Annotated in this window: 104 protein-coding genes (2 of these 104 cut by a window edge); 47 read left to right on the forward strand and 57 right to left on the reverse strand. The window is 66.6% G+C overall.

Features of this window, described 5'->3' with window-relative positions:
- The 12 genes from OG326_RS28110 to OG326_RS28165 form a co-directional block, all read left to right on the forward strand.
- Positions 1 to 931, forward strand: partial view of a glycosyltransferase family 4 protein gene (locus OG326_RS28110; protein WP_327146607.1) — the 3' portion only. It extends 113 nt beyond the left edge of the window; the window shows 931 of its 1,044 coding nt (coding positions 114-1,044); its start codon lies off the left edge, out of view; its stop codon occupies positions 929 to 931.
- A 4-nt stretch (positions 932 to 935) separates the two neighbouring features.
- Positions 936 to 2,108 (forward strand): glycosyltransferase family 4 protein, encoded by a 1,173-nt coding sequence (locus tag OG326_RS28115; RefSeq protein ID WP_327140132.1) that lies wholly within the window; start codon positions 936 to 938, stop codon positions 2,106 to 2,108.
- Positions 2,109 to 2,949: 841 nt separating this feature from the next.
- Entirely contained in the window at positions 2,950 to 4,428 is a 1,479-nt protein-coding gene (locus tag OG326_RS28120) for a lipopolysaccharide biosynthesis protein (RefSeq protein WP_442791059.1), read from the forward strand.
- Positions 4,425 to 5,429, forward strand: coding sequence for a CgeB family protein (locus tag OG326_RS28125; RefSeq protein ID WP_327140134.1), 1,005 nt, complete (start codon positions 4,425 to 4,427; stop codon positions 5,427 to 5,429). The genes OG326_RS28120 and OG326_RS28125 overlap by 4 nt, the downstream gene beginning before the upstream one ends.
- 49 nt (positions 5,430 to 5,478) lie before the next feature.
- Positions 5,479 to 6,867: a hypothetical protein gene (locus OG326_RS28130; protein ID WP_327140135.1), complete on the forward strand. Its 1,389-nt coding sequence runs from the start codon at positions 5,479 to 5,481 to the stop codon at positions 6,865 to 6,867.
- Complete coding sequence (locus OG326_RS28135) at positions 6,858 to 8,159, forward strand: GNVR domain-containing protein (protein ID WP_327140136.1); 1,302 nt, start codon at positions 6,858 to 6,860, stop codon at positions 8,157 to 8,159. Before OG326_RS28130 ends, OG326_RS28135 begins: the two co-directional genes overlap by 10 nt.
- A gap of 65 nt (positions 8,160 to 8,224) precedes the next feature.
- Positions 8,225 to 9,550, forward strand: coding sequence for a glycosyl hydrolase family 28-related protein (locus OG326_RS28140; RefSeq protein WP_327146608.1), 1,326 nt, complete (start codon positions 8,225 to 8,227; stop codon positions 9,548 to 9,550).
- Positions 9,547 to 10,842 carry a GNAT family N-acetyltransferase gene (locus tag OG326_RS28145; protein WP_327140137.1) on the forward strand — a complete coding sequence of 432 codons (1,296 nt, stop codon included), beginning with the start codon at positions 9,547 to 9,549 and terminating at the stop codon, positions 10,840 to 10,842. The genes OG326_RS28140 and OG326_RS28145 overlap by 4 nt, the downstream gene beginning before the upstream one ends.
- Positions 10,835 to 12,157 carry a glutamate-1-semialdehyde 2,1-aminomutase gene (locus tag OG326_RS28150; protein WP_327140138.1) on the forward strand — a complete coding sequence of 441 codons (1,323 nt, stop codon included), beginning with the start codon at positions 10,835 to 10,837 and terminating at the stop codon, positions 12,155 to 12,157. Before OG326_RS28145 ends, OG326_RS28150 begins: the two co-directional genes overlap by 8 nt.
- An 11-nt stretch (positions 12,158 to 12,168) precedes the next feature.
- Positions 12,169 to 13,383, forward strand: a complete 1,215-nt coding sequence (locus OG326_RS28155; RefSeq protein WP_327140139.1) for a glycosyltransferase — start codon at positions 12,169 to 12,171, stop codon at positions 13,381 to 13,383.
- A gap of 33 nt (positions 13,384 to 13,416) precedes the next feature.
- On the forward strand, positions 13,417 to 14,172 hold the full coding sequence (locus OG326_RS28160; protein WP_327140140.1) for an SDR family NAD(P)-dependent oxidoreductase: 756 nt from the start codon (positions 13,417 to 13,419) through the stop codon (positions 14,170 to 14,172).
- A 13-nt stretch (positions 14,173 to 14,185) separates the two neighbouring features.
- Positions 14,186 to 15,049, forward strand: a complete 864-nt coding sequence (locus tag OG326_RS28165) for an amidohydrolase family protein (protein WP_327140141.1) — start codon at positions 14,186 to 14,188, stop codon at positions 15,047 to 15,049.
- Here OG326_RS28165 and OG326_RS28170 read toward each other — a convergent pair.
- On the reverse strand, positions 15,039 to 15,569 hold the full coding sequence (locus OG326_RS28170) for a hypothetical protein (protein WP_327140142.1): 531 nt from the start codon (positions 15,567 to 15,569) through the stop codon (positions 15,039 to 15,041). The two genes, OG326_RS28165 and OG326_RS28170, sit on opposite strands and share 11 nt — an antisense overlap.
- 436 nt (positions 15,570 to 16,005) lie before the next feature.
- Here OG326_RS28170 and OG326_RS28175 point away from each other — a divergent pair, with 436 nt between their 5' ends.
- On the forward strand, positions 16,006 to 18,039 hold the full coding sequence (locus OG326_RS28175) for an SDR family oxidoreductase (RefSeq protein WP_327140143.1): 2,034 nt from the start codon (positions 16,006 to 16,008) through the stop codon (positions 18,037 to 18,039).
- A gap of 81 nt (positions 18,040 to 18,120) precedes the next feature.
- On the opposite strand, the gene OG326_RS28180 is transcribed toward OG326_RS28175, so the two are convergent.
- A complete protein-coding gene (locus OG326_RS28180; RefSeq protein WP_327140144.1) occupies positions 18,121 to 18,768 on the reverse strand; it encodes a cutinase family protein in 648 nt (215 codons plus the stop codon).
- Between the two features lie 269 nt (positions 18,769 to 19,037).
- Between OG326_RS28180 and OG326_RS28185 the strand changes: the two genes are divergently transcribed.
- Positions 19,038 to 20,441, forward strand: a complete 1,404-nt coding sequence (locus OG326_RS28185) for a WS/DGAT/MGAT family O-acyltransferase (protein WP_327140145.1) — start codon at positions 19,038 to 19,040, stop codon at positions 20,439 to 20,441.
- A 10-nt stretch (positions 20,442 to 20,451) separates the two neighbouring features.
- Here the strand turns inward: OG326_RS28185 and OG326_RS28190 are convergent, their stop codons facing one another.
- Together OG326_RS28190 and OG326_RS28195 are read right to left on the reverse strand one after the other, a co-directional pair.
- A complete protein-coding gene (locus tag OG326_RS28190) occupies positions 20,452 to 21,402 on the reverse strand; it encodes an alpha/beta fold hydrolase (protein WP_327140146.1) in 951 nt (316 codons plus the stop codon).
- Between the two features lie 95 nt (positions 21,403 to 21,497).
- Positions 21,498 to 22,394, reverse strand: a complete 897-nt coding sequence (locus tag OG326_RS28195) for an expansin EXLX1 family cellulose-binding protein (protein WP_327140147.1) — start codon at positions 22,392 to 22,394, stop codon at positions 21,498 to 21,500.
- A 200-nt stretch (positions 22,395 to 22,594) separates the two neighbouring features.
- Here OG326_RS28195 and OG326_RS28200 point away from each other — a divergent pair, with 200 nt between their 5' ends.
- Genes OG326_RS28200 through OG326_RS28210 form a run of 3 tightly spaced genes read left to right on the forward strand, consistent with a single transcriptional unit; the run spans position 22,595 to position 25,091 of the window.
- Positions 22,595 to 23,452 carry a cyclopropane mycolic acid synthase family methyltransferase gene (locus OG326_RS28200; RefSeq protein ID WP_327140148.1) on the forward strand — a complete coding sequence of 286 codons (858 nt, stop codon included), beginning with the start codon at positions 22,595 to 22,597 and terminating at the stop codon, positions 23,450 to 23,452.
- 36 nt (positions 23,453 to 23,488) lie between these two features.
- Complete coding sequence (locus OG326_RS28205) at positions 23,489 to 23,893, forward strand: DoxX family protein (RefSeq protein ID WP_327140149.1); 405 nt, start codon at positions 23,489 to 23,491, stop codon at positions 23,891 to 23,893.
- Between the two features lie 34 nt (positions 23,894 to 23,927).
- A complete protein-coding gene (locus OG326_RS28210) occupies positions 23,928 to 25,091 on the forward strand; it encodes an erythromycin esterase family protein (protein ID WP_327140150.1) in 1,164 nt (387 codons plus the stop codon).
- 130 nt (positions 25,092 to 25,221) lie between these two features.
- Here the strand turns inward: OG326_RS28210 and OG326_RS28215 are convergent, their stop codons facing one another.
- The 17 genes from OG326_RS28215 to OG326_RS28295 all read right to left on the reverse strand — a co-directional run bounded on the left by OG326_RS28215 (position 25,222) and on the right by OG326_RS28295 (position 40,127).
- A complete protein-coding gene (locus OG326_RS28215; RefSeq protein WP_327140151.1) occupies positions 25,222 to 26,313 on the reverse strand; it encodes an amidohydrolase family protein in 1,092 nt (363 codons plus the stop codon).
- 54 nt (positions 26,314 to 26,367) lie between these two features.
- The gene (locus OG326_RS28220; protein ID WP_327140152.1) at positions 26,368 to 27,318 is read right to left on the reverse strand and encodes a MerR family transcriptional regulator; all 951 of its coding nucleotides are present in this window, start codon (positions 27,316 to 27,318) and stop codon (positions 26,368 to 26,370) included.
- A gap of 79 nt (positions 27,319 to 27,397) precedes the next feature.
- Positions 27,398 to 28,033, reverse strand: a complete 636-nt coding sequence (locus OG326_RS28225; protein ID WP_327140153.1) for a TetR/AcrR family transcriptional regulator — start codon at positions 28,031 to 28,033, stop codon at positions 27,398 to 27,400.
- Positions 28,030 to 28,746, reverse strand: coding sequence for a TetR/AcrR family transcriptional regulator (locus OG326_RS28230; protein ID WP_327146609.1), 717 nt, complete (start codon positions 28,744 to 28,746; stop codon positions 28,030 to 28,032). Before OG326_RS28230 ends, OG326_RS28225 begins: the two co-directional genes overlap by 4 nt.
- Positions 28,671 to 29,492, reverse strand: coding sequence for a hypothetical protein (locus OG326_RS28235; protein ID WP_327140154.1), 822 nt, complete (start codon positions 29,490 to 29,492; stop codon positions 28,671 to 28,673). Before OG326_RS28235 ends, OG326_RS28230 begins: the two co-directional genes overlap by 76 nt.
- A complete protein-coding gene (locus OG326_RS28240; protein ID WP_327140155.1) occupies positions 29,467 to 30,417 on the reverse strand; it encodes an MlaD family protein in 951 nt (316 codons plus the stop codon). The genes OG326_RS28235 and OG326_RS28240 overlap by 26 nt, the downstream gene beginning before the upstream one ends.
- A complete protein-coding gene (locus OG326_RS28245) occupies positions 30,414 to 31,421 on the reverse strand; it encodes an MlaD family protein (protein WP_327140156.1) in 1,008 nt (335 codons plus the stop codon). Before OG326_RS28245 ends, OG326_RS28240 begins: the two co-directional genes overlap by 4 nt.
- Positions 31,418 to 32,353, reverse strand: coding sequence for an MCE family protein (locus OG326_RS28250; protein ID WP_327140157.1), 936 nt, complete (start codon positions 32,351 to 32,353; stop codon positions 31,418 to 31,420). The genes OG326_RS28245 and OG326_RS28250 overlap by 4 nt, the downstream gene beginning before the upstream one ends.
- On the reverse strand, positions 32,353 to 33,372 hold the full coding sequence (locus tag OG326_RS28255; protein WP_327140158.1) for an MlaD family protein: 1,020 nt from the start codon (positions 33,370 to 33,372) through the stop codon (positions 32,353 to 32,355). Before OG326_RS28255 ends, OG326_RS28250 begins: the two co-directional genes overlap by 1 nt.
- Entirely contained in the window at positions 33,363 to 34,370 is a 1,008-nt protein-coding gene (locus tag OG326_RS28260; RefSeq protein WP_327140159.1) for an MlaD family protein, read from the reverse strand. The genes OG326_RS28255 and OG326_RS28260 overlap by 10 nt, the downstream gene beginning before the upstream one ends.
- Positions 34,367 to 35,395, reverse strand: a complete 1,029-nt coding sequence (locus OG326_RS28265; RefSeq protein WP_327140160.1) for an MlaD family protein — start codon at positions 35,393 to 35,395, stop codon at positions 34,367 to 34,369. The genes OG326_RS28260 and OG326_RS28265 overlap by 4 nt, the downstream gene beginning before the upstream one ends.
- A gap of 3 nt (positions 35,396 to 35,398) precedes the next feature.
- A complete protein-coding gene (locus OG326_RS28270; RefSeq protein ID WP_327140161.1) occupies positions 35,399 to 36,268 on the reverse strand; it encodes an MlaE family ABC transporter permease in 870 nt (289 codons plus the stop codon).
- Positions 36,268 to 37,098 (reverse strand): MlaE family ABC transporter permease, encoded by an 831-nt coding sequence (locus OG326_RS28275; protein ID WP_405136873.1) that lies wholly within the window; start codon positions 37,096 to 37,098, stop codon positions 36,268 to 36,270. Before OG326_RS28275 ends, OG326_RS28270 begins: the two co-directional genes overlap by 1 nt.
- A gap of 276 nt (positions 37,099 to 37,374) precedes the next feature.
- A complete protein-coding gene (locus OG326_RS28280) occupies positions 37,375 to 38,520 on the reverse strand; it encodes an NAD(P)/FAD-dependent oxidoreductase (protein WP_327146610.1) in 1,146 nt (381 codons plus the stop codon).
- Positions 38,520 to 38,705, reverse strand: coding sequence for a rubredoxin (locus tag OG326_RS28285; protein WP_327140162.1), 186 nt, complete (start codon positions 38,703 to 38,705; stop codon positions 38,520 to 38,522). Before OG326_RS28285 ends, OG326_RS28280 begins: the two co-directional genes overlap by 1 nt.
- A complete protein-coding gene (locus tag OG326_RS28290; RefSeq protein WP_327140163.1) occupies positions 38,695 to 38,901 on the reverse strand; it encodes a rubredoxin in 207 nt (68 codons plus the stop codon). Before OG326_RS28290 ends, OG326_RS28285 begins: the two co-directional genes overlap by 11 nt.
- Positions 38,901 to 40,127 (reverse strand): alkane 1-monooxygenase, encoded by a 1,227-nt coding sequence (locus OG326_RS28295; RefSeq protein WP_327140164.1) that lies wholly within the window; start codon positions 40,125 to 40,127, stop codon positions 38,901 to 38,903. Before OG326_RS28295 ends, OG326_RS28290 begins: the two co-directional genes overlap by 1 nt.
- 110 nt (positions 40,128 to 40,237) lie before the next feature.
- Between OG326_RS28295 and OG326_RS28300 the strand changes: the two genes are divergently transcribed.
- A complete protein-coding gene (locus OG326_RS28300; protein ID WP_327140165.1) occupies positions 40,238 to 40,852 on the forward strand; it encodes a TetR/AcrR family transcriptional regulator in 615 nt (204 codons plus the stop codon).
- Positions 40,853 to 40,945: 93 nt separating this feature from the next.
- On the opposite strand, the gene OG326_RS28305 is transcribed toward OG326_RS28300, so the two are convergent.
- The 5 genes from OG326_RS28305 to OG326_RS28325 form a co-directional block, all read right to left on the reverse strand.
- Positions 40,946 to 43,657, reverse strand: coding sequence for a hypothetical protein (locus tag OG326_RS28305; RefSeq protein ID WP_327140166.1), 2,712 nt, complete (start codon positions 43,655 to 43,657; stop codon positions 40,946 to 40,948).
- On the reverse strand, positions 43,587 to 45,020 hold the full coding sequence (locus OG326_RS28310; RefSeq protein ID WP_327140167.1) for a hypothetical protein: 1,434 nt from the start codon (positions 45,018 to 45,020) through the stop codon (positions 43,587 to 43,589). The genes OG326_RS28305 and OG326_RS28310 overlap by 71 nt, the downstream gene beginning before the upstream one ends.
- Positions 45,021 to 45,128: 108 nt before the next feature.
- Entirely contained in the window at positions 45,129 to 46,268 is a 1,140-nt protein-coding gene (locus tag OG326_RS28315; protein ID WP_327140168.1) for an acyl-CoA dehydrogenase family protein, read from the reverse strand.
- A 42-nt stretch (positions 46,269 to 46,310) separates the two neighbouring features.
- On the reverse strand, positions 46,311 to 49,496 hold the full coding sequence (locus OG326_RS28320) for an acetyl-CoA carboxylase family protein (RefSeq protein ID WP_327140169.1): 3,186 nt from the start codon (positions 49,494 to 49,496) through the stop codon (positions 46,311 to 46,313).
- A gap of 68 nt (positions 49,497 to 49,564) precedes the next feature.
- On the reverse strand, positions 49,565 to 50,941 hold the full coding sequence (locus tag OG326_RS28325; RefSeq protein ID WP_327140170.1) for an ABC1 kinase family protein: 1,377 nt from the start codon (positions 50,939 to 50,941) through the stop codon (positions 49,565 to 49,567).
- Positions 50,942 to 51,101: 160 nt separating this feature from the next.
- Between OG326_RS28325 and OG326_RS28330 the strand changes: the two genes are divergently transcribed.
- Entirely contained in the window at positions 51,102 to 52,652 is a 1,551-nt protein-coding gene (locus OG326_RS28330; RefSeq protein ID WP_327140171.1) for an acyl-CoA carboxylase subunit beta, read from the forward strand.
- 78 nt (positions 52,653 to 52,730) lie between these two features.
- Here OG326_RS28330 and OG326_RS28335 read toward each other — a convergent pair whose 3' ends face one another.
- Positions 52,731 to 54,047: a lipase family protein gene (locus OG326_RS28335; protein WP_327140172.1), complete on the reverse strand. Its 1,317-nt coding sequence runs from the start codon at positions 54,045 to 54,047 to the stop codon at positions 52,731 to 52,733.
- Positions 54,048 to 54,444: 397 nt separating this feature from the next.
- A complete protein-coding gene (locus OG326_RS28340) occupies positions 54,445 to 55,278 on the reverse strand; it encodes an acyl-CoA thioesterase domain-containing protein (RefSeq protein WP_327140173.1) in 834 nt (277 codons plus the stop codon).
- A gap of 232 nt (positions 55,279 to 55,510) precedes the next feature.
- Here OG326_RS28340 and OG326_RS28345 point away from each other — a divergent pair, with 232 nt between their 5' ends.
- Both OG326_RS28345 and OG326_RS28350 read left to right on the forward strand, forming a co-directional pair.
- Positions 55,511 to 55,756, forward strand: coding sequence for a hypothetical protein (locus OG326_RS28345; protein ID WP_327140174.1), 246 nt, complete (start codon positions 55,511 to 55,513; stop codon positions 55,754 to 55,756).
- Positions 55,757 to 56,031: 275 nt separating this feature from the next.
- Positions 56,032 to 56,280, forward strand: coding sequence for a hypothetical protein (locus OG326_RS28350; RefSeq protein ID WP_297621562.1), 249 nt, complete (start codon positions 56,032 to 56,034; stop codon positions 56,278 to 56,280).
- A 116-nt stretch (positions 56,281 to 56,396) separates the two neighbouring features.
- Here OG326_RS28350 and OG326_RS28355 read toward each other — a convergent pair whose 3' ends face one another.
- Together OG326_RS28355 and OG326_RS28360 are read right to left on the reverse strand one after the other, a co-directional pair.
- On the reverse strand, positions 56,397 to 57,281 hold the full coding sequence (locus OG326_RS28355) for a helix-turn-helix domain-containing protein (protein WP_327140175.1): 885 nt from the start codon (positions 57,279 to 57,281) through the stop codon (positions 56,397 to 56,399).
- An 85-nt stretch (positions 57,282 to 57,366) separates the two neighbouring features.
- On the reverse strand, positions 57,367 to 57,603 hold the full coding sequence (locus tag OG326_RS28360; RefSeq protein WP_327140176.1) for a DUF397 domain-containing protein: 237 nt from the start codon (positions 57,601 to 57,603) through the stop codon (positions 57,367 to 57,369).
- A 494-nt stretch (positions 57,604 to 58,097) separates the two neighbouring features.
- On the opposite strand from OG326_RS28360, the gene OG326_RS28365 reads away from it, so the two are divergent.
- Together OG326_RS28365 and OG326_RS28370 are read left to right on the forward strand one after the other, a co-directional pair.
- The gene (locus OG326_RS28365; RefSeq protein ID WP_327140177.1) at positions 58,098 to 58,274 is read left to right on the forward strand and encodes a hypothetical protein; all 177 of its coding nucleotides are present in this window, start codon (positions 58,098 to 58,100) and stop codon (positions 58,272 to 58,274) included.
- A gap of 136 nt (positions 58,275 to 58,410) precedes the next feature.
- Positions 58,411 to 58,719: a hypothetical protein gene (locus tag OG326_RS28370; RefSeq protein WP_327140178.1), complete on the forward strand. Its 309-nt coding sequence runs from the start codon at positions 58,411 to 58,413 to the stop codon at positions 58,717 to 58,719.
- A gap of 34 nt (positions 58,720 to 58,753) precedes the next feature.
- Here OG326_RS28370 and OG326_RS28375 read toward each other — a convergent pair whose 3' ends face one another.
- Positions 58,754 to 59,530, reverse strand: coding sequence for a GntR family transcriptional regulator (locus OG326_RS28375; RefSeq protein WP_327140179.1), 777 nt, complete (start codon positions 59,528 to 59,530; stop codon positions 58,754 to 58,756).
- A 173-nt stretch (positions 59,531 to 59,703) separates the two neighbouring features.
- Between OG326_RS28375 and OG326_RS28380 the strand changes: the two genes are divergently transcribed.
- A complete protein-coding gene (locus tag OG326_RS28380) occupies positions 59,704 to 61,725 on the forward strand; it encodes an APC family permease (RefSeq protein WP_327140180.1) in 2,022 nt (673 codons plus the stop codon).
- 3 nt (positions 61,726 to 61,728) lie between these two features.
- On the opposite strand, the gene OG326_RS28385 is transcribed toward OG326_RS28380, so the two are convergent.
- On the reverse strand, positions 61,729 to 62,076 hold the full coding sequence (locus tag OG326_RS28385) for a winged helix-turn-helix transcriptional regulator (RefSeq protein WP_327140181.1): 348 nt from the start codon (positions 62,074 to 62,076) through the stop codon (positions 61,729 to 61,731).
- Between the two features lie 60 nt (positions 62,077 to 62,136).
- Here OG326_RS28385 and OG326_RS28390 point away from each other — a divergent pair, with 60 nt between their 5' ends.
- The 3 genes from OG326_RS28390 (at position 62,137) to OG326_RS28400 (ending at position 64,005) form a co-directional block, all read left to right on the forward strand.
- Positions 62,137 to 62,883, forward strand: a complete 747-nt coding sequence (locus tag OG326_RS28390) for an SDR family oxidoreductase (RefSeq protein WP_327140182.1) — start codon at positions 62,137 to 62,139, stop codon at positions 62,881 to 62,883.
- Between the two features lie 29 nt (positions 62,884 to 62,912).
- A complete protein-coding gene (locus tag OG326_RS28395; protein WP_327140183.1) occupies positions 62,913 to 63,563 on the forward strand; it encodes a LysE family translocator in 651 nt (216 codons plus the stop codon).
- A 94-nt stretch (positions 63,564 to 63,657) separates the two neighbouring features.
- A complete protein-coding gene (locus OG326_RS28400; protein WP_327140184.1) occupies positions 63,658 to 64,005 on the forward strand; it encodes a hypothetical protein in 348 nt (115 codons plus the stop codon).
- 32 nt (positions 64,006 to 64,037) lie between these two features.
- Here the strand turns inward: OG326_RS28400 and OG326_RS28405 are convergent, their stop codons facing one another.
- Together OG326_RS28405 and OG326_RS28410 are read right to left on the reverse strand one after the other, a co-directional pair.
- Complete coding sequence (locus OG326_RS28405) at positions 64,038 to 65,390, reverse strand: oxygenase MpaB family protein (protein ID WP_327140185.1); 1,353 nt, start codon at positions 65,388 to 65,390, stop codon at positions 64,038 to 64,040.
- A 20-nt stretch (positions 65,391 to 65,410) separates the two neighbouring features.
- A complete protein-coding gene (locus OG326_RS28410) occupies positions 65,411 to 66,421 on the reverse strand; it encodes an oxygenase MpaB family protein (RefSeq protein ID WP_327140186.1) in 1,011 nt (336 codons plus the stop codon).
- Between the two features lie 65 nt (positions 66,422 to 66,486).
- On the opposite strand from OG326_RS28410, the gene OG326_RS28415 reads away from it, so the two are divergent.
- Positions 66,487 to 67,134 (forward strand): TetR/AcrR family transcriptional regulator, encoded by a 648-nt coding sequence (locus OG326_RS28415; protein ID WP_327140187.1) that lies wholly within the window; start codon positions 66,487 to 66,489, stop codon positions 67,132 to 67,134.
- Here OG326_RS28415 and OG326_RS28420 read toward each other — a convergent pair.
- The 4 genes from OG326_RS28420 to ligD all read right to left on the reverse strand — a co-directional run bounded on the left by OG326_RS28420 (position 67,104) and on the right by ligD (position 71,604).
- Positions 67,104 to 68,495, reverse strand: coding sequence for a hydroxysqualene dehydroxylase (locus OG326_RS28420; RefSeq protein WP_327140188.1), 1,392 nt, complete (start codon positions 68,493 to 68,495; stop codon positions 67,104 to 67,106). The genes OG326_RS28415 and OG326_RS28420 overlap by 31 nt on opposite strands.
- A gap of 96 nt (positions 68,496 to 68,591) precedes the next feature.
- Positions 68,592 to 69,983, reverse strand: coding sequence for an amino acid permease (locus OG326_RS28425; protein WP_327140189.1), 1,392 nt, complete (start codon positions 69,981 to 69,983; stop codon positions 68,592 to 68,594).
- A gap of 158 nt (positions 69,984 to 70,141) precedes the next feature.
- On the reverse strand, positions 70,142 to 70,561 hold the full coding sequence (locus OG326_RS28430) for a pyridoxamine 5'-phosphate oxidase family protein (RefSeq protein WP_327140190.1): 420 nt from the start codon (positions 70,559 to 70,561) through the stop codon (positions 70,142 to 70,144).
- A 71-nt stretch (positions 70,562 to 70,632) separates the two neighbouring features.
- Complete coding sequence (gene ligD / locus OG326_RS28435) at positions 70,633 to 71,604, reverse strand: non-homologous end-joining DNA ligase (RefSeq protein ID WP_327140191.1); 972 nt, start codon at positions 71,602 to 71,604, stop codon at positions 70,633 to 70,635.
- A 577-nt stretch (positions 71,605 to 72,181) separates the two neighbouring features.
- Between ligD and OG326_RS28440 the strand changes: the two genes are divergently transcribed.
- From OG326_RS28440 to OG326_RS28465, 6 genes are all read left to right on the forward strand, one after another.
- On the forward strand, positions 72,182 to 72,877 hold the full coding sequence (locus OG326_RS28440) for a thioesterase II family protein (protein WP_327140192.1): 696 nt from the start codon (positions 72,182 to 72,184) through the stop codon (positions 72,875 to 72,877).
- On the forward strand, positions 72,867 to 73,691 hold the full coding sequence (locus tag OG326_RS28445; protein ID WP_327140193.1) for an SDR family oxidoreductase: 825 nt from the start codon (positions 72,867 to 72,869) through the stop codon (positions 73,689 to 73,691). Before OG326_RS28440 ends, OG326_RS28445 begins: the two co-directional genes overlap by 11 nt.
- A gap of 26 nt (positions 73,692 to 73,717) precedes the next feature.
- Positions 73,718 to 76,465, forward strand: coding sequence for a non-ribosomal peptide synthetase (locus OG326_RS28450; protein ID WP_327140194.1), 2,748 nt, complete (start codon positions 73,718 to 73,720; stop codon positions 76,463 to 76,465).
- A 260-nt stretch (positions 76,466 to 76,725) separates the two neighbouring features.
- The gene (locus OG326_RS28455) at positions 76,726 to 77,190 is read left to right on the forward strand and encodes a hypothetical protein (protein WP_327140195.1); all 465 of its coding nucleotides are present in this window, start codon (positions 76,726 to 76,728) and stop codon (positions 77,188 to 77,190) included.
- Between the two features lie 9 nt (positions 77,191 to 77,199).
- Positions 77,200 to 77,355, forward strand: coding sequence for a DUF6131 family protein (locus OG326_RS28460; RefSeq protein WP_327140196.1), 156 nt, complete (start codon positions 77,200 to 77,202; stop codon positions 77,353 to 77,355).
- Between the two features lie 56 nt (positions 77,356 to 77,411).
- Positions 77,412 to 78,326 (forward strand): 2-hydroxyacid dehydrogenase, encoded by a 915-nt coding sequence (locus tag OG326_RS28465; RefSeq protein ID WP_327140197.1) that lies wholly within the window; start codon positions 77,412 to 77,414, stop codon positions 78,324 to 78,326.
- Between the two features lie 46 nt (positions 78,327 to 78,372).
- On the opposite strand, the gene OG326_RS28470 is transcribed toward OG326_RS28465, so the two are convergent.
- From OG326_RS28470 to OG326_RS28480, 3 genes are read right to left on the reverse strand one after another with little or no spacing between them, the layout of a single operon-like run.
- Complete coding sequence (locus OG326_RS28470; RefSeq protein ID WP_442790837.1) at positions 78,373 to 79,122, reverse strand: Rv1733c family protein; 750 nt, start codon at positions 79,120 to 79,122, stop codon at positions 78,373 to 78,375.
- Positions 79,101 to 79,784 carry a permease prefix domain 1-containing protein gene (locus tag OG326_RS28475; RefSeq protein WP_327140199.1) on the reverse strand — a complete coding sequence of 228 codons (684 nt, stop codon included), beginning with the start codon at positions 79,782 to 79,784 and terminating at the stop codon, positions 79,101 to 79,103. Before OG326_RS28475 ends, OG326_RS28470 begins: the two co-directional genes overlap by 22 nt.
- A complete protein-coding gene (locus OG326_RS28480) occupies positions 79,769 to 80,122 on the reverse strand; it encodes a PadR family transcriptional regulator (protein ID WP_327140200.1) in 354 nt (117 codons plus the stop codon). The genes OG326_RS28475 and OG326_RS28480 overlap by 16 nt, the downstream gene beginning before the upstream one ends.
- Positions 80,123 to 80,195: 73 nt before the next feature.
- Between OG326_RS28480 and OG326_RS28485 the strand changes: the two genes are divergently transcribed.
- The 4 genes from OG326_RS28485 to OG326_RS28500 all read left to right on the forward strand — a co-directional run bounded on the left by OG326_RS28485 (position 80,196) and on the right by OG326_RS28500 (position 83,124).
- A complete protein-coding gene (locus OG326_RS28485) occupies positions 80,196 to 80,858 on the forward strand; it encodes an LppX_LprAFG lipoprotein (protein ID WP_327140201.1) in 663 nt (220 codons plus the stop codon).
- Positions 80,859 to 80,869: 11 nt separating this feature from the next.
- Positions 80,870 to 81,613: an ABC transporter ATP-binding protein gene (locus tag OG326_RS28490; RefSeq protein ID WP_327140202.1), complete on the forward strand. Its 744-nt coding sequence runs from the start codon at positions 80,870 to 80,872 to the stop codon at positions 81,611 to 81,613.
- On the forward strand, positions 81,613 to 82,350 hold the full coding sequence (locus tag OG326_RS28495) for an ABC transporter permease (RefSeq protein WP_327140203.1): 738 nt from the start codon (positions 81,613 to 81,615) through the stop codon (positions 82,348 to 82,350). The genes OG326_RS28490 and OG326_RS28495 overlap by 1 nt, the downstream gene beginning before the upstream one ends.
- Before the next feature lie 330 nt (positions 82,351 to 82,680).
- Positions 82,681 to 83,124 (forward strand): type II toxin-antitoxin system Rv0910 family toxin, encoded by a 444-nt coding sequence (locus tag OG326_RS28500; protein ID WP_327140204.1) that lies wholly within the window; start codon positions 82,681 to 82,683, stop codon positions 83,122 to 83,124.
- Here the strand turns inward: OG326_RS28500 and OG326_RS28505 are convergent.
- Together OG326_RS28505 and OG326_RS28510 are read right to left on the reverse strand one after the other, a co-directional pair.
- Positions 83,088 to 84,194, reverse strand: a complete 1,107-nt coding sequence (locus OG326_RS28505) for a GGDEF domain-containing protein (RefSeq protein WP_327140205.1) — start codon at positions 84,192 to 84,194, stop codon at positions 83,088 to 83,090. The two genes, OG326_RS28500 and OG326_RS28505, sit on opposite strands and share 37 nt — an antisense overlap.
- A 146-nt stretch (positions 84,195 to 84,340) precedes the next feature.
- The gene (locus OG326_RS28510; protein WP_327140206.1) at positions 84,341 to 85,486 is read right to left on the reverse strand and encodes an LLM class flavin-dependent oxidoreductase; all 1,146 of its coding nucleotides are present in this window, start codon (positions 85,484 to 85,486) and stop codon (positions 84,341 to 84,343) included.
- 171 nt (positions 85,487 to 85,657) lie between these two features.
- Here OG326_RS28510 and OG326_RS28515 point away from each other — a divergent pair, with 171 nt between their 5' ends.
- The 3 genes from OG326_RS28515 (at position 85,658) to OG326_RS28525 (ending at position 88,746) form a co-directional block, all read left to right on the forward strand.
- Entirely contained in the window at positions 85,658 to 86,437 is a 780-nt protein-coding gene (locus OG326_RS28515; protein ID WP_327140207.1) for a M50 family metallopeptidase, read from the forward strand.
- Between the two features lie 157 nt (positions 86,438 to 86,594).
- Complete coding sequence (locus OG326_RS28520) at positions 86,595 to 87,404, forward strand: SAM-dependent methyltransferase (protein ID WP_327140208.1); 810 nt, start codon at positions 86,595 to 86,597, stop codon at positions 87,402 to 87,404.
- Between the two features lie 34 nt (positions 87,405 to 87,438).
- A complete protein-coding gene (locus OG326_RS28525) occupies positions 87,439 to 88,746 on the forward strand; it encodes a sensor domain-containing diguanylate cyclase (protein ID WP_327140209.1) in 1,308 nt (435 codons plus the stop codon).
- On the opposite strand, the gene OG326_RS28530 is transcribed toward OG326_RS28525, so the two are convergent.
- On the reverse strand, positions 88,697 to 89,488 hold the full coding sequence (locus tag OG326_RS28530) for a 3-oxo-5-alpha-steroid 4-dehydrogenase (RefSeq protein WP_327140210.1): 792 nt from the start codon (positions 89,486 to 89,488) through the stop codon (positions 88,697 to 88,699). The two genes, OG326_RS28525 and OG326_RS28530, sit on opposite strands and share 50 nt — an antisense overlap.
- A 123-nt stretch (positions 89,489 to 89,611) precedes the next feature.
- Here OG326_RS28530 and OG326_RS28535 point away from each other — a divergent pair, with 123 nt between their 5' ends.
- Complete coding sequence (locus OG326_RS28535) at positions 89,612 to 90,622, forward strand: TY-Chap domain-containing protein (RefSeq protein ID WP_327140211.1); 1,011 nt, start codon at positions 89,612 to 89,614, stop codon at positions 90,620 to 90,622.
- Positions 90,623 to 90,644: 22 nt separating this feature from the next.
- On the opposite strand, the gene OG326_RS28540 is transcribed toward OG326_RS28535, so the two are convergent.
- Positions 90,645 to 92,063 carry a cytochrome P450 gene (locus tag OG326_RS28540; protein ID WP_327140212.1) on the reverse strand — a complete coding sequence of 473 codons (1,419 nt, stop codon included), beginning with the start codon at positions 92,061 to 92,063 and terminating at the stop codon, positions 90,645 to 90,647.
- Between the two features lie 70 nt (positions 92,064 to 92,133).
- On the opposite strand from OG326_RS28540, the gene OG326_RS28545 reads away from it, so the two are divergent.
- The gene (locus OG326_RS28545; RefSeq protein ID WP_327140213.1) at positions 92,134 to 92,781 is read left to right on the forward strand and encodes a TetR/AcrR family transcriptional regulator; all 648 of its coding nucleotides are present in this window, start codon (positions 92,134 to 92,136) and stop codon (positions 92,779 to 92,781) included.
- Here the strand turns inward: OG326_RS28545 and OG326_RS28550 are convergent.
- Together OG326_RS28550 and OG326_RS28555 are read right to left on the reverse strand one after the other, a co-directional pair.
- Positions 92,738 to 94,063, reverse strand: coding sequence for a phytoene desaturase family protein (locus OG326_RS28550; protein ID WP_327140214.1), 1,326 nt, complete (start codon positions 94,061 to 94,063; stop codon positions 92,738 to 92,740). The two genes, OG326_RS28545 and OG326_RS28550, sit on opposite strands and share 44 nt — an antisense overlap.
- Positions 94,064 to 94,086: 23 nt before the next feature.
- Positions 94,087 to 94,950 (reverse strand): SDR family NAD(P)-dependent oxidoreductase, encoded by an 864-nt coding sequence (locus OG326_RS28555; protein ID WP_327140215.1) that lies wholly within the window; start codon positions 94,948 to 94,950, stop codon positions 94,087 to 94,089.
- Positions 94,951 to 95,164: 214 nt separating this feature from the next.
- On the opposite strand from OG326_RS28555, the gene OG326_RS28560 reads away from it, so the two are divergent.
- On the forward strand, positions 95,165 to 96,163 hold the full coding sequence (locus tag OG326_RS28560) for a 1-aminocyclopropane-1-carboxylate deaminase/D-cysteine desulfhydrase (RefSeq protein ID WP_327140216.1): 999 nt from the start codon (positions 95,165 to 95,167) through the stop codon (positions 96,161 to 96,163).
- 92 nt (positions 96,164 to 96,255) lie between these two features.
- On the forward strand, positions 96,256 to 97,116 hold the full coding sequence (locus tag OG326_RS28565; protein WP_327140217.1) for an NAD-dependent protein deacetylase: 861 nt from the start codon (positions 96,256 to 96,258) through the stop codon (positions 97,114 to 97,116).
- 115 nt (positions 97,117 to 97,231) lie between these two features.
- Here the strand turns inward: OG326_RS28565 and OG326_RS28570 are convergent, their stop codons facing one another.
- Positions 97,232 to 97,828, reverse strand: a complete 597-nt coding sequence (locus OG326_RS28570) for a TetR/AcrR family transcriptional regulator (protein ID WP_327140218.1) — start codon at positions 97,826 to 97,828, stop codon at positions 97,232 to 97,234.
- Between the two features lie 90 nt (positions 97,829 to 97,918).
- On the opposite strand from OG326_RS28570, the gene ilvD reads away from it, so the two are divergent.
- Entirely contained in the window at positions 97,919 to 99,772 is a 1,854-nt protein-coding gene (ilvD, locus tag OG326_RS28575) for a dihydroxy-acid dehydratase (RefSeq protein WP_327140219.1), read from the forward strand.
- 164 nt (positions 99,773 to 99,936) lie between these two features.
- Positions 99,937 to 101,430: an HNH endonuclease signature motif containing protein gene (locus OG326_RS28580; protein ID WP_327140220.1), complete on the forward strand. Its 1,494-nt coding sequence runs from the start codon at positions 99,937 to 99,939 to the stop codon at positions 101,428 to 101,430.
- 1,245 nt (positions 101,431 to 102,675) lie between these two features.
- Here OG326_RS28580 and OG326_RS28585 read toward each other — a convergent pair.
- The 9 genes from OG326_RS28585 to iolD all read right to left on the reverse strand — a co-directional run.
- Complete coding sequence (locus OG326_RS28585; RefSeq protein ID WP_327140221.1) at positions 102,676 to 103,899, reverse strand: acetyl-CoA acetyltransferase; 1,224 nt, start codon at positions 103,897 to 103,899, stop codon at positions 102,676 to 102,678.
- Positions 103,900 to 103,927: 28 nt separating this feature from the next.
- Positions 103,928 to 105,673: a class I adenylate-forming enzyme family protein gene (locus OG326_RS28590; RefSeq protein ID WP_327140222.1), complete on the reverse strand. Its 1,746-nt coding sequence runs from the start codon at positions 105,671 to 105,673 to the stop codon at positions 103,928 to 103,930.
- A gap of 24 nt (positions 105,674 to 105,697) precedes the next feature.
- Positions 105,698 to 106,882 carry an acetyl-CoA C-acyltransferase gene (locus OG326_RS28595; RefSeq protein WP_327140223.1) on the reverse strand — a complete coding sequence of 395 codons (1,185 nt, stop codon included), beginning with the start codon at positions 106,880 to 106,882 and terminating at the stop codon, positions 105,698 to 105,700.
- Positions 106,875 to 108,005: an LLM class flavin-dependent oxidoreductase gene (locus OG326_RS28600; RefSeq protein WP_327140224.1), complete on the reverse strand. Its 1,131-nt coding sequence runs from the start codon at positions 108,003 to 108,005 to the stop codon at positions 106,875 to 106,877. Before OG326_RS28600 ends, OG326_RS28595 begins: the two co-directional genes overlap by 8 nt.
- A gap of 28 nt (positions 108,006 to 108,033) precedes the next feature.
- Complete coding sequence (locus OG326_RS28605; RefSeq protein ID WP_327140225.1) at positions 108,034 to 109,494, reverse strand: carotenoid oxygenase family protein; 1,461 nt, start codon at positions 109,492 to 109,494, stop codon at positions 108,034 to 108,036.
- A gap of 85 nt (positions 109,495 to 109,579) precedes the next feature.
- On the reverse strand, positions 109,580 to 110,458 hold the full coding sequence (locus OG326_RS28610; protein WP_327140226.1) for a winged helix-turn-helix transcriptional regulator: 879 nt from the start codon (positions 110,456 to 110,458) through the stop codon (positions 109,580 to 109,582).
- A 76-nt stretch (positions 110,459 to 110,534) separates the two neighbouring features.
- Positions 110,535 to 112,490 carry an MFS transporter gene (locus tag OG326_RS28615; protein ID WP_327140227.1) on the reverse strand — a complete coding sequence of 652 codons (1,956 nt, stop codon included), beginning with the start codon at positions 112,488 to 112,490 and terminating at the stop codon, positions 110,535 to 110,537.
- Between the two features lie 159 nt (positions 112,491 to 112,649).
- Positions 112,650 to 114,164, reverse strand: coding sequence for a hypothetical protein (locus OG326_RS28620; RefSeq protein ID WP_327140228.1), 1,515 nt, complete (start codon positions 114,162 to 114,164; stop codon positions 112,650 to 112,652).
- Between the two features lie 222 nt (positions 114,165 to 114,386).
- Positions 114,387 to 115,343: the 3' portion of a 3D-(3,5/4)-trihydroxycyclohexane-1,2-dione acylhydrolase (decyclizing) gene (gene iolD / locus OG326_RS28625; RefSeq protein ID WP_327140229.1), read on the reverse strand. Its footprint extends 909 nt past the window's final position; the window shows 957 of its 1,866 coding nt (coding positions 910-1,866); its start codon lies off the right edge, out of view; it ends in the stop codon at positions 114,387 to 114,389.

Here is a 115,343-nt window from a genome sequence, read left to right on the forward strand (position 1 = left end):
CGGTGCTGCGCCTCTCGGCGCGGGCTCATGGGGTCCGACCGGTCGGTCCACTGGGTGGCGGGTGCGGACTTCGTATCTTGATCGCGGGGAGTTGAAGCGGGGAACGGTGCTGGATCGACATTTCGCCCTGTACGGGGCCTCGCCCCTGGGGCGGAACCCGCTGGTCGTGCACTTTCACGGACCATGGGCGGCGGAGAGCCGGATGGCCGGAGAGGGCGATCGGTCGGTGCGGGCCAAGTACCTGGTCGAGCGGCTGCGGTATGCGCGAGCGGATCGATTCATCGTGCTGTCCAACCACTTTCGGCGATTGCTCATCGACGACTACCGCGTGAGCGAGGACAAGGTGCTGGTCGTTCCGCCGGGGGTCGACCTCGGCCGGTTCCCGCCACCGCAAGCCACGCAACCCACCGGCATGGTGCTCTGCGTGCGGCGACTGGAACGGCGCATGGGTATCGATGTACTCATCCGCGGTTGGCCCGACGTTGTGGCCGCGCATCCCGACGCGAGACTCGTGATCGTCGGAACCGGTACTGCCGAAACGGAATTGCGTGAATCAGCAGCCGGCGACAGCTCGATAATCTTCACCGGGCCGGTCACCGACGAGCAACTCACCGCGCTCTATCTCGAGGCCGATCTCACCGTCGTGCCGTCGCTCGCGCTCGAAGGATTCGGGCTCATCGCCCTGGAATCGCTTGCGGCAGGCCGAGCTCCCGTGGTGTCCGACTGCGGCGGACTACCGGATTCGGTCCGTGACCTCGATGCCACGCTAATTGTGCCGCCCGGTGATGCCGAGGCCCTCAGTGCCCGTATCGCCGACGCGCTGTCCGGCACCCGGCCCGATCCGGCAAAGTGCCGCGCCCATGCCGAGACCTTCTCCTGGGACGTAGCCGCCCACCGGCATCGGGATATCTACGCCGAACTGGCGGGGTGACGCTGTGAAGGCCGTCTTCCTCGCCCATACCGCGGCTCCCTCGGGCGCCGAACTCGCCACGCTGCGCCTGGTCGCAGCCATGCCCCCGGGGCACACCGCGGTGATCTACACCGAGGACGGTCCCATGGTGCGGCGTACGCAACAGCGCGGGATCGAAACCCGACTGGTGCGCAATGATTTCGACTCCCGAGCGATGACCATCCAGAAGGCCGGTCTCCGCAGTCTGCTCAACGGCTGTGCGGGACTGGTTCGACTGGGCTGGGCGCTGGGCGCCACAGTCCGCGAACTGGAGGCGACAGTGGTGGTGGCTGGTAGCACCAAAGCGCTGCTCATGGGCGCGGTGGCGGCGCGGCGCGCACGGGTGCCGCTGATCTGGCATGTGCACGACCGGATCTCGGCGGACTACTTCGGGCGCTGGCTGGCGCCGGCCCTTCGACTGCTGGGCTGGCTGGTGGCGCGCGGCAGCATCGCCAACAGCCGGGGCACCCTGGCCTCGCTCTACACCTGGCGGCGGCGCGCGCTGGTCGCCTATCCCGGAGTCGAATTCGACACACCGGAGTTCGCCGATCTCGCACAGGGCAGCGCGGCGATCACCCGCGCCGAGCAGCGCCCGGCCACCGAAACCGTCGTCACCGTGGTCGGCCGCCTCGCACCGTGGAAGGGCCAGGACCATTTCCTGCGCGCCCTGGCGGACGTGAGAATCCTGCCGCGCGAGGTGTTTCTGGTCGGGGGCACCTTCTTCGACGAGGAGTCCTACCGCGACGAGCTCGAGGTGCACGCCACCGCGCTGGATCTGCCCGTGACCTTCACCGGTCATGTCGAAGACCCGGAACCCTATCTGCGGCACGCGGATATCCTCGTGCACTGCTCGGTGCTGCCCGAACCCTTCGGACAGGTGGTCGTGGAGGGCATGCGCGCGGGTTGCGCCGTCATCGCCACCCGCCCCGGCGGTCCGGAGGAGATCGTGGACCCCGGCGTGAACGGCCTGCTCGTGGATGCGGGCGACCGCGCCCAGCTGACCCGCGCCCTCGACACCCTCATCGCCGATCAGGAACTGCGCGCCAAACTCGCCGAGGCCGCCCGCTATCGGGCCCGCGATTTCGATATCGCCGAATCCGCCCGCGCGGTCACCGATTTCCTGACGCTGCTACCCGGAACCCGGTGGCGCCGTGGATGACCAACCCGACCCCCCGCCTGGGTACGACCCACCCACCACACCGCTCTACACCCTGTCCAGACTCCGGCAGCGCCGCATCATGCGCCACAGCCTGGCCGCCGAGGACGACCGGGCCTCCGGCGAATCCCCCGGCGCCGCACCCGTACCGCCGGGCCACTCGGACGCGGACCCTCGCCGCGGAGCTACTCCGGCACCGCCTGGAATACCCCGCACCGCTTCAGGTTTCGCCGGACCGCGCAACGGCTGGGCGCCCTTCGCTGGACCACCCACGCACGCCGACTCCATCGCGGACGTCGAGTACTCCGACAGCGCTGTGCCCGGCAGGGCCGTCCAACCCGGCGAGCTGCCTGCACAGGGCACGTTCTCCGCAGGCAATCCCGTGCCGGACTGGGGCATTCACCCCGGCGGGCCATCGGCGAACGGTGGGCACTCAGGCGACAACGCCGCACCAGGCTTGGGCATCCACCTCGGCGGACCACCCATGAACGGTTCACGCTCACGCGACGGTGCCGCACCAGACCACAGCATTCAGCCCGGCGGACCGCCCGCGAACGGTTCACGCTCACGCGACGGTGCCGCACCAGACCACAGCATTCAGCCCGGCGGACCGCCTGCGAACGGTTCGCGCTCACGCGACGGTGCCGTGCCAGACCATGGCATGCAGCCCGGCGTACCGCCCGCGAACGGTTCGCGCTCAGGCGACAACGCTGCACCGGGCGGGGGTGTTCACCCCGGTGGGCCGCCAGCGAACGGCGCTCCCCCGGATCGAGGCGTGCCGGTACCGGTGAACGGGGCCGGGCGCTCGGCTCCGGCCGCCGGGCCGGACACCGCGCAATTGTTCATGGACGCAGTGGGTCTCGTGGACGGGGCGGCCGCCGCCAGTGCCGCGGTGCTCGGGGGATCCGAGGTCGGACCCGCACCGCTGCGGGATGAGACCGGGGCCTATGCGCCGTCGGCGGTGCAGGTCGAGCCGCCCGGTGCGGAAGCGTCGCAGCGGTCGGGCCATGGGAGACACCGGAAACCGTCGCGGCACGGGCTCGGGAGCATCGGCAGCATTCTGCGCGATATCGGGCTGGTGACCTTCGGCAAATACGGGCAGTACGTCATCACGCTGGTGACGGTGCCGCTGCTGGCGCGGACGCTGGGGCCGCACGGCACCGGCCTGCTGGCGATCGGCATGTCGTCGTATTTCATCGGGTCGCTCATGGTGGACCTCGGGATCACCTCGTTTCTGGCCGCGCGGGTGCACGATGAGGTGTCCAGCCGCATCGAGGTGAATCGAATGCGGGGAACGTATCTCGTGGTTCGCGGCACCACACTGGGCGTGCTCGGGGCCGCGCTGCTGGCGAGTCTGGTGATCGGGGTCCCGCCGCAGGCGCATATGGCACTGCTGGGCCTGTTCGCCGGTGGGTTCTGGTCGTTCTCGGAGGATTGGCTGCTCATCGGGCAGGGCCGGTTCGGGCGCTCGACCATGTATCAGGGGATCGGGCGGATCGGCTATCTGGTCCTGCTGGTGGTCCTGCTCCCCCGCTTCCCGAATGCCTCGCTGGCCGTCATCTGCCTGCTCGTCTCGTCCATCGCCCCGGTCGGGTTGACCTGGTGGGATTCCTTGCACACCTACGGACCTCCGACCCGGCCGCACGGGCTGAAGGCCATGCTGCGCATGGCCGCGCCGATCTTCACCTCCCGGCTGCTGGTGACCGGATACGGGCAGGGCTCGGCGGCGGTCTACGGCGCGGTCCTGTCGGCGGCGTCCCTGGGCCTCTACTCCGCGGGCGATCGCCTGGTCCGTGCGATCCAGTCGACCCTGGACCCCATCGGCTTCGCCCTGCTGCCTCGTATGGCGCGGCGCAGCACGCATGAATCCTTCTGGCGCAATTCGATTCAAGCGCTCGCTGCCTGCGTCTGCGCCGCCTGCCTGGCGGTGGTCGCGGTGTGGATCCTGGCCCCGGTGCTCATCCACCTGATCTACACCGATGATTTCAACGGCGCGATCCCGATGCTGCGGGTCGAGGTGCTCATCCTGCCCGCCACCACCATCTCGTCCTATGTGACCACCGCGATCCTGCCGGTCAAGCAGGACACCGTCGGGGTGCTCGTCGGCGCGATCATCGGCACCTGCGTGGCCCTGGTCGCGCTCACCGCCGCGGCCCGCACCCAGTCGGTGTGGACGCTCGTCTACGGCACGGTGTCCGCGGAAATCAGTGTCGCGGTGTGGTACATCATCCGAATGCGGTGGCTCATCGTCCGGGAGCGGGCGGTGCGCAGCGGGGCGCTCGAAGCCGCCGCCGTCTTGTTGCGCAAGGGGGATTTGGCGTGAAGTTGCTCTTCGTCGGGGACGACTGGGTGGGTAGCAACGCTCGCTCGCTGGCCGACGGGTTCCGGCAGGCGGGGCACGAGGTGGTGGTGATCGATACCACCGCGGTCACCCTGCCCGCGCGATTGTCGCCGCCGTGGGTGTACTCGAAGATCGCACGCCGGCGCGCGCCCTGGGATGTGGAGGCCATCCACGCCAGGATCGAGTCCACCGCAGCGGATTTCAAGCCCGACGTGCTGTTCGCGTTCAAATCCGTCCACCTGGACCAGCACCGGCTGCTGGACACCCCGGCCGGGCAGCATGTGCACTACAGCCCCGATGACGTGTCCAATCCGTACAACACCAGTCCGGCGTACCTGGCCTGCGAATCGCAGTGGGACCTCATCGTCACCACAAAATGGCACAATGTCCCGGAGTTGCGGGCCCGGGGCGCACGTGCCGTGAAATTCGTTCGCAGCGCCTATGATCCGGCCTGGCATCACCCGTGCGCCCAGCGCGGGGCACGGCGTTTTCTGCTCGGTTTCATCGGCGCGGTGCGCCCGGACCGCCAGCATCTGCTGGTGTCTCTCGCCCAGGAGTACCAGGGCGGCATGCTCTTACGCGGTCCCGGCTGGGGGCGCATCCCCGCGCTCCGGCAGACCGCCGCGGAAGTCGGCGGCCCCGCCTACGGTGAGCACTTCTCCACCGCCGTCGCCTCGGTCACCGCCAATCTGGTGCTGCTGAACTCCGATAACCGCGACACCCACACCTGCCGCACCTTCGAAGTTCCGGCCGCCGGTGGGCTTTTCGTCGGCGAGCGCACCGATGAGCACGCCGAGCTGCTGCAGGACGAGTCCGAATGCTTCCTGTTCTCCGGCCCGACCGAACTGCGCGAGATCCTCACGCGCTGCGCGCGGTACCCGGATCAGGTCGCCAAGGTCGCCGAGGCGGGCTACCGCCGCATAGTCGGCGGCGGGCACAGCTACCTGGACCGTGCGCGCGAGATCGTCGACACCCTGGAATGAGTAACGGTGGGCCACCCGGCGCGAACATATGGGTGATGGAGAAGAGCTGATGGCCCTCGCGCAATTTCAAGTTCTGCTTGTCGCCGGCGCCTTGGCGACCATGGTTATTGCCGCCATGTACCTCCCGGGAGTGGCCCGGGTGTTCCTGATCGCACAGAGTGCGCACTGGTCGCTTTCCTATGTCGCGCGCCCGGCGGTCCTGCTGTGGGTGCAGCCGCAGCCGAACTTCGGTGACAATGTGCCCGATCCGCGACTGGCCGATTACGGCTACGACGCGAGCATTGCCCTGGTGCTGAAGCCGGTGGTGTTCGGATTGTGGGTGTACGCCGCGCTGGTTGTCGCCTACGCGGTGTGGACCAGACTGCGACCCGAGCACAATATCAACGAGAAGTCCGGCGGCGCCGCATATTTCGCGGGCAATCCGGTCTTCACCCAGACTCTCTTCCTGCTCTACGGCGTCGGCACACTGGGCCGGCTGGCCGCCGTCGCCAGCGGCAGCAGCGGCAGCGCCGGTGAACTCGAGAGCCCCAATCCGATCCTGAACCTGGTCTCCATTCTGGCGACCCTCGGCGCGATCGGATTGATCGTGTTCTTCCGCAGCGACAGCGCGCGCACCACCGCACTGGTGGTCGGGGCGCTCACCTGCGGTGAACTGGTCTGGACGGCGATGGTGCAATCCAAGACGCCGATCATGGGCGCGGCGCTGGCCATCGCGGTCCGCTTCGCAATGACCGGTTGGACGCGCGGCAAAGTGGCCGGGGTGCTGAGCATTACCGGAATCGCGGTCGGCGCGTTCGGCTGGCTGCAATCTCTCAAGACCACCACCGAAGCCAAATCCCAAGCAGCGCTGGTCGATTCACAGTACCCGGCGGTCGTCAAACCATTCCTGAGCATTCTGCGGCGCTTCGATCTACTGGAAGCCGCCACCGACGCCTGGTATGTCGGGCCGCACTCCTGGCTCACGCCGGGGCAGGTGGCCCAGCATGCCCTGCAGAGTCTCGTGCCCACCCAGTTGCTGGGCGCGGAGAAGTTCCGATCCGGCGCGGCCTGGGCCGATCAGGTGCGCGGCGCCTCGGTGGATATGTCGACGGTGCAGGTATCGCTGGCCGAGGGCAATATCAGCGAGGGATATGTGCTAGGCGGCTATGCCGGTGTGGCACTGGGTGTGACGTTCACCTTCGTCATGCTGATCATCTGGATCCACTCCCTCTACAGCCGCTATATCGGCATGGCCGTGCTCGGGCTGGCGCTCATCGAGGTGCCGGTGCTGTTCGAACGCGGCATTCTGGGGACCGTCGAAACGGTCGGCAAGAATCTGCAGGCCGTGGTGCTGGCCTGGCTGGCATATCTGGTCGTCGGTGAATACCGAAGACGGGTGGACGAAATTTCGAGTGCACCGATACCACCCGCGGAAACGAGGACAGCGCAATGGGTTTGATGGACTACTGGCACCTGGTGCGGCGGCGGTGGCCGATCATCGTGGTCGCGGTCCTGGTGTGCGGCGGGGGCGCGTACGCGTACGCGGGCACGCTGCCCACCGTGTACACGGCCTCGAGTTCGGTGTACGTGTCCATGGCGACCGGCACCTCGGTCAACGACTCCTATCAGGGCGGGCTGGCCGCCGAGCAGCGGGTGCGCTCGTATGTGGACCTGGCCAACAGCGTCACGGTCGCCACCTACGTGAAAGATCAACTGGGCCTGACCGCTTCGGTGAACGATCTGCGCGGGCGCATTACCGCGGCCTCGCCGCCGGCCACCACCATCATCGTCATCTCGGCGACCGACTCCACCGCCAACGGCGCACGCACGATCACCGATGAGGTGGTCTCGCAGTTCCGGGCGCTGGTCTCGAAGCTCGAATTGATTCAGACCGATGCGGCTCCGGCCGCACGCGTCGATGTGATCGACAAGGCGCAGACGCCGACGGCGCCGACCAGCCCGCAGAAGAAGCGGCTGTATCTGCTCGGCATCCTCGCCGGACTGGCCCTGGGACTGGGCGCGGCGTTCGTCCGTGACCGCCTCGACAAGCGGCTGCACACCTCCTCGGATCTGGAAGGCATTCTGCCGGTGCCGATTCTGGGCATCATCGATGACGGCCGTCCCGGCGCGGCCGGGGAACTGCGGCGGCTGCGCACCCGGCTCACTGAGGACCCGGAGCGCACCACCGTGCTGCTGACCTCGCTGTCCCCGCATTCGGAGCCGGATGTGGCAATCGGGCTGGGCCGGGCCTTCGCCGATACCGGCGCGAGCGTGGTGCTGGTGGATGCCGACACCTCGGGCCGGGGCTCGAGCACGCTGGTTCCGGTGAATGCCGCACCGGGACTGTCGGAACTGCTGCGCAGCAGCTCCTCCCCGGTGGGCGCGGTGACCTATTGGCCGGAGGTGGGCATCAGCGTGCTGGCCCTGGGCGGGCTCGATTTCCGCACCCCGGATCTGCTCGATTCCGATCGCTTCGGCGACATCATGTCCAAGCTGCGCAGCGAGTTCGACTTCATCCTGGTCGAGGCGGCCCCGGTGAGCACGGCCGCCGATGCCATCGCCCTGGCGCGCCGCTGCGATGCCACCATCGGGGTCATCGAGCTCGGGCACACCACCTCGAACCAGGTGCGCGGGTCGCTGGCCACCTTCGGGCACGACAATCGGCGGCTCATCGGAGCGGTGGTGTTCTCGCGTCCGCGCCATGCCTTCCGGGAGCTGCTGCAGCGTCCGCTGGCCCTGGTCAAACGGTGATCGAGGAGAACAGGGGGCTCGGAGACGAGCGCACGCCGGGCGACGCGGGGGTGCGCCGGCGGCGAATGCTGGCCGCAGGACTGGGGGTGGCGGCGCTGCTGCCGGTGGCGGCCGCCTGCGCCAAGGACGACGCCCCCGATACCGGATTCCGGTCGCCGCATGTGACCGACGCGCCCTCGGCCCGGAATGTCAAGGATTTCGGCGCGGTCGGCGACGGTAAGGCGGACGACACCGCGGCGCTCGCGGCCGCCGCGGCGGTGGGCGGCAAACCGCTCGTCCTCTATCTGCCGGCCGGCCAATATGTGGTGAAAAGCTTTCCGGCACTGCCGGATTACGCCACGGTGCTCGGCGACGGCGGCGATGTCACCACCATTGTCTACGAGGGTGATGACACGCTCATCTCACTGCAGCGCAGACAGCGGGTTCGGTTCTCCCGCATGGGTTTCTACCTCTCCGGCGCCAAGGCCACGGCGGTGCGGCTCTCGGACTGCTTCCGGTGCACGTTCGATTCGGTGGTGCTGCGCGGCAATCACCTCAGCGATAACGCGCCCCGCTACTTCGACCAGCGCGGGGTGGTGCTCGACCAGAACACCGGCGGCACCGCCATTATCAACTGCGATATCAACAACTTCGGCTACGGCATCGTCACCTCGTGCATTCAGAACTATGTGACCTCCTCCAAGCTGACCAATAATCACATCGGCGTACTCGGCACCGGCGGCGACCACAATGCCGGATTGGCCTTCGCCAATGTGGAATTCGTCTCCGACAATGATCCGCGCACCACCGATAAGCACCTGGTGGTGGACGGCCCCGCCAATGACTGGTGGCTGACCAATGTCTGGTTCGAGGGGGCGGATACGGCCCTGTCCATCGGTGCGAAGAGTGGCGGGCCCGCCCAGTTCGGCATGGTGAACTGCAAGGTGGCGGCCCGCAAGGTATGCCTGGATCTGATCTACTGCCGGCAGCCGTACCTGGCGAATGTGCAGTTCGATCCGGACCTGGACGCACCGCCGGTGGAGATCCGCATCGATGCGGCGGGCGCGCCGGAGGGCACCGCCATCAATCTCATCTCCGGATCCTTCGAAGATGTGGACCCGCACTCCTTTCCGGACGGCTGGCACGTCATCGGGCGCGGGCGCATTCACGGCGCGCGATTCTCCGGGACCATGGTGGCCCAGGCCAGTCAGCTCGGCGCCGACGTGTTCCAGGCGCAGGATCCCGGCGGCAGTGTCGTCTCGGCCCTGCTGCCCAGTGGCGCATATCTTTCCGATCGCAGCGACGGGGGCATCGTGATGAAGGATTCGGCGGGTGCGTATTGGCGGCTGTCGGTGGGGACCGACGGTGCGGTCAAGACCTCGCCACTGGGCAAGCAGCGGCCCACCGCATGAGCGCCGGGCTCGGCCGGGTCCGGCTGGGACCGGCGCATCTGCACGGCAGCACGGTGGTCCTGCGGCCGCCGCGCTTCACCGATTTCACCATGTGGCGGCGGCTGCGATTGCGCGATCGGGACCTCATCGAACCCTTCTGGCATACCTCACCACTGGACTGGGAGCAGCGGCACACCGAAACGCTCTGGGTGCGTGAGTGTCTGGAGGCCGCGACCGCCGCACGCACCGGAAAGCGCATCGCCACCGTCATCGAGATCGACGGGCGATTCGCCGGGCAGGTGGAGATCGGCGGCATCGATCAGCGGTCCCGGCAGGGTGAGATGGGGATCTGGATCGACTCGGAGGTGGCGCGACACGGATTCGCCGGTGTGGCCGTCGCGTCGATTCTCGACTTCGGTTTCGATGTCCTCGGACTGGAGCGGATCACCGCGCCCATCTCACCCGGCAATCGGGCGGCCACACAGGGCGCGGCGCAGATCTGGTTCACCAGGGAGGCCCGGATGGTGCTGCACTTCGACGTCGGCGGGGCACGGACCGACCATGATCTGTGGGCCATGACGCGTGCGGATATGCCGCCCAAGGGATTCACCGAGACCTGGATCGAATGGGTGCTGGCCAGCCGTGCCGGGCCGGTCCCGCCGGGTGAACGACTGCCGGACCGGATGCCCGCCGCATCGACGATCGCCCTGGTTTCGGCACGCTATCGCGCCGGGCAGCTGTGGCGGTCCGTCCGGCGGATATGGCCCGCGGGCGCCCTCACGCTGCCGGTGCCGGGCGTCGACGGTGCGGCACTGCGCACGCTCCGGCCCGCCGACGGCGCCGCCTGGCGCACCGCGCGGCGTAACGCCATTGCCGCCGGAAGCGAATTCCCCAGCAGTAGTGGCCATCTCGCTTGGTGGCGGGAGTTCCTCCGCGGTACCGCGGGTGTGCGCGCACCGAACGGCCTACTGCTGGTCATCGATGTGGATGGCAGTTATGCCGGGGAAGCCCGGCTGCTCGATCTCGATCTCTTCGATCGCCGGGCCCGGATCCAGGTCTGGGCCGATCCGGCCCGCGCCGATGACGCTGTGCGGTCGGCGGCGCTGCGCGCACTGCTGGACTACGCGTTCCACGATCTCGGCCTGTTCCGGGTGGCGACGGAGATCGAATCGGGGGACACCGCATCGGCCGCGGTCACCGCGCACGCGGGACTGCTCAAGGAGGGAACCATGCGCGGATTCGTCGGACGCTCCGGGCACCGCACCGATCACGACCTGTGGGCCGTGACGACCGGGGGTGCACCGCATGCGTGATTTCAGCCGCAGCAATGCGATTCAGTCCCGGCTGCACGAGCTGGTCCCGGGCGGCGCGCACACCTATGCGCGCGGGGCCGACCAGTACCCCGAATCCATGGCGCCGATTCTGGTGCGCGGCGCGGGCGCCCGGGTCTGGGACTGCGACGGAAACGAATATGTCGAGTACGGGATGGGGCTGCGCTCGGTCACGCTCGGCCACGGATACGCGCCGGTGGTGGAGGCGGTGGCACGCACCATTGCCGACGGAGTCAATTTCTCCCGGCCGACGGAGCTGGAACTGCTTGCCGCACAGGACTTCCTGAGCCTGGTTCCGGGCGCGGATATGGTGAAGTTCGCCAAGAACGGCTCCGATACCACCACGGCCGCCGTGCGGCTGGCACGCGCGGCCACCGGGCGGGAGACGGTGGCGATCTGCGATCAGCCGTTCTTCTCCGTGGACGACTGGTTCATCGGCACCACCGAGATGAACGCGGGCATTCCCGGATCACCCACGGTGACCTTCGATTTCAATGATCTGGCCTCACTGGAGACGGCGCTCACGGCACACGAGATCGCCTGCGTGATCCTGGAGCAGGGCACGGCGCTGGCCGAACCCGCACCGGGGTTCCTGGAAGGCGTACGCGCACTGTGCGATCGGCACGGCGCGCTGCTCATCTTCGACGAGATGATCACCGGGTTCCGCTGGTCTTCCGGTGGCGCACAACAGCTCTACGGAGTGCGACCCGATCTGTCCTGCTGGGGCAAGGCCATGGGCAACGGCTTTCCGCTCTCGGCGCTCGCCGGTAAGCGTGAGTACATGGAGCTGGGCGGGCTGCGGACCGACTCCGACCGGGTGTTCCTGCTCTCGACCACCCACGGACCCGAAACCGGCTCTCTCGCAGCGTTTCGCGCGGTGGTGCAGGCCTACCGGACCACGGACCCCATCGGGCGAATGGAATACGCCGGGCGGCGCCTCGCCGACGGCGTCAATGCCATCGCGGCCGATCTCGGTATCGCCGAACACCTCCGGGTCCTGGGTCGCCCGTCCTGTCTGGTCTTCCACACCAAGGATCCGGAAGGCCTGCCGTCCCAGCCCTATCGGACGCTCTTCCTGCAGGAGCTCCTCGAGCGCGGTGTGCTGGGGCAGTCCTTCGTCCTGTCCGCCGCACACACCGATGCCGATATCGACCACACCGTCGACGCGTGCGCGGAAGCCGCCACCGTGTACCGCAAGGCCCTCGAACACGGGACCGTGGACGGCCTGCTCACTGGGCGGCCGGTGGCTCCCGCCCTGCGCCGCAATGCTTTTCCTCGCCGCCTGCCCGATCTGTGAGAGGTACACCGATGAATGCCCCGCGCATTGCGATCGTCCACGAGCGGTTCACCGAGTACGGCGGTTCGGAGGCGGTGGTCGCGGAATTCATGAAGACCTGGCCGGGTGCGCCGGTCTTCGCGCCGATCGTCGACGAACCCTGCACGCTGGCGCTGCTGGCGGCGGCGAGCATGTCTTCCGAGGGCACCGGAGCCACCGAAGCCGCTGCGGGCACACGCTTTTCCGCTACCAGCGGCGAGCCCACCGGAGCTGATCAGCCGATCGGGACGCTGCACCACACGTGGCTGTCGCGGGCGTACGCGGCCACCGGGCGCAGATCGCACGCACCACTGCTGCCCTTCGTGCCGCGGGTGCTGCGCGGACTGCCGCTGGCGGAGAACTACGACGCGGTCGTGGTGAGCCATCACGCCTTCGCCACCCAGGCGGCATTCGCCACCACCGCTCCGGTGGTGGCCTATGTGCACAGCCCGGCACGGTGGGCGTGGGACAAGGCATTCCGGGCACAGGAGGGCGGTGGTCCGGCCGGACAGCTGGCGCTGACGGCCCTGGGCGCACTGGCCCGGCACCATGAGCTGCGGGCCGCGCCCCGGCTGGCGCATGTGGTGGCCAATTCGCAGGCGGTGGCCGAGCGGGTGCGGGACTGGTGGGGCATTCCGGCGTCGGTGGTGAATCCGCCTGTGCGGGTGGAGCGCTTCTCACCGGACCCCACCATCGAGCGCGAGGACTTCTTCCTCTTCGCCGGGCGACTGGTTCCCTACAAGCGGCCCGATCTCGCCATTCTCGCGGCGCAGCGGGCCGGGGTGCGGCTGGTGATCCTGGGCGACGGGCGCTTTCGCCGCCAGCTGGAAACCCTGGCCGGTCCCGAGACCACCTTCCTGGGTCCGGCCTCCGACGAGGTGCTGCTCGATATGTACCGCCGCTGCCGCGCACTGCTCATGCCGGGCGTGGAGGACTTCGGCATCGTTCCGGTGGAGGCCATGGCCTGCGGCGCGCCGGTCCTCGCGGTGGGCGAGGGCGGGGCGCTGGACACGGTGATTCCCGGCGTCTCCGGCGAGCACATAGCGCACGGTACGGACGAACAGGTCGTCGCCGGATTCGCCCGTGCCATGGGTGCTTTCGACCCCGCCGCCTACGACCGGGAGACCATCCGCAAGCACGCCGCCACGTTCGCGCCGGAGGAATTTCGCACACGAATCGCGGAAGTTGTGTCGCACATCAGTCGCTGAAAGACTATTCATGGATTGCGAAGCAATTCATGAATGACGGGTGAGGCTGTGGGTGAAGGCGATGGCGCTGGCGGCGCTCTCGTGACGGGTGGCGCGGGCGATATCGGCCGCGAGGTGGTGCGGCGGCTGGCGGCGACCGGCCGCGAGGTGATCATCGCCGATGTCGATGTGGCGGCGGCGCAGCAGCTGGCTGCCGAACTCGGCCCCAAAACCAGTGCGCTGCACCTGGATCTGCGCAGTGACGACAGCATCGAGGCGGCCGCGCACGCGGTGCGCGGCAGGATCTCGGCGCTGGTGCAGTGTGCGGGCGCGGCGATCGTGGAGCCGTTCCTGGACAGCACCGTCGCGCACTGGGACCTCATGCACCAGGTGAACCTGCGCGGCCCCATGCAGCTCACCCAGCACCTGCTGCCCGCCCTGCAGGAAGCATCCGGGGCACGCATGGTCTTCGTCTCCTCGGACGGCGCACGCGCCGGCGCCGCGGGCGAATCCGCCTATGCCGCCTCGAAATCCGGGCTGTTCGGTTTCGCCAAATCACTCGCTCGCGAGGTCGCCCGGCACGAGGTGACGGTGAATGTGGTGTGCCCCGGCCCCATCGAGGGCCGCATGGTCACCCACACCATGGCGCAGCACCGCGGCAAGCTCGAAGCCCTCCAGAAGGCCATTCCGATGAAACGCCTGGGCCGGCCCGATGAGGTCGCGGCCCTCATCTGCTGGCTGGCGAGCCCGGAAGCCAGTTACCTCACCGGCCAGCTGATCAGCGTCAGCGGCGGCATCACCATGCAGTGAAGGAGACGCCACCATGCCCACCCTCCCCATAGTCGACGCCCACCTGCACCTCTGGGACACGACGGCCAATCCCTGGTACCCGCAGCTACGCGACTTCGGCAGCGCCGCAGGACAGCCCGATCTGGGCCGCCGATTCCTACTGCCCGACTACGACCGCGCCGCGGGCACCGAGATCGCGGGCCTGGTGCACGTCTCGGCGACCTCCGCGCCGCAGGCCTACCTCGCCGAGACCCGCTGGATCGACGAGATCGCGACCGCGGACCCGCGGCCGTTCGCACTCATCGCCACGGTGGACCCCACCCTCCCGGCGGCCGAGCTGCTGGACCATCTCGAACAGCAGTCCCGCAGCGCGCATTTCCGCGGCATCCGGGTCTTCCAGGGCCTGTCCCCCGCCACGCCCGCCGCCGAGACCCTCGCGCACTGGCTGCAGGATCGTGATGCCGTCTTCGATCTGGTCACGCGCCCGGACGACATGCTGGATTGGATCGACTTCCTCGCCGGGTACCCGAAACTGCGGGTGGTGCTCGAACACCTCGGGCTGCCCAGGAGCACCGCCCCCGACGACCGCACCGCCTGGCACAATGCGCTCTCCCTGGCCGCCAAGGAAACCCAGTGGTTGTGCAAGGTCTCCGGCCTGGGCCTGATCTGCCCCGACCTGAGCTGGGAAGCGCTGGGCTTCTGGCTGGAGAGCAGCGTCCACCTGTGGGGCTGGCGCCGGCTCATGTTCGGCTCGAATATGCCCGTCGAGACGATCGCGGGCAGCTATCCGGACCTGCTGGCCACCGTCGACCACATGGTCAGCACCGATGCGACCGATCAGGAAGCCGAATTCTTCTACCGCACCAACGCATCCGACACCTACGGGCTCACGCTCTAGGGCCGCCCAGTCGCTCTCTGGATCCGCCGAGTCGCTCTCTGGGCCCGCCCAGTCGTTCGACCGCGGCGGCCACGCGCGCAATCGAGAGGTGCTCGGGTTGCGGCAGCTGGGAGACGCGGCGGCTGCCGGTCAGTTTGTAGTCCGCACCGATCAGTTCGTACATGCTGATGAAACCGTCGAGATCGTCGGAATCCTGGTCGCCGCGCACGATCCAGTAGGTGGGAATGCCGAGCATGGCATAGACCCGCAGTTTGTCGATGGCCTCGCCGACCTGACTCTCCGAGTGCACGGCCTGCACGACGGCGAACAGGTCGGCGGGATCGTGCACCGTGCTGTTCTTGGCCGGGCAGTGCCCGGGCCGGAAGACCACGCCGTCGGCGACAAAGTTGTGGAAGCCGATGTCATCGGGGGCGAAGCCGCTGCCGGCGATGTACTGATCACCCGCGATCTCGTAGCCGAGGTTGTTCCAGAACTCGAGCACGCTGAACACGATTCGGGAGTACCAGAACGTGACCGGCATGAGTGTCAGCTCCAATCGCCTGCTCTTACCTGACGAGACCGAAACACCATAACGTCAGATCAGGCATATAAGACACGCGCGGATGCGTGTACCGCTCAGCCGGGCGATTCGGGCAAATCAAGTGACGGGCCACACAGGACAATTGACCAGTTGCGCCCGAATTACTCACTGCACCGACGGTTACACCAAACCCGTTGTTACACACAAACACTCGAATTGCTACCGGGTGACCAGTCCCACACGCCCGAAATCCCCGTTTCGGTTGAAGGCACTATGAGCGCCCCGTAAAGTTACTCACCAGTTAGGCACGATGGTGTCCCTACCTCGGCCCGACATTCTGCTAGGGGGCCGTTCTCTATTCATCGTCCACATCCACCGACGCATGTCGGACGAACAACGTTGAGCACCAACATGTTCGTACATTAAGGAGGGGACGATGGTTTCCTACATCGTCACGGGCGGTACCGGGTTCCTGGGCCGTCGCGTCGTCGCCGGTCTGCTGGACCGCGATCCGCACGCTGTTGTCCACGCGCTGGTTCGCGAGGCGTCCGTCGCCAAACTGCACGAGATGGCCCTCGGCTGGGATGCCGAGGATCGGGTGTTCCCGCTGGTCGGTGACCTCACCGCACCCGGACTCGGACTGCGCGACGGCATTACCGGCGAGCTGGACGCACCCCGCGCCGACCATGTCATCCACCTCGGCGCCATCTACGATATGACCGCCGACGAGGACAGCACCTACGCCGCCAATGTGCAGGGGACGCGCGCCGTAGTGGAGCTGGCCACCGAGATCGGCGCGGTGCTGCACCACGTTTCCTCGGTCGCCGTCGCCGGTGATCACAAAGGCAAGTTCTTCGAGGACGACTTCGATCTCGGACAGCATCTCGATTCGCCTTATCACCGCACCAAATTCGAGGCCGAGAAACTCGTGCGCGAAAGCCGCGGCCTGCGCTGGCGGGTATACCGCCCGGCCATCGTGGTCGGCGATTCCCGCACCGGCGAGATGGACAAGATCGACGGGCCGTACTACTTCTTCCCCGCCATTGCCGGATTGGCCGCACTGCCGTCGGAACTGCCGATGCCACTGCCCGATCTGGGCGCCACCAATATCGTTCCGGTGGATTATGTGGCGGCCGCCATGGTCGAACTCGTCAACAAGCCGGGCTTGATCGGGCGCACCTTCCACCTCACCAATCCGGAACCGCAGCCGTTCGGCCAGATCTACGCCTCCCTGGCCCGCGCCGCCGGCGCACCCGCCGGATTCGGCACGCTGCCCGGCAGCCATGCCGCCCTGCACGCCCTCGGCGGACTGCCGGGCGTTCCGGCGGTGCGCGATTTCGTGCTCGAGCGCTTCGGCATTCCCGCCGAGGTCGCCCCCCATACCGCCTTCGCCTCGGCCTTCTCCTCCGACTTCACCCGGGCGCAGCTGCGCGGCACCGGCATCGAGGTGCCGAAGTTCGATACCTACGCCGCCAAGCTGTGGAGCTACTGGGAGGCGCACCTGGACCCCGATCGCGCCCGCCGCGGTGGCAAGGAGCCGCTGCAGGGCCGGATCGTGCTGGTCACCGGTGCGTCCTCCGGTATCGGCCTGGCCACCGCCCATGCGGTCGCCAAGCGCGGCGCGACCGTGCTCATGGTGGCTCGCACGCCCGAGGACATCGACGCCGCCGCGGCGGCGGTGCGCGCCGAAAGCGGTGCGGCCCAGGCCTACATCTGCGATATCACCGATGAGAAGTCGGTGGAGCTGCTCGTCAAGCAGGTGCTCGCCGACCACGGCCACGTCGATTTCGTGGTGAACAATGCGGGCCGCTCGATCCGCCGCTCGGTGCTCAATTCCACCGATCGCATGCACGACTTCGAGCGCACCATGGCCGTCAACTATTTCGGTGCGGTGCGATTGATCCTGGCACTGCTGCCGTCCATGCGGGAGCGCCGCTTCGGGCACTTCGTCAATATCTCCTCCATCGCGGTGCAGACCAAGGTGCCGCGCTTCGCCGCCTACGTGGCGAGCAAGTCGGCGCTGGACAATTTCAGCGAGATCGCGGCGGTCGAGAATGCCGATGCCGGTATCACTTTCACCTCGGTGCGGATGCCGCTGGTGCGCACGCCCATGATCGCGCCGACGGACCTGTACAAGTCCATCCCGGTGCATTCCCCCGATCAGGCCGCCGATATCGTGGTGCGGGCGCTGGAGCACCGGCCCAGCCGAATCGATACGCCCATCGGCACTTTCGCCCAGATCGTGGATATGGTCATGCCGTCGGTGAAGCGCGCCATCCTCTCGGAGGGCTTCCATATGTTCGGAGACTCCAAGGCCACCAAGCCGGTTCGCGACGGTGATGCCGCGCCGGCCGCGAAGAAGGAGTCCCGCAGCCCGCTGCTGGCCCTGGCGCCGATCGTGCAGCCGCTGATGGGCCTGCCCGCCCCGGCGGCCCGCATTGCCAACCGCATTCCGGGACTGCACTGGTAAGCCATTCCCGTTCAACAGCATTCGGCCCGGTGAGAAGTTCTCACCGGGCCGAATCGTTCGGGAGCCCCTCCCGTGGTCTTCTCAGACGTGGTTCGCCGCGAAGTTCACCGCGCCCACGAAACTGCTTCCATAGGCGACGTGGGCATTGGCATCGACACCCGCTCCGCAGATGGGATCGCCGCCGGTGCACCAGTCGCCGGTGCGAGAGGCGTACGCGCCGGGCACATTCCAGCCGATGGCCCGCATGGGATCACCGAACAGCAGGACCGCCGCGACGCGGTCGCCCAGATCGCCGGGCAGCTGCACCCGGCCGGGATACCAGGACACCGCGCCGGTGCCCAGTGCCGCGTGCACGACCGCCGCACCCTGCGAGTACCCCACCAGGATGAACCGCTGTGCCGGGCAGGCCGCGGCCTGAGCGGCCAAGTGCCCCACCAGATCCGCCGAGCCCGCACCCAGATTGAACGTGTAGTCCGCCGGATAGTTCACGGAGTACGCACTCGTACTCACGGGCAACCGGTCCTGCAGCATTCCGTATAGCGGATCGCCGACCGCGTCGCCGAGCCACCCGGGTTCACCCGTGCCCCGCGCCACGACCACGTCCACGTCGGTACATGCGTCCGCGTGGGCCCGAGGTAGTGGGAAGAACACACTCGCCACCAGCAATATGGCGGCGAGAACCCAAGCTATACGCCACTTTCCAGTCAGCACAACCCTTCGGTCGCCCATTGTTCTCACCCTCTCACGCCGTTGTGAGAGGCCCGGTGACTCTTGTCAGTGACAAGTGACAAACCGCCGGGCCATGTGACCCAAGGTAGGGAGAAGCTGAGCGCGCGGCAACGAGTCCTACCGGAGAGATACCCAATCGGTGCGCATCCGTATCACTACGAAACTTGCGCTCTACAAGCTACTTTGAGGCAACGAACCGGCCTCGGAACGGTCCTGCGAGGTACCGCAATCGGGGCGCAAAGTAGAACCAGTTCTCATAGGGTGTTGGTATGGAACGACTTACCGGACTCGATGCGAGCTTCCTCTATCTCGAAACGGACACCCAACTCCTGCACGTCTGCGCACTGCTGATACTCGATCCCACCGCGGACGGAGGTGAATTCGATTACGACACCTTCAAAGCCGAACTCGGCCGCCGGCTGTACCTCATTCCCGCCATGACCCGCCGCCTGCACAATGTGCCGTTCAATCTCGATCATCCGGTGTGGGTGCAGGATTCACACTTCGACCTGGACTACCACGTCCGCCGCGTCGGCCTGCCCGCACCGGGCGGCCGACGGGGACTGGCCGAGATCACCGCCGATATCGCAGGCAGGGCGCTGGATCGCACCCGCCCGCTGTGGGAGATGTGGGTGGTGGAGGGCTTCCCGGACCATAAGGTCGCCGTCATCTCCAAGTACCACCACGCCATCGTCGACGGCATCACCGGCACCAATATGATGATGCACCTCTGCGATCTGGAACCGGGCGTGACCTATTCGCCGCCCGCCGAAACCCCTGCCGCCGAAGCGGAACCGAACGATCTGGTACTGGCCGCTGAGGGCCTGGCCAAATTCCCGGGCAAGCTCGGCATGTTCGGCATGGTGCCGCAGACCGTCGGAATTCTGACCGGTCTGGTGCAGCGCCGGCGCGGCGGTGGCGAGACCCGCGGTATGGCACTGCCGTTCACCGCACCGCGCACCCCGTTCAATCACGCAATCACCCGGCATCGTTCGGTCTCCTTCGTGCAGTCGGACCTCGCTGATATCAAGGAGATAAAGTCCGCGTTCGGGGTCAAGGTCAACGATGTGGTGCTCGCCGTGGTCGGCGGTGCGCTGCGCAGTTATCTCGAACTGCACGATGAGCTGCCCGAAACCTCGCTCATCGCCTCGGTTCCGGTATCGGTGCACGAAACCTCCCGGCACGAGGCGGGCACCAATAAGGTCTCCACCATTTTCGCGCGGCTCTACACCGATCTCGCCGATCCGGTGGAGCGCATGGAGGCGATTGCCGCGGACAATCGCGGGGCCAAGGAGGAACACGATCTCATCGGTGCGGACTTCCTGCAGGATTGGGCGAAGTACGCACCGCCCAACACTTTTCAGCTGGCGGCGCGTGCCTACTCCTCGCTGAAGCTGGCCTCGCACCATCCGGTCGTGCACAATCTGGTGGTCTCGAATGTGCCCGGGCCCAACTTCCCCATGTACTTCCTGGGCGTGCGGGTGTCCTCGATGTATCCGTTCGGCCCGGTATTCCACGGCGCCGGGCTCACCGCCACCGTCATCTCCAATAACGGCAACCTGGACTTCGGCTTCATCGCCGCCAAGGAACTGGTGCCCGATGTCGAGAAGATCGCCGACGCCGTCCCCGAGGTGATCGCCGAACTGCTCAAGGCGGCCGGCGAAAAGCACTGAGCCCCAGCGCTTACAGCCGCTCGACCACCGATCGACAGGCCTCGAGGAATACCGGGACAAAGACGTCCGCCTCGAGTGCACAGGCCGCATGCCCGGCCTTCGCGAGGAAGATCTCCGCTCCCGGAATCATTTTCGCCATCTCCAACTGCCGATAGACGGGCAAGGCCCGATCTCGGGTGGTGATCACCACCGCCGCCGGCACCTTCAGCGTCGAGAGCCATTCCGTCGCATCGAAATTCCCCAGTACCGCCAGGGCCTGCGCCAGCGCCCAGCCGCTGGTACTGCGCATCTCCGCCATGGCCCAGCGATCCATCCGGCCCACCGGCCAGGACGCCTCCGGCAGCACCGGCAGCTTCTGCTTGTGCACTTCGGTGCGGCGCATGGCCGTTTCGGCGAACGAGGCCGCCAGCAGGCCCCAGGTCTTGTGGAAGGCCCGCTCGCGGCGGGTCTCCTGGAAGCGATAGGTGGTGGCGGCCAGCACAATTCCGCCGACCTTATCCGGATTCCGGTGCGCGGCGAGCTCCGCGATGACCCCGCCCATGGAGTAGCCGGCCAGCACCGGGCGGTCCAGGCCGAGCACCTCGGCCACCGCGATCGCGTCATCGGCCAGATCGTCGAGATCGAAGCGCTCGGAACGGATTCCGTGCCCGTGCCAGCGCTGATCGAAGAGTACGACGCGGTAGAGCTCATTGAGCTCGCTCAGCGATGCGAACCAGTTGAGCATGGCGGTGGTGGCCATACCGTGCAGCAGCAGGATGGTCGGCGAATCGGGGGCGGGGCCCGCCAGGTCCACCACGTAGGTGCTGCCCCGCCCGGGCAGCTCCACCATCGACCCCTGCGGAACCTCGGTCAGGCGCGAAATGCGCGGCGACAGACGGCGGTTGCGCCGGCGCTCGCCGGACTGGGTCGCCCCCTCACCGGACTGGGTCGCCGCGGAATGGTCCACGCTGGGTTTCGTCATCGAATGCCTCCCGGGAAGCCGCATCAACGGTCAAAAATGAAACACGTTTCAGTTGATGATGCCATAATCCCGGTGTGATGCAGGAGTACGTCGCGTCACGAATTGCAGTGCGATGGGGCCGGGACCACAGTCGTGACGACCACCGGAGGCGGCGGCGCGGCCACCGTGGTGACCGGCGGCGGATCCGGGTCGTAGAGCCGAATTCCGGTGTAGCGCAACTGCCCCGGTGTGACGGTGATGCCGGGAACCTCCACGGTGTGGCCGTAGACATCGGTGACCCGGGCGGTGAACGGGCCCGGACCGGCGCCCGAAATGGTCCAGTAGTTGTCGTAACCGCGGTGCAGCGGCTTCCAGTCGCCGCCCGCGTCCGAGTGCAGGTCGACCGCACGCAGGGAATTGCCGCCGCCGGAGAAGAGCATCCCGATCCAGTCCGCCGACGAGCCCTGCTGCACCCGGTAGAACAGCTCCGGTGCGGGATCGGGGTCGACCACCTGGCTGATCTTGATCTGCGCCACACCGTCGGTGCTGTTGGCAATGGCCTCGAAGGCGGCGCGGCTCAGATCGTATTGATGCGGTGCGCACCCCGGGCAGCGGTCCACGATCTGCGCGCGCACGCTGCCGAGGGGGCCGTCGATATTGACGTAGGTGCCGCAGGGTGAGGAGTCGGCGTACTCACTGGTCGGCACGCCGACGTAGTAGCCGTCGAGGGGCAGATCCGGCAGTGAGCACGCCACGCCCGGACTGAAGGCGTAGAAGCGGGCCTGTGCTATCTGCGGGGGCGGCGGCGAGGGCGGAAGCTGCTGTGTGGTAACCGAACTGGGAGTCGTCGGTGCGGGCTCGGTAATGACGGTGGTGATCGGCGCGGCCGAGCGGCAGGCGACGGGCTCGGGACGCATGACCCACGTTATCGTCCCCACCACCACGGCCGCCGCGAGGGCCGTCCACAACCAGGGTCTGCTCGAGCGAACCACTTCGTATCCTGTGCGGTGCATGGCCGCTCCCCAACCTCCGAATTGTGTTTGCTGCAACGATGCTGACCCCCTTCAGGAAAGCAGCAGCGCCGGTCGCGCCGAGGTCGAATCGGAAACTCGGAGTGAAAAACTCGGCGAGTCGCCGGTGTGTCATGGATCTAGAACGGAGCGCCGCCGCACTCCGTATCTCCTGGCGTACACCGACTTCAGGAGCACCCCTCATGCCCGATCTCGCGCCGTTCTATCGGCAGGTCCAATCGCACTACGACGTCTCCGACGACTTCTACGCGCTGTTCCTCGACCCCTCCATGACCTACAGCTGCGCCTACTTCCCCGATGCCACCATGAGCCTGCAGCAGGCGCAGGTCGCCAAGATCGATCTCGCGCTGGGGAAGCTACGGCTGCAGCCGGGTATGACGCTGCTCGATATCGGATGCGGCTGGGGCGCAACGATGATTCGCGCCGCAGAGCACTACGGCGTGCGGGTGATCGGACTCACCTTGAGCCGCAACCAGTTCGACTACACCCGGGCGCGCCTGGCGCGGCTCGGCCTCACCGATGCCGAAGTGCGGCTGCAGGGTTGGGAGGAGTTCCGCGGCAAGGCCGACCGGATCGTGAGCATCGGAGCGTTCGAGCATTTCCGCAAGGAGCGCTATCCGGAATTCTTCGCCCGCTGCCATGCCATGATGCCCGCGGACGGACGGCTGCTGTTGCACACCATCATCGGCCGCACACTGGCGGAATTGCGCACGCTGAATATCCCCGTCACCCGCGAGGATGCCCGGTTCCACATCTTCATGAAGCGGGAGATCTTCCCGGGCGGGCAACTCCCCCAGCCCTCCACGGTGACCGGACTCGCCGTGGCCGCGGGATTCCATACCCAGCGCATCCATTCGCTGCAGGCGCATTACGCGCACACGCTCGACCTGTGGGCCGAGTCCTTGCAGGCGCATCGCACCGAGGCCGTCCGCCTCACCTCCGAGGAGGTGTATGCCCGCTACGTCAAATACCTCACCGGCTGTGCGCACTACTTCCACGCCGGGCACCTGGACATTATGCAGTTCACCCTGGTCAAGTAGCCGGATTCCGGCACAATTCTGCGCCACAATGGAGTGATGACGGGCTGGACTCACTACCGTCGGTACGCCTACTGGTCGGCGACAGTATTGATCTGCGCCGAAGGGGTGGTCGGCGGAATCTGGGATATCGCACGGATCCACTACGTGCGGGATCTGGTGACGCATCTGGGGTATCCGACGTACTTCCTGGTTCTCCTGGGCGTATGGAAGGTGCTGGGGGCGCTGGCACTGCTCGCGCCGCGTTTTCCGCTGGTCAAGGAGTGGGCCTATGCCGGGACCTTCTTCGTGTACACCGGGGCGATGGCCTCGCATCTGACCACCGGATACGCACTCGGTGAACTGTGGATCCTGTCGGTGCTCACGGTGCTGACGGTGGCGTCCTGGGCGCTGCGGCCGGACGATCGCCGAGTGCCCGGAGTGCGGCCGGTCACATCGGGTTGACCTCAACCTAAGTCGAGCTAGGACAGTTGGGTTCATGAACGCGATCTCCAGTCCGGCGGGAACTTCGACCGGCATCACTGTGTCCGACCTGCCGTCGGCTCCCCTCGACGACGCCGCATTCGACGACATCGCGCGCTCGCTGTCGCAGGCGACCGTGGTGGGAATCGGCGAATCGACGCGGTTCGCGCGGGAGACCTTCGCGGTGCGTGATCGTCTGTTCCGAATTCTGGTGCAGCAGTACGGCTTCCGCGTGGTGGCTCTGCAGGACAGTGCCGATGTCGCCGCGGTTCTCGACCATTTCGTGCTGACCGGGGAGGGGACGGCGCAGGCCGCGCTCGACACCGCCTGGCGGCCGTGGCGGACCGGCGAGACGGTCGCGGCGCTGGAGTGGATTCGCGACTTCAACCGCGACCACGGCCAGGATCCGGTCCGGATCATCGCCGTCAAACCCGCACAGGCGAATTCGGCGGATTACGACGTGGTGCTGGACGCCGTGCGGCGGATCGCGCCGGACCGGCTGGCCGAGATCTCCGCGCATCTCGAACCGATCCGGAGTGCGCACACCACCGATGAGCATGTGCAGCGCGCACGCGGAATCCACCCGGGGCGGGCGTTCCAGGAAGACGCGCGAGATGCTGCGGCCCTGCTGGATTCACTGGCCGGGGTGCCCGAGGACGTGCGGTCCCGCATGCGGCTCATTGTCGAGTTCCACGAGCGCAGCGTCGCCGGGCGCGGGTCGTTCGTCGGCGATGACGATCTGTGGGGCGCCGCGATGATCGATTATCAGACGCGGACGGGGCAGCGAATCATCTACTGGGACGGCATCGCCCACAGCTCGGCACTCGCCGCAGGCTCTGGCGAGCATCCCACCGCCGGCAGTGTGCTGCGGCAGCACTACGGCGCGCGGTACGCCTCGGTGGCGATCGGATTCCACCACGGCGACCTCGGTATCGTCGATGTTCCCGCGCCGCCCGCGGACTTCCTGGATGCCGTGCTGGGCGCGGCCGGACCTGCGGCGCACTGGGTGGATCTGCGCGGCCACGACGGTGCGCTCGGACCGGTCAAGATGCGGGTGATCAGCGGCGTGTACGACCCGTCGAACGATGCCGCGGCGCATATGGTGTTCGCCGATCCGGCCGCCGCCTTCGACATCCTGATTCACGTGCGCGAGGCGTCTGCGCTGCAGTGGCTGCCGTAGCGCGGGCGGCTTCGCGATTCACGTTCGCGAGGCGTCTGCGCTGCCGTAGCGCGGGCGGCTTCGCGGTGAGAGATCGTAATGGCGCGGCTACATCTGCCGCATCCGGTTGACCCGGTCGCAATGGCCGACTTCACCCGTGTAATACATGCTCGTTTCCGGCGCACCAGACCCGCGCGATCGCACGAGTCGCACGGATATCCGCCAGCGGGTCGCCCTCGATCAGTACCAGGTCGGCGCGCATTCCCGGTGCGATCACGCCGCGATCGGTCAGTCCGAAATGCTTGGCGGGCAGGCTGGTTGCCGCGCGAATCGCCTCGGCCGGGGTCAGGCCCGCGGCGACCAGCAGTTCGAGTTCGCGGTGCAGGGCCGCGCCGTGCTCGGGCTGGAAGGGCACCCCGATCTGATCATTGGAATCGCTGCCCGCCAGCACCGGCACACCCGCGGCATGCAGTGCGCCGACCGTCGCGAGGCAGTGGTCGATTCCGCCGACGCCGAGCGCAGTGGCGATCCCCTCCATCATGACGATGGTGGGCACCGCGATACCGCCCTGTTCAGCCATGCGCCGCACATCGGCCGCGGAGACTTCGGCTTCCCTCGGCACATGGGTGAGGATGTCCGCGCCGACGTCCAGGCCGGTGAGGTAGGCGCCGAGCGATGCCGCGTGCGCGACCACCCGCAGACCACGCGCATGCGCCGCCCGCACGACCGCCGCCGCCACATCCGCATCGGGTCCGCCGCCACCCGGCGCCTCCAGCACGATCTTCACATAATCCGACCCCGCCGCGACCCGCTCGGCCACCATGCGATCGGCCTGCGCCGCATCGGTGATGATCGCGGCGTCGGACATCCCCGGCACCCTGGCGTGCATACCGCCCGCCCCGATCAGCGGAGTACCCGCACTGCGAATATCGCTGGCGCCGGACTCTTTTCGCAGCGCCTCCAGCCGTTCCGGCGGCCAGGTCGCCATATCGAGTCCGGTGGTCACGCCGAAGTCGGCCAGCTGTGCCAGCGTCTGCGGCCCATGCAGATGGATATGGGCATCGATGAACCCCGGCAGCAGAATCGCACCACCCGCATCGATCAGCTCCGCCCCGCCGGGATCGGTGCCGATAACGTCCCCGTCGATCACCACGGTCGTCGGCTCACTCAGCTCTCGACCGTCGAAAACGCGAACACCGGTCACCGCGATCTTCGAACCAGCCTCTGACAAACCAGAATTCACGCCAGCCTCCCATGCCCGCTACTCCCGCGGCGTCCGCATGCCGCCCCATCCACCTTATCGGCGGTCGCCGATTCGGGCATCAGCGCGCAGCGCGGCACCGAACCAGCTGAAGACCGGCCCGAGGTCGGGTAGTGGGGGCCAGCCGTTGATGGTTGCGACGAGACGCCAATACCGTTCCACTCGAACGTCGTTGGCTACCTCCAGTCGCTCGATAATCCAGCGGCGCAGTTCGGGGTCATCCGTCTTGCCGAAGGTATCGGCATAGCGTGCCGTCAACGAGTCGACAATGGCCGCGGCGGCCGTCGAATTCGCGGCGATGCCGTCCCGCAGCGCCGCAGCGACTTCCTCGCGCACCGCCTCGGTGAGCGCATGATGCAAACCGGTGGTTTCGCCGTCGGCCCGCTCCTTGGCTTGATACTCGGCCATCCGGCGCACTGCGGCGCGAAAGTCGCTGTCCTGCACCAGTTCCGCCAGATCGATCCAGGCTTCGACCTGGTGCGGTTCCGGATCGTCGGGAAGTTCGGGCATGGTGGAGCGAACCAGCTCCACCATCTCCGGATTGGCGTCGGCGGTGCCGAAGGTGTCGTCGACGAAGTCGTGAATGAGCCGCTGCCGCTCGACATCGGACAGCTGAACCAGTTTGTGCATGAGAGTCATCTCCTGTGGGTCTGATTCGCGTTTGGCCACCGCGCGTAATACCGCGCGCCGGAGTCGGAGGATGCGCAGCTGAATATCCAGGGCTTCGGCATGGGTCGCGGCCACCTCGGCCACCGACGTCTCCCGCGCGAGCACCCGCCGGACAGTCGCCAGATCAACCCCGAGCTCCCGCAGCGTGCGCACCAATTCCAGACACGCCACCGCATGAGCGTCATACAGCCGATACCCGGCCGCGCTGTATTGCGTCGGCGGCACCACCCCGCGATCGGCATAGAACCGAATCGTCTTGACCGTCAACCCGGTCCGCTCGGCCAGAGCCCCGATCGTCAACAGCGCATCATCGTCCATACCCACAGCTTGCTGCCTCCCCCTGGTGGAGACTCAAGCCGATATTCCCCTCTTCACTCCACGACCCGCATGCTCGGGGCTAGGGCTCGGCGGTCAGGGCTGAGGAGAGGAAGGTGATGAGTTGGAGGCGGACCCGGTCCTGGGTGAGGCCGTCCTGGCCAGCGCGGAGGGCGGAGAAGAGGGCGGAGACCAGGACGGAGAGGAGGACTTCGCCGGCGATGGCTACGTCCAGTTGGGGGTCCAGGAAGCCGTATTCCATGCCTCGGCTGACCTGGTGTACGGCTTGGACGCCGAAGAGGCGGGCGTTGTGCAGGCAGCGTTCTATGACGCCGTCGTCTATCGAAGAGGCTTCCAGGAGCAGGAAATTCACCAGGCCGGGTTCGGAGGCGACGAGGTCGTAGCCGCGGTCTATGACGCGGGCGTAGCGGTCACAGAAGGCTTCCATGGTGGCGGGATCGGCGTCGGCGTCGGGGCCGAGGAGGCGTTCGCGGATATGGTCGAAGCAGTGGTCGATGACGGCGTCGAGGATGTCGCGTTTATTGTCGAAATAGTTGTAGAAGGTCCCGTGGCTCACGCCCGCGGCCGCGGCGATATCGTCCACGCCGATGGTGCGGAAGCCCCGCGTCATGACCAGACCGTAAGCGGCGCTGACCAATTCGGTGCGGCGCAACTCCGCACGGGCGGCCTGCCGGGCGGTTCTCACCGGCTCACTCACGAAGCCACTCTCCTCGCACGCAGTGCCTTCTCCAGCAAGTGCAGCACCACCCTGGTGCTGCGCTCGCGCAACCGGGGGTCGGAGGACCCGAGCAGTTCCCGCACCATACCGGGACCCACCAGCGTCAGAATGGTGTGCGCGAGCACCTCCGGATCGGCATCGGCGCGAATCCAGCCGCCCGCCACGCCGCGCGCCAGTTCGACCGACACCAGTGAGGCGGCCATCGCCTCGAAACCCAGAAGCCGCTGCGCCAGTTCGTCATCGATGGCCCCGGCCTCCACGAAGAACAGCCGCAGCAGCTCCGGTTCGCGCTCGATCAGCTCGTAGAACCGCGCGGCCGCCGCCCGCACCGACTCCAGCAGCTCGTCGATACTGTTCGAGGTGCCGAAGAACTCCGGGATCCGCACCGAGTCGAGGATCTTCTCGACACCGAAATCGATGACGTGGTCGAGGATTTCGCGCTTACTGCCGAAGTACCGATAGACCGTGCCCTGCCCGATCCCGGCGCGCGCGGCCACCGCCGAAATGGCGGTGGCCTCGTATCCGTGAGCGGTGAACACCTCGTAGGCGGCTTCGATGATCTGCCGGCGCCGCCGCAGCGGAAGCTCGTGCTGCGGCGGCCGGCCTGTGCGCGGGACTATTTCGCGGCCCCGTCCTTCGCGCCGCCGTCCTTCGCATCCCCATCCTTCGGGCCGTAGTCGACGACCACCCAGTCGCCGCCGCTCTTGGCGACGGTGACCAGCAGCAGATTCGGCACCGTCGCCGGATCCGTCTGCTGAATGTTCTGGGTGCGCTGGGTGGCGTACACGGTCACCGCGTACTGATCGTTGCCCTTCGCTTCCACCGAGCTACCCACCACCTTGCCGGTCGCCACCACCTGCGCGCCGGTCATGATCTTGGACAGCGTGTCGTGCACCTGGGTGTACTTGTTGCGCAGGGCATCCGAGGTGCCGCGCTGCACGCCGTCGAAGAAGGCGGGCAGGTTCTTATAGTCGTAGTTCAGCGAGCGCACGGTGTAATCGCTCGCCACCTCGGCCGCCCTGGCACGGTCGGAATCGCTGGTGCGCAGGGCGTCGAGATCACCGGTGGAGTTGTGCCAGAACACGCCCATGACCACCGCGACGACCGCGAACAATGCGGCGGCGGCCACGGCGATCGGATAGGCCCGAGTGCGCAATCCCCGCAGTCGCAACGGTTTCGGATCAACCGGCGGCTCTGACACCACAGGGGCAGTAGCGATCATCGCGGGGGCAGCGTCGGTCACTACCGGGGCAGCGTCGGTCACCACAGGGGCAGCGTCAGTCACCACAGGGGCAGCATCAGTCACCACAGGGGCAGCATCAGCAGTCTCGGGCTCGTTCGCCTTTACCGAATCCTTCACCAGCACAACCACTTCCGTGTTCTCTTCCGTTTCACTCATGATTGCCTTCTCTCTAACGAGGAAATTCGACGCCGACATGGGCCGCGCCATCGCCGGGGAACACCGTGGCCAGCAGATCGACAATCGATCCGGCATCCACGCGCAACGGCTTGAGGGCGCTGGTGGAGGGCTTCAGTGCGGTGGCGATGAACCCGAGGTCGGGTCCCATCTCGGACAGGTATTGGTCGATCTTGGTGACCAGCGGCCCCAGCGGATCGTCGAAAATATGCTCACCGATGTAGGAGTAGTTCTGGAACGCGCCGATGATGTGCAGCAGTTCCGGCAGTGCCGAGTCGATATCACCCGCGGCGGCACTGAGCGACGGTGCGCGGCCGTCGAAACGGTCGCCGAGCGTCTGCACATTGGCGTACAGCCGCGCGATCTCATCCCGCTTGTCGTGCAGGAGATTCGCGGTGCCGACGAGCGCCCGGGTCAGATTGGCCACATCGGCGTCGCGGCCCTGGAATCCGGCGGCCACGGTGGTCGCCAGATGCTGCAGTCGCGCCGGATCCAATTGCGCTGTCAGCGCGTCCATCTTGGCGAGTGCGTCACCGACGGTCGTGGCGGTCTTGACCTGACGGTTCGGCACGATACTGCCGTCATGCAGGAACGGCCCGGCGGTTCCCGTCGGCCGGAAGTCGAGGAACTGCTCCCCGGCCGCCGACAGATTGGCGATCTGCACCTGACTGTCCACCGGAATCCGGTACTTCGCATCGTATTCCAGCGTCACCGACAGTCCGTGAATCGTGGCCCCGATATCGCGCACCCGCCCGATGGGCATGCCCCGCAGCGTCACCTCGGAGGTCTTCATCAGTCCGCCGGAGGAATCCAAAAGCACTGTGACGGTGTTGTTCTGGCGCCTCGGATCCAAATTCAGCACACCGACCGCCATATAGCTACCGCAGATCAGCGTCAGTATCGTCAGCAGCACCAGCGAGACCGGCCCGGAGAGTGAGAGTTTCATGGCACCATCCCGATGGAGCGCAGGGTCGAAATGAGCTGATCCGCCTGCGCATCGGCCGACACCTGCTGCACCCGCACATCCGGTGAGTTCAGGAAGGGAATCAGCTTGTCCCGCAACAGAGTGTGGAATGTGTCGAGGTTGCCGGACAGCGTGATATCGGAGTTGCCGAGCGTCACCGCCGTGGGCGCGAGAATCGAGACGATGGAACGGAAGTCGCCGACATGCGGCAGCAGCAGATCCCCCGCATTCTGCGCCAGCTGACCACCACTGATGATCAGCTTGATCACATTGAACAGCACATCCGCCAGACCGGCCGCCCGCGCGGGCCCCAGCGTGAGGATGCGATCCACCGACTGGCGCCCGTCCGCGAGCTTGGTCGTAATCTGTTGCGCCCCCGCCAGAATCCGATCGATATCGGCGGTGTGCGAGGCCATATCACGGAGCGCGGCCCGCCCGGCGTTATTGATCCGGTCCAGCTCGGCCGGATCGGACGGGAAGGCCGCATTGACGTCGGTCACCAGCTTCTGCAGATCCGTCCACCGGCCGCCGGTGATGATATTCGACAGCGCCCGCAGGATGTCCTCCACATTGGTGGCGGGCACGGTCTGCGACATCGGGATGACATCGCCATTGTGCAGGAAGCCGCTGTCGGCGTTCTTCGGCGCCTCCAGCGCGATATGGATATCACCGAGGATGGTGCTCTGCCGCAATTCCGCCGTGGTGGTCTTCGGCAGCTTGGCATCGCTATGCAGTTTCACCGTCGCGACGGCGGTGGTGCCGATCAGATCGATATGGTCGAGCATGCCGATCTCGACGCCGTCGGCGATCACCTTGGCGCGGTCCGGCAGATTCAGCACCGAACCGAATTCGATTCGGACGGTATAGGTATCACCGCTCGGATAGGTCCCCGGGATGGGGAGGTCGGTGGCCCGCACTCCGCACCCACTGAGCAGCAGGGTCGCGGCGGTCAGCGCGGGCACGAGCCGCAGGAGTACACGCTTCACCGGGCACCCGCCTGCGGTAGCTGCGCGGCGAGCGGCGGCAATTGCGCGAGCAGACTGCCGATATCACCCTGATGCTGCTGCAGGAAGTCGTGCGCCTGCGGCAGATACTGATCGAGCAGTGCGTAGACCTGCTGATCGTATTTACCCGCATTGCGCGCCAGCACCGGCAGGAACTCCACGGCGATATCCACGGCGCCGGCGAATTCGGTGGAGAATTCACCGATCAGCTGCAACCCGGCCCGCAGATTGTCCAGTACCAGTTGCATATCCGGCCAATTGCTCACGAACATGGTGGTGAGCTGATCCAGATTGTCCACCAACCGCCGGAACACCACATCCCGCTGGGACGGATCCCCGACCACCGCGGACAGCCGCTGTAGCAGCTGATTCCACTGCGGCCCGGTACCGTCGATGGCCTTGTCGGCGGCGGTGAGGGTGTCATTGATCAGCGTGTCATCCGATCCCCCGGGCCCGGTCAGATCCCCGGCCAGCTTGCCCATGGAATCGAGCGCCTCGCTGATGCCGATGGGGGTCTTGGTGTGGTCCAGCGGAATGCATTTCGCGGTATCGAAGCGCGCGCCGCCGGTATACGGCGTGGTCAACTCCACATGCCGGTCGGTCACAATCGAACTGGACATGGTGACGGCCTGGATATCGGCGGGCAGTTTCACCTTGTCGCCGACCTTCATGGTGACCCGCATGCGATCGCCGAGCGATTCGATCTTCGAGACGGTGCCGACATCGACCCCGAGCATGGTCACGCTATTGCCCTTGTAGAGGCCGACGGTATCGGTGAACTCCGCGCAGACGTCCTGCTCGGAATCACGCACCGCGCTCGCCCAGGTCACTCCCGCCGCCACCGTGGCGATCACCACGACCGCGACCCCGATGGCCAATACCGCTCTACCCCGCGCTTTGCGAATCCACTGCATCAGCACGCCTTGCCTTCGTAGGGAATGCACACCTGCACACCGTCGGCGGGCTGATCCGCCTTCACCTGGGTGCCGAGCATGCCGTTGAGTTTGGCGATCACATCGCGCATCCCGTTCACGACGGTGTCGATCCGATTCGGATCCTCCATGATCTTGGAGAACAGCTGCTCGAACTGCGTGACCGCCGGCTCGATGCTGTCGCCGTAGGCCATGATCGGGCGGTGCAGCACCACCAGCAGCCGCTTGACCAGGTTGAACATGCTCACGATCTGGTCCTTGCGATTGCCCAGCGAATCGGCGACACCGCCGAGCTGACGGACGAAGTCGGCCAGTAGCGCCTTGTCGTCGGCAATGGCGCCGATGTACTCGTCCGAAATCTGCAGCGTCGTATTCAACTGCTGCGTACGGTCGGCCAGCACACCGGTCAGATCATTGGCATTGGTGACCAGACTGCGCAGCGCGTCCGGCTGCCCGGCCAGCGCCTTGTCGAGCTGGCCCAGGGTGCTGCGCATGGTGCCGGCATCGACCTTGCTGAAGATGGGAGTGCCCTTGTCGAGAATGTCGCTGAGCTCGAACGGCGTTCCGGTGCGGTCGGGCGGAATGTGCTTGCGCCCCAAATCTTTATCGCCGGTCGGCGCCAGCGCCAGGTAGTGGCCGCCGATGGGGGTCAGCATCTTGACCTCCACCGCCGCCCGATCACCCACGTGCACTTCGGATTTCACCGTGAAGCTGACCTCGACATGATCGCCGACCAGATCCACCGACCGGATCTTGCCGACATTGATGCCCGCCACCCGGACCTCGTCACCGGAGCGCGCCCCACCGGAGATCTTGAAATCGGCCGTATAGGTGCGCTGTCCGAACGGCACCACATACAGCGCCCCCGCCGCCAGCAGCAGCACCACGCACACCGAGACTCCCGCTATGCCCCAGCGCAATTGGGTCGGCTGATCGCCGCGCCCGGCGAGCACCTCACGAATGAGCTCGCCGAAATACTTCACCAGCGCTTTCAATTGCACACCACCAGGTTCTGGTTGGCGAGGACGACACCCGCGATACCGGATACCGCGGCCTCCCCGTGCGAACAGGTAATCCGCGGCTTCACCCCATTGCCCGGCACCGCCTGGTTCAGGCCGGTGACCACCTGCGGAGTGATCGCGAGCAGCTGCGTGAGCTGGTCGGTCGCCGGCACCAGCCGGCGCAGCAGACCGTCGATCGGACCGTAGGCCTGGTCGTAGGCGTCGCGCCCCTGCTCCAGGAGCGGAACGATCGGCCCGAGAACGGCTTTGGCGGTATCGATGGCGCTGAGCATGATCTGGTTCTTGCTGGTGAACTCGCGCAGAATATCCGCCAGCTGCTGGACCAGATCGCCGACGGCCTTCGATTTGCCGCCGATCTCATCGGACACCAGCCCCAGATTGCGGACCAGCAGCACGATGACCGCTTCACTGCTGCTGGCGTGTTTGGTGAGCGTATCCAGATCCGAGAGCACCGGCCCGATACCCGAACCGTCGCCCTGGATCACCCGCAGCAGATTGTCGCCGAACTGGTTGAGCTGCGCGGGATCCAAGGTGTCGAACAGCGGTTTGAAGCCGTTGAACAGTTTGGAGACATCGAAGCTCGGGATGGTGCGCTGCACCGGAATCGTGGTTCCCGGAGCGAGTTTCGCGCCACCCGTGCCGTCGGTGAGCAGCTCGACATACCGCTGCCCGATGAGATTCTGGTAGCGCACCGCCGCCTGGGTGTTGTCGTAGATCGGCCGGTCGGTGTTCACGGTGAAGTGCACCCGCGCCTGCGCACCGTCCAGTGCGACCGTCTCTACCTTGCCGACCGCGACACCCGACATGCGCACCGAATCACCGGCGAACAACCCCGATACATCGGTGAACACGGCGTCGTATCCGACCTTGTCACCCGGAATCGGAGTGCGCAGGGCGGTCACGATGAATACCGAGCAGGCCGAAACGATGAGCAGGAAGATCACGAGTTTGACGGAGGACTTGACGACATCGTTCATTTCGGCACTCCCCCGAGTGAATCAGCCAGGTACGGCATGGTTTTCACGATCAGATCGAGCTGCAGCTGCACCCGGCCGTCCACCACCGGGAAGGCTCCGTCCATGGCGCGCAGCAGATTCGGAATCCGGTTGTAGGCCGGGGCGACGGTGCCCAGCGAGACGCTGATCGGCACCGCCAGATCCAGCACGCCGCTCAGCACCCTCTCCAGCTCGGGATTATTGCGCTGCAGCAGATTCGAAATCCCGAGCAGCACCGCCTGATTCACCCCGTCAGTGGCCTTGTTGGTGCGATCCTGATTCGCCGGATCACCGAAGTACGCGGCCTGCTCCAGCACCCCCAGCACGGCATGACCCGCCGACGGGGTCAGAGCCGCGAAGGCTCCGGTCATATCCGCGCCGATACCGAGGTAGTGACCGACCGGCGCCTGCTGCCCATCGGCCAGCATGCGCGCGGTGTCGAAGAACGACTGCAGTACCGGTTCCAGGCTGCCCGCATTGTCCAGCAGCAGGTCGAAAAGCCTATGGACGGTGGCGGAGTCGAGCACCTGGGTGAGCCGGGCCGCCCGCCGGAAGACGCCCGCGACGGTCGCATTGGTGGCGTTCTCACCGATCTGCAGGATGGCGTTCTCGTGCAGCGGCGCGGTGCCGCTCCCCGCCACCAGCTCGATCGCACTGGAGCCGAACACATTCGAGGAGGTGAAGCGCGCGGTGACACCCTCGGTGAGCGCGGCGGCCTGCTTACGGTCGATCTGCACCTCGATGCGCTGATGGCCGTAACCCTCGGTATTCACCTCGCGCACGGTGCCGATGGCGTAGCCGCGGAATTTCACCTCCGCGCCCGGCGCCAGCCCCTCGCCCAGCGTCGCGGCGTCGATGGTCAGGTCGAACCTGTCGGCGAACGATCCACGCGCATAGGAACTTACGACGATCGTCACCGTGACCAGGACGATCGCGATCACCAGACCGCGCAGCCGCAGCATCCACGGTCCGGCACTCCGCCCGGAATGATCCTTGAACATGCTCATCGGTCACCCCGAAATCTTGATGCCGACATCGAAGCCCCAGATCACGATGGTGAGGATCATGTCCAGAATGACCACCAGCACCAGGCTGGCGCGAATGGCGCGGCCCGAGGCGCGGCCCACGCCCTCCGGTCCGCCGGTGGCGTAGAAGCCCTGGTAGCCGTGGATGAGAATGATGGTGATCACGAAAATCGTCGCTTTGAGCAGCGAGGCGAGCACATCACTCGGTTGCAGGAAGGCGTCGAAGTAGTGGTAGTAGGTGCCCGAGGACTGCCCGTGCAGCACATTCACCACGGTCGCGCAGGACAGATACGACAGAATCAGCGTGAGCAGGTGCAGCGGCACGATGGTGATGACACCGGCGATCACGCGGGTGGTCACCACGAACGGCATCGGCCGGATGCCGATGGCCTCGAGCGCATCGATCTCCTCGGAGATGCGCATGGACCCGATCTCGGCCGTCATGCGGCAGCCGGCCTGCGCGGCGAATCCGATGGCTGCCACCATGGGCGCCATTTCCCGGGTATTCGCATACGCGGAGACGAACCCGGTGAGCGGGCCCATGCCGACCATATTCAGCGCGGTGAAACCCTCCACGCCGATGGAGCCGCCGACCGCGATGCCGAGGAAGGCCAGCACCGCCACGGTGCCGCCGCCGACGATGATCGCGCCCGAGCCCCAGGTGATATCGGAGAGGATGAGCATGGTCTGGCGGCGATAGAACCGCAGCGTATGCGGGATTGCCGTCAGCACCTCATAGACGAAAGTCGCTTGATGGCCCAGGGATTCGAAGACCCCCAGCGGGGCCTGCGCACCGCGTTCGACGATCCGACCGGCCGCGCCGAGCGGCTGATAGCGTGCGGGAACCTGGGTCATCAGCCCACCTGCGTCGGTAGGAACATCGAAACCAGCTGGGTGATAACAAGATTCACACCGAAGGCCGCGATCACGCCGATCACCACCGCGGCGTTCACCGCATTGGCAACGCCCTTGGGACCGTTCATGGCTTCCAGGCCACGCTGACAGGACACGATCAGCACGATCACGCCGAACAGCACGGCTTTGAGGATCGCCACCCCGAGATCGCTCATCTTGGCGAAGGCCGCGAAGGCCGACAGATAGCTGCCGGGCGTGACGCCCTGGAAGCCGACCGCGATCACATATCCGGTGAAGACGCCCATGAAGATGATCAGCATGCAGAGCAGGGGCGTGAGCACGAGCATGGCCGCCAGCCGCGGGGCGACCAGCCGGCGCACCGGGTCGATTCCCATGGTGCGCAGCGCATCCACCTCATCGCGAATGGTGCGGGCGCCGAGATCGGCGGCGATGGCCGATCCGGCCGCACCGCCCAGCAGCAGTGCGGTCACCATGGGCGCACCCTGCCGGATGACGCCCAGACCACCGGCCGCGCCGGAGACGGAGCTCGCGCCGACCTGCTGGGTGAGGCTGCCGACCTGCACCGCGACAATGACGCCGAACGGAATCGATACCAGCACAGCGGGAATCGCGGTCACGCTGACTATGAACCACCCCTGCTGCAGGGTGTCACGCCACGGATGTTTCAGGGCGACGATATCGGTGACGAGGTAGCGAAATGCCGCCACCGCCAGTTGAATGGTGCGCCCGAACGTGCGCAACCCGGAAAGAACGAACTCGACTGCCTGCCGAACGAACGGCTCCGGCCCCCGAATGGCCTTGTCGACCAATGCCTACCACCCCACTGCCACTGCTGGTCACTGCCGACCGGTCCCCTTGTTCGACCGCTGCCGACTGACCGAGACAGTAATACAGCTTTCGGACTGACGTGTCAGTCTTCACTGGTTTCATTCGAATGCTTGACCAAGTAGCCAGGTCTGGGGCAGAATACGCGACCCAGACAGTAATAGCCGTTTGCTGCGACAGCAGTGGGCAATGGCTCGGCAAACGGAAATGCCGTCGAATCAATTCGAATTGATTCGACGGCATTTCACTTTTGCGAGCAATTAGCCTGGTGCACCGATCAGTTCGCGCGCCGCGCGAATATCAGCGGGGCGGCCAATGGCCACCGCGCCGGTCATCCGCCCGTCCCGCCTGCCCAGTACCGCGATATCGGGGGTGCCGGGCACACCGCGCACCTCGAGGTCGTCCCCCGGGCGAATCCGGCCCGCGAACTGGAGATTCAAGCCGTACTGCGTGGACCAGCCCCACGGCACCTGCGCACGGTCGGGCGATATTCCGAGCATCGCCTTCGCCGCGGCCGCGCCCTGCGCCTGCGCGCTGTTCCAATGTTCTTCTCGCACATACACATCGAGTTCGGGATCGAACCGGGCGGCGGCATCGCCGGCGGCGTAGATCCCGGAAATCGAAGTGCGATAGTCCTGGTCGATGAGAATGCCGTCGCCGACCGCCACCCCGGCCGCGTCGGCGAGTGCGATATCGGGCACCGCGCCGATGGCGATCAGCGCCGCACCGGCGCGCCACCGGCGGCCGTCGGAGGCAGTGGCCAGCACCCCGCCGGCGACATCCTCGATATCGGTCAGCACGACATCGGTGTGAATCTCGACCGCATTGTCCGCGTGCAGCTTTCGGAAGAACTCACCGATGGTCTCGGGTGCGACGCGGTCCAGCGGCGTGGGTCCGGCGTGCACGACGGTCACCTGCGCGCCGAGACCGGCCGCTGTCGCGGCGACCTCACATCCGATGAGCCCGGCGCCGACGATGAGCAGCGATCCGTCATCGATGGCCGCGCGGATCGGCGCGATATCGCCACGGCCGCGCAGCGTATGCGCACCCAGCCCGACACCCGGCAGCCGGCGCGGCCGGGCTCCGGTCGCGAGAAGCAGTGCGTCGTAGTCGATCTCGGAATCATCGGTCAGATGCACGCGGGCGCGTTCGGCATCGATCCCGCGCACGGCCGTTGCGGTGCGCAGGTCGATATCCTGCGCGGACCAGAAGTCCGCCGCCTCCAGCAGCATTCGCCGTTCGACGGCCGTTCCGGCCAGCAGTTCCTTCGAGACCATGGGCCGCCGATACGGCAGGCCGCCCTCCGCGCCCAGCAGCACGATCTCACCGGGGTAGCCGGAGCTGCGCAGTGTCTTGGCCGCGGTGGCTCCGGCCACCCCGGCGCCCACGATCACGATTCGCCGCATCACGAGCGACTGACCTCGACCATCTCGAAATCCGCCTTGGCCGCACCACAATCCGGGCAGGACCAGTCCTCGGGAATATCGGCCCAGCGGGTACCGGGGGCGATATCGTCCTCGGGCCAGCCGAGCGCCTCATCGTATTCGAACCCGCACACCAGGCAGCGGAAGAGTTTGAAATCAGTGGTCATGATCGCGTCCTGTTCGATCGGAGCCGGTGGGGGCCGTGGTGGATTCGAAGTCGAGCTTCTCCCGGACACCGCAGTCGGGGCAGCACCACTCATCGGGGACCGCGGACCACGGGGTGCCCGCCGGAAAGCCTTCCCGCGGAGCACCTTTCGATTCGTCGTAGACGTAGTCGCAGACCGGGCAACGGTAGGCGGCCATCACCGGGCTCCGTACCGTGCCAGCACGCGGTCACGCTTGCCCGGCTGGATGTTCACGCGGGTGATATCGCCCTCGTAGTGAGCGATCACCCGCTTGTCCATGACCTTGCGCCACAGTGGCGGAAAGTAAGCCAGGCCGATCATGGAGGCGTAGCCGCTGGGCAGGTTCGGCGCGCCGTCCATACTGCGCAATGTCTGATACCGGCGGGTCGGGTTCGCGTGATGATCGCTGTGCCGTTGCAGGTGGTACAGGAAGATGTTCGTGACGATGTGATCGGAGTTCCAGCTGTGCTCGGGGGTGCAGCGCTCATAGCGACCACTGGCGGTGCGCTGACGCAGCAGGCCGTAGTGCTCGAGGTAGTTCACCGTCTCCAGCAGGGCGAAGCCGTAGACGGCCTGCAGGACCAGGAACGGCAGCACCATCGGGCCGAAGACCGCCGCGAGCGCGCCCCACAGCACCACCGACATGAGCCAGGCATTGAGCACGTCATTGTGGATCGTCCACGGCCGCTTACCCAGTCGCCGCAGCCGCGCCGCCTCCAGCTCCCACGAGGAGCGCAGACTGCCCTGCACACTGCGCGGCAGGAAGGTCCAGAAGGATTCGCCGAAGCGGGAACTGGCCGGATCCTCCGGCGTCGCGACGCGCACATGGTGGCCGCGATTGTGCTCGATGTAGAAGTGGCCGTAGAACGTCTGGGCGAGCGTGATCTTCGACAGCCAGCGCTCCAATTCGTCCTTCTTGTGGCCGAGTTCGTGCGCGGTATTGATGCCGACGCCGCCGACCACGCCGATGCTGAGCGCCAGGCCGATCTTCGAGATCAGACCCAGGCCGCCGTCGATGCCGAGCCAGGCCAGATCGGTGGCCGTCCAGAGGTAGCAGGCGAATCCGAGGCTCAGCAGCTGGAACGGGATATAGGCGTAGGTGCAGTACCGGTAGTAGCGGTCGTTCTCCAGCCACTCCATCACCTCGTCCGGCGGATTCTGGCCGTCCGGGCCGAAGAACCGGTCCAGCAGCGGCAGCAGCACGTAGACCAGAAGTGGGCCGATCCACCACCACACCGGCGCCACGGCCTGCCAGCCCAATTGGTCGAAGGCCCAGACCAGGGCTGCGGCCAGAAAGAGGGCGGTCGGTGCGATCAGGCCGAAGAGCCACAGGTAGCGCTTGCGGTCACGCCACTGCGGCGGCGGGGCTACCGGGGCCGGCTCACTGATTCGAGACGTCGTCATTGTCGATCTCCTTGCCATTTACACTTCTTGACGAAGTGTATTCAGTAGATACACTTCAAGGAAGATTGTCAACGGGCGAGACGAAAGACGAGCTCATGTACCATCGGATCGTGGCTGAAGCGCCGAATTTCCAGACCGAGATGCGCCAACTCCTGCGCGAACGGATCATCGACACCGCGCGGCGCATTGTGTGCGCCGAGGGCTGGGGCGCGGTGAACATGTCCCGCCTGGCCAAGGAGGTGGGCGTCAGCCGCCCGGTCATGTACAAGGAGTTCGGCAACAAACACGAACTCGCCGAGGTCGTCATCCAGCAGGAGGTCGACACCTTCCTGGTCGGCATCGCCGACAGCCTCGCCATCCACCCGGACGATGTGGTCGCGGGCCTGCGTCAGGCCGTCGAATTCACCCTGCGCACCGGCGCGGACAACACCTTGCTCAAAGCCGTCCTCGCCGGGCGAACCGCACCGGACACCGCACTGCTCCCGGTCCTGATGACCGAACCCGAACCGGTCCTCGGCCGCGCGATCGAGGCGGTCGCCGCCATGATCCGCACCCAGTACGAACTCACGTCGCTGCCGGACGCCGAATTGGCCGCATTGACGGAAACCCTTGTCCGCCTGGCCCTCAGCCACCTGTTCCAGCCCACCGGCTCGATCGAGCGGGCCGTGGACCAAATCGGCGTCGTCATCGCGAGCACCATCGCCCCCGCACTCACCGCCGACTAGCGCTGCGGTGCGTTCAGCGGATCCTGCTGCGCACGCAGGAGCTGAAGGCACTCACCGTCGGCTGCATCCCTCGAAGGCGAGGGCGGATGGCCGTCAGGCGGGGAGGTCGCCGGTACGGATGCGTTGCCAGGCGGCGTGGAACAGGTCGGGGAGGGCACGGCGAGGTGTGGATAGGCCCGGGTTTTCGACCGTGTTTCGGAACTGCATCACGAGGTCGTGCAGCGGGAGTTTCCAGAGTTCCATCCCGGGCTTGCCGACCCAGGGGCCGGGCAGGAAGGCGGTGCGGCCCGCGCGTTTACGTTCGTCGCGGAGGAGCAGATTCCGCGTGATCAGGTGCTCCTCGATTGTCTTGTGATGGGCTGTTTTCCAGCCGTTCCAGCGGCGGATATTGCGGTCCGTGGGATCGAGCAGGGTGAGCAGCTGCAGGTACAACGTGGCCGCGTCGGTATCGAGCTGGAGCTTGTCGGCGATATTGGCGACCAACGCCGGGGCGGTGAGCCTCGGGTCGGTCTCATAGCCGCCGGCGGGGAGATCGGCGGCGGTGAGCCGGGCCAGGATGCGGTCGCAGTCCGGGCCGAAAAGCCAATCCACATAGGACAGTTCGCGGTGATAGCGGTCCGTCGTAGCGCGCAGCAGATCGCTGTGGGCGGTGAAACCGTAGTTCGCGGGACGGAAGTGCACTGTCCAGGAGGCGTTCGCGGCATCGTCGGTCCACGCGACCACCAAACCGTCGTCATACAGCCGGCCGCCGTCGGCATCCGTGACCGGACTGATACCGCTCAATTCCGACAGCGCTCCGATCTCCCGATCGTTGGCGTACGTCAGTCGCAGGACGAGGCCCGGATCGCGCAGCCGCAGCCGCAGCAGCTCCAGGGTGCGACGGGCGCCCTCGTGCACCGGATCACTTGCGGGCACATGGGAATACGCCCAACGGCTCGCTTCGATCAGCGGACGCCACGACCTATGGAACAGAAATCCGCGCCCGGCGCCGACATCGGCGAGTCCGTACCTTCCGTTCCGCTTTTCGGCCAGTATTTGCTGCGGTACGACTAGGACCGGCGCGCTGTCCGGCGCTGCGAGGATCGCGCACAGACCCGCACCCGAGGGGCCGAAGACCGTGTCGTTCAATTCCGTTCGCAGCGCAGCGGCCGCGACCCGAGTCGACTCGGGCACGGCGGGACGACGACCGTGGCGGGCGACCCAGGCGTCCGCGGCGCGACCGGCCACCCGCTGCATTCCGCCCGCCTGCCATAGTTCGTCCGGATCATCGGGAAGGATCCGCGCCAACAGTGCGGCGGACTGCTGCCTGCCTTCGAGCTCGTTGAGTTCGCCGGCGCCATCCTCCGCGGCGGCGGGACCGATGCCCAGGATGCGGCGCTGGTCCGCGCTCAGATCCTCCTTCGGGCGCAGGTACCAGCCCAGATAACCGGCGAGGATCAATGCCGAAGCGGCCGGGCTCATTCCGGTGCGCTGCACGAATATCTCCACCGCGACGGCGTCCCACGGCGCTGGGCCCCGTTCCCGGACGGCAGCGACGAAGGCGTGCAATTGCCCGGCGTCACCCCAGCGCGGACCGATGGAGGTGACCTCATGGATGACGCCCAGAGCCGGCGGATCGGCTTCACCCGGGCGCACCGCGACAAAACCGCGGGTGTCGCTGTGTGATTCACCGAGCGCCACCGCGACGCCGCGCGCATCGCCCAGGACGGGCACTGTGGTCTCGACGCGACCGACCAGCAAATCCACTGCCGGATCGGCGAATACGGTGTCGGCCCAGACCTCGAGCAGCGCGAGCAGATACTCACGGTCATGTCCGGAGGTCACCGGGGAGACAGCACGCAAAGCCACCACACCGATGCCCGGCAGCAGATTGGTCCATACGCGATCGCCGGAGGCGTGAATCCATTGATCAGCCGCGGGCGGAAGAGTGCCGCCTCGCAATAGGTTCGACGTGATGCGGATGGCGCGCAACATCTTCGGGCCGGCGGGCTCGTTGTGATAGTGATGGCCGCACACCGCCTCGCCCAGGCTGGTGTAGTCGTCCAGCGGATGCTCCTCGACCGCAGTGGCATCGGGACCCGCCGGTTGGACGGCGTGGACCGCGGAGTGCTCAACGGTCTCGGAATTCGACTCGAGCGGCGAAATACTCTCCGGCACAGCAGCATCCGTGTCGTCGGTGCTGGGCGGACGACTGCGCAGCTCACTCGTCAGCTGCCACGCGGCACGAAACAGTTCCGGCAGAATGACATGCGGGGTCGAGACACCGCGCACCCCTTTGTCGGAGTACCGCTTTTCCAGCGCGTGCAGCTGCCACTTCCAGTCTTCGATGCCCGGCTTGCCGATCCACTTGCCGGGCAGGAAAACTCCGCGCCCCACACGACCACGCTTATCGCGAACGACCAGCCCATTGTCGGCCAGCACGGCCTCAGCGGCCCGGTGCCGGGCGGGCTTCCACCCGTTCCAGAGGCGGATATTGCGATCGGAAGGCACCGTCAATGTCGCCAGCTGCAGGTACAACGCCGCGGCATCGGCCGTCACGCCGAGTTCATTCGCCACCTCGGCCACCAGTGCGGCGGCACTCGATGCCGGGTCGGTCTCGAAACTGCCGTCCGGCAGCACGCCGGAGTCGATGCGCGCGACCATGCGGTCGCATTCCGCACCGAACAGCCAGTCGAGGTAGCGGATCGGGTCGCGGAAGTAGTCCTCCACCATGGCACGGAGATCAGTCGTGCGGTCATCGAGCAGATAGTTCGCGGGACGCACATACAGATCCCATTGCTTGTCCTGATCTCGGGGCTCTGCCACGATCAAGCCGTCGTCGAAGGCGCCGTGGTGCGGCGACTCCGGCCACTGCGCCGACGTACGCCGATGGCGCAGTGATTCGATCGTCCGGTCGGGTATCCACCCCAGGGACAGCAGCATGCCGGGCCGGCGGAGTTGCGCTCGCAGTAGCCGCACTGTCTGGGGGACTCCCGCACGCACCGGGTCTCCGGCGGGCAGGAAAGCGTAAGCCCAGCGGCAGGTTTCGACCACCGAGTGCCATCGGTCGCTGAATTCCCGCACGAGCCCGGTGTTGTCGGTGATGTAGTGCCCACGCTCGTACTGCTTCAGGCGCATCCAGTACGCCGGTCAGGATACGGTCCGAGGCCGGCGCTGCCACGGTGGCGCACAGTCCGGCGGCCGAACGGCTTCCGCCCCGAACCGCCAGCTCCGCCCGGATCACCTCCGCGGCGGCGAGCGTACCTTCGGAGAGCGTGATGCGACGGCCGTAGTGCGCGTTCGACACCTCGGCAATGCGTGCGGCCAGCACACACAGGCCGTCCGGTTCCCAGAGTCGCGCGGGATCCTCCGGCAGCGCGCGGGTGAGAAGTCTTGTCGCGGCGCCGAATTCCTTCCCCAGGTATTCCTCCAGCTCGCGTTTGGCCTCCACGACCTCCGCGGCCGTCACATCGAGAATCGCACGCTGCTGCGCGTTCAGCAGCTCCTGTCGACCGGTCCACTCGATATAGCCGGACAGGACGAGCGCCGCCGCCACCCGGGTCAGGCCGGACATCTCCGAGAGCACCTGACAGGCACGCGGATTCCACGGCGCCGCCCCTCGATCCCGTACCAGCGCGGTGAACTTCAGCAGCTGCGCTGCATCTCCCCAGCCGAATTCGATCGCGCTCAGCTCCTCGGCCGCATCGACCGGACCATGCGACGCCGCGACGAAACGCCTTTCCTTCCAATTTCCCCCGATCGCCACCGAGGTGCGGTCGGCCTCGGCGAGGACGCAGGGACGCTCCCCGCCCGCTCCCACCCACAGCCGTACGGACCGATCCGCGAAAACAGTCTCTGCCCAGATGTCGAGCAGCGCCAGCAGATAGCTCCGCTCGCGCTCGGAGATCAAGGCCGACGCGGCACGCACCGCCACCTCCCCGATGCCGAGAACGTACTTACCCCAGGCCCCGCCTCCGACCGGAAGCCCTCGGCCGTTCAGCAGCTCCGACGCCGTCGGCATGGTCAACTGCGCGGAAGTCAGCCGGATATCGTGCAGCATTCCCCGCTTGGCATGCTGATCCTCCCAGTCGGGTTGGCGGCCCGTCAGCGCCAGCCACAGCTCGCCCGGATGATCCATCGGATGATCGCCGATGACATCCCAGTTATGCGGCGCGGCAAGGTCACTCATCAACTACCCCCGTGAATCGGCAGCCGTCGGCTGCGCTGTCACAGGTATAGAAACATCCGGCACCGACAGGCGCCGAACGGCCGGACCGCCATCGCTGCTATCGAGCGATTACCAGCCGTCCATCATGGACAGGACGCGGAGCATGACCTCGTCCGCACCGCCGCCGATGCTGAGGAGGCGGCTGTCGCGGAAGGCTCGGGCGGTCCAGGTTTCTTCCATGTAGCCCATGCCGCCGTGGATTTGGAGGCACCAGTCGACTACCTGGCGGGTGAGGCGGCCGGCTTCCAGTTTGGCGATGGTGGCCATGCGGGTGACGTCGGTGCCGGACATGTATTGCTCGGCAATGGATTCGGTGTAGACGCGCAGCATGTCCACGCGGGCGGCCAGTTCGGCGTAGGTGTACTGCAGGTATTGGTTCGCGGTCAGGGGGTGGCCGAAGAGTTTGCGCTGGCGGGCGTAGTCGCGGGTGAGCTCCAGTTGCAGGGCGCAGCTCATGGGCGCGCCGTAGGAGCCGAACATGCGCTCCATGACGAACTGCGACATCTGCTGCTGGAAGCCGCGGCCGATCGCACCGATGGTGTTGCGCACCGGAACTCGCACATCGTCGAAGGTGAGCAGACCGGTGTCGGAGGCGCGCATACCGAGCTTGTCGAGCTTCTTCGCGACGCTGAATCCGGGAGTGGCGGTGGGCACGATGATCTGGCTCATACCGCGGTAGCCGCCCTCGTCGGAGGTGCGCACCAGGGTGCAGAGCCAGTCCGCCTGAACGGAATTGGTGATGAACATCTTCGAGCCGTGGATCACCCAGTCGTCGCCGTCCCGGCGGGCGTGGGTGCGAATGCCCGCGACATCGGAACCCGCCTCCGGTTCGGTAACCGCGACGCCGCAGACCATTTCACCGCGCATGGCGGGAGCCAGATACTCCAGTTTGAGCTCATCGCTGCCGTGTTCGTGCAGTGACGGTGTCGCCATGGCGACCTGCACTCCGAATGCCATGGGGAACGATCCGTGCGCGACGCGGCCCATCTCCTGGCACAGCACCATGGTGAACAGGTGATCGGCGCCCTGGCCGCCGTAGGCCGGATCGTATTCCAGGCCGAGCATGCCGAGTTTCGCCATATCGGCGAAGATCTCGTGCAGCGGCATCATCTCGGCACGTTCCCATTCGTCGACGTGCGGATTGATGTTCTGCTCGACGTAACGGCGGACCGTGGCCCGGAATTGCTGATGCTCGCTGCTGTAGTTCACGCCGCGCTCCTTCGTCGATAGAACGAGAGTAACGCTGCGGCACTACCTCAATGTCTCGATCCAGCGACGGGTATCGGCCGGGTCGATGACGTCGTCGAGTTCGAGGACGGTGGCGGCGGTCAGGGCCTTTCCATTGGCGTAGGCCAGTTTCACCAGGTTGTCGAAGGCCCTCTGGCGTTCGAGCGGATCTTCGAGGGCGGCGAGTTCCTTGGCAAAGCCCAGCCGGACGGCGCCCTCCAGGCCCATGCCGCCGATCTCGCCGGTGGGCCAGGCGATCACGAAGCGTGGCGCGCGGAAGGAACCGGCCGCCATGGCCTGTGCGCCCAGGCCGTAGCCCTTGCGCAGGATGATGGTGCCCCACGGCACCGACAGGGCCGCCGCATCGATGAACAGGCGGCTGAACTTCGTGACGGTGGCCTGGGTCTCGGCCTCCGGCCCCACCATGAAACCTGGAGTGTCGCAGAGTGATACGACGGGCAGGCCGTGTGCGTCGCACAGGCGCAGGAAGGCGCTGAGCTTATCGGCGGCGGGAGCGTCGATGGCCCCGCCCAGGTGGTGGCAGTCATTGGCGATCAGGCCGAAGGCACGGCCCTGCACGCGGATCAGGGCGGTGACGACGCCGATGCCCCAGTCCCGGCGCAATTCCAGCACCGAGCCGGTGTCCGCGACGGATTCGATGGCGGCGCGAATATCGAAGGCGCGCAGTCGATCCTCCGGAACGACGTGACGGGACAGGCGCGGATCCGGTGCGGCCCACTCGGACTCGGCCCCCTGGAAGTACGCGAGGTAGCGGCGGGCGATGGCCACCGCCTCCGCTTCGTCGGCGGCGACTATGTGCACCACGCCGTTTCGGCGCTGCACATCGATCGGGCCGATATCTTCGGGAGCGTAGACGCCCAGGCCGCCACCCTCGATCATGGCGGGACCACCCATGCCGATATTCGCGTCCGGGGTGGCGATGACAACATCGCACATCCCCAGCAGTGCGGCATTGCCGGCGAAACAGCGACCGGACACGATGCCGATCAACGGGACCCGGCCGGAGAGTGCGCCCATGGCGCGGAACGTGGTGACATCGAGACCGGAGATGCCCGCGTAGTCGGTATCACCCGGTCGCCCGCCGCCGCCCTCGGTGAAGAAGACGACCGGAAGTTCCTGGGCGGCAGCCAGTTCCAGCATGCGATCGGTCTTGGCGTGATTGCGCATGCCCTGGGTGCCCGCGAGCACCGTGTAGTCGTAGGACATGACGACGACCCGGGTCGCGTCCGCGCCGAAGTGATCGGCATTGACGGTTGCGACGCCCCCGATCAGACCGTCGGCCGGGGTGTTCGCGATCAGGTCCTCCGGGCTGCGGCGCAAACGCTGGGCCGCGACCGCCAGCGCGCCGTACTCGACGAAGCTGTTGTCATCCACCAGATCGGCGATGTTCTGCCGCGCGGTGCGGCGGCCCAGTCGGTGCCGTTTGGCGACGGCCTGCGGACGGGATTCGTCGAGTCCGATCCGGTGCCGGTCGAGCACCTCGGCGAGATCGGGCCGAATCGAATCCAGGTCTACCGCCGCGCTTTCCACGGATTCACCGTCGTGATCGGCCTCGACCCAGACGAGCAGGGGTGCGTGCGGATCGATCACATCGCCCGGACCGACCAGTGGTCGCAGCACCCGCAGCGGCTGTTCGGCACGCACCACATGCTGCATTTTCATCGCTTCGAGGACCGCCACCTCGGCTCCGGCGGCAACGAGCGTGCCCGGCTCCACCACGGAAACCACGGTGCCGCCCATCGGTGAGCGCAGCGCCTGCTCACCCTCCGCCAGATCGGCCGCGGCCGTCGACTCCGGCTGATCGAGGTCCGGGACGTGCACGAGTGCCGGAGCGTAATCGGCTGCCCTGGAAACCAATTCGCTCATGCGCTGTTCGAACCAGGAGGTCGACACCGAACCGGCAGTGACCAGTTCATCGAGCACCGCCCGCTGCACCGCGAGATTGGTTTCGATGCCGACGATCACCGTCTCGGCCAGGGCGTCGGCCGCACGCCGCAGCGCGGCCGGATACGAGGATCCGCGCGTAATCACCTTCGCCAGTAGCGAATCGAATTCGGCGCCCTGCCGCATGCCGCCGAATGCGGCGGTATCCACGCGCACGCCCACACCGGTCGGGGCGGCGAACTGGGTGAGGGTTCCGGTACTGGGCAGCACATCCCCACCGGCGGTGATGATTTCGGCATTCACCCGCGCCTGCACCGCGTACCCGCGCGGTGCGGTCGCCGTCAGCGCCAACTCGGCGAGCGTGCGGCCCTGCGCCAATTCGAATTGGATCGCGACCAGATCCAGCCCGGCCACCTCCTCGGTGACCGTATGTTCCACCTGCAGTCGCGGATTCACCTCGAGGAACCAGGAATCCTCGCCGCTGACCAGGAATTCGACCGTGACCACCCCGCGGCAGCCCACCGATTCGGCCAGCCGCACCGCCTGTTCGTGCAGCCGCTCCCGCAGTGCCGCAGGAAGATTCGGCGCGGGCGCGATCTCCACCAACTTCTGCTGCCGCCGCTGCACACTGCAGTCCCGGTCCCCCACCGCCACCGCGCGCACCCCATCGGCGACGATCTGCACCTCGATATGCCGAGCCTCGCTCACCAGTGCCTCGGCATACACCGCATCATCGCCGAAGCCCGCCAGCGCCTCCGCCCGGCAGCGCTCGAACGCCTCCGCCACCTGCGCCGGATCCCGCACCATCCGCATACCGCGCCCACCGCCACCGGCCGCGGCCTTCACCATGATCCCGTCCGGATGCGCGGCAAGCAGTTCGGCGATCTCCTCCGGCGTGGCCACACTCCTCGTCGCCGGCAGGACCGGCACCCCGGCCCGCTCCGCCGCCGCCCGCGCCGCGACCTTGTCCCCGAACAACCGCAGCACCTCCACCTGCGGCCCGACGAACACCAGTCCCGCCGCCGCGCAGGCTTCCGCGAATTCCGCACTCTCGCTGAGGAACCCGTACCCCGGATGCACCAGCGCGCCCTCCCCCGCCTTCCGCGCCGCCCGCACCACCTCACCGATATCGAGATACGCGGCCGCCCCGCTCCCTGCCAGCCGCACCGCCTCATCAGCCAGCCGCACCACCAGGGCCCCGGCCTCGTCCTCGGTATACACCGCCAGCGTCGCGAACCCGCCCTCCCGCGCAGTCCGCACCACCCGGACAGCCACTTCCCCACGGTTCACCACAACGATGTGCATGCCGCCAGTTTTACCCACAACCCCGCCCGGCGTCGAAGGTAGGGCAGACCCGCACACCGCGAAAGACCTCAGTCGGGGAGTTCGGTGCCTTCGGCGGCGAGCTTGGCGGCTACCTCGTCGGGGAAGACATTGCGGAACAGGAACAGGTCGCGGCCCAGTTTCCAGCCGGGGGCGAGGGCTACGGCGTAGCGCTCGAAGTAGCCGAGCTGTTTGCCCATGAGGATGAGCTGCTGCGGGCCGGAGGCGCCGCGGCGTTTGCCGAATTCCAGCAGGCGGGCGGAGACCACGCCCAGGTCGAGTTTGTCGAGGCTGCCGGACAAAACGGGGCCGAGGGCCACGGCGAGCTGGCGGCCGATGGTGGCGTCGTCGCCGCTGTCGTCGGTGACCATATCGAGTTTGCGGAGGGCGCGGGCCACCGGGCGGAAGTCATTGTCGATGGAGCTGGCGTAGAACAGGGCGCGCACGAACTCGCGCCATTCGGTCTCCATGCGGCCGACAATGCCGAAATCGAGCATGGCCACGCGGCCGTCGTCGAGCAGCCAGAGATTGCCGGCATGCACGTCGCCGTGGAAGAGACCGTGCACCGCAACACTTTCCATCCACGCCTTGACCAGGCGGCGGATGAGCAGTTCGGGATCGGGGTGGACGGCGCGGATATCGTCGAAGCGGTCCAGCGGCATGCCGCGCATGCGCTCCATGCACAGCACACGAGGGCCGCACAGTTCCCAATAGACCTCGGGGACAACAACATTGGCATTGTCGCCGAACGCGGCCAGGTTCTCCCGGGCGCGGGTCTGATTATCGGCCTCGATGAGGAAGTTCAACTCCGCGACGGTCGCCTCGTACAGATCACGCACCACGCCCTGGGTATTGGCGACGCGGGCATTCTCCGAACGCTTCTCCATGGTGCGCGCCAGCCGCATGGCGGCGCGCAGATCCACGATCATGCGCCGGCCGATCTCGGGACGCTGCACCTTGACCACGGCGGGACGGCCGTCGTGCAGGACGCAGGCGTGCACCTGGGCGATGGAGGCGGCGGACAGCGGCTCATCCTCGAAGGACCGGAACAGCTCGGAAATCGGCTTGCCCAGATCGGCTTCGATGATCGAGCGCGCATCGGCGGACGGGAACGGCGCCATATCGTCGAGGCAGCGCAGGCAGGCGTCGGCCAGCTCGCGCGGGAAGGCGCCGGGCGAGGAGGCGATGAGCTGGCCGAGTTTCACGAACATTGGGCCCAGCGACTCGAAACCGTTCACCACGCCCTCGGCCACGGCGCGTTTACGCTTGGCCTTGCGCAGTCCGCCACGCAGCACGCTGCGGGTGACCGCTCCGCCCAGCACCGCGCCGACAATTACCGTTCGCCGCATTTCGGAGAACCCGAACGTGTCCAGATCCGGCCGGATCACCTCGGGCGCCCCCGCTCGCACAGTCATCGGTGAGCTCACGCGCCGCAGTGTATCTCTGTCCCAGCCGGTCGGTCTGCTGTGGTGCCCGTCATAGGTTACGCACCCGTTCAGTGGTTGGGGATGGGTGGCGCACGGTACCGTGGCGGGCTGGGCAGTGATCCGGCTCCACCTGATGTAGGCGAAAGGCAAGACCGAAGTAATGACGGGTACCGCGGAGAAGCTGGCAGAACTGCGCAAGCTCCTGGAGATCGCCGAAGAGCCTTCCGGTGAGAAGGGCATCCAGAAGAGACTTGTGAAGGGCATTCCCAGCGCCCGGGAACGGGCGCGGATGCTGCTCGACGCGGGCACCTTCGTCGAGATGGGCGCGCTCATGCGCCAGCCGGGCAACTCCAACGCCTTCTACGGCGACGGCGTGGTCACCGGCCGCGGCTATATCGACGGCCGCCCGGTTGTGGTGATCTCGCACGATCAGACCGTCTACGGCGGCTCGGTCAGCGAGATGTTCGGCCGCCGGGTGCGCGCCGCGATGGATTTCGCCTACAACAATGCCTGCCCGGTGGTCTGCATCAACGACTCCGGCGGCGCGCGCATTCAGGACGGCGTCGCCTCCCTGGCCTGGTACGCGATCATGTGCCGCCTGCAGGAGGACCTGTCCGGCTATGTGCCGATGGTCGCCGTGATGCTCGGCAAGTGCGCGGCCGGTTCGGTGTACGGGCCCATCAATATGGATGTCCTGGTGGCCACCGAGGATTCGTACATGTTCGTCACCGGTCCGGAGGTCATCCGGGCCGTGACCGGTGCGTCGGTCTCGGCCGAGGAGCTGGGCGGCGCCCGCGCGCTGGAGAAGAACGGCACCGTCCACCACGTCGCCAAGACCGAAGCGGAAGCTTTCCAGTGGGTGCGCGACTACCTGAGTTACCTGCCGACCAGCTGCCTCGAACAGCCGCCGATCGTGAATCCGGGCCTCGAGCCCGAGCTCACCGATCACGACCGTGAGCTGGACAAGTTCATGCCCGATGCCGACAAGGTCGGCTACGACATGCACGACATCCTGCTGCGCATCTTCGACGACGGCGCGTTCCACGAGATCAGCGCCAAGACTTCGGAAAATCTCATTACCGGGTTCGCGCGTGTCGACGGCCGTCCGATCGGTGTGATCGCCAATCAGCCGCTGGTGCTGGGCGGCGCGCTGGACGCGGCGTGCTCCGATAAGGCCGCGCACTTCATCCGGCTCTGCGATGCGTTCAATATCCCGCTGATCTATGTGGTCGACACCCCGGGCGTGCTGCCGGGCGTGGACGAGGAGCGCAATCACGTCATCAAGCGCGGCGGCCGCATGTTCCGCGCGCTCATCGAGGCCTCCGTGCCGATCGTGACCATCGTGACCCGCAAGGCGTACGGCGGCGGTTACGCGGTGATGGGCTGCAAGCAGCTGGGCGCGGATATCAGCCTGGCCTGGCCCACGGCGCGGCTCGCGGTCATGGGCGCGGAGTCCATGATCCCGATCGTCGGCAAGCGGCAGATCGAGGCCGCGGCACCGGAGGACCGGGAAGCGGTGCGGCAGGGCATGATCGACTTCTACAATGCCACCGTCGCCACCCCGTGGACGGCGGCCGAGCGCGGTTATATCGATGCGGTCATCGAGCCCTCCGCGACCCGCCTGGAGATCCGCAAGGCGCTGCAGCTGCTGCGCGACAAGGGCGCGGTGCGCAAGCCGAACCCGCGTAAGCACAACCTGTTCCCGATGTAGGTCGGCACGCACAGCGGGCGCTGCCCCCGGCCGGATCGGCCGGGGGCAGCGTCGAATTCCGGAATGCGTTGAGCGCATTCAGCATTCATTGGGCGCGGGTTCTCCCCGCAATCGCGCGTCGAGCCAGAGCATGGCCTCCGGGAATCCGGTGAACGCGGCGGTGATGTGCTCGCCGAGCACACTGCGATACACCGCGGGCACACCCAGGGCGCACTGTTCTTTGTAGAGGTTCTTCGCACCCTCCGAGGGCACCCAGAATTCCTGCGCACCATTGTAGATGTACAGCGGCACAAGTGATTTGCGCCCATCCATGCGCGTGACGCGGTAGATGTCCTGCGCCAGCGGGCTGTGCAGCGGGTCGGGGAAATCGGCGGCGACATCCAGCGGCAGCTGCAGCACGCCGGGTAGCCCGAACGCGGACATGCACTGATTCTTGTACGCGACCGCTATCCACTGCGCGAGATTGTTCATGTGCGCCAGGATTTCCGGCCGTTCGCGGCCGATGGCGAAGGTGGCGGCGAAGAACACCCCCGAGGCCAGATTCGCGTTCATGCTGCGCGAGAGAATCTCGTAATCGGCGGGCACGCCGCCCATGGCCGCGCCGACCACCACATCGGCCAGCTCCGGTGCGTACTCCGACATGAGTTTCACCGCGCCCTTGGCGGCGATGGATCCGCCCGAGTACCCCGTCAGGCCGAATCGACTGTCCCCGAACTGCTTCGGCATGGACCCGCGCATCGCGCGAATCGAGTCCAGCACCGCGTGCCCGGCCACGAACGGCTCGGCATAGGCCATTCGAGGGCCCTCGTGATCGGGAATGAGCACCGCGTATCCGCGCAGCAGCGGCAGCTGGGTGGCCGGAGGCAGATATTCCGAGAGATTGGTCGCGTCCGAAAAGCCGTGCACCAGCGTGTAACTCGGATTGCAGGTGCGACCGAGCCCATTGATGGGCAGCAGATTGACCACCACCGGCCGCTGCCCCGGGCCCGTCCACGCGCCGGTCGGAATCACCAGCGACGCAATGGCATAGGACGGTGCGCCGTGCGAATCGGTGGTCCGATACTTCAACTGCACCACCTGAACCACCGGCGCGATCACGGCGGGTGCGGCCGTCGCGGTCACATCGCGCCACTGGATCAGCTGCCCGGGGCTGAAATCGTCCAGGTTGGGCGGCCAGTCGTCGATGAACGCGTCACCGATCGGATCCGGCAGCGTTGCCGCGCGCAGGGCGGCGAGTTCCGGCGACAGCCCCCCGCTGTCCACCAGCGGCGTCGCCGGCGCATTGGGCAGCGGGGGCGGCGGTACAACCGCCTCGACGAATTGCTGAAACGCGGGCAGCAGCCCCGAAATCGGCGCACCGGACGGCTGCTGCACCGGCGGTTGCGCATGCGCCACGCCAGCAAATCCGCCTATCATCAAGGCGGCAGCGACGATTCGCAGACAACGGAGCACAACACCCCCACAGGATCAGTAGCTCGGCGGACCTGGCGAGCCTAGACGGGCGTCTACCTGCGACACTCCGACGTAGTCTGTTCGAGTCCACATCGAGACCGGTCCGTGCCGATCCCATTTGCCCGATCCCCGGTCATGTGGATATCGAACGCCTGTTCCCACGATCGCACCTGCCCCGGACCCACCCCGCACCCGGCGAGTCGTCGAGCATTGTGGTCAACCCGTAACAGGCCACCTGACGAGTATCCGTCGCCGCATGTGCTTCCCGTAGCGGATCGGCGGGATCGAAACAGTCTCGGTCCCACCCGATCTGCGCCGGCTCCGGCGCCCGAGGTTCCGCTCAGGCGCGCGCGTTCATGACCGCATCGAGCTGCGCACTGCTGATCTGCCGCCCGGCATTGGACACCGAGGTCACCATGCAGCTGCCGAAGGCGCCCGCGCGATCGAACAGCGTGGCCACACCGACGGCCATACCGCGGTCACTGATATGACTGTCGGCCTCGACGCCGATCTGCCCGGCCTCCGGCATCCGGGACAGCGCCAGGGTCATATCGGTATTGATGAAGCCGATGCCCGCATCACCCCAGTTGGTCATCATGCTGGTCGCCTCGCCGACCAGGGCCGCGCGCTGGAAGGGCGAGAGCTCCTCCCCCGTCACCACCCGAATCGGGTTCTGCCAGGTGCGTTTGCGGGCATTGTTCTCGTGCGCGGTGGGCACGGACGACCATTCGCCCGGATTCGCATCGCTGTTGAACAGCGGCACCTGCGGCAGCGAGGTGGTCGGCGCGATCTCCAGCGACGGCGGCTGCGGCTGGAATTCGCGCTGCCACAGCTGCCCGGGCGGCTGCTCCGAGGGCTGCAACAGCACCACCGAGGCGCGCGCCGCCACCTTGCCGCCCTGCACCACCGACACATCGGCGACCCGGATCCGCTTCCCGTCCCGGACCCGCACGGTGGGCATGGTGGTGTGCTCGAAGCGCGCCGCGCTGAACATGTCCACGGTGAGCCGCACCGGGACAAAACCGTCGGTGGCGTGCTCGAGCTCCAGCTGCCGTGCCATCAGGCCGCAGATCGCCGGGCCCACCACCTGCGCCGAGGACCATTGACTGGCCGCGAAACGCGTCGCCTCGAACCCGCCGTCCACCACATCGAAATACGCCGGCACATCCACCACGGGTCCACCTGTCCACATCAATCGATCAATCCACTGCTCCCAGACCTAACACACAGCTAGAACCCGTTTCAATGCGACGCCCGCCCAGCGGCCCGTGTCATTTCCCACAGCAGGTCATTTCCCACGGCGCCATCTCGGGACCATCACCGCCGTGGCACGGATTGACCGTGCGCTCGGGCGGGTATCCCACGGCTTATCAGCCTTGAAGGGCAGGGCGGAAAGGGTGGCGATGATGCCTGCCACGATGGACGACCCGTCCGGTAATTCACCGGGACTGACACTGGCTGCCATCGGAATCGTCTCGATAGCACTGACTTTGACCATCGGTGGCTACGGTTTCGCCATGGTGGCGCTCCTGGGCGCTGCGGTCAGCGGGCTGTGCCTGGCACTCGGAATCACACTCGTGGTGGCCGAACACAATCGCGATTGCGTGCGCAAACAGCATCGCACCCGCTGCACGGGGAATGACACGCACTGAGCGCGGCGAATGACGCGCGCTGAGCGCCGCCGGGCCACGGGCCGGAAAGAGCGCCGGAAACTGCCCCGAAAAAGTTAGCTCGCAAACTTTTAGCAAGCCGAAATCGCTGCTGGCCCTTCATATTCGAGGTTACAGATGCACTTGCATCTGCGCGGAGCACGGTCATAGACTCATCGTGCAAGGCACCGTAGGGGACAACCAGGGAGCCGAGCGGTGGATCACCGGCGATTCCGCGCCATCGGTTTTAACCCTCGGCTTGGCATCAGGGGCGTTCTATGAATCAGCCGATCAACCTCAGCCGACTCGGGTTTGCCGAAAGAACCCAGCCGGAGCAGTCATATTCACATGAGACTGCAACCGCTTTCGTCATTGACCAGGTCGAATCGACCGGAGCGGCGACTCGATACGACTTTGATATCGAGCGAATAGTTGCCACCGCGCATGCGATGGTGAATGACTGGGATCTGCATGTGATGCAGCCAGAAGCCTTCTGGCGTATCGCCTCCAGCTTCATCAGGCAATGAACTAAATAACCCGCCACAAGCTAACGGGGCCCCCTTACAGGGGGCCCCGCAGCCTTGTCTCGAACCGACTCTCGAACCGGTGGAACCAGCTCGCCGAAGCGAGCTGGAATCTCAACTCACAGCTCGGCAGCTATCTTCTCCAGAAGTTTGCGGGACCGCTCCGGCGGCTCCGCCTGGACGCTCAGCTGATCCATGACCTGGCGGTAGAGTTCCAGATCCTGCCGGCGATCCAGATACAGGGCACTGGTCAGCTGCTCCAGGTACACGATGTCGGGCAGTTCGGCCTCGGCGAATCGCAGCATGGTGAACGAGCTGCCCGCGGCCGCGTGCCCGCCGGCCGAATAGGGCAGCACCTGAATGGTGATATTGGGCAGCTGCGACATCTCGATGAGCTGATTGATCTGCTCACGCAGAACAGCTGCACCGCCGACCGGGCGATGCAGGACCGCCTCGTCCAGCACGGCCCAGAAGCTGGGCGCGCTCGGACGGGTCAGCAGTTCTTGACGGTGCCGACGCAGCGATACGCGCCGCTCACCGTCCTCATCATGACCAAGAGCGACGATGGAGCGCGCGTAATCGGCTGTTTGCAGCAGACCCGGAACCAGTTGGCCCTCATAGGTCCTGATGGACTTGGCCGCGTATTCCAGGCCTAGATAGGTCTCGAACCAGGGTGGCAGCAGGTCGCTGTAGCGATGCCACCAGCCTGGTTCATTGGCCTTGCGGACCAGATCGAGGAACTGCTCACGCTCACCGGGATCGTCGACCTTATAGAGGCTCAACAGATCCCGGATGTCACGCTCCTTGAATCCGGTTCGCCCGAGTTCCAGGCGACTGATCTTGGCATGGGAACCGCGAATATGCTCACCCGCGGCCTCCCGGGTGATGCCGTTGAGTTCCCTCAGCTTTCGTAGCTGCCCGCCCACTGCAATACGCAGTGCGGTCGGGCCACGGTCTACGACAGCGGAATTCGCCCGACCGTGAGGAACGGGTTCTGCGATCATGGGGTCCACTCCGATGCTCGGATTTGCCGGCAGTGGGCCACAACCGCACGTCGCGAACCACCGCGCCGATTGCCAATGCTACCGCTCAGAACGCCAGATCGTCGAACTCTCCGCTCTTGGCGCCCAACAGGAAGCATTCGATCTCGGGGCGGGTGTAGACCAGCACCGATCCTTCCGGGTCCCGTGAGTTCCGCATGGCTACCTCGCCGTTCGCCAGTTTCGCGAGTTCCACGCAGTTACCGCTGGGGTTGCTGAAAGTGCTCTTGCGCCAAGAGAGTTCGTTGGGGTTGATGTCGAGATGGGTTGCCGGGATTTCCATCATTTCAGACTCCTTGCCAGTACCGCCCGCAGACGGTGGTCCAGTACTTGCAAATGTTCGGCCAAATGTTCTTGCAGTTGCAACCGCAAGAACGACGATAGCACGCGGGTAGCCCGCTATCGATGGCATAAATCGGGCATATCCTTTGCAACACAACAGGTTTGATCTTGTTCAGCCAGGTTGCGATGCGAAGTTGTGAAGAAATTTCGACAATACGTACCGGTAGGTCTTATTTATCAAGACATTTGGGCTGGCTACCCGCCAACGGGCAATACCTGGCGAACCTTCGGGCGGCACGGAACGCCGAGGCGGAACACGGGCGCCGTTGCGGACATTTCGAACGCCGGCCGTCCGGCACGTAATCCCTGGCGCCACAACAACACCGAAACGGACGAAACCCGACGACACGAGCGTTCGACCGTGCAGATGTACTTGCATCTGCCTCTTTCACCCTCATACACTCAGTGGAACCATTCACCCTCGGCAAGAGGCATCCCATGACACAGATGCTCGCCCACAGCACCGATATCTCCGGTGACGGCTGCGAGAACGAACCACGCAGTCTCACCTATCGCAAGGCGCGCGCACTCCTGCGTGTGCACGATCAGCACTTCGCCTGCCGGCAGTATCTCGCTGCGGTGGCGTATCTTTCGGCAGACAACGACGTCGACTGATTCCGCCGCACGACCGATCCGATCCAGCGCACAGCTGATTCCTGTGTGCGGCAACTGAATTCTTCCCCTTGCGCAACACGGCTCCGGGCGGGTACTCCGGATAGAGAACCCCGTCCTCTCGTGGAAGTGCGCCAAGATGATTCTGACTGCTGCCCACGAAGTGCTCACTCAGCACCTGCTCACCCAGAGCGTCCTCGCCCAGCTGGGCAACCCCACGCCCGAGACGCCACCGGTGGCGGACAAGCTCATGCGGCTGGTCCGCTACTTCACCTGGTTCGTACTACTCGCGGGGGTCCTCGCCATCATCTTCGCCGGCGGCAAGTTCGCCTGGGAGAAGTGGAACGGCGGCTCGCTCACCGCCCCGAAGCAGATCGCGGGCGCGCTGATCGGCGGCATCATCGCCACCAGCGCGGGCACCATTATGAATGCCGTCATCGGGCAATAAGCGCTGTCGTCTCAGACAAGACCGGCCGAATCCGTTACGCCGTGGCGGCGTGCACGGTCTCCTCTTCGAGCCCGGTGGTGCCCACCAGCTCCTCGAATCGCGCCACCACCTTCTGGTGGTAGAGCCCGAACAGATCCTCGAACAGCGCCAGCTGCGCCTCACTCGGACCGTTGTCCGATTCCCACACCGCAACCAGCGCGCGCCAGACCAGCACATGCAGATCCGGCGAGACCGCGAAGTAGGCCTGCACCGCCTCCGGCACCTCGAGCACCATCTCACCGATGGAGTTCAGGACCGCGCGCTGCATGACGTGCCCGAGGGCGGTCAGCATCCGGCGCAGCAGGCCCAGCTCGATGCGCAGCATGCGGTACTGGTCCGGATCCGCGCTGCGCGCAAGGGTTTCCAGCTCGTCGATATCGGCCTTGAATTCGCCGGGATCGATGGCGCGATCGCTGCCGGTGTAGGCGAGCAGCGCCTCCAGCGCGATGCCGCGCTCCTCCTCGACAATATTGCCGAACATGTCCGCGACCAGTTCGGGCTCCGGCATGGAGAGCCGGAACAGTCGCCGGTACACATCCACCCCGCCCTCGGCGCGGACATCGCGGATCACGAATCCCTTGCCGCGGTGCGCATCCACGAATCCGTAGGACTCCAGCCGTCCCAGAATCAGTTGCGCCGTCGCACGATTCAGGTCGAACTCATCCGCGACCTGTCGAACGGACGGCATGAGGCCACCGGGCGTGTACTGCCCGGATGCCACGCGGCGCGCCAACTCGTCTGCAACGTCGGCGACGACCGTCCGGTCACCCATCGTGTCACCTCTCCTGAATCTGGTTCACGTCCCAGACAGTGTATGTGGTTAGTCGGACAACTGCACAAGTCTCGGAGCTCGCAAGGAGAAGCACCGCGATTCAATGCATCTTTACGGAATCCATACGGCGTGCGCACCGGTTCGTCAGGATTTCCCGCTTAGGCTCAGCCACCGTGGTTTCACCGATCGATGTCGCCAAACGACTTGTTCTCGGGCGACCGTTTCGCAGCGATCGACTCGGCGAGACCCTGCTGCCGAAACGGCTGGCCCTGCCCATCTTCGCCAGCGATCCGCTGTCGTCGGTGGCCTATGCGACCCAGGAGATCCTGCTCATTCTCACCCTGGGTGGGCTGAGCTATCTGCATTTCACCCCATTGGTGGCCGGCGGCGTGGTGGTGCTGCTCGCGGTGGTGGCGCTGTCCTACCGGCAGGTGGTGCAGGCGTACCCGTCCGGCGGCGGCTCCTACGAGGTGGTGGCGGAGAATCTGGGCGCGCTGCCCGGACTGGTCGTGGCGGCGGCGCTGCTCGTCGACTATGTCATGACGGTGGCTGTCTCGGTCGCGGCCGGTGTCGACAACATCATCTCCGCGGTCCCGGACCTGAATCCGTATCGGGTCGCGATCAATCTCGCCTTCATCGCCTTCCTCACCGCCATGAATCTGCGCGGCGTGCGCGAATCCGGTCGCCTGTTCGCCATACCCACCTACGGATTCATCATCGGCGTGCTGGTGCTCATCGTGTTCGGGTTCGGCGAGATGCTGCTGGGGCACACCCCCGTCGCCGAGAGCGCGCACTATCAGATCCATGCCGAGCAGGTCGGGCTCTCCACCGCCGGTCTGGCCTTCCTGCTGCTGCGCGCCTTCTCCTCCGGCTGTACCGCGCTCACCGGCGCGGAGGCGATTTCGAACGGTGTGCCCGCCTTCCGGAAACCCAAGGCGCTCAATGCGGCCCGCACCATGACGGCCATGGGCGTGATCGCCATCGTCATGTTCACCGGCGTCACCGCACTGGCCATGATCACCAAGACCAAGGTCACCGAGAACGCCTGCGATCTCATCGGTTTCCCGGGCGACTGCCACAGCGCCGCGCAGAAGACCGTCATCGCGCAGATCACCGCCGCGGTCTTCGGCGGGCACAGCATCGCCTTCTACTACCTCATGGTGACCACCGCGCTCATCCTCGTGCTGGCCGCCAATACCGCCTACAACGGCTTCCCGCTGCTGAACTCGATTCTGGCGCAGCGCCGCTATATGCCGCGGCAGCTGCACACCCGCGGCGACCGGCTGGCCTTCTCCAACGGCATCATTCTGCTGGCCGTCGTCGCCGGGATTCTGATCTACGCGTTCCACGGGTCGACCACGCGGCTGATCCAGCTCTATATCGTGGGTGTGTTCACCTCCTTCACGCTGTGCCAGATCGGCATGGTGCGGCACTGGAACCGCGAATTGCGTTCGGACCAGAGCAATTCGGACCAGAGCAAAGCCGACCGCCTGCGCATCCACCGGGCCCGTGCCATCAATGCCTTCGGCGCGTGCTTCACCGGTGTGGTGCTGGTGGTCGTCATGGTCACCAAGTTCACCCACGGCGCGTATCTGGTGGTGATCGCCATGCCGATCCTGGTGGCGATCATGTGGCTCATCCACCGGCACTACACGGCGGTGCGGGCCGAACTGGACATCGACCCGGACGATCTGGAGACCCTGCCCGGCCGGGTGCATGCCCTGGTGCTGGTTTCGGGCTGGCACAAGGCCACGCACCGGGCCATCCAGTTCGCCCGCGCGACGCGGCCGGACACGCTGACCGCCGTCACCGTCAATGTCGACGAGTCCGATACCCGCCGGCTCGCGGACGCCTGGGATCGCAATCATGTGGGCATCCCGCTGAAGGTGATCGAATCGCCGTATCGGGAGATCACCGGCCCGGTCGTCGAGGAGATCAAGCGGCAGCGCAGGTCCCGCCCGCGTGATGTGGTCAGCGTCTTCATCCCCGAGTACGTGGTGGGCCGCTGGTGGGAGAACCTGCTGCACAATCAGAGTTCGCTGCGGCTCAAGGCGCGGCTGCTCTTCGAACCGGGTGTCATGGTGACCAGCGTGCCCTTCCAGTTGCAGTCCTCGCGGAACCGCGACTTCCACGCGGTGGAGCATCGCGCGGGCGAGGTGCGGCGGGGCATCACCGGTCCGGGCGACCCGCGCTGACCCCTACTCGTCCTCGCCCGCACCCTCGAAATTCCACCGCTCCGACCACTGCCACAGCGGTTCCAGTGCCAGCCCGAGTTCGCTTCCGGCATCGGTCAATTCGTAGGACTTGTCGGGTTTCTTGAGCACCACGCCCACCTCCTGCAGCCGCTGCATGCGCACCGACAGCATGCTCGACGAGCAATTGCCCATGCGGCGGCGCAGTTCCAGGAAGCCCAGCGGACCGGGCTCGAGTTCCCAGATCACGCGCAGCATCCAGCGCTGTCCGAGCAGGTCCATGGCGGCGAGCACAGGCGCCGCCGAGTGCTGGGCGCGGCTCTTGCCCGCCGCGAGTTGCCTTGCGCTTCTCATTTCGAACCACCATATTGGTTCTGAATCAGAAGCGTTCGTCGGGGGCTGGAAGGACTGGGTATGCAGCGAATCGTGTTGGTTACCGGCGCATCTCGCGGTATCGGTGCGGAGACCGCACGGGTGCTGGCCGCACGCGGGGATCACGTGGTTGTCAACTATCGGGAGAAGCGCAAGCGCGCGGAGGTGATCGCGGCCGAGATCGCCGCCGCCGGGGGCAGCGCCTCGGTGGCCGGTGCGGATATCGCCGACCCGGACAGTGCGCGGGCGCTCATCGATGCCGTGGCCGGCGAGTTCGGGCGGCTGGATGTGCTGGTGCTCAACGCCTCCGGCGGGCTGGAACGTGATGCGGCGCCCGAGTACGCCATGCGGCTCAATCGCGATGCGCAGACCCGGCTGGCGCGGCACGCGCTCGAACACCTCCCGCCGGGCGGGCGCCTCGTGTTCGTCACCAGCCATCAGGCGCACTTCTCCGCGACCCGGCCCGTGCCCACCGGCTATGAGCCGATTGCCGCGAGCAAGCGCGCCGGGGAGGATGCGCTGCGCGAGATGATCCCCGAATTCGACAGTCGCGGAATCGGTTTCACGGTCGTCTCCGGCGATATGATCGACGGCACGATCATCGTGCGACTGCTGGAACGCCGTGATCCCGAGGCGGTGACCGCGCGACGCGAGCACGGTTCCCTGCCGACGGTCGAGGAATTCGCGACCGCGGTCGCCGATGCGACACTCGCCGATACCGAGCCCGGTCACACCGTGTACGTCGGCGGCCGGGACTTCGCCCTGCCCGCCGCGGAAAACAGCTGGTGAGCATTGCGGCCGCATGACAGCATCATTCGATGCCGCACCTGGTCCACGTCCTTCCCGCCTTCCTGCTCGCATGCCTGATCCTGGCCGCGCTGCCCGGCCCCGCCACCGCGCTGTTCCTGCAGCGTTCGGTGCGCGACGGCCGCCGGGCCGGGTTGGCGGCGGTGGTCGGCAATGAGATCGGCGTCTTCGGATGGACCATGGCAGGAGGCGCGGGCCTGTCCGCGCTGCTGATCGCCAACCGCATGCTGAGTCTGGTGATCCACATCGTGGGCGCGGTGGTGCTCATCTGGCTCGGTATCCAAGCCTGGCGCGGTGCACGCCGGTCCGCGGCCGAGGACACTTTCGGGGCGGCCCTGACCTCGGCGCTGCCGCGTGGCCGCACACCTGCCGCCGCCTTCCGCGCCTCGCTCGTCTCCATTGCCGCCAATCCGAAGGCCGCCGTCTTCGGGCTGACGATTCTGCCGCAATTCCTGCCGGCCGACGGCCCGGTGCTGGCGACCGTTGTGGCGCTGGCGGTGATCCAGCTCGTCATCGACACCCTCTGGTGCGTGGGCGTCGTGCTGGCCGCCGATCGGGCGGGAGCCTGGTTGCGGCGCACCGCGATCCGGCAGCGGGTCGAGCGGGCGCTGGCCGCGGTACTGGTGGGGCTGGGCCTCGGTCTCGCGGCCGAGGCGCGCTGAGCCGGCGGGAGGCGGCCCGGGGACGTTCGCAGGCCTAGTGTTTGTGGGTGACCGCGGGTTCGAGCGGGTACTGCGGCGGCGAGGAGGTGCGGGCATGGTCGACGACGTCGGCAGGAGCTGGAACGATCCGCCCACATTGCGGCGGGCGGTGCGCTATGTGGTGGCGGTCCTGATTCTCACCGGCGCGGTGGTCGCGCTGGCCCTGGTGTGGGCCGCCTCGCGACCGCAATGCCTGAACGCCTCGCTGATGTGCGATTCCGCCGCGCGTCTCGCCGTCGCCCTGGGACCTGCCATTGTGCTGCTGCTGGGCGGTCTCGGCGCGTTTGTCATCACGTTCCGGGAGTGGCGAGCAGCGCGGCCGTGGACGATCTGGCAGGGCGCCGGATGGTTCCTGTTCACCACCATGGTCATCTATCTGAGCATCGCGGGCGGCGCGGGCTGATCCGTCGGTTCACACCGGGCGCCTCCGTCGGTTCACACCGGGCACCGCGGCGTTCCCTCCGCGGACACATCGTGATGGTCGAACGGCGTGCCCCGAATCCCGACCCGCGCGGCCAGGAATCGGGCGACTCGAATATTGCGGTCCCAGAACGGATCCACCCGCTCGGCGCGACGGATCATGCGGCGGCGGGCGCCGGGGAGCTGATCATCGAGTGCGCGCAACCGCACGGCGGCCGTGGTGACCATGCCGGTCGCGGCGGACCAGGGCTGCAGCGGAACCGAGCGCAGCGGCGTATCCGCCAGCAGCGCCCGCACCAGCGGCCGGCCGCTGTAGTACGCGAACACACCCAATGCCGGTGCGGTAGCCGCGATCTGGGCGCGGCCCAGGAACGTATCGGGATCGAATCCGCGAGTCGCGGCGCCTGCCATATTCGCCGTCCGCTCCGGGGCGACCCCGGCGGTGGCGACCATATAGTCCACCATCTCCATGCCCTCGGCGGCCGAGTGCGGAATCAATTCCCCGGCCACCCCGAAGCAGTAGGCGATATACGCCCAGTAGTGCATCACCGCATCGAGTTGCCGTGTGCTGCAACGTCGTCCGTGCACATGGTCGAAGCACATCGGGGTCAGCCCGAAGGTGACGGCCGCGCCCATGGTGGTGGCATTGGAGATGGGATTGCCGTGCAGCGCGAAATGCTCCTCACCCCAGCGCCGCCGCAGCATGGCCCGGACCTGCGCGTGCATGAGCCGCACCCGCACGGTGTCGTGCAGAATCGGCGAGGTGCGCTCGAGTGCGCCGGGTGCGGTGACACTGCCGAACCACACGGCGGATTCGAGATTGCGGCGGTAGGGGTCCTTGACGAAACGCCCTGTCTCCCCCACTGCCGAGGCGACCTCGGCGCCGACGAAGGTGCCCATGAAATCCTGTACGCCCATGGCCATCTTCCCGGCCGTGGACACATTGATCCACAGTCGGCGGCCGTACTCCCACAGGTCGGGGTCGTACCACTCCGGCGGATTGTCGATGCGCGCGAACAGATTCACCAGCTCCGCCGGCGGCTCGTCGACACTGTCGATGCCGTGGGCGAGCGCCTGATTCAGCATGCGGCGGCCCCCCGCGGCGCCGAGCCGGCGGAAGGCGGCGACCACCTTGTCCATGGGTTCGTCGCCCTGCCACAGGTGGTCGGCCATGAGCCGGGTGCGCGGAGTCTCCAGGGGTTCCAGACGCACCTCGAGCCATGGCGACAGCATGGATTTGCGGGGCTCGAACCAGAGTTCCGAGGCGACCGCGCGCGGTGGCGGCGGGCGCAGCGGCATGCCGGGGCGGTAGTAGTAGTCGTACGGATGCCTGCCCTCGACGGGCTGCACTTCGGTCAGTGGCTGCATTGCGCTGGACACCTTCTGCTCTAGAACCCGGTGAGCTGACGGAATGTGGCACCGCCCGGATCGGCGTGGACGGGGCAGTAGTGCTTGGGGTCGGCGCGGTGTTCCGGTGCGGGCCACAGCGATTCGGGCGCCTCCGGTGGCGGCATATCCGCGGGCCGCTTCCCCGCCGCCCGGCGGCGCGCGGCCCGCACGCGCGGGGCGGCGTACTTCACCTCGTCCGGCGTCACGCGGTTCAGCGCGGATATCGCCCGGCAGAGCCGATCGAAGAGCCACTGATCACGAGCGGTCCAGGTGAAGCCCATGGTGTCGCGAACGGCCGGATCACACAGCCCGACGGTGATGAACTTGACCAGACCGGCTCCGGCCGGGCGAATCGCCTTTTCCCACAGCGGTTCCGGCAGTCGCCGCAGTACCGGGAACGGCGGCACCGGCGCGGTATCGATGAGGTTGTACACATCCCACGCCGCCTGCGTCGGTTCCAGGGTGTCGCGGCACATATCGCGCCAGTAGCGGCGGAAGTCGGCCCAGGACTGCGGCACCACCCGCATGCTCATGCCGTACATCTCGTACCACTGGTAGTGCTCGCGCCAGAGTTGTTCGCGCTGTGGATCGGTCAGACCGCCCATGAAGTGTTCCGCGGTGCGCAGGGTCTGCATGAAGAACACCGCATGCGCCCAGTAGAAGGTGCCGGGGTCGAGCGCGTGGTATCTGCGGCCCTGCGCGTCGACGCCTTTGATCTCTCGGTGGTACCCGACGATCTCCTGCGCGGTCTGCCGGGCACGCGGCCCGTCGAAGACGACGCCGAGGATCGGATAGGAGGAGCGGAGCACGCGCTGATACGGCTCACTCCCGATCTCGGAGTGGAATTCCACGCCCGCACCGAGTCCGGGATGCATGTTCTGCACCATGCCCATGAAGAATCCGGTCGGCCCGTAGTAGAGGGAACCGAAAATCTTCCAGGTCAGAGAATCCGGTCCGAGCGGCCTCGGCTCGGAATGGGGCTCGTGCGAAACCGCTGCTTGTGACACCATGGCCACAGGCTGACACGAATAATTACTCGCATTCAATTCGCATTCCCAACCGCTGCGGAAACGCCATGCCACCGAAACGCACACCCCCGAAATCCCCTGCCGCACCCCGGAAATCGCCGCAGCAGCAACGCTCGCGCGCCATGGTCGAGCGCATTGTCGACGCTGGTCAGCGGGTGCTGATCGGGCACGGATACGACGGCGCCTCGACCAATCGCATCGCCGAGGCGGCCGGTATCAGTCCCGGATCGCTGTACCAGTACTTCCCGAACAAGGACGCCGTGGTCGCCGCGGTGATCGAGCGCTACACCACCGAGGTCGCCGACCGGGTCCGCGCCCGAGTGGTGGCGAATATGACCCGCAATCCGGAACTGGCGGTGCCGGAAACGATTTCGGAGCTGCTCGATGCGCTGGGCACCCACCGCGAGCTGCTGCGCGCCGTGGTCGAGCAGACCCCGCGCCTGTCCTCCGGTGCGACGGTATTCGCGTTCGAACAGCAGATCGGCGAGTTGGCGCGGCTGGGGCTGTCGATGCGCTCACGCACCATGCCCGCGGATGTGGATTTCGATGCCGCCGCCTGGATGCTGGTGCGCGCGGTGGAACATCTCACCATTCGCTATCTGCTCGACGATCCGCCGATCCCCCGTGACCGCTTCCTGGCCGACATCACCCGGCTGGTGCTCAACTACTTCCGGGAACCGTTGCCGCGAGCCTGATGCGAGTACTCGGGCAGGGCCAGCAGTAACTCCACCGCGCGGGCGGCACTCTGCGCCGCACTCTCCATGGTGGCGGACCAATCGGTGCGGGTCCAGTCGCCCGCGAGCACCAGGGTGGGCACCGAGGTGCCCTGACCCGGCCGCAGCCCATCCGTGCCGACCACCTGCGAGAAGGTGGCGCGCGGCATCGGAACCACCTGGGCGTGCAGCACTTTCGCCGCCCTGGCGGCCGGATAGTAGCGGCGCAGCAGGGCCATCTGCTCGTCGACGACCACATCGTGCGGCTTGTGGATCTGCTCGTAGGCGCCGCTGGTGGTCAGGCAGTACAACCAGCCGTGCTCGGTGCTGCGGCCGTGCATGCGCTGGCGATCGAAGACCTGGTCGATGACCTCCGCACCGCCGATGAGCGCCTCCATGGTGCCTTCGGTGCCGAGCGGGCGATCCAGGTACAGATTGGTGCTGACGATCGGCGTGTAGCCCAATTTGTCTGCGGCCGCGTAGATCTCGTCGTGCTCGGGCAGCTCGTCCAGCAGCCCGCCCAGATACGAGTTGGGGACGGCGCACACCACCGCGTCGGCGGGCACGGTCTCGCCGTCCGCGAGCGTCACCCCCGTCACCGCACCGTCCCGAATATCGATATGCCTCGCCACCGCACGGTATTTCACCTCCACGCCGTACTTCTCGAAGACCTGATGCGCGCCGGTGACGAACAGGGTGTCGAGATCGGTGGTGGGATAGCCGATGGAGACCGGCCGCCGGTGCTTGATGCCCAGGCGAATTCCGGTGGCCAGCACATCGGCGAAGACCTTCGCCGACTCCTGGCGCACCGGTTCGGCGGCAATGCCCAGTGCCAGCCAGTCCCACAGCGCCACCCGCGCGGTGGCGGGCATGCCGAGCCGCCGGAACCATTGATCGGTGGTGAGATCGGCCAGATCGCCGGGTTGGTTGAGGCACTGCCAGCCCAGGCGCACGGTGGCGACCGCCGCGCGGGCCCGGTCCATCGGACCGGCATCGGGATGCGCGCCCAGGAGCGAGCGCAGCGCCTGGAAACCCTTGGTGCCCATGGTTGTCGCACGTCCGCCCGGCCAGCGCAGTACGCCCCCGTGCGGGAACTCCACGAATTTCCGGGTGCCGACGCTGGTCAGGTAGCGGAACAGATGCTCGTAACCGCTGGCGATCACATGCTGGCCATTGTCCGGAATATCGTGCAGGGTGGCGACTTCCAGGGCATGTGTGCGCCCGCCGAGCCGTCCGCGCCGCTCCAGCAGCGTGACCTGTTTACCGGCTTCGGCCAGCCACACCGCGGAGGCGAGCCCCGCGAGTCCGCCCCCGATGACCACATACCGTCGCGGATCGTTCATGCGCGCTCCCGTAGCCGAAACCTACAGAAGGGAAGGTACGCCCGCCGCATCGGCGGGCGTACCCGATTCGCCCGAAAAGCGAGGTGGAGCAGCCGTTTACGCGCGCTTACGCGACAGCACCGGATACGCCGCGCACACCAGCACACCCCACACCACACCGACGACGACGGCCGTGCGGCCCGAATCGGTGAAGAACAGCAGCACCACGACCAGCGCCAGGAAGGCCAGGGCCAGTACCGAAGTCACCGGTGCGCCCGGCAGGCGATAGTCGCTCGCGGGGAGCAGTCCGGCTTTCACGCGGGCGCGATAGATCAGGTGGCAGACCAGGATGATGCCCCACACGAAGATAATGCCCATGGTGGAGACCGAGGTGACGTAGCCGAAGGCCTTCTCCGGGGAGAAGTAGTTCACGGCCACGCCGATCACCATGACCGCCGCCGATACCGCGATACCGGTGGCGGGCACCGACCGGGTGCTGAGGGCGCCCAGCTTGGCGGGCGCCTCCTCGCGCTGCGCCAGACTGCGCAGCATGCGGCCGGTGGAGTAGATGCCCGAATTGCACGAGGACAGTGCCGCGGTCAGCAGCACGAAGTTGATGATGGCGGCCGCGCCCGGAATGCCGATCTGCTCGAACACCTCCACGAACGGGCTGCGCCCGGCATGGAAATTGCGCCAGCTGGACACCGACATGATGACGATCAGCGCGCCGACGTAGAACAGGCCGATGCGAAACGGCAGGGTATTGATCGCCTTGCGCAGGGTGGTCTTCGGGTCGCGGGCCTCACCGGCGGTGACGCCGACCAGTTCCACACCGACATAGGCGAAGACCACGATCTGCAGCACCAGCAGCGCCTGCCCGAAGCCGTTCGGGAACACACCGCCGTCGTTCCACAGATTGGCGGGCGTCGGATTGACGGCATGGCCGAAGTGGAAGATGAGCACGCCGATGCCGATGGCGATCATGGCGACGATGGCGGTGACCTTGATGATGGAGAACCAGAACTCGCCCTCGCCGAACAGCTTCACCGACACCAGGTTCAGACCGAACATAATGCCCAGTACCACCAGCGCGGTGACCCACTGCGGGATGTCGAACCAGTACTGCACGTACTTGCCGGCGACGGTGATCTCGGCCATGCAGGTGCTCACCCAGACGGCCCAGTAGGTCCAGCCGGTGGCGAAGCCCGCGAAGCGGCCCAGGAATTCGTTCGCGTATTCGGCGAAGCTGCCGGTGACCGGGCGGTAGGTGAGCAGCTCGCCCAGTGCCCGCATGATGATGAAGATGGCCAGGCCCGCGACCAGGTAGGCGAGGATGAGCGCGGGGCCCGCCTGTGCGATCGCCCCGCCCGCGCCGTAGAACAGGCCGGTGCCGATGGCGCCGCCGATGGCGATCATCTGGATGGTGCGCGGTGACAGTCCCCGGGAGTAGCCCTCGTCCCCGGGTAGTTCGGCCGATTCGATCGGCGTCTGTCTCTCAGAGGCTGTCATGTGTTCCTTCCACGTGCGTGCGGCCGCACCGCATCCCGGCCGTCATCGGCACAGATGCGTGGGCCGCGCCGAGCTTGCCGACGGATTGCCGTGCTCGAGCCAACGGCGTGTCACGCTACCGGAGACGTAGTGGCCGTCACAGTGGGCTGGCCGTGGAGCTACTCATCGGTAACGTCATCGACGAGCTCGACACCGGTGACCACCTCGGTCTCGATGCGGATCAGATGATCCATGGGCATGGTGATCCACGAATCGATCAGGGTCTCGTAGCGCTGCACCTGTTCGGGATCGGTGATCACGCGCGCCACCCCGGTGACGATGACGCTCCAGCCGCGGCGGGTGTGCTCGTCGAAGTCGTCCGCCTCGTAGGCGACGATCTGCCCGTCACCACCCAGCAGACTCGCGCCCAAATTCGCGCGCACCAGCACCGCGTCTTCTTCGACGATGTGGTTCACCGGCCGAATGATCGGAATTCCCCGGCGCGATAAAACAATTCGCCCGTACTGCGCGCCGGCCAACCGCTTCAGCGAATCGGCAGCCGAGAGCTCGCGCAGCTTTCGTGCCCCTTCGCCACCCATCCCTCCAATTGTGGTCGATCTCGCGGAGTTTCGCCAATTGTGTTGCCGCAAGCGGGTGTTCGCACGTCCGCTCAGCGCAGCGGCGGCACGTCGACCTGCGCCGGAACCTTGTCCGTGCGCAATCCCTTCCAGCTCGGCATCCGCAGGCGCGCACCGGAGAATTCGCGATACTCGACGTCTCCGACCAGGATCGGGTCCACCCAGCGCCAGCCTGCCGCAGCGGCTTCCAGCGGCGGCTCGTCGAAAGCACTTGCCGAGGTTTCGATTTCACCGAGGGTGGCGCGAATGATGCGCCGGGCCGCCTGGGTGAACCCGGTGCCCGCATTGCCGATGTAGACGAAACGGCCGTTCTCGTCATACGCGCCGAGCACCAGTGAACCGAAGGTGGATCCCATCGCGCCCGAGCCTGGCGTCCAGCCCGCAACCACGGCCTCGGTGCGCTGCCGCAGCGGCGTCTTGATCCACGCGGGCGATCGGCGCCCGGGCAGGTACACCGAATCGACACGCTTGGAGACGATTCCCTCCAGCCGATGCTCCAGCGCCACCCGCTGCAGCGCCTGGGCATCGACCTCGATCCAGTGCGGGGGTGCGGACAGCGGTGCGGCGAAGTCCAATTCCGCCAGCCTTTTCCGGCGCCCGAGGTAGGGCTCGGGCATGAGGTCGCGGGTGCCGATGCGCAATATGTCGAAGGCGAAGAACTGCACCGGAACCTCCGCCACCAGCTGCTCCGCGGGCAGCGCCACATGCATGCGGCGCTGCAGGCGCCCGAAGGAGGGCGCGCCATCGGGTTCCGGCGCCACGATCTCGCCGTCCAGTATCAGATTCCCGTTCCCCGACAGCACTTTCAGTGCGGCGACCACCTCGGGATAGGACCCGCCGACGTCATTGCCGTTGCGGCTGTACAGGCGGCACTCCCCCGCCTCGCACGTCGCGATGATCCGTACCCCGTCCCATTTCATCTCCACGGCCCATCCGGCCGCATCCGGCGGCACTCCCCCGATCGCCAGCATGGGCGCGGGAACACCGGGGAGCGGCCAGGGCACGGTGCGCCGCTACCCGGGTAGGCAATCAGGCAAAGAAGACATGGCGGTAGTTTGCCAAATAATTGCCAATACATATCGGCGGCTCGCCGGGCCATTCCGATTCACTTGTCACCCACAAAGTTTCACGGGTCGTAAGACAACGAAGCCGTCCAGCGCAGGCCGCGAACTATGTTGTGCGAGTTTCGGGAATATCGCGTAATTTACGTTGCGTGGCTTTTCCGAGTGGGCGTTCGGCGCCAATCACAAACGGTTCATCGGGCAGGCTGCTGCCGTGGCGCGGGAGCACAGCGCGGTAGCCGACGCCGAATTCCACCCGGGCGCACAGGCTGTGGACCTGCTGCGCGCCGGCTCTCGGAGGAGCTGCTCCCGAGGCCGCTGCCGACGCTTCCGGCGGGCGGTCTCATTGCCTACCCTCGTCAACAAAGTGATCTGCGTCACAGTGACTTTGATTCGTTTCAACTATCAAGACAGATCAAGGCGCAATCCGATCCCCGCGGTGGCAGTGGCCCCGAGCAGGGAAGTACTGCCTGAACTCCGAATTCGAGACTCGACCACGGGCGTATGCAATCATCGCCGAGTGTCGAATCTCAAGCTTGTTTGTCTTCCGTTTGCTGGCTCCGGCGCTTCGTTCTTTCGAAACACCAAGTCACCGGAGGGGATCGATCTCCTGCCGATCCAGCTGCCCGGTCACGAGGAGCGGTTCATCGATCCGCCCTTCGTAGACGTCCGGACGGCGGCTGCCGAGGTTGCGGACTACGTTCGGGCAGAGAGCGACTCGGACAGCCGAATACTGGTCTTCGGCCACAGCATGGGAGCAATTCTCGCTTTCGAGACGGCCCTCGCCCTCGGAGCCATGGTCGATCACGTTTTCGTGAGCGGGTCGCCCGATCCCTGGCATCCGCGCAGCGAGCGCGCCTCGACACTGACCGATGAAGAGTTCATGGCCAAGGTGGAGGCCTTTGCGGGGTACACCCATCCCGCCCTCGCCAATCCGGAAATGCGGCAGCTGATTCTGCCCATTCTGCGGGCCGACGTGCTCATGCACGAGTCGTACCTCGCCGGCAGCGACACCGTCATCGATGTGCCGATCACCGCGCTGCGGGGAGCCGACGACGCCCTGGTGTCGGAGGCCGATATGCGCGGCTGGCGTAATGCGACCACCAGCAACTTCTCGATCGAGACGGTCGAGGGCGGCCACATGTACCTCGCCGACCGGCTCGAGGAGACCCTGGAGTTCATCGCGGAAACCACGCGTATCACCCATGGCAAGTGAGGATCATCTAGTCGCGCTGGTCACCGGCGCGGCACGCGGAATAGGGCGGGCCTGCGGCGTTCGACTGGCCGAGTCGAATATGTCGCTGGTGTTGATGGACATCGGCAAGGACACCCCCGGGGTGCCCTATCCACTGGGCTCGGAGAGCCAGCTCGAGCACACCCGGCGTTTGTGCGTCGAAAAGGGCGCCAATGCCGAAACATCCATCGGTGATGTGCGGAATACGCACGATATCGATGCGGCCATGCAGGTGGCCCTGCGGCGATTCGGGCGTCTGGACGTGGTCGTCAACTGCGCGGGCATTGTCAGTCCCTCGGGCAGCAGTGTCGAGGAGGTGACCTCCGACGACTGGTCGACCATGCTCGATATCAATCTCACCGGACCTTTCCAGGTCCTGTCCGCGGCGGCGCGAATAATGAAGCCGCAGGGCTCGGGCAGCATCATCAATATCGCGTCCACCGCCGGTCTGGTGGGCTATCGGCATTTCGCGGGATACGTCGCCTCCAAGCACGGATTGGTCGGATTGACCAAAGCCGCCGCCCTGGATCTGGCTCCCCATGGAATCCGCGTCAATGCGGTCTGCCCCGGATCGGTGCACGACGCACCGGAACTCGAAGGAAGAATGCTGCGCGAGGTGGCGAACGCACTCGACCTCAACGGCGACCACGAGCAGATGTTCCTGCGCGATCAGCCCTCCAACGCGCTGGTCGCCGCGGAGGACATTGCCGAGACTGTCGCCTGGCTGGCTTCCAGTAGAAGCCGGAGCGTCGTCGGTTCGATCGTCACCGTCGACGGCGGCTTCACCTCTCGATAATCGGCCCTCGGACAGAAGCTGCGGTCATGAAAACAATGCACGACGTCACCGCTGACGGACTCGAAATCCCCTCGCACCCGGCCGGAATCGCGGTTCGTGTCGCGGCGCCGGGCGATGTCGACGCGCTTGCCGCCCGGTGTGCCGAAGCGCTCGGCGGGAATCCCGACACCATCGGGATCTGGTACCAGAGCGCCCCTTTCGACTCAGCATCGGAAGCGGCGGACAGACTCGTGCGCCAGCAGCGGGCGCATCCGCTGCCCCCGGCACTGCCGGCCCGGCTGACCTGCACCGGGTATATCGACGGTGTCACCGATGTGGTGCTGCTGGCGGACGGTGACCTGCACGGTGTGCTCGCCGAGTTGAATCGAGCCGGGGCACAGTCGTTATCGGCCCTGCCCGAGACCTCCGATGCCCTCGTCGGCGCGATCGATATCGAATTCGGCGATGCGTACCGGACCGAGGAACTGGCCGCCGCGGTCGCCATCGTGCTGGGCCGATTCCTGGATACCACCGCGCTGGCGGTCGACCTGGCCACCGCTGACGTATTGCTGCGGTCACCCGCCGTGCGGGCGCGACTGGCCTCCGAATCCGGCGCTCGCGCCTGTGAATTCGGCGTGCACAGTTCGATCGGGGAGGTCGTGTCCCAGCTGGCGGCCGTGCGGGAGGCAACCGCCCCGGCGGCGACGCCGGAATCCGACCATGGCCTGCGGTCGGTGCGAATCGTCGATTACACCGGCGCGCCAGGGGTTTTCCTTCCGATGCCGCTCGCATCGCACGACTTCGACATCGCGATCCATCCGACGTCCGATCCCGGTACCGCCCGGGTGCTGCTGCGGAGCCGGTCGGAGGAAGCGGCCGAGTTCATTCATCCGATCGCCCAGGTACTCGGCTTCGTCTATGCGCAGATTCGGGCGAAGGGCCCGGATCTGCGACTACTCGATATCGCCTATACCGATGTCCCGGAACCGATCTCGGTCGAGGCCGCACGCACCCCCGGTGCGGGTGGCCGAATGGAGCAGCGCATTGCCGCGCATGCGGCCGCCCGCCCCTCCGCCACCGCGGTACTGGACGCAACCACGTCGACCTCGTTCGGAGAACTCGAGGCGCAATCGCAGCGCATCGCAACGGGTCTGCGGCAGCTCGGGGTGCTGCCGGGCGATTTCGTGGTGGTCGCCGCGGCGAAATCCGCGACGCTCTTCGCCACCATGCTGGGCATCTGGAAGTGCGGCGCGGCCTATGTTCCCGTCGATATCGAGTTCCCGATGGAGCGGCTGCGGTACATCATCGAGGACTCCGGCGCACGGGTGGCCGCGGTCGAGGCGCAGTTGCTAGGCGCGGTACCGGATTCTGCTCATGCCGTGGACATTTCGACCCTGGCAGCCCCAGAAACCTCGGAAACCTCGGATGCCGCACTGCCACAGGGGCTGTCGGAGAACGCGCCCGCCTACGCGATCTACACCTCGGGCACCACCGGCCGGCCCAAAGGCACGGTGATCGCCCACCGGAGTGCACTCGCACTCATCGACGCGCTCACCGAGCGGTTCTCGCTCTCGGAGACCGATGTGTGGAGCGTCTTCCACTCGCCCGCCTTCGATTTCTCGGTCTGGGAGATCTGGGGCGCGCTGGCCACCGGCGGCGCCGTGGCCGTCGTGCCCAAGAGCGCGGCGCGCGATCCGCGCCAGTTCCACGAGCTGCTGCGCAATACCGGTGTGACAGTGCTGAATCAGACGCCGTCGGCCTTCGCGCACCTGGTGAGTTTCGATGCGCAGGCCGCTCTGCTCGACACGGTCCGGTTGGTGATCCTGGGTGGAGAGGCGCTGCAGGCCGGCAGTTCCGCCGCCTGGCTGGACCGCTATCCGGCCAGTCGCTGCCAGCTGATCAATATGTACGGAATCACCGAGACCACCGTCCACGTCACCGTGCAACCGGTCACCAAACACACCACACTGCGCGCGCCCCGATCGGTGGGGCATGCCATCGCGGGTTGGCACACCGCCGTGCTGGGCCCGGATCTGCGGCCCGCTCCCCCGGGATTTCCGGGCGAGATCATCGTCGCCGGCGCCGGTCTGGCGCTGTACTACTCGGGTAAACCGGCCCTGACCGCAACCAAGTTCGTGGCGGGCCCCGGCGGGCAGCGGTGGTATCGCAGCGGCGATCTCGGGCGCATCCGCCCCGACGGCACGCTCGAACATCTCGGCCGCATCGACCACCAGGTCAAGATCAACGGCTACCGCATCGAACTGGACGAGATCCGCAACTGCCTGCGGCGCCAACCCGGAGTCCGCGACGCGATCGTGGTGTGTCACAGGGGCGAAGGTCAGTTCGCCACCGCCCGTCTCGATGCCTATCTGGTCGGCGACGAGCTGGATCTGCCGGAATTGCGCGGCGCGGTCGCCCGCATGCTGCCCTCGTATATGCGGCCCGCGTTCTACACGGTCGTGGACAAGATTCCCCTGACCACCAATGGAAAGGCCGATATCGCACGCCTGCCGGCGCCGGACAGCGGCCCGCAGCAGGCCGATCCGGCGCCGGAGTCGGAGTCCGCACCGGAAACCACCGGGACGCAACCGATCCTCACCAAGGTGTGGTCCTCGGTCCTGGGCGTCGAGCCGAGCGCCGACGACAATTTCTTCCTGTCCGGGGGCAACTCACTCGCGGCCATCCACCTCAGCACCGAGCTCGGTAAGAACGCGGTCCCGATGCCCCTGAGCATGGTGTATCAGTACCCGGTGTTCAAAGACCTGCTTGCCGCCATCGGCGAAAAGACGCGCTGACCGGGACCGGCGTGCCGGGCAGGACCCGGCACGTTTGGACATGATCGTTCCGGCTACTCCGAAAGGGAGACGCTGGAGCATCGGCGTGCCCGTCTACAGCGAGGAAGTGTCATGGTCATTTCCGATCTGGTTCTGCTCTTCGCCGGCATCCTCTTCCGCATGGGTGTTCGGTAGACCCTGGCGAGACTCCGGTGCGGGCAACAGTGGACAACACCACTTCCTGCACGTTTGATGTTGCCGGGAGCGGGAATTGCCGCCCTATGTTCATCATCATCGGGCTCATCGTCCTCATCGGCGCTGTGGTCGTCGGGGTTGCCGGCATTGCCGCCAACAGCGGCGAAAATCATCTGATTCCAGGCGGTTTCACCGTCTTCGAGCACACCTACGCCGGATCGTCCGGCCTGTTGTTCGCCTACGGCATTCTGATCGGGGCGATCGGCACCTGTGGGCTGATCATGCTGCTGGCCGGGACGTGGGCCACGTCCCGGCGCGGGGTCGCCGCACGTCGCGATCTCCGGAACTCGCGTCGCGAAATGGCTGCGGCCCGGCGCGAACTGACCACCAAGCCGGTACCGGAACCGCAGCCGCCCAAACGATCTGCCCTGCCGGCGGATCCGAAATCGGCGGCCGCAGCGGCGCCGTCGCAGCCCACCTGGTCCTTCAACCGGTTCATGAACCGATCCACACCCGCGAAGCCGGCTCCTTCGCTCACGAAAACGAAATAGGTATTCGCCATGATTGCTCTCGGTATCGTTCTGCTCGTCATCGGCTGGCTGGTCGGCATTCCGATCGTGACCACGCTGGGTGTCATCGCTATCGTCGCCGGTCTGGTGCTGTGGGCACTGGGCTCGATGGGCCGCCCGGTCGGCGGCAGGCGCTGGTACTACTAACTACCTCTAGGCAACGCTCGCGACCGCCGCGAGGCCCATCCACTAGCTTGAAACCTATGACGGTGACGGTGCTGGTTTCGGATGACTACGGCCTCGCGGCGGTTTCGCGCCTGGAGGGCGTGCGGGCGTTGCGCTTCCGGCTCGGTGAGCCGCTGCCCGCGGGGGCCGATGAGGCCGAGATCCTGGTGCCGGGTTTCCTGGTCGGCGCCGACGCGGTGCAGATGACCTGGGCGCTCCCGAAACTGCGGCTGGTGCAGCTGCTGACCGCCGGGGCGGAGGCCTGGGTCGGGAAGGTCCCGGCGAGCGTGCAGGTCTCCATTGCCCGCGGCGCGCACGGGGCGAGCACCGCCGAGTGGGCGATCACCGGATTGCTCACCGTGTACCGGGAATTCATCGAGTTCGCCGCCGCGCAGCGCGAGCACCGCTGGACGCAGCATCAGACGGACACCCTGTCCGGCAAACGGATTCTGATCGTCGGCGCCGGTGATCTGGCGGCGGAGCTGCAGCGCAAACTCGCACCGTTCGATGCCACGAGCGTCCTGGTCGGTACGCATGCCCGCGACGGAGTGCACGGGGTGGACGAACTCCCGCAGCTGCTGGGCGAATTCGATGCCGTGGTGCTCATGGTGCCGGTGACCAGTAAGACCATCGGCATGGTGGATGCGGCCTTCCTGGCCCGCATGGCCGACGGGGCGATCCTGGTCAATGCCGCCCGCGGCCCGGTGGTGCACACCGATGCGCTGCTGGCCGAACTCCGGAGTGGCCGTCTGCGGGCCGTTCTCGATGTCACCGATCCGGAACCGCTGCCCGCGGGCCATCCGCTGTGGGATGCGCCGGGACTGTTGCTCACCCCGCATGTGGGCGGTAGTAGCCGGGGCGCCCAGGAGCGCGGGTGGGCCATCGCTACCCGCCAGATCGGCCGGTACCTGGCCGGGGAGGCGCCGGAGAATCTCGTGCACGGCGAATATTGATCTCCCCCGGCTGATCTCGCCGGGCGGCTCCGGTGAATCCTTGCGGCTACAGCGAATCCTTGCCGATGGGCCGATTCAGCATCCGCCACTCCCGCTCCCAGCGCGCACTGCGGCGCGCATCGAGGACGGTGGCGGTGATCCACACCGATGCGGCAGTGGCGCACCAGCTTTCGACCAGAATGGCCAGCCCGGTGCCGACGCCCTCGGCCGCGGCCGAGCCCGGTCGCGCCGGAGCCGTGGCCGGGTTTCCGTCGGGCCCGATCCACAGCGCGGTGGTCGACCCCGACAGCTGCTGTTTCGGAATCTCGATGGTGGCGGTCCTGGCGTGCGCATCGACCATCCATTGCACCGGCACCTGGTATCGGTCCGGCTGGGCGCCATAGTGATCCGCCGTCGGCAGCAGTTGCGCATCGGCGGTGAGCGTGGCGGTCACCTGTGTCTTGCCCGCGTCCTGTGCGGCGATTCGTGCCACCGCGCCGGTGTAGCTCACGGTCCCGATGGCGCCGGAAATCGGCACGGCCACCACCACGGCCAGCACCGCCAGCACCCGCACCAGGACTTCGAACCGATCCGAAACACGCATGAGCGGATTGGGGTTCCACGGTCGAACCCGCCATGTCCGCACCACGGCTGAAGGACCCTCCGGCACCTGGACCACCTCCCTCCACGGCACGACTGGCACCGATCTCACCGGTAGCAGTACCCATTCAGATACCCCTTGAACAGCGATCTGTCCAGCGGCAATCTGGCCACGGGGGTGGGCAGTCGGCTTGTCTAAGCTGGCGGAGTGGGCCACAGGGCCGGTGCGCAGCGGGCCGGGCCGAGGCGCGGCACGCTGGTCACCGCGATGCTGATGCGCGTAATGCTCACCAGCGCACCGAATGTCACCGGCAGGATCACCAGATCGCGGGGCGCCTCGGCGAGCAGGGTCAGCAGGGTGATGAGCAGGGTTCCGTCGATGAATACCGATACCGTCGCGGTGACCAGTAGCGCCCTGGCGGCCAGTCGCGTCGGAATGCGCACCAGGCGGCTCGCGCGGCCGGTGGACGCGATGGCCAGGGCGGTGCACGGCACGCCGAGGACAACCGCGAGGCCCATGAGCACCAGACCGGCGATCGTCAGAGACCGGGGTACCGCGCTGAACGAGCCCAGGAGCGCGGCGGTGCCCCACAGCACGCCGATGACCGGGCCGATCGCGGTGAAGGTACAGCCGTAGCGGTGAATCCGCTTGGAGGACAGCACAGGCACGAATTCCGCGGCGATGACCGTCGGACCGCCGAATTCCTCGATGGCGGCGGTACCGGCTCGCTCGAGCGAAAGCCCCTGCGCGCTATAATGTTCCACGGCATCGTTCAGTCCGTCGCCGATCTCGGCCAGGATGGCCTGGCGCTCCCACCAGGTGCCCGTCAAACGGGTACCCAGGTCGTCGAGATAATCGTCGATCACAGTGCGGGCCAAGGCTCTTCCCCCATGACAGCGTTCCCCTCCATCAGAGCGCCGACCGCGGCGACGAAGTCCCGCCAGGACGCCCGCTCCTGTCCGAGCTGCCGATGCCCGGCAAGGCTGAGGGTATAGGTGCGCCGCTGCCGGCCGCCCTCCCTGGACCACGCGCCGTCGATCAGCCCCGCTTGTTCGAGCCGGTGCAGGGCCGGATAGATGGTGCCCTTGGGCAGATCGAAACGGCCTCCGGTGCGAGTGCGCAGGGCATCGATGACGCCGTAGCCGTGGCGCGGGCCGTCGGCCAGCACGGCCAGGATCATGCCGTCCAGGTGCCCCTTCAGCACTTCTGCACTCATGGGTAGCAAGCCTACCCTTCAGGACGAAAGTGCCCTAGCCTATGGGTAGCGTCCCTACCCATAGGAGGTCCCGGTGCGCTACAGGATTACGAGCGCGGTTCTCGCGCTCACCACGGCCGCCGTGGTGAGCGGCTGCGCCGACGGATCGGGGGGACTACCCGATGCCGGACTGATGATGCGCGATGCCGCAATCTCCGCCGGCGCAATAGCTTCCGCGCATCTGGTGCTCCAGGCCGAGGGATCGGTGCCCGGTTTCCCACTGCGCGGGCTGGAGGCCGATGTCGCCGCGACCGACGGCGGTAGCGCGACCGGCACGGCCACCCTGCCCACCGGATCGGTGACGCGATTCGTCGCCTCCCAGGGCAAGGTTTTCAGTAAGTCCGACAACGGAACCCTCGTCCCGCTGCCGTCCGGGTTCCCCAGCCCGAGCGGCATGATCGGCCGCGACGGCGGGCTCGCGCGACTGCTGCGCTCCCTGCGGAATCCGGAAACCGTTGGGCGCGAACAGTTCACCGGCATCGACGCATTCAAGATCCAGGCCGTGGTACCGGCCGAATCGCTCGCGGCGATACTGCCGGGCGCCACGAAGGACGCGACCCTGACCCTCTGGATCCGCGTCCGGGGCGCCCACCTCCCCCTGCAGACCACTCTCGGATTTCCGGAGCACCCCGGCGCTCATCTGAATGTCGCGGTGTCCAGATCACAGGCGGTTTCCCTACCGGGCAAGCAATCATGAAGGATCCCGAAATGACCGACAGCGCAATCGATGTGCTGAATCTCAGTGTCAGCAGAGGTAAGCAGGAGGTGCTGCGCGATATCAGCTTCGCGCTGCCGCCGGGCAGCGTGACCGGACTGCTCGGCCCCAGCGGATCGGGCAAGACCACACTGCTGCGCGCCATCGTCGGCGTACAGCGCATCCGGTCCGGCACCGTCACCGTCCTGGGCCACCCCGCGGGGACGGCCGAATTGCGCAGGCAGGTCGGCTATGTGACACAGCAGCCTTCGGTCTACGGCGATCTGACGATCCGCCAGAACGCCCGCTATTTCGCCAAGATCCAGGGCACCGGCGCGGCCGCCGCCGAGGCCGCGATCGGCGATGTGGGCCTCACCGATATCGCCGATCGGATGGTCGACGCGCTCTCGGGCGGTCAGCGCGCCCGCGTCTCGCTGGCCTGCGCACTGCTCGCGCACCCGGCCGTACTGGTCCTGGACGAACCGACCGTCGGCCTCGATCCGGTACTGCGCCGCGATATCTGGGCACAGTTCCACACCCTCGCCGATGCGGGCACCACCCTGCTGGTCTCGAGTCATGTCATGGACGAAGCCGACCGCTGCGAGCGACTGCTGCTGCTGCGGGACGGCAGACTGCTCGCCGATGAGGCGCCGGACGACCTGCGCGCCGCCACCGGTGCACCGAATCTCGAAGAGGCATTCCTGCGCCTGATCCTGCAGCAGGCCGGCGACCCCGACGACCGAAAGGTGCTCGCCTGATGTCTGTTTCGCTCACCCTCGCCACCACCGCGCGCGTGCTCACTCAGGTCCGGCACGATCGGCGCACCATCGCACTGGTCATCACCGTTCCCAGTCTGCTGCTGGCCCTGCTGCGGTTCATCTTCGTCGACCGCCTCGACATCTTCGATCAGATCGGGTTGATGCTGCTGGGCATCTTCCCCTTCACCTCGATGTTCCTCATCACCAGTGTCGCCATGCTGCGGGAGCGGGTCAGCGGCACCCTCGAACGCCTGCTGAGCACTCCCCTGCACAAACTCGATCTGCTCTTCGGATACGCCATCGCCTTCGCCGCGCTGGCGGCCGTGCAGGCCTGCGTCGCCTGCGCAGTCGCCTACGGCCTGCTCGGCCTGCGCACCCAGGGAAATATCGCGACGGTCCTGCTCATCGCTGTCAGCACGGCCATTCTCGGCTGCTGCACCGGACTGTTGACCAGCGCCTTCGCCCGCACCGAATTCCAAGCCCTGCAATTCATGCCCGCCATCGTGTTCCCGCAGATCCTGCTGTGCGGACTCATCTGGCCCCGGGAGGAAATGTCCACCGCCCTGCAGTGGGCCGGCGATGTCATGCCGCTGCGCTACGCCGCCGAGGCCATGAGCGAGGTCGGCACCTTCCCGCTCCCCACCACCAGGCTCTGGCTGGACCTGCTGGCCATCGCCCTGTTCGCCGTGGCCACCCTGCTCGGCGGCGCGGCCACGCTGCGCCGTCAGACCCGCTGACCGAGGCGTCCGAAACTGCCTGTGCCACATCATCATCAGAATGCGATTTCATTTGCAAGATCACCGTTAATCTGGGTTTACATCCCTGTTGTGCTGCCGTTTTCCGTATGCCAAGATCAACCGCGTCGGCTCGGGGGGAATTAATCAGAGGCGGTCGGCAATCCGCACCAGCGCAACCACTCTCGACCACCTCTTTGTCCGTGGAGGGCTACTTCCCTTTGACTTCAAGCACATTCGATCGAATGGTTTGTGGTGCACCACGAAAGTATCTGTGGCACACAGTAACTGGTATTCGAGAACAGGGCGCTGCCAATACCATCAGGAGCCGCATTGGGAGCGATACTTCTCAGCCGAGATCTGCCCGGAACACCCGAGGCACTGTTCAACACCATTATTTCGCCGACCACGTGGGAACACTGGTTCGGCATTCACCGTGAGTTCGTGGGCAAACCGCCGGAGCGCCTGATCGAAGGCTCGACCCTGGTCTCCGAGGTGCTGATTCACGGCATGGCCGAGGAGGTCGAATGGACCGCGCGGCGGCTCGACGAGCCCCATCGCGTGGTCCTGCGCGGCATCGGGCAGACCGGTGTGCAATGCGATTTCACCTACTGGCTGCAGGCGACGGCCACCGGCACGACCGTCACCGCGGGCATCACCTTCACCGGATTGCTGATCACCGACTCGGTGACGAAGGTGCTGGAGAAGCACGGCTACGAACAGCTCGATCGCACCCTCGGTCAACTCGCCGAACTCGCCTGCGCACTGCATGAATGAGGCGCCGCCAGGACGGCGTCACCACCCTGCTGTTTCGCCAGATACATGGCCCGGTCGGCAGATCGGAGGATCTCCCGCAGCGAGTCCTGAGTACGGCCCCGATCACCGGTCGCCGCCATATCGACGATGGCGAGCCCGAGGCTGGCGGTGACCGATATCGAACCGATGGGCGCGGCAACGGCGCCGCGTAATCGCTCGGCCGCGGCCACGGCCGCCGTATCGGGCAGCCGCACGATGACCGCGAACTCCTCACCGCCGAAGCGGGAGACGATGCTGCCGGCGGGTGCGGCCCGGCGCAATCGATCGGCAATGCACACCAGCACCTCGTCACCGGCGGTATGCCCGAGGCTGTCATTGACGGATTTGAACCGGTCGAGGTCGATCATCATCACGCATACCGGCAGCGGCGACGGACGCGCGAGCAGGGCCGCGGAATGGTAGTCGAGCCCGCGCCGGCTCAGCAGCATTGTCAGTGGGTCCGAAAGCATTTCGCTGCGCAGCACCCAGTAGCAGAACTGCAGTCCGGGCGGCACGACGACGGCCGCGGCCATACCCAGCATCATGATCGCCGCCGAGGTGACATCACCGCTGCCGATCAGCGGAGCCGAGAGCAGCGCGGCCGCGCTTAGTGACCATATCGTATGCGCGGCAAGGGCTTTCGGAGCGTGAAAGGCGCTGACGTAGATGCCGATGATCAACAGCAGCATCATTCCCACGGACCGGACCACATAGCCGGGACTCAGTGCGCACACCACGGTGACGGACACATCGGCGATGGCCACCAGCACCAGCGATTCCCTCTCGGCCGGCCAGGGCAGCACACACCAGCGCACACCCCAGGCCACTCCCGCCGCGACGAGCAGCCACAGCACCGCCCGACCCAGCGGCGCCTCCGGCGCCTGCGGCGACAGCAGCATCAGCACACAGATCATCGGCGCCACCAACCCGCACATACCGATGGCAACCTTGAGCACCCCGAGTGCCGACCGGGACGCGATCGCGTCGACCACCCATCCGTAGTCGACGTCCTCACGCCACCAATCGCGGAGTAATCGCAGACCAACACGCATGTACTGCCCCCTCGGCGCCGGACGAACCCTCCTGCACTGACGACCTGCACACCACCGGACACCCCGCTCCGGCTGCGTATCGCAGTCTATTCAGCCATAATGCAGCAACCGCACGGACTGTAATCCATGTCACTCTCCCGCCGAGGTCACTCCCCCGCCGGGCGGCGCAGCCGGGCCGCCAGCCACAGCACCACGCCGTAGCCGAAAGCCGCATCGGCATTGGACACCAATGCCGAGGACGGGAAGATGACGGCGTGCCGCAGTCCCGCATCGGCCAGGGCGCGCACGCGGGTGAGCACCTCCGCGGGCGTGCCGATCACCAGCCACTCGTACAGGACCTCGTCCGGAACCTCCTCGATCGCCGCCTGCACCTCGGCTCTGGTCAATTGGTGCGGCATCAGATCGATGAGGCCCCGGAAGTCTTCTCCGAAGGGATGTTTCGCGCCGCAGCGCGTCCACACCGCGGCCGGAGCCATCAAGCCCAGATAGCGCACCGACGGATTGCGCAGCAGCCGCCGGATTCCCGCCCGCGTGCGCGCGGTGACGATCGAGAGCATCTGCGCGGGCACGATCGCCTCGGGATCGCGGCCGGCCGCACGGGCGGCAGTGCGCACCAGCCCCAGTCGCCGCTGGTACTCGTCCGGTGACATCGACTCCCACGGATACCACCCGTCGGCATAGCGCCCTGTCAACTCCAGCATGCGCGGCCCGTGCGCGCCGATCCACACCTGCGGCATCCGCCCGGGCGGCGCCGTCAAATCCATTGGCGCCCTGTCGATTGCGTAGTACTTGCCGGAGAATTCCAGCGGCTCCGTCGCGGTGAGGGCCGCGCGCAGCACCTGCAGCGCCTCCTCCAGGCGATCCACGGGACGATTCCAGGTGAACCCGTACGGATCGAGGTTCTCCCGCTCACCGGATCCGATCCCCAGGATGGGCGGCGCCTTCGTCATATGCGCGAGGGTGAGAAACGTCTGCGCCAGCAGGACCGGATGCCGGCGGTGCGGATCCGTGACACCGACGCCCAGCTGAACCCGGCCCGCCCCGGCGGCCAGATGCGCGAGCAACGGCGCGTAGTCGAACTGTTCGTCCGGACTCGCGACCGCCTTCGCCTGCGGCGTGAAGTCGCTGTCCCACACCGAACGTGGGAACACGCCGATCAAATGATCCGGCGCCAGCACCGAATCCAGCCGTCCGAGCCGCGCCATCCGCACCATGAGGCGCGCGGCGGCCAAGGGCGGATTCACACCGGCGAGGGTGCCTACCGCGAATGATTTCTGCTGCGAGTCCGACACGATGGTCTCCTCTCGGCGGGCACACCGGAATCGGGCCCTCGCCGATTATCGCGTCGATCCCCCTGCCACGTCCGGTGATTGCGCGCATCGGCCCCGCGCCCGTACCCCGCGAAAAGCCATCTGTCCAGCGGTGATCTGGCCCCGGATCGCGACACTCGCTATGGTTCGGCGATGCAGAGCGCAGAGTTGATCGAACGCGGCAGCACGATCATGGATCGGGTGACATCGCAGCAGTCCGCACAGCCGTGGCAATTGGTGGTCGGCACGGGAGTTGTTGCGCTGCTACTGGTGGCCTTCCGCCCGGCCTGGCGGATTCTGCGCAATGTGGTGACCATCGCGCACGAGGGCGGGCATGCGGTCACCGCACTGCTGACGGGCCGCCGCCTCAACAGCATCCGATTGCATTCGGACACTTCCGGACTCACCGTATCGAGCGGAAAGCCGTACGGGCTCGGCATGATTCTCACCAGCGCCGCCGGCTATCCCGCGCCCGCGCTGCTGGGCCTGGGCTACGCGGCACTGCTGGGCGCGCATCGCATCACGCTCATGCTGTGGCTGACCATCGCGCTGCTGGCGGTTCTGCTGCTGAAGGTGCGCAATGGATACGGCCTCCTGACGGTCCTCCTGACCGGCGGGCTGATCTTCCTGGTCTCCTGGTTCGGCACCGACACCGTTCAGGCGGCAGTGGCCTATCTGGCGGCCTGGTTCCTCCTGCTGGCCGCAGTGCGACCGGTGATCGAGTTGCAGCGTAATCGCCGCAACGAACCCAATTCCGATGCCGATCAGCTGGCGCGCCTCACTCGCGTACCGGGACTAGTGTGGGTAGTGGCGTTCGGAGCGGTAGCCCTGTGCTCGCTGGTGCTGGGCGCCCGGCTGTTGCTGAACGACGTGACCGGAGTGTGCGTGCCGCCGCTCACTCACAACACGTGTTCCGCGTCCGCCGAGCGGTGACGAACGTCGCGGAACATCACGAGATCGACGCCGCTACAAGATTTCTGGAGAATGCGAGCTAACATTCGCGGTGCACCGTCCGGGTGATCGGGAACACGGCGAAACCCCTTCCTCGATCGTCCGGCCGGGTTCGATCGTCAGTGCAGGAGGGTGTGGGATGGAAAGACCGGCATGGGCCCCGGAGGGCGTGGACATGGCGCAGGCGAGCCCGGCTCGCATGTACGACGCGCTGCTGGGTGGCTCACACAATTTCGATATCGATCGGCGCGCCGCCGAAATGGGCAAGGCGCTCGTACCGGATCTGCCGCGGCTGGCCCTGAGCAATCGCGCATTCCTGCGCCGCTCGGTGCGCTTCCTGGTGGATTCGGGGATCCGGCAGTTCCTGGATATCGGTTCCGGCATTCCGACCGCGGGCAATGTGCACGAGATCGCGCAGGAGATCGATCCGGACTGCCGGGTGCTGTACGCCGATATCGATCCGGTGGCCGTCGCGCACGCGCGGGCCATTCTGCAGGGCAATGACCACGCCGCCGCCATCGAGGCCGATCTGCGCAAGCCGGTCGATCTGCTCGCCGCGGCCCGCGAGAGCGGCATGATCGATTTCGAGCAGCCGGTCGGCGTCCTGCTGTTCGCCGTCCTGCACCTGCTCGGCGATGACGACCGTCCGGCCGATACCGTCGCCACGGTGCGCGCCGCGGTGCCCGCGGGCAGTTACGTCGCCCTCTCGCATCTGTCCTCGGCCTCGCGGCCCGAGGATGCGGCCAAACTCGGCGCGAACGCGGCCGGGAAGAGCAATGTCGGCATCCACTTCCGCTCACGCGAGGCGATCACCGAATTCTTCGAGGGCTGGGAGCTGGTGGAGCCCGGTGTGGTCGAGTTGCCGGTGTGGCGGCCCGAATCCGAACGCGATCAGCACGAAGCACCCGGCCGCTCACTCGGTTTGGCCGGTGTGGGGCGCAAAGGCTGAGCAGGAGTAGGACTTTCGGGGCAGGGGGTTAGCGGTGGGTGCGGCACACGAACTGGCGGTGCGATGGGCGGCGATGCTCGACGGCGCCGTCGCGCCCACACTCAACCGCACCCAGGTCGAGGAACTGCTGGATCCCTATGCCGCCGGACTGATCGAGGCGGTGCGCGGCACCGGCGTGACCACGGTCGCTGCCGAGGCGGCCGAGGCGCTGGTCGCGGCGAATTACCGGGACCCGCTCGCCGTCCACCGCTCGGTGCTGGTGCTCTGCAAGGACCTCGTCGACGCCGTCTGCCCCGATTCCGAGAGCCGGGAGTTCCTCCCGGTCCGTGACCGCGCCATCGAGGTGGCCGCCGAATTCGCCGCCGCGTTCACCGCGGGCCTGCGCAATGCCGCACTGGCCGAGCAGGAGAGCACCATGGCCGCCGTCCTGACCGCGGCCCGGGAGGCCGAGGCGCGGCGGCAACTGTCGGAGGCGCGGTTCCAGGCCATCTTCGCGGGCGCGTCGGTGGGCATCGGCACCATCGATATCACCACCGGCCAGGTCGTCGATGTGAACAATGCGATGGCCGAAGTGCTCGGCGTCCCAGCCGAATCCATGCCGGGACGCTCGGTGGCCGACATTCTCGGGCCGATGAATATCGGCGATGCCTTCGCCCGCTTCCAGCAGCTGTTCTCCGGTGAGGTGGACAGCTTCCGCGTCGAATCGGTGCACACCCGGCCGAACGGCACCATCACCATCATCGACCTGTCCATGTCCGTGGTGCGCGACAGCGACGGCAATCCGCGCTTCCTCATCGGGGTCACCGTCGATGTCACCGAGCGCAAACAGCTCGCCGATCAGCTCTGGTACGACGCGCACCACGATTCGCTCACCGGACTGCCCAACCGGCTGCTGTTCTTCGACCGGCTCACCGCGGCGGACGGTCAGGTCGGCGTCTGCTATCTGGATCTGGACGGGTTCAAGGAGATCAACGACCGCCGCGGCCACACCGCCGGGGACCGGGTGCTCTGCGATGTGGCGCAGCGGCTGCGCGCCGTCCTGCCGGAGAACGCCGTCGCCGCGCGGCTGGGCGGTGACGAATTCATCGTCCTGGTCGAACACTGCTCGGGCCGAGAGGAATTGACGGCCGTGGCCGACGCCATCCTCGGGGCGCTGCGACAGCCGTTCGATGTCGCGGGCCTGTCGGTGACGGTCGGCGCGAGCATCGGCACCGCGCTGGTGGATACCCATTCGACCGCCATCGACGAGCTCATGCATGCCGTGGACACCGCCATGTACCGCGATAAGGCCGCTAGATCACGAAGGGCAGCAGCGCTTTTCGCTCCGCCGGATAATCACTGAACTTCTCCCGGTACCACTTGTGCGTGGCGAACGCGCGCGGCACCAGATTGCCGAAGGTGATCAGGAAGATGACCACACCCGGCAGCGCCCAGGTCAGCAGCGCGAAGCCCGCCCAGGCCAGCAGCTCACCGAGATAGGTGGGGCTGGTGACGAATCGGAAGCCCAGGCCGAACGGGATCCTGTATTCCGTTGCGCCCGGATTGTTCTTGTCCCGCAGATTGCGAACGATCCACTCGGAGCTGACCAGCAGCCCGAAACCGCACAGGTACACCACCAGGCCGATGAGGAAGCGCGGATCGGTCAGCCAGCCGGTGCCGTACTGCCCCAGGTAGTCGTGGCTGAACAGCGCGCCGTTGAGGTACCCGTGCATACAGGTCACCAGCATGCCCATGCCGAGCACCGAGACATTGAAACTGCTTGTCTTGCCGGGCACCTGGCGGATGGAGAGCGGGAAGAACCAGCCGCGATTGGCATAGTGCAGGATCCAGATGCCCGCCAGCACCAGTGAGGTGGGCTCGAACCGGTGCGGTCCGGTCAGGTACGCGACCGCGAACACCACGGTGGCCGGAATCTCCATGAGCCACCACCCGAGTTTCGGGTTCAGGTTCAGGCCGAGCTTGGCGGTGGCGAATCGGCCGTAGGGGCTCTGCCCGAACAGCCCGCCCACCAGCACGAACGCGGCGAATGCGAACGCGATCGTGAGCACGGTGTCGTAGACGGTGTTACCGGTATACCAGTTCATTCATGGTCCTTCGTAGTAAAACTAGAACAGGTTCTACCACGCCGGGCATGCGATCCGGTACCCATACGCGGGCATCACACCTAACCGCCCGGTAGGTTGGCGGGAGCCTGGAGGGAGGCGTAGATGGGTGCAGAGGGCTGGGATGTACTGCTGAAGTGGATGCCGTTCTTCCTGGAGGAGGACGAGGAGGCGGCCGATCGATTCGGCCTGGACTGGAATCCGCGTTTCATGCAGGCACGCGACGAAAACACCGGGCGCCATGCGCATTTCGCACAGCAGGGCAGCGAGATCGAGGTGCTGATCACCGTCCCCGACGATCCCGCCGATGCCGAGCGATTACGCACCGCACTGCGGGCGCAGCCGGAGGGCACCTGGGATCCGTGCCCGCTGCCGCTCGAATCCGACAGCGCCACACCGGATCCGCAGTGGCGGGCGGTGCAGCGGGTCCAGGAGCAACCGGAACTGGCGCGCGAATGGGCCGCCGGCTGGCGGCGCGGGGCGCCCCTGGACCAGCGCAGGCAGATCGCGGAATCGGTGGTGGCGGTGCTGGATCGGGGTCTGGCCATGACACCGGATCGGCTGCGCTTCAGCGCCTGGAGTCTGGACGCGCCCGATACCGTCGGCGCCTACGGACTGCCCGCCGAACGGCCCAGTGAGCGCACTGCGGCCACCCTGTGCGGCGACTGGGCCGATTTCGAGATCCGGCTGGCCTGGGCGCTGACCACGCTGCCGTGGGACGGCGTGATCAATCTCAGCACCCCGCATCCCGGACCCGATCCGTGCTTCGTGCAATTCCTGCACGGGCGGCAGCTGTTCAACGAGGCCAGCGGATGGGATGTCGCCGGGCTCGGGGCGGGCGAATTCGACCGGCGCATGCGGGATCTGGGCTGGAGCTTCGCACCGCACAGTGTGCCCGGCGGCGCGGCGCTCATCTGGGAGGGTCCGCAGGCGAGGGCCGGGCACAATCCGCGACTGCTCGGTGCGCCGCGGCGCACGGTGACCACCTTCCGGGAGGTGTTCGCGGTGCAGCACCCGCAGGATCTGGTGTTCCGGGCCTTCCGCAACGGCCGGCGGCGCGATCCCGAATTGCGTTATCTCGATGCGGAACTCGGGGTGCCGCGCGACGTGCGCTGAGCCGCAGCCCCTTTCACCGGCGTCAGAGTCGCTGCAGGTGGATGGGAAGCCCGTCCGCGGGTTTGGGACCGGTACCGGCGACCAGCGGCACCTCGTAGCCGGCGGGCACGCTCCAGCGATACTCGAGCAGCATGCGGTGCAGGACGGCCTTCACCGTCATACCGCCGAAGTACCGGCCGATGCACTTGTGCGCACCGCCGCCGAACGGCGGCCAGGCGTAGCGATGCGATTTGTCTTCCGCGCGTTGCGGATCGAAGCGCTCCGGATCGAAGACGTCGGGATCGTGCCAGTTCTGCTCGGCGCGCATCATGGTGAACGCCCCGGCGATGATCAGGGTCCCGGCGGGGATGAAGTACCCGCAGATCTCGGTATCGCTGATGGCCTGCCGCACGATCTGGCCGACCGGCGCGTACATCCGCAGCGTCTCCCGGAAGGCCATGTCCAAGCCGGTGAGACGGTCCGCATCACCGTAGTCGAGCGTGGATTTGCCCAGCGCACGGGACTCTTCGCGCAGGCGGTCCTGCCACTGCGGGTGCCGGGCCAGCTCGTAGGCCAGCATGGAGATGGCATTGGTGCTGGTGTCGTGCGCGGCCATCATGGTGAAGATCATGTGGTCGACAATGTCCGCGTCGCTGAAGGATTCGCCGTCCTCGGTGGTGGCGCGGCAGAGCACGCTGAACAGATCGTCCCCGTCGCCGGCGCGCTTGGCGGGCACTTCCCGGCGGAAGTACTCCTCCAGCGTCTGCCGCCCGCGCAGTCCCCGATTCCACACTCCCCCGGGCATATTGGTGCGAATGGCGGCCTGTCCGCCGCGCACGGCATCCTCGAAGGCGTGCGCCAGCCGGGTGCCCTCCGGACCCAGTTCGGCGCCCGCGAACACCACCGTGGCCTGCTCCAGGAGCAGCTGTTTGACGTGGTCGTAGAGCGGAAAATCGCGGCCGGGCCGCCAGCCGTCGACGGCGCGGACGATGCGGGGCGTGGTGAGGTCGAGATAGCCGATCAGGCGCGGGCGGGTGAAGGCCTGCTGCAGAATACGACGGTGGTAGCTGTGCTCGTCGAAGTCGCGCAACAGGATTCCGCCCCGGAAGAACGGGCCGATGAGGAATTCGTAGCCCTGCTGCGCCGAGAACACATGTTTGCGATCGAGCACCAGTTCCTCGACGGCCTCCGGACTGCTCACCCCGACGATGCGGCGGCCGAAACCGCCCGTCCACTGCACCGGGCCGTAGCGGCGCATCCGCCGGCGCGAGAACGTGAGCGGATCGGCCAGCATGCTCACGATGTGGCCGATGCCCGGCGCACCGTAATCACCCATGACAGGTTTGAGCCCGCTGCCGGGCGGCGGGGTGGCCAGTGCCCGGGGCGCGGACGGGTAGCGCTCCAGCACCCCGGCGGCGCGACCTTGAATTCGATGGTTCAGCACGGCTTTACGAGGCACCATGCATTCACGTTAGCGGAAACATATGTTTCCGTAAACGCTCGTTTCCCAATATCTGTGCGAAGCTGTGAAGGTGACGCGCGCCTTCAGCGGGACCTATCGCGGAACCTCCACCGATGAACGACGCGAACAGCGACGGCGGCGGCTCCTCGAAGCCGCACTCGACATTGTGGGGACCCAGGGCCTGGCCGCACTGACCGTGCGCGGGGTGTGTGAACAGGCCCGGGTCGGGCCGCGCTTCTTCTACGAATCGTTCCCGGATCTCGATGCGCTCGCCGGCGCCCTCCTCGACGAGGTGCAGCAGGCGGCGCTGGAGCAGGCCCAGCTCACCATGGCCGAGACGCCCGGCGAACCCGAGGACAAGATTCGGGCCGGGGTGGCCGCGCTGATCATCGCCATGACCGATGATCCGCGGCGCGCGAATATCGCCTTCGCACAGGCCTACGGCAGCGAGGCCCTCATGCGGCGGCGATTCGCGGGCATGCGGAAGGTCGCCGAGACGATCATCGAGCAGACCCGCATGCTGCTGGACATCCCCGAGGGGCAGGACACCGCGCTCACCGCGCTGGCGCAGCTCATCACCGGCGGCGCCGCGGAGTTGATTCTGGTGTGGCTCGACGGCGGGCTGCAGGTGGAGCGGCCGGTGCTCATCGAGATCGTGGCCGACTATGTGGTGGCTATGGTGGATCGGCTGCCGGGGACAGCCGCGAAGTTGCGCTGAGAATCTTGTCCACCACGATTTTCGCGGTTTCCGCACAGGCGGTGGTGCCGCCGTGCGCGTACTCCTTCACGGCGTCACCGACATTCCAGAGGTTCGGGATCGGGGTGTCGTGTGGCAGGTCGTAGCCGGAGACGGTCCGCTGCGGGGGCCAATCGTCACGGGTGACGGCGATGGACAGGATGCGCGCCCGATCGAAGCCGTCGATCTCGCGGCCGAGATCCTGTAGCACCAGCGCGGTTTCGGAGTCGGTGTCGAAATCGCCGACCGAGGGTTTCGGCACGCCGGTGCCCACGTAGAGATGCCAGCCGTCGGGCGCCATTTCCGGGCAGGTGGCGGTGAAATCCGCTACGTAGCACAGCCGTCGGGTGTTCACGAAGCTCAGTAGCCCCGGTGCGTCGATGAGACGCTCCCGGCTGGCGAAGTTCACCGAGATCATGGCACTGGGCAGGTCGCCCTGCAGCACCGTGCCGATATAGCCGGGCGAGAAGTGTTCCGGCCCGACCAGATCCAGGGTGGCCGAGGGGCCGATATCACTGACCGCGAAATCACAAGTGAGATCTACTGTTTCGCCGCCGCGCAGCAGACGCGCACCGGTGATGCGGCCGTTTTCGACGTGCAGCCGGGAGACCTCGGTATCGAGCCGGACCTCTCCCCCATTGCGTTCCACCACGTCGGCGAGTGCGCGCCACAGGCCGATGGTGCCGTCGGGACAGAAGCCGAAGTTTCCGAAGGTCAGTTCGGCGAAGTGGGTGAGGAATACCCGCGCGGGCAGTTCATCGGAGCTGACGGCGAAGCCCGCACCGCACATGGCTCGGAAGACGCCCTGCACCGCAACGTTTTTCGTATGCCGCCGCACCCAGTCGGCGGTGGAGAGCTCGCGATCGGGCATGCCGTACGGGCCACCGTCCTCGCGCTCCATGATGCCGTTCAGCAGGGGCGCGCCCTGCCGGATGAGCTGGGACAGCAGCAGACCCCAGCCGCCGCTGGTGACATCCACCGTGCGGCCGCCTATTCGATACAGGATCGACGGATTGGCCGGTCGCACTTCGAATTTCGCGCCCACATCGGTGAACGTCTGTTCGGTGCTGCCGCCGAGTTCGACGACGATGGCACCGGTATTGATCTTGAATCCGTCGATTACCTCGGTGGAGGCGCGGCCACCGACCCGGTCCAGACGTTCGACCACCAGTGTGCGGTAGCCGTGGTGCGATAACCGGGCGGCGGCACAGAGGCCACCTGCCCCGGCTCCGACAACCAGTGCGTCCCAATGGTTCTCGCTCATGGCGAGGCTCCCTGGAGAAAGGCTCAGCCGGCGGGGTTCAGCCCTGGTTGAGCGTCGGCCATATCGGTGATGCGACTCCAATTCTCCCGTACCTCGGCAATACTCGGGACGTCCGGGAACAACACCGGCTTATTGGCGAACAGCTGTACACGTTGTACAGAACCGTCGCCGACAATCACTACGACACCGGTGTCCTCGCACTCACGGCTCAGCAGATGTCCGACCACCGGAGCCGTATGCGCGGGTGGAAGTCGTTGCAGCAGATCGGCGGGCGCGATCTCGGCCGTCAGGCGCGTGGCGACGATCGGGGCCACGGCATTGACGGTGATGTCGTACTTGCCGCCCTCGATGGCGAGGGTATTGAGCAGGCCGATGAGCCCCAGTGTGGCTGCGCCGTAATTGGCTTGGCCGAAATTGCCGAAGAGACCGGAGGTCGAGGTCGCCATGACGATGCGGCCGTGGCCCTGTTCGCGGAAGTACCCCCACGCCGCGTGCGTGACGTTGTACGCGCCGAACAGGTGCACCCGCAGCACGGCCTCCCAGTCCTCGCCGGTCAAATTGGCGAAGCTGGTGTCCCGCAGGATGCCCGCGTTATTGACGATGCCGTGTATCGCGCCGAATTCGTCCAGCGCGGTGCGGATGAGGGCGGCCGCGCCCGCTTCGGTGGCGACGCTGTCGTAGTTGGCGACCGCTGCCGCACCGGTCGCGCGGATCTCGGCGACCACGGCATCCGCCACGGCACTGCCGGATCCGGTACCGTCGCTATCGGCCCCGAAATCATTGACGACGACCCGTGCGCCCTCCCGGGCCAGTAGCCGTGCATAGTCGCGACCCAGACCACCGCCGGCTCCGGTGACAATGACGACTCGATCGGTAACACCGGGCATGATGCTCCTAGGTGACGCTGGGCGAACAACTCCGCAATTCGTTCGCCACGTGTACGGTCGCCGCTGCCCGCCACCGATCATTCTACGCGGCCTAAAGCTCCTGTTGACAGTACAAATGACGGAAACGCCTGTGCACACCCGCAATTCGGCGTGTGCAGGAGTGCGGAGCAGGGCCACGCTCGTACAGGTACCGGCCGGTCGATACGTTGGGGGTGTGACGCCCCACCTCCATCAGCTGTTCCCGGACCTGGCCGGCGCCGTCCCGCATATCGCGCTGGGGGCGAGTCCGACACCCGTGCGGCGGCTGTCCGCACTCGATACCACCGGCGCGGAGCTATGGGTCAAGGACGACAGCGTCTTCGGGTCGGGCGGTTGGGGCGGCAACAAGGTGCGCAAACTGGAGTGGTTGCTGCCCGATGCCCTGCGGCTCGGGCGCCGCACCATCGTGACCGTGGGCGGGCTGGGCACCAACTGGGGGTTGGCCACCGCACTGTACGGGCGCGAGCACGGGCTGAAAACCGTTCTGGCACTGGTCGATCAACCGGTCGACGATCATGTGCGCAGCCAGTTGGAACGCCTGCGCGCCTCCGGGGCGGAACTGCATTTCACACACACCAAGGCCCGCACGATTCTCGCGGCGCCAGTCATTCTGGCCCGCAACTTCTCCGGGCGGCGGCCGCCGTATCTGCTTCCCGCGGGCGGATCCTCACCGGTCGGGGCGCTCGGCTATGTCGAGGCCGCACTGGAGCTGGCCGCGCAGATCCGGGCAGGTGAGCTGCCCGAGCCCTCACATATCGTGACCGCCGTGGGCTCCGGCGGCACGGTGGCCGGGCTGTCGCTGGGCATGCGGCTGGCGGGTCTGCCGACACGGGTGGTCGGTGTCGTGGTGAACGACACCCTGCGCCTGGACGAGCCGTCGCTGACCCGCCTGGCCGATCGCACCGCGCGCCTGCTGCGCGACCGGGGCGGCAAGCTGCCCGAGAACGTCTCCCCCACCGGCAATCTCGATATCGTGACCGACTGGATCGGCCCCGGCTACGGCCACCCGACCCCGGAAGCCACTACCGCCCAGACTCTTTCGGCGGAATTGGAGCATCTGAATCTGGAGCCGGTCTACACCGCCAAGGCCATGGCGGCCGTACTGGATATGAGCGCGCACGGCCGGTTCGGGCGCGGCCCGATCGTGTTCCTCAATACCAACGGTCCACGCTGACACGGTCCCGAAGTCGGGCGCCGACCTGGGGCCACTGCCTCCGAAACGGTGCGTGCGGGCGCACACCCCAGCCCGCCTCGTACGCTGTCCTCATGTCGGATTCCTCCATGGATCGGCTGCTGGAACTGCTCGCCGGCCGCCGCGTAGCGGTGCTGACGGGCGCGGGCCTCTCCACCGACAGCGGTATCCCGGATTACCGCGGCCCGAACACACCGCCGCGCACTCCCATGACCTATCAGCAGTTCGTCGGCGATCCGGTGTTCCGGCAGCGCTATTGGGCCCGCAATCACGTCGGCTGGCGGTATATGGATGCGGCACGGCCGAACGCCGGGCACCGGGCGCTGGCCAGGCTCGAACGCGGCGGCGTGGTCAGCGGGCTGATCACCCAGAACGTGGACCTGCTGCACACCAAGGCCGGACAGCGCGCGGTCATCGATCTGCACGGGGTCTACGCCCGCGTGCGATGCCTGACGTGCGCCGGACTCACCTCTCGCATGACCCTGGCCGAACGCCTCGAGGCAGCGAATCCAGGATTCGCGGAGGCGTCCACCCTCAGCGGCCTGGAGGTCGCGCCCGATGCCGATGCGGTGGTCACCGAAACCGAGAGCTTCCGCATGGTGGACTGCGACCGCTGCGGCGGCATGCTGAAGCCGGACATCGTCTACTTCGGAGAGACCGTCCCGAAGGATCGGGTGGACAAGGCGTTCGAGATGGTCGAATCGGCCGAAGCGCTCCTGGTGGCCGGGTCGTCGCTGACCGTCATGTCGGGCCTGCGATTCGCCCGGCGGGCCGCGAAATCCGGGCGCGATGTCGTGATCGTGAACCGGGGCGCGACTCGGGGCGATGAACTGGCGACCCTCACCGTCGACGCCAGTTGCTCGACGGTGCTCACCGGGTTGGCCGATGCGCTTGCGCCGCTGGCCGCCAGTGGTGGGCAACCGGCCCGAGGGTGATCAGAGCCGGCCGAGCCGGGCTCCCGGCCTCGAGCTCCGAGCGGATCACCTGCGGACCCCTCATGGAAGAGTCGCCGATCGAAATCATCCGTGGTCCAAGGGAACTCGCGCAATGCTAATCGCGTAGTTCAAGCCTCCGGACCATCGTGACCAGACCTGCTCGCATGGCATCCGGTTTGTCGGCGTCGGCTCCCAGCAGCATTCGGACCACCTGGGGTACGGAGAACCACCAGGCCGCGAGAGCTGCCACCGCGTAGAGCAGATAGCCCGCCGGTACGTCATCGGGAAGTGCGCCCGCACGTTGGGCGGCCGCGAGGGAGGCGACCTTCTCGGCGTAGTGGGAGGCGCGAGCGGATTCGGCGGGTAGCTCACCGCCCTGCGTCTGCAGTCCTTCCCAGTGCAGCAGCCGCAGGAATTGCGGGTGGGTGCGGTGGTAGTCGAAGACGTGCCCCGCGTACTCGGCGAGGTCCCCCGCCTTGTCCGCGGAGAGTGGGCTGGCGGCGGCGAGCTGTTCCAACTGGTCGGTCAGCACGGCCTCGAACAGTCCCTGTTTATCGCCGAAGTACTGGTAGATGCGCTCTTTATTGATTCCCGCGCGGGCCGCGATGGCCGCAACCCGAGCCCCGTCCGGCCCGCGCTCGGCGAACTCCTGCACCGCGGCCTCCAGCAGCCGCCGCTTGGTTCCCTCGGTATCCCACGCCATGGAGTCCATCCAACCATCTCCAACCGCACGGTTGCGGATCATCCACCCGCTGTGCCAAACTCCAACCGCACGGTTGCAATTACTGCGGGAGGTGGCGTCATGCCGGAACTGCGTTCACGCACGGTCACACACGGCCGGAATATGGCAGGGGCCCGCGCGCTCATGCGGGCCAGCGGAGTGCCGTCGGCGGATATCGGCCGCAAGCCGGTGATCGCGATCGCCAACAGCTTCACCGAATTCGTACCCGGGCACACCCACCTGCAGCCGGTCGGGCGAATCGTCTCCGAGGCCGTACGCGCGGCCGGCGGAATTCCCCGCGAGTTCAACACCATTGCCGTCGACGACGGAATCGCCATGGGACACGGCGGCATGCTGTACTCGCTGCCCTCCCGAGACCTGATCGCGGACTCCATCGAGTACATGGTGAACGCGCACTGCGCGGACGCTCTGGTGTGTATCTCGAACTGCGACAAGATCACTCCAGGCATGCTCATGGCCGCCATGCGGCTCAATATCCCGACCGTATTCGTCTCCGGAGGTCCGATGGAGGGCGGGAAAGCGGTGCTCGTGGACGGCACCGTGCGCAGCCGTCTGGATCTCATCGTGACCATGTCCGAGGCCGTGTCGCCGCTGGTGTCGGACGAAGATATGGAGCTCATCGAGGAGAACGCCTGTCCCACATGCGGTTCCTGCGCCGGAATGTTCACCGCGAACTCGATGAACTGCCTCACCGAAGCGCTTGGGCTGGCATTGCCAGGAAACGGCACCACCTTGGCCACCCACACCGCGCGGCGCGATCTGTACGAAGCGGCCGGGCGCACAGTGATGGACCTGACCCGGCGCTACTACGACGAGGAGGATGCGCGGGTACTGCCACGTAACCTGGCCTCCCGCAACGCCTTCGACAATGCGATGGCACTGGATCTGGCAATGGGCGGCTCCACGAATACAGTGCTGCACCTGCTGGCCGCCGCCCAGGAGGCCGGGCTGGACTACACCCTCCTCGACATGGAGAAGATGTCACTGCGGGTTCCGTGCCTGTGCAAGGTCGCACCGAACGGCGACTACCTCATCGAGGATGTGCACCGAGCAGGCGGAATCCCCGCCCTCCTCGGTGAACTGGACCGGGCCGGGCTACTGCACCGCGATGTGACTGCGGTGCACGCGGATTCACTCGGCGAATGGCTGGCCGAATGGGATATCCGCAGCGGTACCGCATCACCCCCGGCGATCGAACTGTTCCACGCCGCCCCCGGCGGAAAGCGTTCCGCCACAGCGTTCTCGCAATCCGAACGATGGCACTCACTAGACACCGATGCCGCCGAAGGCTGCATCCGCGACCACGCCCACGCACATTCAACCGACGGCGGCCTCGCCGTCCTCCGCGGCAACCTCTCCCCCGACGGCGCAGTCGTGAAGTCCGCCGGCGTGGCTGCCCACATGCACACCTTCACCGGACCGGCCGTGGTAGTCGAATCACAAGAGGACGCAGTCGACGCCATCCTCTCCAAACGCCTGCAGCCCGGCGACGTGCTGGTGATTCGATACGAAGGACCACGCGGCGGCCCCGGAATGCAGGAAATGCTCTATCCCACTTCCTATCTCAAGGGCCGCGACCTCGCTGGCCAATGCGCACTGGTGACCGACGGTCGATTCTCCGGCGGCTCGTCCGGCCTGTCGATCGGCCACGTGTCACCCGAGGCCGCAGCAGGTGGGCCTTTATCCTTGGTCCACGACGGCGATCAGGTGACCATCGACATCCCCTCGCGGAGCATCACATTGCACGTCGATGAGGCCGCGCTGACCGAGCGGCGACAGGCATTGGAAGCCGCAGGCGGATATCGCCCCAAGTCCCGGCACCGAGAAGTGTCAGTCGCTCTCCGCACTTACGCATTGCTGGCCACATCTGCTGATCGTGGTGCGGTCCGAGACGTGGAAAAGCTTGCGGTCTAGAACAAAAGACAAATACGCCTGGACGAGAAGAGAGGAAACAAAAAGGGCAAGACGAGAAATAGACAAGGACGAGAAAGATGCTGGACGGTCCGCCAGTCTGAATATCCTTATATCACAATAGCTTTCACCTGTCCGGAGTTGTTTTCCGGCGGTAGAATGGAAGCATGAATCCGGGGGGAGAAACCACAATCGTCACCAGTGCACACGCACTGGACACGGCCGTGGAATCCCTCCTGAACGCCTCCCTCACCCCACTGTGCGACGAGCAATTCATCACGCTCATGGGCGAGGTCGAGACCAGCATGCGCAAACTCGAAGCCCTCAAACACCGCTTCGTCACCGAAACCTGCACCCGCAGCCTGGCCGCCCGCGCCGGATCAACCTCACCCGTCAAATTCCTCGAACAAACCCTCCGCCTGTCCCACGCCGACGCCGCCTCCCGGGTCAACGCGGCGAAGCAGTTGAGCCCGCAACCCGCGCTCGGTGGGGACCTGGAACCAGAGTTGGCCTACGTGGCCGAAGCCCAACGGGCCGGGGCGATCTCGGTCGATCACGTACGCCGGATCACCCAGGTCCTCAAGCGCATCCCCTGCGCCTCCGACCCGGGCCAGAAGGACCTCGCACAGGACGTGCTGACCACCTACGCGCGTACCGGCAGCCCGGACAAACTGATCGACCTCGGGGAGATCATCCTGGCGCACATCGACCCGGACGGCACCTTGACCCAGGACAAGGACCGCGACCGCATGCGCGGGTTGACTCTGGGCCGCAAACGCGCCGACGCCATGTCACCGTTGATCGGGGAGATCACCGAACCATTGCGGGAAGTCCTCGAACCCTTGCTGGCCAAGTTCGCCCGCCCGGGTATGTGCAACCCCGCTGATCCGGACAGCCCGAAGGTCGCCGACCGCACCCTCGACCGGGACAAGCTCAAAGCTGCTGCTGAGCGTGATACCCGCAGTGCGGCGCAACGCAATCATGATGCGTTGCTGGCGGTGCTGCGGTTTCAGCTCGACCGCCCCAAACTCGGCTCCCACCGGGGACTGCCCGTGGAGGCGATCATCACCATGCGCCTGGAAGATGTGGAGCGGGGTGCCGGGATCGCGACCACCGCCACCGGGGGCACCTTGACCATCGCGCAAGCCCTGGAACTGGCCGCCGGAACCCGGCCGTTGCTGGTGGTGCTGAACAAGGCCGGGCTGCCCCTGTATTTGGGGCGGGGTCGGGACCGGTTGGCCAGTCCTGCACAACGACTGGCGTTGATCGCCTCCGACAAGGGCTGCACCCGCCCCGGCTGCAGTGCCCCCGCGTCGGTGTCCGCGGCCCATCATGTCACCGGGTGGGCCGAAGGCGGGCGCACCGATATCGACAACCTGACCTTGGCGTGCGATGGGTGCCACGCGATGATCCACGACGGCCCCGGCGGCTGGAAAACCATCGTCATGGGCGAAGACACACCCTTTCCGGGCCGGACCGGGTGGATCGCCCCACCGCATATCGACCCGACCGGGACCCCGCAGGTCAATCACTTGCACCACACCGGTGAGGTGATGGCCGGTGCCCTGGCCCAGATCCGCACCCGTGAACGGGCACAACGGGCGCGGCGACAAGCGTGGCTCGATGCCCGCAAAACCACCCCTACCCCCGTCCGCGAATAGGCGGGCCACCCCTTTGTAGACACCGTCAGGCTGGTCCTGACGGTGCTACAAGCCGTTGCCCACCAAGGTGTTCGTGGCCATCGACACCGATCAACGTGGCCATCGACCCCCGATCAACCAGATCTGGCCCGGGCCCGGGAACGGCGACAACAGCAGTCGGCGGCTGGCTGTCTCCCTTACCACCAACTCGATAGCAGGACAGCGCAGCGATCCCTCCCAGCGATGCCAAAGAGCCCGCCAAAGCTTCCAGAGGCATCGGCGACCGAGGTGCGACCAGAACGGGCTCGGACCGAGCAGACCGACAGCGGCAGCAGCGGCTGCGGCGATGGCAAGCGTGGCTCGATGCCCACAAACCACTTCCCACAGCTCATCGGCACTGGCACCGGCACCGGCACCGATGAGAGGGCCTGGTATTCACGCCCGCGAATAGCAGGCCACCCCGCACACCACCCTCAGGTGGATCCGCCGACGCGACTGCCGGTCCGAATTCCGCACATACCCAAATGCCCCAGTCCCCGGTCACCCCGACCCGCACTGTCCACTGCCATGGCCCACCCGCACCCGCCCTGTCCCGCCTCAACCATCAGCGCCGATCCTCGAACACCACAAGCATTTGCCAGCCGAAGTCTTTCAGGCTCGTGGTCTTCGATCTCTTGTCTCCAGGCGTCCTTGATCTTTCGGGTCTTCGTCTTTTCGTATTTGTCTCTGAAACCGGACCACAGCCGGTCGACCGAGCCGGTACCGCAGGTACCTCCCTACTGCGGGAGGTAAATCGGGTACCCCACCCGACGCCACCAGCACAGCCATCTCGGGCCCTGCCCGCACCCCGTGACCCACCACCGCCTCTCGACACACGCAACCCAGGTGCACCGACCTCATATCGGCCTCGAATCCCCCTGGAGCGGGCACCACACAACCCTTCTCCCCGACCACACAGCAGGTATCCGCACGGCACAGACCCGATAACCGTTGTGCCGCTGAGACACCCGCTGTTCCATCCCCGGTAGCCGACGGTTTCTATGCCGAAACGGTCGGTGCACCTGGGCTTCTTGCCTCCCGGGCAGGGTTGATCAGCACGGGGGTGCGGGCAAAGCCCGAGATGGCCGTGCTGGGCACGCCAGGTGCGGTACCCGGTTTACCTTCCGCAGTTGGGACGGATTACCTGCGGTACCAGCTCGGTCGACCGGCTGTGGTCCCGTTCTCGAGAACAAGAGACAACGGATAAAGATTCGCTGGGTATGGGGGTTAGGTGTTGCTTCTTTCGACGATGAAGGTGGCTACTGTTGTTGTGCTGCCGCCGATATTCAGTGTGGCTATGCGGGCGGCTCCATCGAGCTGGTACTCCCCTGCCTGTTCGGTCACCTGTTTGTATCCGTCCAGCAGCATTCGGGTTCCGGTTGCTCCTACTGGGTGACCGATGCCGATCAGGCCGCCGCCGGGGTTGATTGGGAGAGTGCCGTTGCGGGAGATGTCGCCTGACTCGATTGCTTTCCAGCTCTTACCGGGGGGAGTGAGGCCGAGGTGGTCGATGGCGAGGTATTCCGACATGGAGAAGCAGTCGTGGACTTCCACGGCATCCACGTCGGTGATGTCTGCGAGTCCAGCGCGGCTCAGGGCGTCCTGGATGGCGCGGCGGATATGCGGGAAGACGTAGGGCTCGTCGGCGGACATGGTGAGTTTCTGTGCCAGTGACAGGCCGGCGGTTCGATGTCCCCAACCGGCGATGGTGGCGCGGCGATCGGGCTGGAAATCGCTGTGGCGCTCCAGGAATCGGTTCGAGACCAGAACCACCGCAGCCGCTCCGTCGGTCATCTGACTGCAATCCTGACGCCGCAGCGGACCCGCTACGGGCGGGTTGGCGGTGTCGTCGGCGGTGAAGCTCTCCGGGGTGTAGTTCCAGCCGCGGGTCTGTGCCAGTGGGTTCAGGCGGGCGTTGGTGATGTTGAGTTCGCTGATGGCGTGCAGGTGGGCTGGGTCCAGGCCGTAGCGGCGGTCGTATTCTTCGGCGATGGCGGCGAACATGGTGGGCCAGACCAGGTCCGTGTCCTGAGCCTCGTGGCCGGTCCAGGCGGCCGCGCCCATGTAGGCGGCGGCCTGGTTGCCGGGGACGGTCTTCTCCAGCTCGGCGCCGATGACCAGGGCGCAGTCGTAGCGGCCCGATTCGAGGTCGGACATCGCCGCCAGTATCGCCATGCTGCCGGAGGCGCAGGCGGCCTCGTGACGGGTGGACGGGATGCCCCAGAGCTCAGGGATGACGGTGGCGGGCATCCCGCCCAGGTGCCCCTGGCCGGTGAAGAGCTGGCCGAAGGCGTTGCCCACGTGGATCACTTCGATATCGGCGGGGTCGAGGTGGGTGGATTCGAGGGTTTGTTCGATGACGGTGCGGATCAGTGCGTCGAAGCCGAGGCCCGCGCGATGCCAGTTGACGGCGAAATCCGTTTGGCTGCCGCCGAGGATATGGACGGACACTGGGACTCCTGAATAGTGTTGTGACGGTTCAGAGTTGGTCGCGCAGTTCGCGGCGCAGCAGCTTGCCGACCGGGTTGCGTGGGAGAGTTTCGACAACTTCGAGGCGCTCGGGGAGCTTGAACGAGGCCACTTCGCGAGAACGCAGGTGTGCGACCAGGTCGGCGAGAGTGACGGTGGATCCTGGCTTGGGAACTATGAAGGCGCAGCACTTTTCACCGAGCACCTCGTCGGGGTAGCCGACTATGGCCACGTCGGCAACGGCCGGATGATCGGAGAGCAGGCCCTCGATTTCGGCGGGGGCGATATTCATACCGCCGCGAATGATGATCTCCTTCACCCGATCCACGAAGCGCAGGTACCGGCCGCCTTCACCGCACAGTTCGAAAACGTCGCCGCTGCACAGGAATCCCTCCTCATCGAAGGGTTCGGAGGTGGCAGTGCCGGGGAGATAGCCGCCGAAGACAGCGGGACCGCGCAATCGGAGCTCTCCCCGGCCGCCCAGCGTCGTGACCGTCTCGCCCGTGGTGACATCGACCAGTTTCACCGCCGTGCGTTCCGCGAGCCGCGTGGACCACTGGACGCCGGGCGCACCGTAATGCGGCAGATGTTGCGCTCGCACAGTCGGATCCGGAATATCCGCGGGGGCTCCAAGCAGGCTCACGCCCTCATTGGAGCCGAAGAAATTCAGGACGTGGATACCCAATTCCTCCTGCCAGCGCCGGACCACCGGCGGCGGCAGCGGCGCCCCGCCGGAGCCGACAGTCAGCAGGGATGACAGGTCCGCCTGAGCGCGCAGGGCCTCGTTCTGCAGCAGCATCGTCAGCAGAGCGGGCGGCATGCTGGTGTGCGTGACCCGGTGTTCGGCGATCTGCCGGAAGAAGACGGGCAGATCCAGCGGATGGTGCTGGACCAGGTGGCCGCCGGCCAGCAGCCAGGGCAGGAAGGCGCCGGCGAATCCGGCCATATTCACCATGGGAAAGGGATTGAGCACCACCGAGTCCGGGGTGATGCCGAGGCCGTCCTGGACGCTGCGGGCCACCGCCAGCCAGTCGCCGTGGCAGCGCGGAATGCCCTTGGGCGCAGCCTCCGTACCGCTGGTCCAGCAGACGGTGATCCGGTCGTTGACGGTCACCTTCAGCGCGAGTTCGTAATCGCGCATGCGGGTGCGGGCAGCCAGGTCGGCGGGATCGCCCAGTGCCACAGCCTCATCCGGGACGCCGGGGCCGAAGGCGAAGACGGTGGTTGCGCTATCCATCACCGACAGCGCCTCTCGCGCCAACTCTCGGCCGGAGAACGCACCGGCGGTGATAATCGCATCGGCCTCCGTCGCAGCGACGATGCCGGAGATCTCGTGCCGCCGGTACGAGGCGGGCATCGGTGTGGCCACCGCACCCAGTCGCCACAGCGCGAGATAGGCGGCCGTGAGCGCGACCGAATTGGGCAGCAGCACTGCCACGGTGTCGCCCTGGCGGATGCCGTGCGCGAACAGGACTGCCGCAATATCGATGACGTGGTCGTCCAAGCCCTGCCAGGTCAGCGTGCGCGGGACAGCACCGGTGAGATCGGCCAGGTTCGCCGGGTCGGTGATCGCGGGTTCATCGGGGCCCGCGACGACGCGGCGGCGGAAGATCTCCGGAATCGTCTCGTCCTCCCACCAGCCGCGGTCGAGGTATGAGCGAACGGTGTCCTCCGGGTGACAGGCGCGCACCGGATGAAGGGTTCCGGCCGCACGGCGACCTACGGCAATAGTTGCGGGAGCGGGTGATTCGGCCATGAAGTTCCCTAGGACTCGTAGTTCTCAGGACAGACGACGCACGACCACGGCGGACCCCAGCCCCAGCGCGGCGGGGATCGTCACGAGCGCGTATTCGCCGTCGCAGCGCCGCAGCGCATCCAGCGCCTGCGCGATGAGGATGCCGCCCGACGCACCGAGCGGGTGCCCCACCGCGACGGCCCCGCCGGACGGATTCACCTGCGCCGGATCGAGATCCAGCTCGCGGGTCAGCAATAGGGGTGTTACCGCGAAGGATTCGTTGACCTCCACCACATCGAGATCGGCGGCGGTGATTCCGGCGCGGCGCAGCGCTGTGCGGGCAGCTGTCACCGGTGCGGTCAGCAGGGGTGAGCGAACCGCCGTCTGTGCGGTTCCGGCAATGGCGGCCAACGGACTTCGGCCGAGCGTGCGCGCCGCCTGGGCATTGCCCAGCAGCACCGCCGAGGCGCCGTCCGCGAGCTGAGGTGCGGTGGCGATAGTGTGCAGCCCCGCGACCGGCCGAGGTACGTCGGGCAGGCGGCGAGCCACTCGCTCCCAGGAAGGGTCTTCACCGAACAGCGCGGGCAACGCGGCGAAAGCCTCGACAGTGGCGTCCGCACGTGCTCCCTCATCGGCCGCAAGTAGGAGTGTCCCGCCTTTGCGAACCGGGATCACCCGGTCGGAAATGCCTGCGACACTGGCTCTTCGGTGCGACCGCACCGCATAGGCGTCGAGTTCCGCGCGAGTGAATCCGTGCGCGGCGGCGGTGAGATCCGCCGAGACACCGATGGTGACGAAGCCGGTGCGCTCCCCCAGATCATTGTCGGTGGCAATGGCGGGCCGGTCCGACAACATCGGCACACGTGACATCGATTCCACGCCACCGGCAATCATGATGTCCGCGTATCCGGCGGCAATGCGCGCCGCCGCACTCTCGACCGCGTCCAATCCCGAGCAGCACAGCCGGGAGACCACCCCGCCGGGCACCGAATCCGGCCAGCCCGCCCATAATCCGGCAGCACGGGCGATATCGCCGCCCTGCTCCCCTACCGCGGTACTCACTCCGACAATGATGTCGTCCACGGATTCCGGTGGACACGAACGCTTCTCCAGCGCGGCGAGCAACTGCCCGAACAGCTCGTAGGACGGAACGTCGGCCAGGGTGCCGCCTGCTTTGCGCACTCGGCCACGAGGGAGTCGAACCGCATCGTAGATGTAGGCCTCAGTCATGGTCGATCCTCGCGAGCGTCTGCAGGGTGCGATAGGCGGCCGGATCCTCGGCCGAGGTCACCGGAACCACCACGATTTCGTCGGCTCCGGCCGCACGGTAGGCCGACAGTCGTGCGGCAAGAGTGGCCGCATCACCGAACATGCCCACTGTGGCGGCCAATTCATCGGGGATGGCAGCGAGCACTTCCCGTGGATGTCCACCCTGCTGCGCCAGACGCACCACATCGCCGAACCCGGCCTCGGTGAACATGGCGTCGTATCCGGGTGCGCGCAGGTACCCGACCACTCCGCGCCGCACGGTGGTGAGCATTTCGGCGCTGGGGTCGGCCGCCGCCGTCACCCATACCGATATCGCCGGCACCGGACGGCCCGCCTCGGCGGCGAATTCCTTTATCGCCGAGGTACATCGGGCCACCTGTGCAGGTGTCACCAGGTTCAGCACCACTCGATCGGCCGTACGTGCGGCGGCGGCCAATGCCCGTTCCCCGAAAGCCGCCACGACCAGTTCATAGCGCGGAACCGCCGTTTCGGGCTCGGCCGGTAGAGAAACCACCGGATACCCTGCGCCCTTGGCGATGGTGGACGACAGCTGACCCGACTCGGAATGCGCTGTGTCCAAATGCTGTTCAGCATCTGAAGTAGCCGGAGGCACCGGGGGTCCAGCCTTCGCGGCTCCCAGACCGGGCAGGCGCAGCCGGTAGCCGCGTATACGCTCCACTGTCCCGTCGAACTCGGCCTTCTCGCCATCGAGCAGGCGACGGACGATCCGCGCCGACTCCTCCAAATGCACCGCGGTGCGCTGTCTTTCCCTGCCGTGCCAGTCCCGCACCACCACAGTGCTCGAGGTACCGAGCGCTATGTCGACGGGACGGCCGGTGAGAGCGGCAACGCTCGCCACTCCCATGGCGATCGTCATCGGGCTGCGCACAGCGACCGCCAGCGGCCCGATGCACAGCGGAATACGTCCGGGCGCCTGCCCGATGGCGGTCGCCAGCGCGAAGGCGTCGAAGGTCGCCATCTCGCCGATCCAGAGCCGGTCGAAGCCGAGTTTGTCGGCGGCTTCGGCGACCAGGAGCGCGTCCAGTGGATCACGGTCCTGCCAGTACGGCAGGCTGACGCTCAATCGTGGATTGTGCACGCGCGCAACCCGTTCAGGCGATCGGCTCGGAAGCGGCGCGCATGCGGTCGCCGCTCACCCAGGTCGCGTGAAACCCGAGCGGGATGCGCGTGGGCAGGCCCAGCCGGCAGACCGGTCCGCGGCCGAGATCGGCCGCATCGTAGATCCACACCTCGCCCAGGCCGGTGTGGTTGTTGTGGGCGAACATGGTCAGCCACGCGTCGTCCTCGCGGTCGCCACCGGGACGCGGCACCACGGTCAGCTCGCTGCCGAACATCCCGTCACCGAAAGGCGCGGTTTCCTTTGCGCCGGTGAGCAAGTCGTATTTGATGACGGCGTCGAAGATCATGGCGCTGTCCACCGAGAGCCGCATCTGATACGAGTACCGGCCGCGCTGTCCGCTGATGCCCTGATCGATCGCCGGGAATTCGGTGTTCACATCGTCCATGGGGGTTTCGGTGGTGGCGCCGGTGCGCAGATTGAACCGGTACTTGTGCAGCTTCGCCTCCGGCCGCAGGTAGGCCAGCAGCTGCGCGAGGGGGTGCGCGCGATCGGAGACCGGGCTCGGTTCGGTGACCCGGCAGACCACCAGCACGATCTCCTCGCCCTCCTCCCAGGAGTTGACGGTGTGGTAGATGTAGCCGGGCGCGGCCTCGAACCACTTCGCCTCTGCGCCAACGCCATAGCGCGGCAGGACAGCGAAACGGCTGGGCAGGTTGCGGTCGAAGAAGATCTTGAACCGGCCAGCCGCGGCGGCGCGCGGATCGTTGTACAGCGGCAGATCCATCAGGATCGAGTAGTTCTCGGTGATCGCCATATCGTGCGGCAGGCGCGGTCCGGGCAGTTCGAGCCCGGTGAAATGGGTGACGGTGCCCGCCGCGTCCGCGACGCCGTAGCGCAGGTACGGGGCATTGATGCCGTAGTCGAAGAAGAGCAGTTCCTCGGTGCGCTCGTCCACCTTCGCATGTGCCGAAACCTCGCCCGGCAGTGTGCCGTTGAAGTTGTCGACGCCCCGGGTCTCGAGGCTCACCGGATCCAGCGCGTAGGGCTTGCCCGCGCGGTACCACAGGGCCAGCAGATTGCCGTGGTGGTACACGACATCGGTATTGGCGGAATTGCGCTCGCGGCGGTCACCCGCCGGATTGTCGTCCCAGGGCTCGATGACCCCGCGCCACAGCGCGGTGCCGGCGGCCTTCTCGGCATCGAACTCCGCGGTGCGAATGTACCGATTGCGGTATGTCGCCCGGCCGTTGTCGAAGTGCACCGCGTGCAGCATGCCGTCACCGTCGAACCAGTGGTAGCGGCCCATCGGCGCGAATTGCGGATTGGGCCCGTTGCGGACGTACACGCCGTCCAGATCCACCGGCAGCTCGCCGTACAGGACCGTGAGGTCGGTGGCCGTGATCTCGTCGGCCGTGGCGGCGTACGGACCCTCCAGATACGGATTGGTCAGGGCCGCGGCGGCCGGGGCGATGAGTTCTTCATTGAGCGGCATGAGAGGCGCCTCCAGTGGCCGGGCACAGACGACCCGGCGAATTTCACTACAGTTAATGAAGTGATACGCGTCTCAGCGAGAGCTGTCAAGAGCCGTCAGGGCGTTCGAACCGCACATCGGTGCGCCCGAGCACCACCTCGCAGCCCCGGCACCGCAGTGCGGGAAGCAGTACGGCGCCGCACTCGCGATGGTGAATGCGCAGGCCGGGCTCCGGACTCTGCGGGTGCGCCTGATTGGACCAGGCGAGCAGAAATGCGAAGACGCCGAACAGGGCCCGGCCGCGCGGAGTCAGACGGTATTCGCGCGTATCGGTTTCGGGGCGGTGCAGGATCCCGGCCTCGACGAGGCGGGTCAGTCGCTCGGTCAGGGTGGTCGGCGACATATGCAGGGCCACACGGAATTCCGAGAAGCGGCGAACGCCGGCCAGTGCCAGACCGGTGACGGCGGCGCTCCACCGATCGCCGATAGCCTCCATGATCTCGTCGAATCGCGCGTCCACGCGGGCCAGCGGGGCTGACCGCGCCGCGGAGCGCCGGCGACCCGAAGTGATGTGCCACAGCGCGTCGCGGTCCAGCTCCACATCGGTGTCGTGGGGGGTTACCGTGCGCCCGCAACCACGGCACATGAGCACCGGCGGGCCACGATGGCCGCACTCGGAATGCACGAATTCCGGGAGCAGCGCCCACTCCGGCGTCCACTCCCGCTGCCAGGACCAGACGCAGACCAGGATTTCCCAGGTGTCCAATCCGAGCGGGGTGAGCCGGTATTCGGCGCGATCGCGCACCAGCACCCCGGCATCGACGAGCGCCGCCAGCCGCGCGGTGAGCACGGCGGGCGGCGCCCCGGTGCGGTCGCTCCACTGACTGAAGCGGCGAGCGTGTTCGACGAAGGCCAATCGCAGAATGGTCAAGGTCAAACGGTCGCCGAGCAGATCGAAGGTGGCGGCCACGGAATTCGATAACACTTCGTTAACTGTACTGGATTGGCAGGCCCGGCTGCCTTTCGACACAGCCGAGCCCACCGGGATCACAGCGCCACCGTCACAGCGACAGCGACTCCATCTCGCGTTCGACGGCCTCTTCATGTTCGGCCGCCGCCTCCGCAGCCTTCTTCGGGCTCCAGTAGCCGGACATGGCGAACACGAACGGCAGGAAGATGACCTGCGCGATCAGGCAGATCCACCACCAGGTCCGCCACTGCTTCGGCGAATCGACCTGGGCCTGCTGCACCTCCTTGGCATGATCGGACAGATACTGCTGATCAGCCGTCGGGATGGCGCTCACCGCCTTCAATTGCTCACTCGCAGTGGTCAATTGCGGACCGACCTGCGAGGCCACGGCCAGATCGTTGACCGGCACCACCTTCGCCGCGGTAATGCGCGCAATGGCCTGATCCGGCGGAATATTGAACTTCTTCGCCACCTGCCCGACCGCTGTCGCGGCGGACTGCTGATCATTGGGATTGATCAGCAGTTTGGTGAGCACCGCCGGGTCGATCGACTGCAGTGTGGCCAATTCCTGCGGGTATTTGGCATTGAGGGCGAGGGTGGTCTGGACATCCGCTGGTGCGGCGCCCGTCAGTTTCACCAGCGCCGCGACCTGTGCCGCCGCATCGTTCGGATTGGCCCCGAGCTTTGCCATGGTGTCGGTGCCGACCGTCTGGATGGTGGCGATCTCGGTGTGATACTTGGCCGCGATCTCCTGCAGCCGCGGACCGTAGTTCACCAGGGTGCCCGCCGCGGTGACCACAAGCAGCAGGCCCAGCAGCACGAAAGTGACCACCGTGCGCAGAGTTCCGCCCCACACGGCGAGACCGGCGACCGTGGCCGCGGGATTGCGGTTCTCCACGGTCTCGGTGAAGCTGGCCATCCAGGTGGCGTAGGCGATACCGCTGCCGACCGCGATGAGGCTCAGCACAATGGCGAACGTGTAGTAGTCGGTGCCGGGTTTATCGGTGTACCCCAGGAATGCGTAGACACCGATGATGCTGATGATGGCCCCGAAAATCATGAAGGGTTTTCGGACCTTCAGATAGTCCGAGACGATGCCCGTCAGCACCAGGCTCAGCGCATTGGCGATCCAATACCAGTTACCGAGCGCATTGGCCTGCGCCGAGGTGAATCCGAAGTTGGTCGCCAGGTAGACCGGTAGGAAAGACACGATCGTGTAGAAGAACGCCAGGAATATCGATATGGCGAACGCGGAGCCGACGATATTGAACGTCAGCATCTGTTTCCACTGATCGCGCTCGAGACTGCCCACGTCCAGCCCGCGCGCGCGAGCCTCGACGAGCGCCCGGTCCTTGATCGACACCATGATCTGATCACGCAGCGCGGGACTCAGCTCACGCAGGCCGACCAGGCCGATCAGCGAGATCACAATGCAGATCACGCCGCACAACCGGTAGTGGAACTGCCAATCCGGGTGGGCGTCGAGGGTGTGGGTGGAGATCTCGGTGGTCACCAGTGCGCCGAGTACCGGGCCCAGTGTCCAGAAGCCCATGGCCGAGGCGCGGCCCAGCTGCGGCGAGAAGTCGCGCACCAGGGCCGGGGTGGCCACCAGAACAGCGCCTTCCACAATGCCGACCAGGCAGTACACGATCAGGTACGCCTCTTTGGTGGTGCAGGCCGGTACCGCCAGGAAGGTGAGCAGCGAGCAGATCACCGTGCCGTAGGCGACCATATTGGCCCGCCCCCACCTGTCGAGCAGGCCGGCGATGACCGAGGCCACCGCGCCGAATGCGGCGCCGATAATAAAGATTCCGACGAAATACCGGAATGAGAGATGGAAGTAGGCAATGAGCTGATTGCCCACCGCACCCGACACGAACAGCTGGTAATAGAGGGCGACCGAGGTGATCACCACGAGGAACAGGTACCAGGACCGGGCCGGGGTATCCGGATAATGCGGGATCTTGCGCTGCCAGAGGCCGGTGAGCAGCGTAGGTTGCTGCAGGCCCGGGGCCGCGGACGGGACGGCGGTCGGAGTGGAACTCATGATCGAGATGCCTTTCTATCCCAGGCATTTCGTGGAGGCGGAAGACCCTTGTGATTCGCCACGAGCAGCCGAGGTGATCACAGGGTAGCGGTCACAAGTGATCCGCATCACTGTTACCGCGAATCAAGATCTATTTCAAGATCTCCGCCGCGCCGAGATCTACGCGCTGCCGTCGCGGAAATACAGGATGTTCGTACCGTGTGCGGACAGCGGCCCGGCTTCGGCGGCCTGCCGGATACCGCTGCCCGGAAGCATGGTGAGCTTGGTGAACATCGTGGTGTTGCCGAACGCGGACCGCACCTGCGTCTCGGAGGCGTAGTCCGCACCGTGGTCCGCCAGCGCCTTGAAATCCAACGGGGCAAGCGGCTTTTCGAGCGGCACCTGTCCCGCGGGCAGTCCGAGCGCCGCGTACTGGATCGCCGAACCGCCCTCGTACCAGCACAATTCGTAGGACATGTTCTCGGTGGTGGTCACGCTGACCACCGGCCACTCATGGGAAAGCCGCAGTGCCAGTGGATGTTTACCGACCGGCGCCACCTCCCAGTTCAGGCTCTTGACCGAAACCCAGTGCTCGGAGACCTTTTCGATGAGCACCACGTCCTGGCCCAGCCGCTCGGCGCGATTGGCCTCGGGGTCCGGTGTGCTCCAATGCTTTTCGTCCACGCCGAGATAGGCGGTGGCGGGCACGGTCTGCGCGCCGTCCACGCTGTAGGCGGCGAGCACGGCGGCCCGCACCAGGGTGACGGCATTGCGGGAGGAGCAGCGCACGCCCAGCGCGCCGAAGGAGGTGCTGATCTCCATCGGCTTGGAGGGCTGATCGGGCATGGCGCCGGCGGCGAGCGGCTTGAGACCCACCAGCGCCAACTGCCAGTTGACCTCCTCGATGGTCGAGAGGTCACCGGCGCTCTGGTACAGGATCTGCTGCTGGGTGAGGTACCCGGCCCGCTCCAGGGTCGCGCATTCCAGCTTGCGCAGCGCGGTGAGCGTCTTGCCGGTGAAGCCGATGTCCTCGACCTTGATATTCCGCAGCTGCTGGGCCATGACCGGCGAGGTGACCTGCGCATAGTGCTCGCGGTACAGGGCGATGGCGGGCTTGCGCTGCTGCCCCACCATGAGCGTGCGCAGCAGCGTATTGAGGCTGGAGAGATACCGGGCGGCCTGCTCGGGATCAGCGGCGAACAGCGCGGCACGAATGCTGACGGCGTCCCGGCCCGCGGCGACGGCCGCACTGGGGTCGAGGCGGCACAGCCACACACCGCACTTGGCCAGCGCGTCCGCGCACACGGCCGCGGCATTCGGATAATTGTGCGCTACCTGGCGGTAGGCATTACACGCATTGCGAATGGTGGCGGTGGCGAGCTCACGGTGGCCGATGAGGCGGGCGGCCTCCTCGAACAGCCGCAGCGCCTCCTGCACCTCGTTCGCGAAGATCGCATTCACATGACCGGCGGTCAGCCAGCGCAGCCGCAGCAGCACCGCCTCCTGCGCCGGTTCGAGCGCCGAGGCCGACCGATCCCGCTGCGCCGGATCGTTTTTGGTGGCCATGAGCCCCCGCGCGAATGCGCAGAGCGTGGTGGCGAGCTGCAGCTCGGCTTGAAGCGAACGGTCCTGGGCAGCTCCGCGATCCGAAGCTACCTGGCGCTCGATGGCGCTGAGATCCATTGCGACCTTCAAACTCCCGCATCACCGTGCACGTGCGGCCTCGGTACGGCCGCCTCGCATGTTTGCGCCGAGTCTGCCATATATCCCGCGCCCGGGTCAGCCGAGTACCGGTATGCCCCAATTCCGACTGACCGGAGAACAGGGGGCTGTGGTCGGCAGCCGTCCATTGCCCCTCACCCACCCGCCTACGCCGGGCTGATCTACCGGATCCTGGATCGGACGGGCAACCTCGCCCTACCTGCGACGGGCGTAGCGGAGTTGGTGTGGTTTCTCCTGGTCGTAGGCTTCGCGGCCCGAGAGATGCTGGGGCACACCCACTTCCCACCAGGCCCCCGCTTCGGTCCAGGACGAGGGCTGGGTGCGCACCACCACGACGGCGGGGCGGCGTTCGGCGACGGCGGCATTGCGGGCGCGCGTGTAGGCGTCGCGGAATTCCGTGGATTCGCCGGCGGTGAATACCACGCAGCCGAGGGAGCGGGCGTGGGCGGCGAAATCGACGCGGGGTGGTTCGGTGTGGTGGGTGCGGCAATTGGCGTAGAAGTTGTTGAAGGGCTCGCCGCCCTGGCCCTCCTGTAATCGGGCGATCACCGCGTAGCCGTCGTTATCGCAGACGACGGCGACCAGGGGGTGTCCGGCGAACGCCGCGGAGAAGAGTTCGGAGTTGAGCATGAGGTAGGAGCCGTCGCCGAGCAGGGTGGTGACCAGGCCGCTGGTATAGGAGCGTGCCTCGTCGGAGACGACCATGGCCGCGCCCCAGGCCCCGGACAGCTCGTATCCCATGCAGGAGAAACCGTATTCGACGTCCATGGCCGGTTCGCCGCCGGTGGCGCGCCAGCCGCCGACGAGTTCACCGGGCAGACCGCCCGAAGCGGTCATGACGTAATCGTGCGGGCCGCTGAGGTCATTGACGACGCCGACGATCTGGGCATAGCTGGGTGCGCCCAGAGCCGGGCTGCGGAGTTTGTCGATATGCGCGTCCCAGTCGGTGCGGACGGCGAGCGCGCGAGCGGTCCAGGCGGGATCCGCACGCCACTGCCCCAGCTGCGGCGCGAGATCCTCCAGTGCGGCATCGGCATCACCCACCACCGCGAGCGCACCGTGTTTCACCGCGTCGAATCGGGCGGCATTGATATGTACCAGGCGCACTTCCGGATCGAAGACCGTCCAGGAGGCGGTGGTGAAGTCTTGCAG

It is taken from the genome of Nocardia sp. NBC_01327 (assembly GCF_035958815.1).
Taxonomy (GTDB): domain Bacteria; phylum Actinomycetota; class Actinomycetes; order Mycobacteriales; family Mycobacteriaceae; genus Nocardia.

Bases quoted from the DNA above. Each gene is read 5' to 3' on its own strand.
- OG326_RS28605 (WP_327140225.1), bottom strand. From the start codon at position 109,494: ATGCCGCTCAATGAAGAACTCATCGCCCCGGCCGCCGCGGCCCTGACC.
- OG326_RS28345 (WP_327140174.1), top strand. From the start codon at position 55,511: ATGCCTGCCACGATGGACGACCCGTCCGGTAATTCACCGGGACTGACA.
- OG326_RS28395 (WP_327140183.1), top strand. From the start codon at position 62,913: ATGCCGCACCTGGTCCACGTCCTTCCCGCCTTCCTGCTCGCATGCCTG.
- OG326_RS28185 (WP_327140145.1), top strand. From the start codon at position 19,038: ATGGAACGACTTACCGGACTCGATGCGAGCTTCCTCTATCTCGAAACG.
- OG326_RS28450 (WP_327140194.1), top strand. From the start codon at position 73,718: ATGAAAACAATGCACGACGTCACCGCTGACGGACTCGAAATCCCCTCG.
- OG326_RS28195 (WP_327140147.1), bottom strand. From the start codon at position 22,394: ATGCACCGCACAGGATACGAAGTGGTTCGCTCGAGCAGACCCTGGTTG.
- OG326_RS28205 (WP_327140149.1), top strand. From the start codon at position 23,489: ATGACGGGCTGGACTCACTACCGTCGGTACGCCTACTGGTCGGCGACA.
- ilvD (WP_327140219.1), top strand. From the start codon at position 97,919: ATGCCGGAACTGCGTTCACGCACGGTCACACACGGCCGGAATATGGCA.
- OG326_RS28160 (WP_327140140.1), top strand. From the start codon at position 13,417: ATGACGGGTGAGGCTGTGGGTGAAGGCGATGGCGCTGGCGGCGCTCTC.
- OG326_RS28355 (WP_327140175.1), bottom strand. From the start codon at position 57,281: ATGATCGCAGAACCCGTTCCTCACGGTCGGGCGAATTCCGCTGTCGTA.
- OG326_RS28445 (WP_327140193.1), top strand. From the start codon at position 72,867: ATGGCAAGTGAGGATCATCTAGTCGCGCTGGTCACCGGCGCGGCACGC.
- OG326_RS28415 (WP_327140187.1), top strand. From the start codon at position 66,487: ATGCCACCGAAACGCACACCCCCGAAATCCCCTGCCGCACCCCGGAAA.
- OG326_RS28190 (WP_327140146.1), bottom strand. From the start codon at position 21,402: ATGACGAAACCCAGCGTGGACCATTCCGCGGCGACCCAGTCCGGTGAG.
- OG326_RS28350 (WP_297621562.1), top strand. From the start codon at position 56,032: ATGAATCAGCCGATCAACCTCAGCCGACTCGGGTTTGCCGAAAGAACC.
- OG326_RS28220 (WP_327140152.1), bottom strand. From the start codon at position 27,318: ATGGACGATGATGCGCTGTTGACGATCGGGGCTCTGGCCGAGCGGACC.
- OG326_RS28375 (WP_327140179.1), bottom strand. From the start codon at position 59,530: ATGGGTGACCGGACGGTCGTCGCCGACGTTGCAGACGAGTTGGCGCGC.
- OG326_RS28465 (WP_327140197.1), top strand. From the start codon at position 77,412: ATGACGGTGACGGTGCTGGTTTCGGATGACTACGGCCTCGCGGCGGTT.
- OG326_RS28430 (WP_327140190.1), bottom strand. From the start codon at position 70,561: ATGGGTGGCGAAGGGGCACGAAAGCTGCGCGAGCTCTCGGCTGCCGAT.
- OG326_RS28360 (WP_327140176.1), bottom strand. From the start codon at position 57,603: ATGATGGAAATCCCGGCAACCCATCTCGACATCAACCCCAACGAACTC.
- OG326_RS28505 (WP_327140205.1), bottom strand. From the start codon at position 84,194: ATGCGTGTTGGTCTGCGATTACTCCGCGATTGGTGGCGTGAGGACGTC.
- OG326_RS28140 (WP_327146608.1), top strand. From the start codon at position 8,225: ATGCTGGCCGCAGGACTGGGGGTGGCGGCGCTGCTGCCGGTGGCGGCC.
- OG326_RS28120 (WP_442791059.1), top strand. From the start codon at position 2,950: ATGGACGCAGTGGGTCTCGTGGACGGGGCGGCCGCCGCCAGTGCCGCG.
- OG326_RS28390 (WP_327140182.1), top strand. From the start codon at position 62,137: ATGCAGCGAATCGTGTTGGTTACCGGCGCATCTCGCGGTATCGGTGCG.
- OG326_RS28615 (WP_327140227.1), bottom strand. From the start codon at position 112,490: ATGAGTTCCACTCCGACCGCCGTCCCGTCCGCGGCCCCGGGCCTGCAG.
- OG326_RS28515 (WP_327140207.1), top strand. From the start codon at position 85,658: ATGCAGAGCGCAGAGTTGATCGAACGCGGCAGCACGATCATGGATCGG.
- OG326_RS28455 (WP_327140195.1), top strand. From the start codon at position 76,726: ATGTTCATCATCATCGGGCTCATCGTCCTCATCGGCGCTGTGGTCGTC.
- OG326_RS28370 (WP_327140178.1), top strand. From the start codon at position 58,411: ATGATTCTGACTGCTGCCCACGAAGTGCTCACTCAGCACCTGCTCACC.
- OG326_RS28555 (WP_327140215.1), bottom strand. From the start codon at position 94,950: ATGCCCGGTGTTACCGATCGAGTCGTCATTGTCACCGGAGCCGGCGGT.
- OG326_RS28490 (WP_327140202.1), top strand. From the start codon at position 80,870: ATGACCGACAGCGCAATCGATGTGCTGAATCTCAGTGTCAGCAGAGGT.
- OG326_RS28410 (WP_327140186.1), bottom strand. From the start codon at position 66,421: ATGGTGTCACAAGCAGCGGTTTCGCACGAGCCCCATTCCGAGCCGAGG.
- OG326_RS28250 (WP_327140157.1), bottom strand. From the start codon at position 32,353: ATGCAGTGGATTCGCAAAGCGCGGGGTAGAGCGGTATTGGCCATCGGG.
- OG326_RS28310 (WP_327140167.1), bottom strand. From the start codon at position 45,020: ATGAGTGACCTTGCCGCGCCGCATAACTGGGATGTCATCGGCGATCAT.
- OG326_RS28405 (WP_327140185.1), bottom strand. From the start codon at position 65,390: ATGCAGCCACTGACCGAAGTGCAGCCCGTCGAGGGCAGGCATCCGTAC.
- OG326_RS28520 (WP_327140208.1), top strand. From the start codon at position 86,595: ATGGAAAGACCGGCATGGGCCCCGGAGGGCGTGGACATGGCGCAGGCG.
- OG326_RS28365 (WP_327140177.1), top strand. From the start codon at position 58,098: ATGACACAGATGCTCGCCCACAGCACCGATATCTCCGGTGACGGCTGC.
- OG326_RS28180 (WP_327140144.1), bottom strand. From the start codon at position 18,768: ATGGGCGACCGAAGGGTTGTGCTGACTGGAAAGTGGCGTATAGCTTGG.
- OG326_RS28540 (WP_327140212.1), bottom strand. From the start codon at position 92,063: ATGGTGCCTCGTAAAGCCGTGCTGAACCATCGAATTCAAGGTCGCGCC.
- OG326_RS28460 (WP_327140196.1), top strand. From the start codon at position 77,200: ATGATTGCTCTCGGTATCGTTCTGCTCGTCATCGGCTGGCTGGTCGGC.
- OG326_RS28145 (WP_327140137.1), top strand. From the start codon at position 9,547: ATGAGCGCCGGGCTCGGCCGGGTCCGGCTGGGACCGGCGCATCTGCAC.
- OG326_RS28595 (WP_327140223.1), bottom strand. From the start codon at position 106,882: ATGACTGAGGCCTACATCTACGATGCGGTTCGACTCCCTCGTGGCCGA.
- OG326_RS28135 (WP_327140136.1), top strand. From the start codon at position 6,858: ATGGGTTTGATGGACTACTGGCACCTGGTGCGGCGGCGGTGGCCGATC.
- OG326_RS28210 (WP_327140150.1), top strand. From the start codon at position 23,928: ATGAACGCGATCTCCAGTCCGGCGGGAACTTCGACCGGCATCACTGTG.
- OG326_RS28580 (WP_327140220.1), top strand. From the start codon at position 99,937: ATGAATCCGGGGGGAGAAACCACAATCGTCACCAGTGCACACGCACTG.
- OG326_RS28155 (WP_327140139.1), top strand. From the start codon at position 12,169: ATGAATGCCCCGCGCATTGCGATCGTCCACGAGCGGTTCACCGAGTAC.
- OG326_RS28570 (WP_327140218.1), bottom strand. From the start codon at position 97,828: ATGGACTCCATGGCGTGGGATACCGAGGGAACCAAGCGGCGGCTGCTG.
- OG326_RS28285 (WP_327140162.1), bottom strand. From the start codon at position 38,705: ATGACCACTGATTTCAAACTCTTCCGCTGCCTGGTGTGCGGGTTCGAA.
- OG326_RS28530 (WP_327140210.1), bottom strand. From the start codon at position 89,488: ATGAACTGGTATACCGGTAACACCGTCTACGACACCGTGCTCACGATC.
- OG326_RS28170 (WP_327140142.1), bottom strand. From the start codon at position 15,569: ATGCCGGTCACGTTCTGGTACTCCCGAATCGTGTTCAGCGTGCTCGAG.
- OG326_RS28400 (WP_327140184.1), top strand. From the start codon at position 63,658: ATGGTCGACGACGTCGGCAGGAGCTGGAACGATCCGCCCACATTGCGG.
- OG326_RS28535 (WP_327140211.1), top strand. From the start codon at position 89,612: ATGGGTGCAGAGGGCTGGGATGTACTGCTGAAGTGGATGCCGTTCTTC.
- OG326_RS28320 (WP_327140169.1), bottom strand. From the start codon at position 49,496: ATGCACATCGTTGTGGTGAACCGTGGGGAAGTGGCTGTCCGGGTGGTG.
- OG326_RS28590 (WP_327140222.1), bottom strand. From the start codon at position 105,673: ATGGCCGAATCACCCGCTCCCGCAACTATTGCCGTAGGTCGCCGTGCG.
- OG326_RS28480 (WP_327140200.1), bottom strand. From the start codon at position 80,122: ATGAGTGCAGAAGTGCTGAAGGGGCACCTGGACGGCATGATCCTGGCC.
- OG326_RS28295 (WP_327140164.1), bottom strand. From the start codon at position 40,127: ATGACGACGTCTCGAATCAGTGAGCCGGCCCCGGTAGCCCCGCCGCCG.
- OG326_RS28130 (WP_327140135.1), top strand. From the start codon at position 5,479: ATGGCCCTCGCGCAATTTCAAGTTCTGCTTGTCGCCGGCGCCTTGGCG.
- OG326_RS28175 (WP_327140143.1), top strand. From the start codon at position 16,006: ATGGTTTCCTACATCGTCACGGGCGGTACCGGGTTCCTGGGCCGTCGC.
- OG326_RS28270 (WP_327140161.1), bottom strand. From the start codon at position 36,268: ATGACCCAGGTTCCCGCACGCTATCAGCCGCTCGGCGCGGCCGGTCGG.
- OG326_RS28200 (WP_327140148.1), top strand. From the start codon at position 22,595: ATGCCCGATCTCGCGCCGTTCTATCGGCAGGTCCAATCGCACTACGAC.
- OG326_RS28280 (WP_327146610.1), bottom strand. From the start codon at position 38,520: ATGCGGCGAATCGTGATCGTGGGCGCCGGGGTGGCCGGAGCCACCGCG.
- OG326_RS28330 (WP_327140171.1), top strand. From the start codon at position 51,102: ATGACGGGTACCGCGGAGAAGCTGGCAGAACTGCGCAAGCTCCTGGAG.
- OG326_RS28565 (WP_327140217.1), top strand. From the start codon at position 96,256: ATGTCGGATTCCTCCATGGATCGGCTGCTGGAACTGCTCGCCGGCCGC.
- OG326_RS28150 (WP_327140138.1), top strand. From the start codon at position 10,835: ATGCGTGATTTCAGCCGCAGCAATGCGATTCAGTCCCGGCTGCACGAG.
- OG326_RS28260 (WP_327140159.1), bottom strand. From the start codon at position 34,370: ATGAACGATGTCGTCAAGTCCTCCGTCAAACTCGTGATCTTCCTGCTC.
- OG326_RS28495 (WP_327140203.1), top strand. From the start codon at position 81,613: ATGTCTGTTTCGCTCACCCTCGCCACCACCGCGCGCGTGCTCACTCAG.
- OG326_RS28235 (WP_327140154.1), bottom strand. From the start codon at position 29,492: ATGTCGGCGTCGAATTTCCTCGTTAGAGAGAAGGCAATCATGAGTGAA.
- OG326_RS28385 (WP_327140181.1), bottom strand. From the start codon at position 62,076: ATGAGAAGCGCAAGGCAACTCGCGGCGGGCAAGAGCCGCGCCCAGCAC.
- OG326_RS28165 (WP_327140141.1), top strand. From the start codon at position 14,186: ATGCCCACCCTCCCCATAGTCGACGCCCACCTGCACCTCTGGGACACG.
- OG326_RS28290 (WP_327140163.1), bottom strand. From the start codon at position 38,901: ATGGCCGCCTACCGTTGCCCGGTCTGCGACTACGTCTACGACGAATCG.
- OG326_RS28420 (WP_327140188.1), bottom strand. From the start codon at position 68,495: ATGAACGATCCGCGACGGTATGTGGTCATCGGGGGCGGACTCGCGGGG.
- OG326_RS28550 (WP_327140214.1), bottom strand. From the start codon at position 94,063: ATGAGCGAGAACCATTGGGACGCACTGGTTGTCGGAGCCGGGGCAGGT.
- OG326_RS28240 (WP_327140155.1), bottom strand. From the start codon at position 30,417: ATGAAACTCTCACTCTCCGGGCCGGTCTCGCTGGTGCTGCTGACGATA.
- OG326_RS28425 (WP_327140189.1), bottom strand. From the start codon at position 69,983: ATGACAGCCTCTGAGAGACAGACGCCGATCGAATCGGCCGAACTACCC.
- OG326_RS28265 (WP_327140160.1), bottom strand. From the start codon at position 35,395: ATGAGCATGTTCAAGGATCATTCCGGGCGGAGTGCCGGACCGTGGATG.